We start from the raw sequence: 110,861 nt of genomic DNA on the forward strand, positions 1-110,861 counted from the left end.
TGGAGGCGGCGTTCGGGCTCGGGCCGGCGGCCGGCTCAGAGCCGATGCTGGTGGGACTGGCGGTGCTCTCCCTGCTGGCGGAACACGCGAACGAGACGGGGCTGCTCTGCCTCGTCGACGACGCGCAGTGGCTCGACCGGGCGTCGCGGGACGCGCTCCTGTTCGCCGCCCGGCGCCTGCACGCCGAGGGCGTGGTCATGATCTTCGCAGCCAGGGACGGCGAGGGATCCTTCCCCGCCCCAGGCCTTCCGGAGTCACGCCTGTCCGGGCTGGCCCCTGAGGTGGCCGCGGCCCTGCTCGACCGGCATTCACTCGCGCCCGCCGTGCGCTACCGCCTGCTCGCCGAGGCTGGCGGCAACCCGCTGGCCCTACTGGAGCTGCCGGTCGCCCTGGCCGCCGAAGGCGGCAGCGCGTTCTCGCCAGGGGCGCTCCCCCTCACCAGTCGCCTGCAACTGGCCTTCCACGGCCAGGTCAGCCGGATGTCCGAGGCCTGCCAGAGCCTGCTCCTGGTGGCGGCGGCCGACGAGACCGGCGAGCTCACCGTGATCCTGCGTGCCGCCGCCGCGCTGGGAGCGGCCGTTGAGGACCTGTCCCCCGCCGAGCGGGCCGGCCTGGTGCTCCGCGGCGACGCCGACGGCACCACGATCCGCTTCCGCCATCCGCTGATCCGCGCCGCCGTCTACCAGCGAGCACCGCTCGGGCAACGCCTTGCCGCCCACCGCGCGCTCGCCGCCGCCCTCGGCTCGCCCGAGCACGCAGACCGCCGGGCCTGGCATCTGGCGGCCGCCGCCACCGGCGCCGACGAGGAGGCCGCCGCCGCGCTGGAACGCACCGCCGCCCGCGCCCGCGAACGCAGCGGCCACGAGGCGGCCGCCGCGGCGTACGAACGGGCCGCCCGCCTGAGCGTCGAGCCCGGCGCCAGGGCTCACCGCGAGGCCCTGGCGGCGGAGGCGGCACTGGAGGCTGGTGATCTGGAGCGAGCCAGAGCCCTCGGCGGCCGCGCGGCCCGGCGGTTGAACGGGGCCCCGGCGGTGAATGCGCGGATCGCGCACGTACGCGCGCTCGCGGACTTCTGGCAGGGCTCCTACTCCGCCGCCCACCGGTTGCTGCTCGACGGCGCCGGGCTCATCCGCGACACCGATCCAGGCCAGGCTGCCGTGCTGCTGATCCAGGCCGTGCACACCTCCTGGTACCTGGGGGAACAGCAGCTCGCGGCAACGCTGGAACGGCTGATCGCGCTGCCGTTGGACGACGCGGATCCACTCGCGCCGGTGGGGCCCTACCTCGTCCACCTCGACCGGAACCGGTCCGATAGGCCGCCGCCGCTGGGCGACACCCTCGCGGCGGTGCGGCGGCGGGGCCGTACCCCCGACCAGGTGTTGATGATCCTCTGTGGCGCGGCACTCGCGCTGGGCCAGGACGCCGACGCCTACGAGCTGGCAACCTCGCTCGCCGCCGGGCACCGCGCCAGGGGCGGCGCCGGGCGGCTGCCGACGGTGCTGTTCTTCGTGGTCGAGGGCGAGGTGTTCACCGGACGGCACCTGGACGCGCTCGCCACGGCGACCGAGGCGCTGGGGCTCGCCCGCGACACCGGACAGCAGCAGTGGGTCAGCCAGTTCAGCAGCGTGCTCGCCTACCTCGCCGCGGCCAAGGGAGAGGAGGCCGCCTGTCGGCGCAACGCCGAGGAGGGGCTGGCGGGGGCCACCGCCGGAACCATCTCCCCTGGTGCGCCGTGGGCGCACTGGTCGCTCGGCCTGCTGGACCTCGGCCTCGGCCGCGCCGAGGCGGCGCTCGCCCGCTTCGAGCGCCTGACCCGCGAGCCGATGCGCCATCACATCTGCGCCACCCGTTCCATTCCCGACCTGGTGGAGTCGGCCGTACGAGTGGGGGCGCAGGAACGCGCCGCCGAGCCTCTGGCGCGCTTCGAGCGGTGGGCCGCGTCGGTCAGGCAGCCGTGGGCCGACGCGCTCGTCATGCGCTGCCGTGGGCTGCTCACCGCCGACGACCGGGCCGAGGCGTTCTACACGGCGGCCCTCGAACTGCACGACCAGGACGGCCGCGCGCTGGAGTACGCCAGGACTGCGCTGCTCTACGGCGAATGGCTGCGCAGGGCTCGGCGGAAGGCCGAGGCGCGCGGGCCGCTGAACGAGGCCCTGGAGGTCTTCGACTGGCTCGGCATGCGGCCGTGGGCCGAACGCGCTCGCGGCGAGCTCACCGCGAGCGGCGCCCAGGACCAGGGCCCCAGGCCCGCCGAAGGCGTGGCGGCCGGCCTCACTCCGCAGGAACTGCAGATCGCCAGGCTCGCCGCGCAGGGCCTGTCCAACCGCGACATCGCGGCGCAGCTCTTCCTCAGCCACCGGACGGTCGGCTACCACCTCTACAAGGCCTATCCCAAGCTCGGCGTCGCATCCCGGAGCGAGCTCAAGGATTTCGCCGATCAACTGGGGCTGTGAAATCCTGCCTCAATGATGGAGCAGGTGCTACCGGGGCAAATTCTCCCCGTTGACGTCGATGAGGTCACGCCGATCGAGCTGGGCCCCGGTGTCCACGTACGGATGCTCCCGGGCATGCCGGGGATCAGGACGTGGGTGATCGACCTCGCTCCGGGCGTCGAATGGCCGGACCTCGATGTCCATGAGACCTACGGCGAGGCGTACTTCGTCGTGAGCGGCGAGCTCATCGAGGGCGACCGCACCCACGGACCGGGCACCTACGTCGCCTTCGGGCCCAAGACGAGCCACCGGCCCCGTACTGAGACCGGTGTGCGCGCCTTCGGCTTCAACTACGACGTCACCGCTTGACCTGGCCGCTACTCGGCGGGCAGTGCCTCGCGCATCGCCTTTACGGTGGCAGCCGGGTCGTAGCCCTCGGGGACGCCTTCTACCAGAATGATGTCGCCCTCGATGTGCCGCGAGCGCAGCGGTGCGATCTCCCGGTACGTGGGTGAGTCCCACCAGGCCCGCGCCTCGGCGATCCCGGGGAAGCCGATCATCACGACGCTCCCGGGCCAGCTGCCCTCCTTCACCTCGTGTTGCGTGACGTGCACGAGGTAGCGGCCGCCGTGCGGCTCGAAGGTCCCGGGCAGGCGCTCGATGTACTCGGCGATCTCCGGGTGCGGAGCGGCGTCCTGCAGGTGAGCGATGACGTAGGCGGTCATGGTTCCTCCTTTGTTCCTGGATGAGCGGTACAAACCGGCCGTCTCCCCGAGATGTTCAGACTCCGGCCGGCACCTTGTCGAGGAAGCCGAGCACCTGGCTGATCCGCCCGTCGTCACCGATCACCGCGACGTCGAAGCCGATGACGATCGGCTCGGCGCCCTCAGGTCCGAGGTGCCAGGTGAACCGCGCGATGTTGTGGTGGGCGTCCACGGCGTCGCCGAGGCTGAAGACCAGCCCGCCGAACTGCCCCTGGACCGCCGCGATGGTGGCGTCGAGCCCGTCCCTGCCCTTGACGGAGACCAGCGGGTCGGTGTACACCGCGTCCTCGGCGAAGACCTCCGCCAGCACGGCCTGCCGCGCGGCGGCGTCGGTCTCGTTCCACGCGGTGAGGTAGCGCTGGACCAGCTCGTTCATGTCGCTCATGGCTGTCTCCTCAGTGGTCGTTCTCTCTTGTGACCACCAAATTACGCAGACGGGAACGACGGGGAATCTGACGCGCTTAGGTACTTTCGCCCTCCGAAGGGAGTTCGCCTGCCTTGCTGAGCCGGTCGTAGATCAGACAGATCGCGCCGGACTCGGTGGTCGAAAGGTCGGTGAGCGACCAGGACGTGGCGGGCAGGACGTCGTCGAAGCTGATCGGCGACATTCGGGAGTTTTTCCGCGAGGTCTTTCCAGGTCAGTTACCAGGAGCGCAGCCTGCTCAAGGCTCGCGAGGAAAACGGTCGCTCTCTGTGGCAGGCGCCGACGAAGGTGGCAGGTCTGCATCGCTGGACGCCAGCAGCCGTCGTAGCGTCGGTGACGACTGCAGGACGTGGGAGAACATCAGGTCGAGTGGGGCGGCGGGATCGGGGGCGGGCCGATCGAAATTGCGCGCGTGCCATGCCGCGATCTGCTCGGCGAATCCGGGCAGCCGCGGATCGGTGGGCGGCCAGCCCAGGGCAAAGGACATCGTGCGATACAGCTCGACGAAGGCCGGATCGTCGAGCGCGGCGTTCTTGGCGGCCAGCCATTGGGGTATGGCATGAGGCGTCTGGGCCGCAGCCATGATCCAGACATCGCGTTCCAGAAGCACCAGGCTCTCACCGACGCCCAGGGCGCGTTCACGATCGAGCAGCTGCACGACCTCGGCTGGCAGAAACAGCCGATCTCCGGCGGCCAGCTCGGAGATCCGCTTGCGGCGTTCGCGAAGCTGCTCCATCTTCTCCGCGAGCGAGCGGTCGATCTCGGTGACGGCCTCGGCGAACTGCCCGGGCCCGGCGTGCAAGAGATCGTCGATGCGGGCGAGCGGGACGCCGGCATCGGCCAGGGTCTTGATCCGGATCAGGTCCACCACGGCGGCGGCGTCGTAGCGGCGGTATCCGGAGGCGTCTTGCTCGGGTTCGGCCAGCAAGCCGAGATGGTGATAGTGGCGCACCGCGCGCACGGTCACGCCGGCGTGCGCGGCGAGCTGGCCGATGGTGAGCACCCTTACTTCCTTTCCTGCCGCGTGATCGTAGTACGCGAGGCCTTCGGGTACGGCTGACGCGCCAGCCGTACCCGAAAAGACCTCCGATCACCTCGTGTCGCACATCAGGTGGTCCATCGCGTCATTGATGAGCTTCTCCACCGGCAGCGCGTTCTCGTTGGGCGCCCACAACGTCGTGAGCACGACCATCCCGCGGCGGCCGTCCTCGGAGAAGCCGCTGTGCGTGGTGTGACCGGGAGTGTTTCCCGCGTGACCCCAGTAGGTGCCGCACGGCGATCGGAACTGCCCGATTCCCAGGCGGCAGTTGGACCATCCGGCCGGAATTGAACGATAAGCCTCCGTCGCAGGTCAGGGGGTTGCGGGGCGAGGCGTCGCCGACAGCGTCTCCACCGAGAATACGATCGCCTCGCCGGCCAGTCGGTCCTCGGGCTCCTTCAGCGGACTGCGGGCCACAGCTCACCTTTCGGCCCTCAGCGTCGGCTGGCTAAAGAAGCCAGCAGCTCAACCCGCCTATGTTCTGGGACGATCAGTAGGTGCTGATAACGCCCCGCCCCGGCACGGACCGGGATAACCTCCTGTAGGCGCTCATCCACGTCCACGCCGAGGTGGTCAACGCCCGGGGGGGCAGCCGGCAACCGGATATCGCGAGCGCTGCCAGGCACTGGGCCGCCCGCAAGCTCTAGTAGTGCTTTGTCAGGTCGGACGCCCAAGAGGCGCGCGGACTCCGCCCGATGGATCTCCCGCAACGCCTCCAACTGGTCGCGGCCCTTCTGGGGATCGCCGCGATCCGCTTGCAGGACATCGTCACCACGTCGTCCCGTACCTCGGTCCGCACCGTGCGCGGGGTGACGATCAGCGTGGGCCGCTTGTCCTCATCCAGCACCGTGCGCAGGTCCGCGACGCCGGTCACTCGCGCCTCACCGCGAAATGCGCGACCTTCCCCGGCGGGACACCCTCCAGCCAGGCCGAAGGACCGAGTGCGTCCTGCTCCTGCGGGAATGTCGGGCTGATCATCGTGCGTTTGCCGCGGGCCCACTCCTCCTCGCCATCCGACGGAGTGAACACCTCCGCCAGTTCCCCCGCCAACACCGCCCGCGTGAACCTCGGGTACGCCGTCCGGTCGATGTCACCCGAACCCTCGGAAACCCCCACCAAGCAGCGCGAACTCCGCCGTATTCCGGTGGCACCCACGCGGCGGGAACGACGGACCGGGGATTTACTGTGATGAGGGGGACTCCCATCAGGGGCGGAGTGGGCCTCACCGTTGGCGTGGCAGCAGACCGCGGTTGTAGGCGGCGGCCACGGCCGCGGCCCGGTCGGAGACGCCCAGCTTCGTGTAGATGTGCGCCAGGTGGGTCTTCACGGTTGTCTCGCTGATGAACAGCGCGGCGGCTGCCTCCTTGTTGGTGCAGCCACGCGCGACCAGATCCAGGACCGTCCGTTCGCGTTCGCTCAGGTCGGCCGGAGCGGGCGTGCGGACGCGGTTGAGCACGTGGGCGGCCACGGCGGGGGACAGCACCGTCTCTCCTACCGCCGCCGCCCGGACGGCGCGGAAGACCTCTTCGCGCGGGGAGTCCTTGAGCAGGTAGCCGATCGCGCCCGCGGTCAGCGCCGGCAGCACGTCATCGTCACCGGCATAGGTCGTCAGAACCAGCACGCGCGCGGACGGCACCCGTTCCGCCAGCAACCGGATGAACTCCGCGCCCTCGAGGCCGGGCATGCGCAGGTCGGTCAGCACCACGTCGGGACGCTCCCGCATCGCCACCGCGAGCCCTCGCTCGCCGTCTTCCGCCTCGCCCACCACCTCCAGGTCGGCCTGCTCGACGAACATGCCGCGCAGGCCGTCGCGCACCACGGGGTGGTCATCCACGATCACCAGCCGTACGCTCACAGCCCCTCCTGATCAGTCACGGCGGGGATGGCCGGGATCGTCACGCTGATCGCGGTGCCCTGACCGGGAGCCGACTCCACCTCGACGTCGCCGGCCAGCCTGACGACCCGCTGCCGCATGGCGGTGAGCCCGAAGCCCGCGCCGCCGGCCTCGGGGGGCGTGAATCCCACGCCGTCGTCCCGGATATCGGCTACCACTACGTCCTCCATGTACGACAGGGTGACGCCGGTCTTCCGTGCTCCGGCGTGCCTGGCCACGTTGGCCAGCGCCTCCTGGACGGCCCGGTAGACGGCCACCTCGACCTCGGGGTGCAGGAGCCGGGCGGTGCCGGTGACGGTGAGCGTGGCGGGCGACTCGTTCACCGCGCTCCAACCGGATACCAGCGCCGACAGCGCTTCGGGCAGCGTCGTTCCCGTCAGCGGCCCGGGGCGCAGGTTGTCCAGGGATCGGCGGACTTCCGACAGGTTCTCCCTGGCCAGGTTCCGCGCGACGGCCAAGCGGCGCCGTAAGGCCTCGGCGTCGTTCGCGGCCTCCTCGGCCGCCTCGAGCTGGGTGACGATACCAGCCAGGCCCTGGGCGACGGTGTCGTGGATCTCCCTGGCCAGCCTGCTGCGTTCCCCCGTCACACCGGTCTGGCGGGCGGCGGTCAGCAGCCTGCCCTGCAGTTCGGCGTTCTCCTCACCGAGCTGGGCGAGGCGGAGATTCGCGCTTTCCAGCGCCTGGTTGGCGCTCTCCAAGGCGCGGTTGGCGGCGTGGCGGCGTTCGATCTCGGCCTCCAGAGCTCTGATGCTCCAGCCGATGAGCGCTGCCAGCACCGCTCCGGCGAGCGCGGACGCGATCGACCATGGGCGCGCGGTGTCCAGCAGGGCATACGGGCCGCCTACGACGACGACCGCGGTGGCGGCCACGCCGAGGTAGGCGTACCCGCCAGGAAGTGTCGCGAAGGCCGTGGGGAAGCAGGCGAGCACCAGGAGCCCGTACGCCGGGTGGCGCATGGACAGCACCCACGCCATCACAAGGAGGACGGCGAAGTACCCCGCCATCGGCGCCAGCGCCCGCTCCGGCCAGTCCGGGTGTGTCATCACCATCCACCAGTGCCACAGCGCCACGGCGGCGGCCAGCGCGGTCGTGATGGCCCGGTCGTGCGCCGGCGCCGACGAGTCGGTCACCGTGATCAGGGCCGCCACGACGAGAAGGCACAGCGGCAGGGCACGCCAGGCCCTCTCCCAGTTCTTCAGCCGTAGCACGTCGCCCTCGCTCACCCTCGCGGATAGGTCAGGCGCCGCAGCAGCGTCTCGGCGGGCCCGCGCATTCCCGCCCTGCGCATGAACTCCGCCACGGCCACCGTCGCGGCCCAGGTGGCGACAGCCAGTCCGACTGTGGCAGCGGATCCCAGTTGCCCGCCGAGCCCGAGCGTATAAGGGGGCAAAAGCGCCACGAACACCACCGACTGGAGAAGATAGCACGTCATCGAGCGCTTGCCGCAGGCCGAGAGCGCGCTCACCACCAGGCCGCGCCGCGCCCCGATGCGCCGCGCGAGCAAGGCGATCAGGGCGGCGTATCCGAGCCCGGCGGCGATGCCCGACACCATGTGGACGGCGTTGAGCGCCATCACAGCGACGGGCTCGTCCACCCCGAGGAAGCCGGTCGCCGCCAGTGCCAGCGGCAGGCCTCCGAGCGCCCCGGCGATCGGTCCCCACACCGCTGCCCGCCGTACCAGCCTGTCCGGTACGGCGAGCAGCTCGCGCCGTCCCGCCCAGACGCCCAGGAGCGCGGCGGTGAACACGCCCGTCATCCCGATCGGGCTTATCAGCCATTCGATCGGCCGCAACGCCAGGGCCGTCAGCGGGTCCTCGACCGCGAGAGACCAGAAGATGGTCCGCTGCTGTGTGCCGTTGGGCGTGCTGTAGGCGAACGCGGACAGCAGGGCGACGGGGACGAGCCAGGCTCCGGCGAGGACCAGCAGAGTCCGGTCACGCACGCGCAGCAGCCGGCAGAGGGCCAGCCCGACCAGGCCATAGATCCCGAGCACGTCTCCGGAGAACAGCAGCACGGCGTGGACCGCCCCGAACGCGAGCAGCCAGAGGCTGCGCCGCTTCAGGACCCGCCGCCCCTCGGTGTCATCCCGCCGCCGCTTCCAGATCTGCGCCATCCCGTATCCGAACAGCGCCGCGAACATCGGGTAGGCCCGCCCGTCGACGAACGTCATGGACAGCGCCGCCGTCACCCGGCCAGGCAGGTCGTGCTCGATGATGTGCTGGCGCAGGCCGTACGGCCGGCCGTACAGGTAGGCGGCGGAGTTGGCCACGGCGATCAGCGCGAGCATGACCCCTCTGGCGAGGTCGGGGGCGAGCTGGCGCTCGCCTTCCCCGACCGGCCGCGACCCCAGGGTGGCAACCATGTTCTCTCCTCGGCTCGATGAGTTCTCACCGAGTGTGCGAGGAGGGCCGTGGTCACCGAATCGTGCGACAGTGCGCGAATCCTCGGCAGACGGACGAGGGCCGCCATCCTCCGTTCGGAGGATGGCGGCCCCGAGCGGACCTCTGAGACCGTGACCTGCTGTGCCCGCCCGTCCTGCAAGCCGCCATGGTGCCGGTGAACACCCGCATGCTCCTCCGTTGACCTGGAGGGCGGAGGTCCCTCCAGAGGCGGGGACGGCCAGGGGCAGGTTCTGGAACTCGGCGCGCTTCGGGGTGTCCGAGTCGAGGTAGCGATGGTGCGGACTCCGGACGGACCTCGTCCGCTCGAGTCGCAGGAGCATCTCAAAGCGACCGGCGCCTACGAGATGACGCCCGAGCAACGGGTCAGGAACTGGTCCGGGGGCGGGACGAGTGCCAGTCGCCCACCCCGCCGGCCGTACCGCGTGCCGATCACAAAGTCCGCCCGGAAATTTCACGGTGGGATGTCGAGAACCCGCGTGGCTACGTCCCCGGAGTGAACACGGCCACAATGGCCCGTATCGCACCAAGGAGAACATGATGGCCAAGTACCTGCTGCTCAAGCACTACCGGGGCGCGCCCGCATCTGTCAACGACGTGCCGATGGACCAGTGGACGCCGGAGGAGCTCTCAGCCCACGTGCAGTACATGCGGGACTTCGCCGCTCGGCTCGAGGGCACCGGCGAGTTCGTCGACAGTCAGGCGCTCTTCCCGGAGGGCGCGTTCGTCCGCTACGACGGCGAGGGGCGGCCGCCGGTCACCGACGGCCCGTTCGCGGAGACCAAGGACCTGATCGCCGCCTGGATGGTGATCGACGTCGAGACCTACGAATGGGCGCTCGAGCTGGCCGCCGAGTTGTCCGCGGCTCCGGGCGCGGGTGCCAAGCCGATCCACGAGTGGCTCGAGGTGCGCCCGTTCCTGACCGCGCCCTCGACCGTCACGGAGTGAAGCATGGTGGACGAGGCCCTGCTGCGGACCCTCACCCCCACCGTGCAGGACGCCCTGGTCGAGGCCGTGCGCGGGTGGCAGGACGACCCGTCGCGCGATCCCAAGGGTGTCCAGGTGCAATGACCACAGAGGTTGAGAGCACGCCGCCGACCGCGAGCCCCACGACCGCAGCCGAAATAAGCCTATATTTCACTATTTCAGGCTCTGTTGAACCTCGCCCGGGCCCATACGTAACCGATCAGGGCGAGTCCCAGGCACCAGGCGACCGCGACGAGGCCGGTGGTGCCGACCGGCGTGCCCATGAGCAAGCCGCGCAGGGTCTCGATGATCGGCGTGAAGGGCTGGTACTCGGCGAACCAGCGCACACCGGCCGGCATCGACTCGGGCGGCACGATGGCGCTGCCGAGGAACGGCAGGAACTGCAGCGGCAGCGCTGCGTTGCTGGCCGACTCGGCGGTCTTGGTGACCAGCCCGAGCGCCGCGGCCATCCAGGTGAGCCCGAACGTGAGCAACGCCAGCAGCCCGAGCGCCACCAGCCAGCCGAGCACCCCGGCGGTCGGCCGGAACCCGGTGAGCAGCGCCACCCCGATGAGCAGGACGATGCTGATCATGGTCTGGATGACCCCGCCCACGACGTGCCCGGTCAGCACCGAGGCCCGGGAGATCGCCATCGTGCGGAATCGGTTGATGATCCCCTCGGTCATGTCCACACACACGCCCACGGCGGTCGCCATGGACCCGGACGTGGCCGCCATCAGGATGATCCCCGGTGTGACGTAGTCGACGTAGGCGCCACCGCTCAGCCCGGCCCCGAGCGCGCCCCCGAAGACGAAGACGAACAGCAGCAGCATCAGGATCGGCATCGCCAGCCCGGAGATCGTCATGCCGGGGTAGCGCAGCGCGTGCAGCAGGTTGCGGCGCAGCATGGTCACGGAGTCGGTCATCGGACTCGGTCCTTGTCTGTGAGGGCGAAGAAGACGTCGTCGAGGTCGGGGGTGTGCACGGACAGCTCGTCGGCGTCGATCGCGTACTGGTCGAGCCGGTCCAGCAGTGCCCGCAGCGAGCGGGAGCTGCCGTCGCTGGGCACCTGCAGGGCCAGCGCGTCCTCCTCACGCAGCACCCGGCGGCCGAAGGTCAGGGCGGCCTTCTCGAAGGCCTCGGGGCTGCTGAAGCGCAGCCGGATGTGCCCGCCCGGCACCAGCCGCTTGAGCTCCTCCGGCGTGCCCTGCGCGACCAGCTTCCCGCCGTCCAGTACGGCGATGCGGTCGGCGAGCTGGTCGGCCTCCTCCAGGTACTGGGTGGTGAGGAAGACGGTGACCCCATGGGCCACCTGGTCGCGGATGAGCTGCCACACGTTGTGGCGGCTGCGCGGGTCGAGCCCGGTGGTGGGCTCGTCCAGGAAGATCAGCCGGGGCTCGCCGACCAGTGTCATCGCGATGTCCAGCCGCCGGCGGATGCCGCCGGAGTAGCTGGAGGCGGGCTTCTTGGCCGCCTCCACCAGGTCGAAGCGCTCCAGCAGGTCGTCCGTGCGGCGGCGGCCCTCGGCCCTGCCCAGATGGTGCAGGTCTGCCATGAGGAGCAGGTTCTCGGCGCCGGTGAGCAGCCCGTCCACGGCGGCGAACTGCCCGGTGACGCCGATCCCGGCGCGGACCGCGTCGGCCTCGGCGACGAGGTCGTGGCCGAGCACCCGCGCCTGGCCGCCGTCAGCGCGCACCAGCGTGGACAGGATCTGGACGGCGGTGGTCTTGCCCGCGCCGTTCGGCCCGAGCAGGGAGAAGATCGTTCCTTGCGGGACGTCGAGGTCGATGCCGTCGAGCACGACCTTCTCGCCGTAGGACTTGCGCAGGCTCGTTGCCTGGATGGCATGCATGATTCCTCGTCTCTCAGCGGTTGGTGAGGCGGCGCAGCAGGATCTCCGCGGGCCCGCGGTAGCCCACCCGGCGCATCCAGTCGGCCAGCAGGATCGACCCGCCCCAGACCGCGGCCGCGACGCCGAAGGTGGCCGGGAGGTTCATGTCGTCGCCCAGGTCGAGGGCGAACGGGTAGAACAGCGCCACCCACACGACCGACTGGAAGAGGTAGAAGGTCAGCGACCGCTGCCCGAGCGCCGACAGCCCCAGCGTGACGCGCCCGCGGTCGCGGCCGATCCGGTGGGCGATCAGCCCGACGAGCGCGGCTAGGCCGATGCCGCCGAAGTAGCCGGTCAGGACGTGCGCGAAGGCGGCCAGCCAGGTCACCGGGGTGGACGTGACCGGCCACACCCCGGCAAGCATCAGCGCGGCGGGAATCCGGCCGACGACGGCGACGCCCAGGCAGATCACCGCGGCGCGGCGCAGCAGCGTGAGGTGCCGCTCCGGCTCGTCCAGGACCTTGCGCCGCGCGGCCCAGAGGCCGACCAGCATGCCCGGCACCACCATGATCGTGGACAGCGCGGTCTCGACCGGCCAGGACGGGATGCTCGCGACCAGGTGCAGGCCCAGCGTAGGCTCCATGTACTCGGCCATGGTGATCGGCGTGCCGGCCGCGGCCGCGGTCAGCGCGGTCACGCTCTGCCAGGCCAGCATCAGGGTCGCCGGGAGCAGCGTCACGCCGGCCGTCCACAGCAGCACCGAGTCCCTGGCCCGCACGATCGGCGCGATCGCCAGCAGCGTCAGCCCGTACACCGCGACGATGTCGATCGGCACCAGGATCACCGTGTTCGCGAACCCGATGACGATCAGCCACAAGCCCCTGCGCCTCAGCAGCCCTCGGAACGAGGTCCACTCGGTCTGCCGCCGGGCCATCTGCCCCAGCCCGTAGCCGAACAGGAAGACGAACATCGCGCGCGCCAGGTTGTCGGCGACCAGCGACTTGACGAACTTGGCGGTGCCGGTCAGCCAGGCGGGCCCGGCGTCCCAGTCGGCGACGAGGGCCGGCGCGTGCGCCAGCGCGATCAGCAACAGCATGAAGCCGCGGGAGAGATCCGGTGCCAGCGACCGCGCGGTCACGTTCACGGACGTGGTGGTCATGGCGATTCCTTCAGGGTGGGGGAGTTCCAACGCCACCCACGATCTCCGCCGGGCCTGACAGCGACCTGATAGGCCGCCCGCGCTCCTGTCAGGCCATCTCAGCTAGCCGGTTCAGGGCCTCCTGCCTGGGCGTTTCGGCACCGCGGCGGTATATCTCGCCGTACTCCTGGTCGCCGAGCCGGGCGGTGAGCTCCGACACCAGCTCACGCAGCTCCGGCTCGCCCCGGTCGAACACGCCGCGGATGGCCTGGCTCGTCCCGAGCGCGGTCGCCGCGCCGACCGGGTCGCCCTCCAGCAGGAGTAGCCTGGCCAGCTGCTCCGCCGCCAGGGCCGGCTCCTGTATGCCGAAGGCCGCCACGACGGCGGCGGGCAGCAGCTCGCGCGCCCGCCCGACCGCTCCGGCCGTCAGCAGATTGGCCATCCGGGCCGAGGCGACCCGCCCCGCGGTGACCTCCACGGGGATCGACATCTCCCGCGAGAACGCCTCCAGCCGGTCGAGCATCTGGTCGGCCCGGTCCACCTCGCCCGAGCGGCGGTGCAGGTCGGCCAGGCGCAGCAGCAGCTCAATCTCCGAGTACGGCTGGGCCCGATCCACCACCCGGCGGCGGGCGGCCTCCACGTCTCGCGCGGCACCCTCCGGGTCGCCGCCGCGGATGCGCAGGCCGGCCAGCCAGGAGCGGTACATGACCTCATCGCTGGAGCTGATCTCGGCGGCGAGGGCGACGGCGCGCTCCGCGGCGGCGACGGCCTCGCCGTATTCGCCCTGGACGGAGTGGACGCGCGCCATGCTCATCAGCGTCATCGCCAGCCCGTAGCGGTCGCCCACCCCTTCGAACTCGCGCAGCGTGGCGGCCAGCGTCTCGGCTCCGCCCCGCCAGTCGCCGCGGTCGGTGCGGACAAAGGAGTCCACCCAGTAGGCGGCCGCCCTGGCCCACGGGTGTGGGTGGTTCTTCGCCCGGGGCAGCTCGCGTTCGAGCAGGTCGTCGAAGCCGAAGAGGTACGCGGGGGCGATCGCGACCACGGACAGCATCGGGTAGTGGTCGATCGCGTTGGTGCGGTACACGTCCTCGATCACCGCGCGCACCACGGCGGGTTCGGGGAACGATCCGCTGTTGTTGGCCAGCCGGTGCATCGCGGTGAATGCGGCCCGGACGTAATCGGGCAGCGCGTCGCCGAACTCCAGCACCTCGGCCACGAAGCCGTCGGAGCGGGCGTCGAAGCGGGCGTTCCAGTACAGCCACAGCGGGCCGAGCAGTCGCCAGGCCGAATCGCCCCCGTCGATAGCCGCGCGCAGCGCGAACACCAGATTGTCGTACTCGCTCTCGAAGACACCCTTGGCCTTCACCTGCTCGTGCGTGAGCAGCCCCGGCTCCTGCTCCTCGACCAGGTGCCGGAAGAATCCCACGAATCGGGCGGAGACCGCCTCCCGCTCGCCGGCTTGGCGCAGCCGTTCGGCCGCGAAGGCGCGCACGGTCTCCAGCATCCGGTAGCGCTCGTCGCGCTGCACGATCGACTTCTCGACCAGCGAGCCCAGCACGTAGACGACGTCCTCGACCGGCAGCGTCCCGTCATCGGAGCAGACCGCCTCCAATGCCGCGCCCCCGACCTCGTCAGGGAAGATCGACATCCGCCGAGCCAGCGCCCGCTCCTGCTCGCTCAGCAGCTCCCAGCTCCACTCGACCACCGCGGCCAGGGTCCGCTGGCGCGGCAGCGCGGCCCTGTCTCCCGAGGTGAGCAGCCGGAAGCGGTCGTCGAGCCGCTTGGCGATCTGGTCGACCCCCATCGAACGCAGCCGGGCCGCCGCCAGTTCCAGCGCGAGCGGCAGCCCGTCCAGCCGCTGGCAGATCTCCGCCACCGGCCCCGAGGTGTCCGCGTCCAGCTCGAAGGCCGGCCGTACCGCCTTCGCCCGGTCCACGAACAGCCGCACCGCCGCCGGCTCCGCCAGCGGCGCGAGCTGGCACAGCGCCTCGCCGGTGACCGCCAGCGCCTCCCGGCTGGTCGCCAGGATCGTCAGGCACGGCAGGCGGTCCAGCAGCCGCCGCCCGAAGTCGGCCGCGGCGCCCACCAGGTGCTCGCAGTTGTCGAGCACCAGCACCGCCTCGCCCACGCTCAGCAGGTCCGCCACCCTGTCGACCGGGTCCATCCCCTGCGCGACCACCCGCTGCTCGGGCGGCTTCAGGTCCCGTGAGCTGACCGCGCCGAGCACCGCGTCGGCCAGCCGCACCGGCGAGCTCACCCCGGCCAGCGGCACGAACCACACCCGGCCGCGCTTGTGGGCCCGGTGCCGCGATACCGCCTCCAGCGCCAGCCGCGTCTTGCCGGCCCCGCCCGGCCCGACGATGGTGACCAGCCGCGACGCCTCCAGCAGCCTGGCCAGCAGCCCCAGCTCGTCCTCACGCCCGACGAAGCTGGTCAGCCGCGCGGGCAGCCGCCCCGGCGCCGCCCGCGTGGGCGCCTCGAGCTCGCCGCGCAGCACCGCGAGGTGGGTCTCCCGCAGCTCGGCCGACGGGTCGACGCCCAGCTCCTCGGCCAGCGCCGCCCGCGTCCGCTCGTACACGGTCAGCGCGTCGGCCTGCCGCCCAGCCGCATAGAGCGCCCGCATCCGCAGTACGGCCAGCCGCTCCCGCAGCGGATGCCGCGCACCGGCGTCCTCCAGCTCGGCCAGCACCTCGGCATGCTGCCCCAGCCGGAGCGCAGCCTCGAAGCGGTCCTCGGCGACCTAGACGCGCAGGTCGTCCAGCCGCAGCGCGGCGGCCCGGGCGAACGGCAGGTCCGGTAGGTCGGCCAGCGCCTCGCCCGACCACAGCTTCAGCGCCTCGCCGAGCAGGGAGGCGGCTGCCTCCACCCGCCCGGCCTCCAGCTCTCGGTTGCCCCGGGCGGCCAGCTCCTCGAAGCGGAGAGCATCCACGTCCTCGGCCCGCACCGCCAGCCGGTAGCCGCCCGGGACCGACTCCACGGTGGCCACCCCGCGCAGCGCCTTACGCAGCCGCGACACCAGGGCCTGCAGCGCGTTGGCCGAGTCGGCGGGCGGCTCGGAGTCCCACAGGTCGTCGATGAGCGCGTCGGAGGTCACCACCCGGCCGGCTTTCAGCGCCAGCCGGGCCACGAGCACGCGCAACCGCGCACCGCCGACCTCGACCCGATGCGCGTGGTCGTCGAGGACTCGCACCGGTCCGAGCAACGCAATCCGCACCAGATCACCCTCTCAGACTCGAGGCGAGACGGACGTGCGGGTCCTCGAGATCCCGCCGCGCTCGCCACGGGCGAACGCGTTCGCTGGCGGTTCGTCATGTCATCAGCGTTGAGTGCCGCGTTGGTGATTCCGCTCAGCGAAGGGGTGGCCTCCGGCGTCCAGCGCATCGCCCCGCTGTACTAACGGTCTTTCGTTCGGCGGGTGGAGAAGACCTGTCGCCAGTGTTCGGCGGCCCGGGTCATGTCGTGGCCGATGTGCTCGAGGAACTGGCCCATGTCCTCCAGCCGGGCGCCGGCGGGTGTGTCGGTGCCGAAGGTCGCGGCTCCTTGGACGGCGGCGTCGGCCAGGATGGCGTTCATCCGGGCACTCGCCATCCATGCGTGGTACCAGACATCGTCGTCGATCACGTAGCGGTCGCGTCGTCGCCGGGGGTCGCGCTCGCGTCGGATCAGTGCCTGCCCTTCGAGATCGCCGATGGCCTTGGAGACCGATGCCGGGCTGACGCGAAGTCGTTGGACCAGGTCAGCGGCGGTGAGGCTGCCGGTGTCAGTGGCGTAGAGGCAGGCAAGCACTCTGGCCGTCATCCGGGGAAGCCCTGTCTTGACCATCAGCGAGGCGAATCGTTCCTCGAAGGTGCGGACTGATTCGGGGTCACGCCCATGTGCGTCGGTGGCGGCAGGCGCCGTCGGGGAGGGGATTGACTTGCGCCGGCGAGCGCGCCGTTCAGCGGCCTGGTGTGCCCGATTGGGCTGGTAGCCGCCCGGGCCGCCATTGCGTGTGATCTCCCGGGTGATGGTGGAGGTGGGTCGGGCCAGGTGTCTGGCGATCTCGGCGTAGGTGAGTCCTTCGGCCAGTCCGGCGGCGATGTGCTGGCGGTCCTGGCGGGTGAGCCTGCCTCCTGGCATTGGCGTTCTCCTGCTGCTGTTCGGCGTGATGGATGTGCGGGCCGATGACACTATGCGTTCACACACAGCCCATTGCAACTCAAAACAGAGATTGAATTGCATTCACCTTCATGTTGTTGCAATAAATAATGGCTACTGAACTGCGAGGATGCCGGAAATAAGGGCTTCATTAGATTGACGGAAGTGTGAACGCAACATAGCCTTTCTCGCGCCCTGAAGATTGCGACGAGAAACTCGCTCGGAAGGAACGACATGACCCCGCCCCTCCCAGCCTTGGCAGGGCTACCCATGACACGCCCCTCGGGCTGTCCCTTCGATCCCCCTGAAGAGCTGGCACGGCTACGCGAGCAGCAGCCGATCACCCGGATGGTCTTCCCGGACGGGCACGTGGGCTGGCTGGCAACCAGTCATGCCCTGGTCCGCGCGGTGGTGGCCGACCCCCGCTTCAGCTCCAGGCACGACCTCATGCGATCCCCGATGCCCGGAGCGGCTGCCATGCAACCGGCCCCACCGGCTCCGCCCGGAATGTTCATCGGGATGGACGCGCCCGAGCACACCCGCTACCGGAAGTTGCTCACCGGCAGGTTCACTGTCCGTCGTATGCGCGAGCTCACCGTCCGCGCCGAGCGGATCACCGCCGAACACCTGGACGCCATGGAACGGCACGGCGGACCGGTGGACCTGGTGCAGGTCTACGCGCAACCCATCCCCGCGCTGATGATCTGCGAGCTGCTCGGCGTCCCCTCCGCGGACCGTGAGACCTTCCAGCGTCATGCGGCCACCCTGAACGACCATGACGCCACACCGGAGGCGAAATACGCCGCCTTCACTGCGCTTCAGCAATATCTGCACGAGCTGGTGCTGGCCAAGCGGGTCACCCCGACCGACGACCTGCTCAGCGACCTGACCGCCAGCGACCTCACCGACGAGGAGCTCGCCAACATCGGGGCTCTGTTGCTGGGCGCGGGCCTGGACACCACTGCCAACATGCTCGCGCTGGGCGCTTTCGCCCTGCTCAGCCACCCCGACCAGCTCGCCGCTCTGCGCGACGACCCGGGCATCGCCGACCAGGCCGTCGAGGAGTTGCTGCGCTACCTGAGTATCACCCACACCGGGGCGCGTACCGCGCTGGAGGACGTCGAGCTGGACGGTCACCTGATCAAGGCCGGCGAGACGGTCGCCCTGTCGGTCCAGGCCGCCAACCGCGACCCGGCCAAGTTCGCCGACCCCGACACTCTCGACCTGCGCCGGCAGGCCAGCGGGCACGTGTCCTTCGGCCACGGCATCCACCAGTGCCTGGGCCAGCAACTGGCCCGGGTCGAGATGCGCGTCGCCTATCCCGTGCTGTTCACCCGATTCCCGACCCTGCGCCTGGCCGTCCCGCCGCAGGACGTGCCGCTGCGCACCAACTCCGACATCTACGGCGTGCACCGGCTCCCGGTCACCTGGGAGCCGTAACCGATGAAACTCACCACGATCTCGTACGGCTCACGCAACCCCAACAAGGAGACCCGCATGACTTCACGTCCGGCTCGGCTCGGCATCGGCCTGCTCGTCGCCGCGGCGACGGTGGCGAGCAGCGCCATGGCAGCTCCCACGGCATCGGCCTCGGCGGCGGACGCCCCCGACCACGCCCAGGTCCAGAAAGCGCTCGAGGAGGCGGTGGCCAACCGCGGTGTTCCCGGCATGATCGCCCAGGTCCGCGACCCTCGCGGGCGGTGGTTCGGCTCGGCGGGGGTGGCCGACACCCGAACCGGTCGCAAGCGCCAGCAGCACGAGCGGTTCCGCGCCGGCAGCGTCGCCAAGCCGTTCACCGCCACCGTGGTGCTGCTGCTCGAGGCCGAAGGCAAGCTGAGCCTCGACGACACCGTGGACAAGTGGCTGCCCGGCCTGGTCCACGGCAACGGCAACGACGGCAACACGATCACCATCAGGCATCTGCTCAACCACACCAGCGGGATCTTCAACTACGGCAACGACAAGGAGGAGTTCGCCAAGTTCTCCGGCACCGCGTTCTTCGAGCACCGCTACGACAAGTACACGCCCGAGCAACTCGTGAAGATCGGCCTGCGCAACAAGCGCTACTTCGACAAACCGGGTGACGGCTTCACGTACACCAACACCGGCTACATCCTCGCCGGGATGATCGTCGAGAAGGTGACCGGCAACACACTCGCCGACGAGATCTCGCGGCGGATCGTCCGCCCGCTGGGCCTGACCGGGACGTACCTGCCCGGCCAGGAGACGAAGATACGTGGACCGCACGCGCGGCACTACTCGACGTTGTTCGCGGCCGAAGACGACGCCAAGATCTACGACGTGACCGAGCAGAGTGCCACCCCCTACTGGGCGGCCGGTGGCATCGTTTCCACGGTCGGCGATCTCGACCGGTTCGCCAGCGCGCTGCTGCGTGGCAAGCTTCTCCCGCCCGCCCAGCAGAAGGAGATGTTCACCATGGTCAAGACCAAGGTCAAGACAGAAGATGGCACCTGGATTGACCCATGGGTGCCCAACACCACCTACGGCCTCGGCGTCTTTTCGTGGGAGCTGTCATGCGGTGCAACGGTCTGGGGCATCGGCGGCGCCATCAGTGGTGGGTTCTCCTTCTCGATGGGCACCCGCGACGCCAAGCGCCTGCTCACCACCAACATGAACATCGACCGATATGCGCAGCGTAACTCGCTCGACACGATCAAGAATGTGCTTCAGGCCGAGTTCTGCCCATCCGGTTCCCAGACGCGAAGCAAGTGACCATCAGCGTGGATCGGGAGCGCTGCATCGGCGCCGGCATGTGCGTCCTGACCGCTCCCGAGGTGTTCGACCAGGACACCGAGGACGGCAGGGTGATCCTGCTGGACCCCGCACCGCCATCCCGGGATGACGCGACAGCCCGCCAGGCTGCCCACGTGTGCCCGTCCGGCGCGATCACCATCGTCTCGGGCAATGGCCGCGATGAAGCACCGGGCCAGGCTCCGGTCATCAGCTCTCCTGCCCCGTAGCCAACTCGGCTACCAATCAATGGACGTACCCGCAGCCACCCGGCCTGTTGTCCAGCCGGTGGCTGCGGGTATGTCCATCCCGGTCGACCAGCCTTCGATTCGCTCAAGCTTGAATGCAGGCTCCACAGGCCGCCTCGGTCGGGACACCGCTGGCAGCCGCGACCCTGGCTTCGTGGTGAGGCCACCAGCAGCCGGCCAGTCCTCTCTCGATACGACCGAGAGCCGTCCGCCTCTTGTGTCAAGGGCCAGGGGATGGCATATCGCCCGGACCATCTCAAGCCGCGTCGGAATCGGTCAATGCCCGCTGTGGTCCGTGCCGCGTGCGCTGTCCTCGAACCCGACGGCCGAGGCCGCCGCTCCGGCCAGAGCGAGGGCGGCAGCGGGGCTGCACAGCCTGGGTGCACTAGCGGCACCCGCCCACACCACTCTCAGCCATCCCGTCCCGGGCTGGGACGGATCTTCAAGCCATCAGGAGGACATCGCCATGCCAACGTTCGACACACCCGAACCGATCGCTGCCATCATCGACATCGAGGCCGGTCACGTCCGGATCCACGCCAGCGACCGCGCCGACACGGTTGTCGAGGTACGTCCGAGCGACGAGTTCGAGGACGTCGACGTCGAGGCCGCCGTGCTGACCCGGGTCGAGTACGCCGACGGCCGGCTGTGGGTGCAGGTTCCCAAGAACAAGATCCGTTCGCTCTTCGGCCGGCCCCCGTCGATCGACGTGACCATCGAGCTGCCAAGCGACTCACGCGTTGACGCGAAGGCCTCGGCGGGCTTTTCGAGCGAGGGCCGCATCGGCGAATCCACCATCGACACCGCCGCCGGCTCCATCCGCCTCGATCAGACCGGCAGTCTGAAGCTGCGCACCGCCGCAGGCGATATCTCGGTCGGCCGGTCGGCCGGGCACACCGACGTGACCACCTCGTCCGGAAAGATCTGGATCGGCGCGATCGACGGCACTGGTGTGGCCCAGACCTCCAACGGCGACATCACCGCCGGCGAGGTGACCGGCGACGTACAGCTGAACACGGCCAACGGCGACATCACCGTCGACCGGGCCCTGGCCGCCGTCGAGGCGAAGACCGCCCACGGCAGCATCCGGATCGGCGAGGTGGTGCGCGGCGCGGTCGTGCTCGAGACCAACCGCGGACCGGTGGAGCTCGGCGTCAGGCAGGGCACCACCGCCAGGCTGGACGTCCGCGCAAAGCGCGGCAGCGTACGCAACGATCTGGAGGCCGCCGGCAATCCCAAACAGTCCGAGGAGACCGTCGAGGTGCGCGCTCGCACCGGGAACGGCGACATCGTGATCCGTCGTCTGTGACGGCGACAAGGTCGTGCTCGACGGCATCGATCTGTAGGTCGCGCAGGGCGCGATCTTCTCCCTGCTCGGCCCCAATGCACGAAACAAGCTAAGCGAGGTGGCATCCGGATCTTCTGGTAGATCAAGCACGAGCTGGTCGACGCCGCACTGCCGATAGCCGCTCAGCCGTCGCCCGGATGGCCGACGTCCCACTGCTCGCGGGCGTCCGCGATGGCGTCCTTGTGCGTCCGCGACCAGTCGGCCAGTTCCTCGACCATCTTGGCTAGGCTGCGGCCTATCGGCGTCAGCCGGTATTCGACCTGCGGCGGAATTGTCGGGTACGCCGTACGCTCGACCAGACCGTCCCGGCACAGCCGTCGAGTGGTCAATGTCAGCATCCGCTGGGAGATGCCGGGAATTGCCCGATGTAGCTCCCTGAACCGCCGCACCCCCTTTCCCAGCTCGACCATCACCAGCACCGTCCACTTGTCGCCGATGCGGTCGAGCACGTCGCGGATCCCGCAATCATCGTCCCCGCACGGGCCGTTGGCCTGGGAGGTTATCTCCGTGTGCGCGACTGACATGAGAGTGCCTCCTTACGGCGGGCGAGGGACCGGGCCCATGCTGGGGCTGTCCACCTGGCGAATCCACAGTAGAGGTGTCTCAGATGATCGTGATCACTGGAGTGTCCGGAGCGCTTGGCGGTGCGATCCTCGACGGGCTGCGGGCCGTCGAAGGGCTGGAGGTGATCGGGGCCAGCAGCTCGGGCGACGGGACGGCGGTGCGCCGCGCCGACTTTGACCGGCCAGAGACGCTGGAGCAGGCGTTCGCTGGGGCGGACGTGCTGGTGTTCGTGTCAGCCGGGTACGCCGAGGACGACGTCGTTCTGGCTCGCCACGGCGCCGTGGTGCAGGCGGCGGCCGGCGCCGGCGTCAAGCACGTGATCTACACCAGCCTGGCCGCTTCGGGTGAGCGGCTCAGCATCGCGCTCGCGCATCGCTGGACGGAGGAGCGCCTGGCCGAGGCGCCTTTCGATGTGACCATGCTGCGGAACGGGATCTATGCCGAGGTGGCGGCTGGCATGGCGCTCGCCGGCGCGGTCTCGGCGGCGGAGAGCGGGGTGTTCGCGGCGCCGTTCGGGGACGGGCGGGTCTCGGTCGTGGCACGTGACGACCTGGCCGCCGTGGCCGTGCGCGTGGCGGCCGAGGCATGGTCCGACGTGGCGGCGGGCGTGCCCCGGCGGCATGCGGGGCGGACGTACGAGCTGGAGGGGCTCGGCGCGGTCGGTGGGCACGACCTCGCGCTGGCACTGACCGGAGCGCTCGGGCGGCCTGTCGAGTACCGGACGGTGCCTCTCGGCGAAGCGCGGCGGCTGCTGGCAGGGCTGGAGGCGTACCAGGCGGGGCACACGGTCTCGATGTTCTCCAACATCAACGCGGGGCTGCTCGAAGCCCGGCACAGCGACCTGCCCGCGTTCCTGGATGCGCCGCGCTCGGTGTGGGACCTGATCGAGGCGGTGGTGAAGTCGGGACTCCAGGGCTGACCTCAGGGCGCGCCCGGGACGCTTCCGCCTCCCGGGCGCGTTCGCCCTCACCCGCGGTCATCGACAGCCCGGCAGCCTGCACCAGACCGGCCGCGAGCAGGAGGAAGGTCGTGCCCGACTGCCACGAGGGGGATGCCCTTCACGAAGTCGGGCGCGTCGTACCGTGCCCTCTAGGATTGAGCTTCCCCGTTTATCGCCTGACCGCAGACCTCGTAAAGATCCTCCACCCGGGCGCAAGGTGGCGAGGTCCCTTGCCCAACGGAGGCCCGCCGCGGGCAATCTACCCGTCGAGATGACCAGCTTGGCAACGCGAGGTGGCCGAGGCCGGGCGGTTGGTGGAGCGTGCGTGGCTGGTGACGCTGACCGGCGCGCGCAAGACGCGGCTTGCCCTTCGGGTGGCCACCGCCCACCTGGCCTCGGAGTTCCCCGACGGGGTGCAGGTGTTTGATCGCTTGGAAGGGCAGGCGGCGAAAGACGCGTGAGCGCAGCATCGGCTCGCGGGAGAGCACCTCCCAGCCTCCGTCGCCGCCGACGTACAGCAGGGCGAAGCGGGTGTCGGGGTGGTCGTGCAGGTGGCGCAGGAGTTCGATGCAGTCGCCGGTGAGCCGCTGGGCTTCGTCTATGACGACCAGGCGCGGGGCGGCGGTGAGCAGGTCGATCAGTGCGGCGGTGAGGTAGAAGCGGCTGCGGCTGGAGGGTGCCTTGGAGCCGGTCAGCGCGCGCAGCAACTCGTCGGCCACGAGGCGCATGGTCGGGCGGCTGGGGAAGGCCAGGTTGACCGTCGCGATGGTCGTCGCGGTGCCCGCGGCTGTGCCGTCGCGCAGTGTCTCCAGGGCGGCTTCGACCGCGTACGTTTTGCCTGTCCCGGCGGGGCCGTGCACGACGCCGGTGGCCTGGTGGTCGACCAGGTCGCCGATGATCCGGCCGACCAGTTGGAAGTGGTTGGTGGGCAGGGTGGCGGCGCCGTGCAGGCCCGCGAAGTGCCGGGGCATCAATTCTCCTGCCGGTCGGAAGGCAAGGCGTTCGCTCGCTTGGCTGGCGAGGCGGGGTCGGTCAAGCCGAGCAGGCTGGTGCTGGCCCGGCGGCGCAGCTGCTCATCGCGCGCTCGTGCGGTCAACGCGGTGGCCGCAGTCGGCGGCAGCAGCCGGGATTCGGCCGCTGGCGTGCCCGCTTGGGTCGTGGTTTCGGTCAGTGGCACGAGCTCGGAGCGTGCTCTCGCGGTCGCCCGACGTCTGCCAGATTGGGGGCGGTGAGCAAGGTCTCGACGTCGCCGCGAGCCAGCGCCCGAGTGCGGTCGGGGGTCCGGGAGCGGCGGCGGATACGGCGCAGCGGGTCGCCGGCCAGCCACCCTGGTCGCGCCACCAGGCGCAGGCCGAGCCGAGTTGTGGCCGGAGGCTTCTGACAGCAGGTAGCCGAAGGTGTGGGTCGTCCACCCACGCCACTGAGAGCGCCGTCGCAACGATCACCCTGCGACGGCGCTCTCGGCTACCTGCCGGTCACCATGAGATTAGGCGTGGCGCAGGACGATGTCGCCGATCCCGGTGCGAGCGCGGATGTCGATGATCTCGCCGGACTCGGCGGTCTGGTCCAGTTCGTTGTGCACGTGGCCGTGGCTGGTGTCGAGGTTCAGCTGGGTCGCGGTGCCCTCCTTGACCCCGAGTTCCAGCTGTCCTCGCCGGGTCTCCAGCACGATCATGCTGCGGGCCACCTGGCCGATCCGGATGTCGCCGGTGGAGGTCTTGGCGGTGACGGCGGCAAGGGCGCGGTTGACGATGATATCGCCCTTGATGGCTTTCAGGCGGAGATCGCCGGTCGCCTCGCCGAGGGTGATGCCGCCGCTGGCGGTGGTGGCGATGGCCGTGCCGTCGACGGTGCCGATCTGGATGTTTCCCGAGGAGGTGGTCGCGTCGAGGAGCCCGTCCGCCCGGGTGATCGCGATGTCGCCCACGCCTGTGCGCAGCTTGGTCCCTGATGCCTGGTCCACGTGGATGGAGCCCGGGGCGGTATGGACGGTGGCCGCGCCGAGGCGGCCACGGCTGCGGAAGCCTGCCGCGGCGGTGGCGTCGACGTGGGAGTCCTGTGGCAGCTCGATCGTCACCTCGATCGCTGGGGGGCGGCCGAAGAGGGAGCGGAGCTTGTTCTTCGGCGACTGCACGGTCAGGCGCCCGTCGGTGTACTCGATCGTGGTCAGTACGGCGGCCTGCACGTCGGCGTCGCTGGCCTCGTCGCTCGGGCGTACCTGGACGAGTGTGGTGGTGCGGTCGCCGGCGTCGATCGTCACGTGTCCGGCCTCGATGTCGATGATGGCGGTGATCGGGTCGGGGGTGTCGAAGGTGGGCATGGTGGTGCTCTCCGTTGGCTTGCGGGCGTATTCGTCCGGGAAGGAGATGGGTCAGCGCGCTGCGGCGCCGACCCATCCGGCCGGTGAGAAGGGGTCAGGCGATCTTGGGGGTGGCGCGCATGCTGACGTACACGCAGGGTGTGCCGTTGGACAGGGTGGCGAAGACAACGGGGATGTAGTCCTCGCCGTAGGGGCCGCCGGAGGCGGCGAATACCGTACGGTCCATGGTCTGTGACACCGGCACCAGGTCCGACTCCAGGGGCGGGGAGAGGTCCTTCATGTCGTCCACGAACTCGTAGCGGATGCGCGCACCGCCGTCGTCGGTCTGGAAGATGGTGGTGATGACGCCCTCGCGCTTGTAGGTGCCCACCAGGTGCGTCATGTCCACGGTGGGCAGGATCGCCGGCGGGGCGAAGGCGTCCGGCATGCGCACCCCGGCCAGCTCGGCCGCCAGTTCCCTGACCAGGTCGTCATACAGCCGGGTGAAGCCGCCGCCGTTGGCGAGCAGGACGACGGCGAAGCCCGCGTCGGGGATGACGCGCAGGTAGGAGTGCTGGGTGACGGCGCTGCCGTCGTGGCCGAAGCCGAAGACGCCGGTCCAGTCGTGCAGGGTCCAGCCGAGGCCCCAGCCGTCGGCGGAGACGGTCCACTTGTCCGGGGTGTCGACCTGGCGGCGTTGCATGGCGGCGACCGCGTCGGCGGACAGGACGCGGGTGCCGTCGGGGGCGAGGCCGCCGTCGAGGTGCATCTTGGCGAAGCGGGCGACGTCGCCGGCGGAGACGATGACTCTGGCGCCCGGCGCGACCCCGCGCGGCATCAGATCCCAGGCCGGTGCTGGATCGGGGTCCTTGCCGGGCGCGCCCATGTGGCCCATCGCCACGCGGAAGCGGAGTGCCTCCTCCGGCAGCGTCATCGAGTGCTCCAGCCCCAGCGGAGCGAACAGCCGGTCTTTCAGCGCCTGGTCCCAGGTCTGGCCGGTCAGCACCTCGATGATGCGACCGAGCACGACGTACCCGACGCCGCCGTAGGAGAACCCCGTTCCGGGCGGGACGTCCAGCGCCACGTCCCTGGCGGCCTCGACGTACTTGGCCAGGCAGTCATCCCCGCGGCCGGAGTCGTAGTTGAAGTCGGTGGTCATCCCGCCGGTGTGCGACAGCAACTGCCGGATCGTGATCGTCTTGGTGGCCTCCGGGTCGGGGGTGGCGAACTCCGGCAGCACGCTCACCACCGGCGCGTCCAGATCCAGGTCGCCGGCGTCGACCAGCTGCATCACGAGCGTGGCGGTGTAGACCTTGGCCATCGAGCCGGCCAGGAACACCGAGTCGGTGGTCACCTCCACTCCGGTTCCCCGGTGCAGCACACCGCTGGCCAGCTCATGGATGGTCCCGCCGGTCAGGACGGCCAGCGACGCGCCCGGCACGTGGTAGGCGGCGCGCAGCTCGTCCAGCCGGGCCTGCCAGCGGGCGGCGTCGAATGTGGGTGATGACATGAGGAGTTCCTTTCGAAGCCACAAAGTGCCGTACATCGTTCGGCACTCCGCACACTGTACGGTCACCGTACACCGTTAGCAACCCGTACACTGTGCGAGGGCATGGTCGTGAAGTGACGAGGAGGCCGCATGCCAGCTGACGAGCAGCCATTCCCATCGGTGTGGACCCGTCCGCAGTCTCAGCGGCGCGAGCAGCCGGCGCTGAGCCGGGAGCAGATCGTCTCCGCAGCGCTCGAGCTGCTGGATGCCGAGGGCATCGACGCCTTGAGCATGCGCAAGCTCGGCACCCGCCTGAACGCCGGCGCCACCTCGATGTACACGCACGTGGCCAACAAGGACGAACTGCTCGAACTGGTCGTGGACGAGGTCTACGGCGAGATCGAAGCGCCTGCCACCGGCGATCCAGCGGGCTGGCAGGCGGCCATCACCCGCAGTGCCCACAGCATGCGCGCGACGCTCCTGCGCCACCCATGGATCGTCTCCGTGCTCGGCGAGGCCGGCCTGGCCTACCTGGGGCCCAACGTGTTGCGGCTGAGCGACGCCATGCTCGCCGTACTCGAACAGGGCGGATTCTCGCTGAAGGCGGCCGACCAGGCCATGAACACGGTCGTCGCCTACATCATCGGCGCCTCGACCAGCGAGGCCGCGTGGCTGACAACGCTCGCCCGCAGCGGACAAGGCGAACAGCAATGGGCCGACCGGCTGTGGCCCACCGCGCTGCAGGCCGTAGAGGGCTATCCGCGACTGCGAAGGTTGTACGCCGAGCAGCGCGCCCAGAGCCTGAGCGACACCCGCGACGACGACTTCGGCTACGGGCTCGAATGCGTCCTGCACGGCGTAGCCGCCCGCCTCGCCCCTCACGCGGACCTTTGACACAGGATTACGGCCCGCGTCCGCGCCCTCGTGAAGACAGTGCGGAGCGTGAGTGGGCTACGAGTAGGTCCGCACTCCAGGAATGGACGATCAACTGAGGTCTCGGCACGGAAGGTTCGGGTGAACTGGGGGTTTCGGTGGATACCGCGACCCCTGCTGCTGACACGTCCGCCGCCCAGCGGGGCTACTGCGATACGGGTGCCGCCGTTTTCCGATCCGTCGAAGGCGTCGTCGCCCGGCGTTCGGGAAGCGGCTGGCCCCGACCGGCGCCTTCGACCCGGTGGTGGACGGGCGGCGGCTGCACTTCACCGCGGTGGCGGGAGACTTCGCCGACCGCGAGAGCGGCAGCCGCTGGAACGTGCTCGGCCAGGCGATCGCGGGGCCGATGAAGGGCCGCCGCCTGGCCAGGATCGACCACGTCGACACCTTCTGGTTCGCCTGGGTGGCCTTCACCCCTGAGACGGAGATCCTGCGATGACCAGGTTGTTCGCGTGTCTGCTTGTCGTGGTCTTGGCGCTGACCGCTTGCGCGAGGACCGAGCCGGATCTGCTCGCGTTCCGGCTGCCCGCCGTGGACGGCGGCACCGTTGACGGGGCCTCCCTGCGGGGGCGGCCGGCCGTGCTGTGGTTCTGGGCACCCTGGTGCACGATCTGCCGGGCAGAGGCGCCAGAGGTGGGCCGGGCAACGCGTTACCAGTGCGAGGTTGCGGTGATCGGCGTGGCCGGGCGCGGGCCTGTCGCGGACATGCGACAGTTCGTCGAACAGACCGGGCTGCGGCATCTGCCGCACGCGGTCGACACCGATGGGGCGGTGTGGGCCACCTTCGGCGTCACCAGCCAGCCCGCCTTCGCCTTCCTCGACCGGCGCGGCTCGGCCGAGGTGTTCACCGGCTCCCTGCCGCCCGACGACCTGTCCTCCCGCATGGAGGCCCTCGCGCGCTGAGCGTCCTGCCCGTGGTACGGCAAGCCGTGCCGGTCGCCTGACAGTTCCACATGGCGGGACCGCGCTGGGTTGGAAGACGGCTGCAATCAACGCGGCCCCGCACCCGTCCGTACAGGCGAACAGGGAAACAACATCTCGCGAAGGAGCCTGTGATGGCTGCTGAACCCCTGCCCGGCCGCCTCACCCGCGGCGCGATAGGCGGCCTGGTCTCCGGCATGGTGTTCGCCGGGGCCACCATGTGGTTCTCCTCGACCATGCCGAACGGTAAGGCCGAGATGCCGCTGCACATGATCGCGAGCATCGTGCAGGGCGGCAAGGAAGCGATCATGGCAGGTCAGACCAGCGTCGGCGTCGGCCTGGCCGTGCACGCGGCGCTGTCGATCGTCTTCGGCGTCGTGTTCGGGCTGGTCACGCCGATGCTGCGCACCAACGGCACCGTTGCGCTGGTCGGCACCGTGTATGGCGGGCTGATCTACGTGGTTAACTTCCTGATCCTTTCGCCGCTGCTGTTCCCGGTGTTCGGCGACGCCAACCAGCCGTTCGAGCTCTTCGCCCACCTGGTGTTCGGCACACTGCTGTCGTTCTCCTTCTACGGATCCGGGGTACGTCGAAACGAGGGCTTCCTTGCGATCGGATCAGCCGAACGCGCCCCTGCCCGGTGAGATGAGCAAGCGGCACGAGCGGTTCCTTCGGGCCACCATGCCTGCGGCGGACCTGGTCTTCAACCTCGCCCGACGGCTGACGCCCGCGCAGGCGGACGCCGAGGACCTGGTGCAGGAGACCTATGCCCGGGCCTGGGCGGCCTGGATCGACGGCCGCCGCCCGCGCAAGGCGGCCCCGTGGCTGGCCACCATCTGCCTCAACCTGGGCCGTGACCGGCTCCGCCGTACCGCCACCCACGCCGAGACCTTCTGGCAGCCGACCTTCGATCCGCCCGGGCAAGCCGACGTTGAGAACGAGGCGGTCAACCGGTCGATGGTCGAGGCGGCGCTGCGGCGGTTGCCGGAGGAGCAGCGCCTCGCGGTGATCCTGATGGATCTGTGCGGGTTCACCGCGGCCGAGGTCGCGATCGTCGTCGGCTCGCCGCGGGGTACCGTCCTGGCGCGGGTGCATCGCGGGCGCAAGAAGCTGGCGCAAGCCGTACAGGAGGTGAAATCCCGTGCTCCACGATCCTGAACGCGATGCCGCCGCCTATCTGGCCGACGAGCTCAGCGCGTGGCGCCGCCTCTGGTTCGAGCGGCACATGCTGGACTGCCACGAATGCTGGAGCGAGGCCAACACCGCACGCCAGGGACGGATGCTGGCCGAATCCCTGCGCCAGGTGGCCCCGCCGTCAACACGCGAGCGCATCAGGTCGGTCGCGGACCTGGCTCAGGCACCTGACCGCAGGCGCTGGCCGTCCCTGATCCTCGCCAGCGCGGCGGCGGTGGCGATCGCCATCGTCCTGGCGCTGCTGCCGAGGCTGATGGAACAGCAGCCCGCCTCTCTGGTAGCCGCGGCCCAGCTGCTGCGATCTGGCGCCCCCACCGTCCAGCAACAGCCAGGTCCGCCGGTGCCACGCATCGGTGAGTATGCGTGGCGCGGCACTGCCCAGCGGGCACTGGGCGAGGTGACCGCAACCGTCTACAGCTACTCTGCCCCCGACGGCCGCCGCATCCTGGTGGTCGCCTCCAATCGTCAGTTCCCCCGCGCGGTCAATGCGCACGATCTGAAGCCCGCACCAAGCTGGATGGCCGAAATCGGTGACGTGTCCCTGTTCTGCTCGGACAAAGGCGGCACCTCCTGGCTGACCGTCGCGGCCGACGACGCCACCGCCCTCTCGGCAGGGCACGCGCTAGGCCTGCGATGAAGCCCGACGTGGGGTTTCAGATGTGTGAGGTGCTGCTGATTCGAATGAGTATGACGGGCAATGAGCGTCGTATCCTGGAGGAGATCGAACAAGCGCTGATGCGGGAGGATCCGGCCTTCGCCGAGCGCATCGCCACGATCTACCGTATCGAGTGCGGCGAGGCTTCTCCGGCCCCCATTCAGCGGCGGCAGCCTCGGATCGAGCGTCGGGTGTGGATCCTCCTCCTCGGTGCCCTGACCGTGATCGTGATCCTGGTGTCGGCAGTCCTCATGAGCTACCAAGGGCCGGCTTCTGCACTGTTACGGGGTTGAGGAACCGGTGGACGGCCGTTATCTGCTACGCGCTGCTGGCCTTCCCCATCGCGATGAAGCTCTGTAGTCCTCACCGAAGTGGAAGTCGCGAGCAATTCGATGCAGCGTACAACAGGGCAGTCAGCGGAACCGGTATTGAGTCGCGCAGTGCAGAGGAGGAGATCGACCAGGCGCTGGGCTGTGGCTGACCAAGAAGGCGGTAGCTCATTTCCGCTCTGACCCACTCCTAACGGACTAGGAGGCCGATCACACTCTGCTACTGACACGCGGTGTCGTCATTGCTGTCACTCACCTGACGCTCAACATGACCTGGAAGAAAGTTACGGCAGCAGGCTGCGCAGCGCGTCGAGGCGCTCGGGAACGATGGCGTACCAGGCCCACTTACCGCGCCGCTCCCGGCTGAGGAGACCGGCCTCGACCAGAATCGTCAAGTGGTGGCTCACCGTGGGCTGGGTGAGCCCGAGCGGGGCGGTGAGGTCGCAGACGCACGCCTCACCCGCGGCGCTGCCGCTGATCATGCTGAGCAGCTGCAGCCGAGTTGGATCGGCCACCGCCTTCAGCGCGCCCGCCAGACTCTCGGCCTCCGAACGGGACAGTGGCTCGGAGATCGCGATGGTGTGGCAGTCCTCATCCAGACGAAGGGCGCTTTGGTCGATCAGTGGCACTTCCCTATTTTCCACTCCATCAGTGTATTGAGGGTGACTCGTGGGTGATCTGAAGGTGAACGGCCGCCTCAGTCGGCGTCGGGCGCGGTGAACCGGTAGCCGAGGCCGCGCACCGTCCGGATGACCGAAGGGTTCTTCTCGTCGTCTCCGAGCCTGGCCCGCAGCCGTTTGACGTGGACCGCGATGGTGTTGTTCGGCGGCGAGGTGGTGCTGCGCCAGACCTTGTGTGCGATCTCCTCCCTGGTGACCACCCGGCCGTTGTTGGCCATCAGGAACTGCAGTAGCTCGAACTCCCGCAAGGGAACGTGAACGACCCTGCCCCGAAGGCGGACGACATGGGCAGCTCTGTCCAGCTCGATGTCGCCCACCCGAATTGAGGTCAGTGACGACTCGCCGCGTGCGGACTGGATGATCGGTAGCAGTTCCTGCCCGCGGTACGGGATCGCGACGCACGCGGTGGCTCCCGCCTGCAGCCCTTGAACGGCGATCTCGGCGTCGGCAGGACCGGCGCCCAGGATGATCGGGACGTCACGGTTTCTGCGCAGGGTCCTGATCAGTGCCACCAGGTCGACCGACGGAAGGTGGGCGCTGATCAGGATGACGTCGGGACGCGTCGTGCCGATCTGCAGCAACGCGTCCAGTCCGTCGCGGGAGTGGAGAACGACGATGCCGTAGTCGGCCAGCGCGGCGAGGTCGGCCTCTGGGTCGGCCACCAGCAGGACCGGTGGTTGCTCGTCGCCTGTGACCGGGTCGGGCATGGGTGTCACCGTCGCATGGCTCACGTGTCGTCTCCCTTCGTTCTTCTGGTCAGCCGAAGCGTCCGGTGATGTAGCCCTCGGTGCGCTTGTCGGCGGGGTTGGTGAAGATGCGGGACGTGGCGTCGAACTCGACCAGCCGGCCGTGCCGTACGCCTTCCTTGTCCACCTCGGCGGTGAAGAACGCGGTCCTGTCCGACACCCGGGCTGCCTGCTGCATGTTGTGGGTGACGATCACGATCGTGTACTCCTTGGCGAGGTCCTGCATCAGGTCCTCGATCTTGCTGGTGGCGATCGGGTCCAAGGCTGAGCAGGGCTCGTCCATCAAGATGACGTCGGGTTTGACGGCGATGGCCCTGGCGATGCAGAGCCGCTGCTGCTGCCCGCCCGACAGAGCCAGGGCGTTCTGCTTGAGCTTGTCCTTGACCTCGTCCCACAAGGCTGCCCGGTGCAGGGCCTGCTCCACCACCTCGTCCAGCCCCTTGCGCAGGCCGTTCACCCTGGGCCCGTAGGCGATGTTGTCGTAGATCGACTTGGGGAACGGGTTGGGCTTCTGGAAGACCATGCCGATGCGGCGTCGCACCTCGATGGAGTCGACGTGGTCGCCGTACAGGTCCTCGGTGTGGTAGGTGATCTTTCCGGCGATGCGGGCGCCCGGGATGAGGTCGTTCATGCGGTTGAGGCAACGCAGCACCGTGCTCTTGCCGCAGCCGGAAGGGCCGATCATGGCGGTGATCTCGCGGGGGGCGATGCGCATGTCGACGCCGCGCACCGCCTCGTAGTCGCCGTAGAAGACCGACAGGTTCTCCAGGGTGAAGACCGGATCGAAGGCTGCGGGCAGCTCTCTGGCGATCATGGATTCACCTGTGCTCACCTGGGTTGTGATGTCAGAGGTCACAGCCTTTTCACCACCGCTTCTGGGCGCGATTGCGGACGAAGATGGCGATGGAGTTCATCGCGATGATCACGATCAGCAGCAGCACGATGGCCGCTGAGGACAGATCGTGGAAGGCCTCGCGTGACTGGCTGATCCAGCCGTAGATCTGGATCGGCAGCACGGTGTAGCCGCTGAGGACGCCGTCGGGGACGTAGGCCACGTAGGTGAGGCCGCCGAGCAGCAACAGAGGCGCCGCTTCGCCTGCCGCCCTGGACAGCGCCAGGATCGAGCCGGTCGCCATGCCGGGGACCGCGGCGGGCAGTACCTGGCGTGAGATGGTCTGCCACTTCGTCGCGCCCAGGCCGTAGGAGGCCTGCCTGATCGAGCTCGGCACGGCGCGGATCGCCTCGCGGGAGGCGATGATCACGATGGGGAGCACCAGGAGCGACAGCGTGATGGAGGCCGTGAGGATCGTGGTGCCGAACCCGAAGCCACGGGCGATGACGCCAAGACCGAGGATGCCGTAGACGATCGAGGGGATCGCCGCCAGGTTGGCGATGTTCAGCTCGATCATCCGGTTGTACCAGCGGTCGGGGTCGGCGTACTCCTCCAGGTAGATGGCACCCAGGATGCCGACGGGCAGGCAGAAGACGGCAGTGAGCGAGATGACCCACAGGGTGCCGAACAGGGCCGACTTGGCGCCCGCCCGCTCGGGCCGCCTGATGGAGGGGAAGTTCTCCCACAGCCGGGGGTCCAGCCGCGACCAGCCCTTGTAGACGACGTAGACGAGCAGGGTGACGAGGAAGGCCACGGCGATGGCCAGGCACACCCGCAACAGCCACTTGAAGACGATGTCGCCCCAGGGGATGCCGCGCCTGGCCAGGACGAGCGTCCTGGTCTTGGTCATAGCGGGAGCGCTCACTCGTACACCTCCCTGAAACGCCGGACCAGCCGGGCGCTGATGAGGTTCATGACGAAGGTGATGAGGAACAGCAGGGCGCCTACCGCGAAGATCGTCTTGTAGTCGAGGGAGGCGGTGGGTAGGTCGCCTGAGCCGGCCTGGGCGATGAAGCCGGTCATCGTCTGCATCGCGTCGAGCGGGTTGAAGGAGAGCTCGGGCTTGTTGCCTGAGGCGATCGCCACGATCATCGTCTCGCCGATCGCCCGCGAGATGGCCAGGACGAACGAGGCCACGATGCCCGACAGCGCCGCCGGCACGACGACTCGGACGGCGACCAGCCTGGTGGAGGATCCCAAGGCGTAGGCGCCATCGCGCAGGCCGCGTGGCACGGCGGACATGGCGTCTTCCGACAGCGACGCCACCGTGGGGACGATCATGATGCCCATGACCAGTCCGGCGGACAGGGCGTTGAACACGTCGGGCGACATGCCCGCAGGCAGCCAGCCCTGCAGGGTCGGCGTGACGAACCGCAGCGCGAAGAAGCCGTAGACCACGGTCGGAACCCCCGCCAGTACCTCCAGGATCGGCTTGAAGGTCATGCGGGTGCGCGGATGGGCGTACTCGCTCAGGTACAGCGCCGCGCCCAGGCCGAGCGGGATGGCCACGACGACCGCGATGACAGTGATCAGCAGGGTGGCCGTGACCAGAGGCAGCACGCCGTACGCGGGTGGCTCGAACAGCGGCGCCCACTGAGTGGTGGTGAAGAACTCGGCGAAGCTCACCGAGGCGAAGAACTCCACGGTCGGCGGCACCAGGGAGACCACGATCCCCACCGTGGTGGCGACCGAGACCAGCGCGGCGGCGACGAGCACGACCTGGACGGTCCGCTCGCCGTAGCGGGAGCGCGCCCGCCCCAACGGGCCCTGAGGGCTCGCCGGGGCGGACGGCGTGGCGGGGGCTGTCATCCGCCGGCCTGGCTCTTCAGCTTGTCGAGGTCGGCCTTCAGCTCACCCTCCTGCTGGGCGTTGAGCGGGATGAACTTGGCGTCCTCGGCGATCTGCTTGTGGTTGGCCACGTAGTACTCGACGAAGCCGAGTACCTCGGGCCGCTTCAGCGACTCGGCCTTCGGATAGATGAACAGCGGCCTGGCCAGCGGCTTGTAGGTGCCGTCCTGCGCGGACTGCACGCTCGGCGCCACGCAGCCGCCGCCGCCGTCGATCTGCACGGCCTTGAGCTTGTCGGCGTTCTCCTCGAAGTAGGAGAAGCCGAAGTAGCCGAGGCCGCCCTTGGAGCCGGACACGCCCTGTACGGTGACGTTGTCGTCCTCGCTGGGGCTGTAGTCGGTACGGCTGGCGCCTTCCTCACCGTTGATGACGTCGGTGAAGTAGTCGAACGTCCCCGAGTCTGTTCCGGCGCCGAACAGCTTCAGCGGCTCGTCGGGGAACTTGGCGTCGACCTGCTTCCAACTGCTCACCTTCGAGCCTGGCTCCCAGATCTTCTTGAGCTGCTCCACGGTCAGGCAGGTGGCCCAGGTGTTGTCCTTGTGCACGACCACGGTGAGCGCGTCGTTGGCGACGGTGAACTCCTCGTAGGTGATGCCCTTGGCCTGGCAGGCGGCCTTCTCCTCGTCCTTGATCGGGCGGGAGGCGTTGGAGATGTCGGTCTCGCCGTTGCAGAACTTCTCGAAGCCGCCGCCGGTGCCCGAGGTGCCGACCGTCACGCGGACCTTGGCCTGCTGCTCGGCGAACAGTTCCGCGGCGGCGGTGGACAGCGGCGCGACCGTGCTGGAGCCGTCGACCTTCACGTCTCCGGCGAGTTCCTTGGTCGGCTCGGCAGCGCCGGTGGCGGCACCGCTGGCACCGGCCTCGCTCGTGGGGTTGCCCTGGTTTCCACCGCATGCGGCCAATGCGAGGGCGCATGCCGTCACTGCCACTGCGGCCCGCATTCGATTGCTCACGATCTTTCCTTAGGTTCGATGCCGAGCCCGGCCGTCGACCAGGCTTCCGTTCCCCTCATGACAGATCGAAGCTCGTCTATGTGAACAATCGGCAAACGCCGCCTGAGCGGTCGATAAATTCATAGAGCGTCATCTATGTGACACGATGGAGGGGGTCATCGGAAGGTGGACTACGTGCATCTGTTGGTCATCGGAGGCAGCGACGCCGGGATCGAAGCGGGCCTCGCCGCCCGCTCCATGGACCCCGGAATGGACGTGACCCTGCTGGTCGCCGACCGCTTTCCGAACTTCTCCATCTGTGGCATCCCGTACCACGTCTCGGGCGACGTACCGGACTGGCGTGACCTCGCGCACCAGAGCGCCGACGATTTGAAGGCGGCCGGCCTGGAGCTGCGCCTGGGTGAGCGCGCCGTGGCGATCGACCCGGCCGCTCGCACCGTGCTCACCGACGCGGGCGCCCTGTCCTATGACCGGCTCGTCATCGGCACGGGCGCCATGCCGCTGCGCCCGCCCATCCAGGGGCTGGACGAGCTTGGCGCGGCTGAAGGCGTCCATGAGCTGCACACGATGGACGACACCCTCCGGCTCATGGAGCGCCTCGACCAGGAGACCGCGGATTCGGTGATCATCATCGGCGCCGGTTACATCGGCCTGGAGATGGCCGAGGCTCTGTCCGCGCGAGGGGCGCGGGTGACCGTACTGGAGCGTTTCGAGCAGGTGATGCCCCGCTCGCTCGACCCGGAGCTCGCGGCCGAGCTGGCGAGCGAGCTCGGCTCGCGCGGCGTCGAGGTCCAGTGCGGCGCCACTGTCGCCTCCATCGCACGCGACGGCACACGGCTGGCCGTGACCAGCCAGGACGGACGGCGGCGCACCGCCGACCTGGTCCTGGTCGTCACCGGCGTGCGGCCCAGTACTGAGCTCGCGACCGGGGCGGGAGCTCGGCTGGGGGCGGCGGGCGCGGTGGAAGTGGACCGCCGCATGCGCACGGGACTGCCTGACGTGTACGCCGCGGGCGACTGCGTGCAGACCTATCACCGGCTTCTGGGCCGTCATGTCTACCTGCCGCTCGGAACCACCGCGCACAAGCAGGGACGCGTCGCGGGAGAGGACGCTGCAGGCGGTGACCGCGTCTTCGCCGGGGTTCTCGGCACCCAGGTGGTCAAGGTTTTCGACCGAGTGGCCGCCGCCACCGGCCTGCGCGACGCCGAGGCCGCCGAGGCCGGATTCACTCCCACGACCGTGGACACCGTCGCCGACGACCACAAGGCCTACTACCCGGGCGCGACGCCGATCCGGATCCGGCTGACCGGCGACCGTGCCACCGGCCGCCTGCTCGGCGCGCAGCTCGTCGGCCACCTCGGTGCGGAGATCGCCAAGCGGATCGATGTGCTGGCCACCGGTATCCACCACGGCATCTCCGTGGCGGAGGTGGCCGATCTGGACCTGTCCTACACCCCACCACTGGGCAGCCCGTGGGACGCACTGCAGCAAGCCGCACGGCAGTGGAGTCGGCTATATTGACAGCAGTAAATATCGAAAGCTGTCTATGTGGGGATGTGCGGTGGAGATGTTGGACGTGCTCGACTGCAGTTCGCCGCTCATCCGCGAACCGCTGAACGAGACGCACTCGGGCGTGCTCGCCCGCGCCTTCAAGGCCCTAGGTGACCCTGTACGGCTGCGCATCCTTTCGATCGTTGCCAGCCACGACGGCGGCGAGGCCTGCGTGTGTGACCTCACCGCCGAGTTCGAGCTCTCCCAGCCGACCATCAGCCACCACCTCAAGGTGCTCAAAGAGGTAGGACTCCTCGCCTCGGAGCGTCGCGCCTCGTGGGTCTACTACCGGGTCGTACCGGAGACGCTCGCCGAGCTGTCGACGCTGCTGAGCGTCCCGGCTCGGGAGCGTGCGTGATGGCCCTGCGCGATCCCGACCCCGTACTCCGCCGTATCGCCGCGCAGCTCCAGCCCCGTTTTCCCGGCGTCTACTCCACCGAGACGGTGGAGCGCTACGTCGTCGAGTCCTACCGGGCGCTGTCGGCCACCGCCCGTGTGCGCCAACACCTGCCCGCCCTTACCGAGAAACTCGCCGAAGAGCGCCTCGTCGCCCTGGCCCAAGCCAACGGCGTCCTGGCCAAGCCGGTGTACGAGGTGCTGTTCGTCTGCACCCACAACGCGGGCCGCTCGCAACTGGCCGCCGCGCTGATGAACCACCACGCCGCAGGCCGCGTGCACGTCCGCACCGCTGGCACCCGGCCAGCCGCGGACATTGAGCCGGCGGTGGCCGAGGCGTTGGGCGAGATGGGCCTTGGCGTGTCGGCCGAGTTCCCCAAGCCGCTGACCGATGAGGTGGTCCAGGCGGCCGACGTCGTGGTCTCGATGGGCTGCGGTGACGCTTGTCCCGTTCATCCGGGACGGCGCTACCTGGAGTGGAACCTGCCCGACACGCACGGCAAGTCGCTGGCTGAGGTCCGCGACATCGCCGTCCTGGTCGACCTGATGGTGCGCGACTTGCTAGACGAACTCACCTGGCAGCCGACACCGGGAAACGAGCCCCGTACATGATCAAGGTATTGGCCATGAAGCCTGTGTGCAGGCTCACCACTGTCTAGGCACTCTCCGGCCGCCGTCTACTGGACACTGATGTACCCGTCCGCGACCGACTGTGCTATGAAGTTGAGCCGAGTCTGCTCCATCTGCTCCAGCGTCGGACTGACGTCAACACCGAAGAAACCGCCCCAGGTCTTCACATCTGAGGTAAGCGATCCCAACACAGCCATCACCGCCGTCAGGACGGTAGCGGCTTCTCCTTCCCAACCGTCTTCGGTTCGAGCACGTGCGATGAGCCACGGGCGGGCATGCACCGCGCCGGAGAGGAGATGGTAAGTGCCTTTAGCCCATGAGGGCAGGAAATCCTTGGTCCGCTCTTCGATCTTGTAACGAAGAGGGGCGTGTTCCACATCGACGGAGTACCCATCCTCGCCGCCGCGGCGCATCCTGACTGCACCAGCGTCCTGCAGCAGTGCCCCCACCCCTGCCTCGCTCGCTCGCGCTGCTCCTGCTCCTTCTAACCAGAACCCCGCAGCCTTCGACTCGTTGCGGACTTCCGTCATCCGCAGGCTCACGACACGAGCTGCCAGCGGAATCGACGGTTCCCAGAGGTAGCGGGTCAGGGCACCTGACTCAACGGGCACACGGGCCAGTGCCAAGGGCGACCACACAGGGGCCGGCTGCATGAGGATGACGTGCTCGAGCGCCCGGATGTGCTCGTGCGAGTGCAACCACATCAGCTCCCCGCAGGTGAGAACCATGTGGTGCAGGAATAGCCTCGCTTCCTTTCTGTCTCCGTCCGGAAGCGCGATCAGAGCGTCAGCCTCCTGACGGAAGACACCGACGGGGAGCTCGTCAGGCCATGCCTGATCAGCGAGATCGCGAAACGTGACCAAGATCTCGGAGCACGCTTTGGCGAACGGCTCGCTGATGGGCACGAGAGGGACGTGGTTGATCTCATCCGGGGCCTCTGGAGGCTCGATCATGATGCAGAGACTAGGGGTGAGAAGGTTCGACGCGTTGGCCTTTTATAGGGCACGAGAAAACGTAAGCGTACGAATCGCTTGTTCTCTCCTGCACGGAGAGGTCCCCCGCGCACCACCGAACTACGGTTTCTCCCCCACGAGGCCCGCTTCGATGGTTGGGCTGCAACTACGTACCGGACGCAAGCCCCGATCGCATGATCTCGGTGACTGTTTCTCTGGCGGTGCGGCTGGCGCCGATCAGGGTGGCCGAGGCCGGACCGGTCCAGTCGCCGTAGCCGAGCAGGCGGAGGCGGGGTTCGCCGACGGCTCGGGTGCCGTCGACCGAGATGAGCCCGTCGGGACCGCGCAGCCGTAGCGGAGCCACGTGGCCGAGGGCGGGGCGGAAGCCGGTGCACCAGATGATGGCGTCGCAGGCCAGGCTGGTGCCGTCGGGCCAGGCGACGCCTTCCGCGGTGATGCGGCTGAACATCGGTTCGGCCTTGAGGACGCCGCGGTCGCGGGCTTCGCGGACGGGCGGAACGGCGACGATGTCGCCCAGGTCGCCGATGCCAGCTCCGCCTTCAGCGCGCCGGGTGGCCAAGGCGAACAGCGCCCGGCCGTCGACCTCGTCGGGCAGCAGGAACGGCTGGAGGCCTGGGTCTACCAGATCACCCGCAACGCCGTCATCGACCACCACCGCCGATCAGCGACGATGGCTCGAACGCATGCCCAGGCCGCCAACGACCGCAGCTTGCAGCTCGGCGCGATCGGCGCCGAGGAGTCAGCCCTGCTGGCGCAGTGCCTGAAACCGCTGGTCGCCGGGCTGGCCGAGCCCTACCGCGAGGCGATCGTCCGCACCGAGTACGAGGGTCTGACCCAGGCCGAGGCCGCTCGGCGGGCCGGCGTCTCCGTCCCTGGCATGAAGTCGCGGGTGCAACGCGCGCGCAGGCAGCTGGGGGACTTGCTGGGCGCGTGCTGCCGGGTCGAGCTCGACACGCGCAAGGCGGTCCGCTCCGTGGAGAAGCAGGGGCCCTGCCCCTGTTGAGGCTCAGCCGCAGCCGCCGCTGGGAGCACAGTCAGTCGGTGGGCAGCACGCCTGCAGGCTGGCCTGCAGGTCGCTCAGTGCTCTGCCGATCCTGGCCGGGTCGGCGCGGTAGTAGACCGTCTTCCACTCTCGCCGTGAGGTCAGCACGCCGCCGTCGCGCAGGGTCGCCAGGTGGGTGGAGGTGGCCGACTGCGCCAGCGACATGCGCTCGGCGACCTCGTTGACGGTCAGCTCGATCCCGCCGGAGAACAGCATGAGGATCTGCTGGCGGGTTTCGCTGGCCATGGCCTTGAGGAAGCCGCGCGCCGCGTCGGTCAGCTCGATGTCGCTCGCCATCTCCATAGGATGACTCTACTCCTTCATATTTTCATTTCCTGATATGAGGATATGATGCCGCGCATGGACACCATCGTCATTGGCGGCGGCCAGTCAGGCCTGGCCGCCGCCCGAGCGCTGCGCGACGCCGGACTCACGCCCGTCATCCTGGAGGCGGGCGAGCACCCCACCGGCTCCTGGGCCAACTACTACGACAGCCTCACCCTGTTCTCACCCGCCCGCTACAGCACGATGCCCGGCCAGCCCTTCGACGGCGACGGCGACCACTACCCGCACCGCGACGAGGTCGTCGACTACCTGCGGCGCTACGCCGACAGCCTGGACGTGGAGATCCGCACCGCCACCCGCGTCACCGCGGTGGAGGCCGACGGCGCGGGCGGCTTCCTGGTGCACATCGAAGGAGGCGACACCCTGCGCACGGCGGGCGTCGTGGCGGCCAGCGGCTCCTTCGGGGACCCGTATGTCCCCGAGGTGCCCGGACGGGAGAGCTTCACCGGACAGCTCTTGCACGCGGCCGACTATCGCAATCCGAAGCACTACGCCGGGCAGCGGGTCGTCGTCGTCGGCGCGGGCAACTCCGCCGTCCAGATCGCCTACGAACTGGCCGACAGCGCCACCGTCACCCTGGCCACCCGCCAGCCCATCCGGTTCATGCCTCAACTGGTCGGCGGCAAGGACATCCACTACTGGCACACCACCACCGGCTTCGACTCCCTGCCCCCGCAGTGGCTGGCCCGCATCGCCACCGGCACGCTCGTTCTAGACACCGGCGATTACGCCGCCGCCCTGGAGGCAGGCCGGATGGACCGGCAACCGATGTTCACCGGCTTCGACGGCGAGAACGTCATCTGGTCCGACGGCACGCCCGAGCGGGTCGACACGGTCATCTTCGCCACCGGCTACCGGCCGCACCTGAACTACCTGCAACCGCTCGGCGCCCTCGACGCCAGTGGTTTGCCGCTGCAGGCCGGCGGTCTGTCGACCACCCACCTGGGGCTCAGCTATGTGGGCCTGGAATTCCAGCGGTCGTTCGCCTCCAACACCTTGCGCGGGGTGCACCTCGACGCCGCCCACATCGCCGCCCCGATGGCCGCCTACGCCGGTGGCGCGCTGGCCGCATACGGCCTGTGACATGGGGTCTCCGCTGGTCACGCTAGGGCTCGTCCTGCTGCTGGTGGCGACCATGCTCACCATCGGCACCGCCCTCACGGTGGAGGGATTCACCGCCCTGCTGCGCCGCCCGCGTGCGCTGATGGCGGCCATCGCGGTGAACGTCGTCGTCGTACCGGCTGTCGCGGTGGCGCTGGTGAACGGCCTGGCGCTGGACGGGCCTGTCGCCTACGGGATCGTGCTCGCCGCAGCCGCGCCCGGCGGAGGCACCGGGACGCTGCTGGCGTACCACGCCCGCGGAGATCTGGCCCTGGGGGTGAGCTTGCAGGGTGCGCTCGCCGTCCTCGGCCTGCTCGCCGTACCCGCCTGGAGCCTGGCCGCGCCTTACGCGGGCGCGGCCATCGGCGGCGCGGCCACTGCCCAGGTGGTGGCCATGCTCGTCGCTCAGCTGATCCCGATCGCGGTGGGAATGTGGCTGCGCGCCCGGCGACCGATCCTGGCCGAACGGGTGCAGAAGCTCAGCCGCAAGGTGGCCGACGTGCTGCTGGTGACGATGACCGTCTACATCCTGGCCACCACCGCCACCCAGCTGGCCACCATCCCCGCCATCGGCTACGCCACCTTCGCCTTGCTGTCGCTGGTGTGCCTGGCCGCCTACGCCACTCCCGCCCTGGTCACCCCGGCCGCCCGGCGGGCGGTGGCGATGACCACCACCGTCCGCAACCTGTCCCTGGCGCTACTGGTCGCCGTGCTGTCGGCCGACGCCGCCCGAGTCAGCCTCACCGTGCTGGCTTACGCCCTGGTCATGTACGCCGTCGCCGCGCTCGCCCTCATCCCTTTGCGGAAGAGCGCTCTGCTGGAAAGGACTTCGCCCGATGCCTCACCTGTCTGACCCGGCCCTGTCCGACGCCGCCCTGCCGGTGGCTGTGATCGGCGCTGGGCCGGTCGGCTTGGCCGCAGCTGCTCACCTGGCCGAGCGCGGCCTGCCCTTCGTCGTCCTGGAATCCGGTCCCGTCGCAGGCTCCTCGGTACGCCAATGGGGGCACGTGCGCCTGTTCAGCCCGTGGCGCTACAACACCGATCCTGCCGCACGCCGCCTGCTGCAGGCCGGCGGCTGGGTCTCGCCGGACCCGGACGCGCTGCCCACCGGCGCCGAACTCGCCGAGCACTACCTGCAGCCGCTGGCCGAGCTCCCCCAGATCACCCCTCACGTGCGCTATGGCGCCCAGGTGAGTGCCATCAGCCGCTTGGACCTGGACCGGCTGCGCACCCCCGGCCGCGAAAGCGCCCCGTTCGTGCTGCGCCTGGAGGACGGCACCGAGGTGACCGCTCGCGCCGTGATCGACGCCTGCGGCACCTGGAAGACGCCCAACGTCTTGGGCGCCAACGGGCTGCCCGCTCACGGCGAACTCGACGCCGCCGCCTGGATCGACCACGCCCTGCCCGACGTCCTGGGCGCCGATCGTCGCCGCTACGCGGGTCGGCACACGGTGGTCGTCGGCGCCGGCCATTCCGCCGCCACCACCCTCCTGTCCTTGTCCGAGCTCGTGGAGCAGGAACCAGGCACTCGCGTGACGTGGGCAATCCGCACCGCTGATCCCGATCGCGCCTACGGCGGTGGGGACGAGGACGCTCTGCCTGCCAGAGGATCGCTCGGTTCAGGGCTGCGGCTCCTGGTCGACAAAAGCCTGGTCGAACTGGCCGCAGCCTTCAAGATCCGCTCCGTACGGCCACTGTCGGACCAGAATCGGGTCGAACTGCTGTCCTCGCGCGCGGACGGCTCGCTCTGGTCGATCACGGCCGACCGGGTCGTGGCGGCCACCGGCTACCGCCCCGACCACTCCATCGCCGCCGAACTCCGACTGGACAACGATCCGATTCTGGGCACCACCCGCCTGCTGTCCCCGCTCATCGACCCCAACGACCACTCCTGCGGCACGGTGCGGCCCCACGGCGTCGACGAGCTCACCCACCCTGAGCCCGGCTACTACGCCATCGGCGCCAAGAGCTATGGCCGTGCCCCGACCTTCCTCTTGGCCACCGGCTACGAGCAAGCCCGCTCCGTCGTCGCCGCGCTGGCCGACGACTGGGCCACGGCTCGCGAGGTTCACCTGGACCTGCCGGAAACCGGCGTGTGCTCGGCGACGCTCGGGGTGCGCTCGATCGCCGAAAGCTTCGGCCTGGCTCCGGACACTCCGGCCAAGCTGATCGCGGCCACCACCCGCCTGCTGCCCGAACACGCCACCGCCGCTGACGCCGTCATGGCGGCCGCCACCGAGCTCGGCATCGAGCCTGCGGCCGCGCTACGCCTGGCGGCCTTCACTGCCGAGCAGTTCGACGGCGCCCCGGCCTGACCAGCACAGCGGGGCTCTCAGCGGGGGAAGTGCGGATCGCGACCCGCCACCAGGCCACCGCGGGTGCCGTTGAGCAGCCAGCCGATGTAGATCGCCAGTTGCTGGGCTTCGGGGCCGGGTAGCAGCATGCAGTAGTTGAGGGCGTGGTTGAAGCGTTGCTGGCCGATCCAGCGCCTCTCCTCCACGAGGGTGCGCTGCATAACGGCGATCTGTCCTGCTGGTCCGCCGAAGGTCTGGAGCGAGATGCCGAACCAGGCGCGTACGGCCTGGCGAAACGGGATCATATCGTCGGATGAATGCGGGGCGCGTGTGGCGTTCACGGTGGTCTCTGCAGTTTCATCGCGGTCTTCGGATGCTGGTGGAGTCACAGGGTGAGCCTTAGAACGGCGCTTGGGGTGGAAAGCGGATCGGCTGTGTAGGCAGCGGCTTACCGCACACTAGGGCGGCTCCTCCCGTTCTGTTGGGAGCTGGACGGTGCGGAACATCCGCCACAGGGCCAAGTCGTAGCCGATCTTGGCGGTTCCCGCGATCAGGAAGGGCAGCGCCAGGCCGAGGGGCTGCAGCAGTCCGGCAAGGGCGGGTCCGGCCGGTCGGGTGAGGTAGCGGGCAGTGTTGGTGATGGCGGCGGCAGCGGTGCGCTCGTCGGCGGGGACCAGTGCCATCACATACGCCTGCCGGGTGGGCACGTCCATCTGGGACAGGCAGGCGCGGGCCAGCAGCAGCGCGATCGCCCCGGGGAGGGTGGGGGCGAACGGGATCGCGGCGAGCAGCACGTTGGATGGCAGGTGGGTGAACACCATCGTGCGCAACAGCCCGACCCGGTCAGCCACCATGGGGGCGGCCAGCAGGGATGCGGTCTGCAGCGCGCCCACCGCGGCGAAGGTGAGCCCGATCGTCTGGGTGGTGGCACCATGACGGAGGACGAGCCAATAGCCGAGATAGGCCTGGACCACGAACCCGCCGGCGAGGCTGTCGAGGGCGAACAGGCCGGCCAGCCGCGCCACCGCGCCACGGGAGCGGGTCAGTATCCGAGGCCGGGCAAGGCCAGGCCGCATGGCGGGAGCCTCGACGGTGGCGGGCAGGCGGGCGGCCAGCAGCGCACCAGCGGCGCCGACCGCGAGCAGCACACCGCCGAGCAGCCGCCGATCGGCGGGTAGCGCGCCGAGGAGTGCCCCGGCGGTTCCGGCGACCGCGGCGACCGCGTTGTACAGGCCGAAGCCGCGCACGACCTGGCGCTGGGGTTGTCCCGTCCCGGCCAGCATGACCTGCTCCAGGGTGGTGAACGGCCCAGATTCGATCACCTCGACCGACAGCGCGCCGGTCATGGCGACCACGGCCAACAGCCACAGGGGCGTTCCGATGGCGATGACCAGACCGCAGCAGGCCAACGCCGCATACAACGCCGTATAGAGGCGGCGGCGGCCGAGGCGGTCACCCCAGCGGGCCAGGACGAGGCTGGAGACGAGGCTTCCGGCGAGGACCGCCGCCAGGAGCAGCCCCACCTCGGCGGAGGACAGGCCGTCGAGGCGCAGGATCGCCCCCAGCTGCACGGCCGCTACGCCGTACCCCAGGCCGCGCAATGCCTGAGCGGTCAGAACGACGCGCACGGTCTTGACGCCATCCTGGCGGCCGCTTGTCATGCCGGTTCTCGTCCCAGCAGGAAGGCGCGGCGGTCGAACTCATAGAGGCCGTCGAACACCGGGGCGCTGATCTCCAAGACTCGATGATCGTCGCAGGTCATCGACAGACCGCGCAGGACCACGTCGAGTCCAGCGGCTTCAGGCGCCTCGTAGCGCTCATCGTCGATGTCGAACGCTTGGCCTTGCAGTGGTGGAACGTTGAAAAGGAACATCTCGTCCAACGTGTCATGAGTCCTAGCGGCGTGATCGGCAGAACGCGCATCGGACACCTATGCGTGCTGGCCGTGTTACTGGTGCTGTTCACCGGTGCGGGCAGCTCCTGGTCTGTTCCCTCCCTGCTGCCCGCCCATGCCGGCGCGGCTTCCTCCGCAGAGGAGATCGCCGAACGCCTGCGGCAGCACGTGATCGCGGATCCTGAGAGCGGGATCATGATGAGACCGGACGTCGCAGGCCCGGTCATGTCCTGCGCGGACACCGTAGCCGGGCTGTGGCCGCCGCAGGGTGTGCCGTCCTATTCCGCGCTACTCAAGGTGAGAGAGCTCGCCGCCCCGCTCACCGTCCGGTTCTGGGTGACGACGCCGGCGAGGGCGCGGGAAACCGTCGACGCGGCGCGACAGGCCGCCGCAGGTTGCTCAGGCCCTGAGACGGATGGTCCCGGTCGAGCGCAGGAGCCGAACCGGCGCGCGGACTCCGCCTTCGACCGGCGTGGCTGGAGCGGCGTTCAAGGCGTGGCCTCGCAGCCCGGAAGTTCGGACAACGGGGACTGGTACACCACCGCGCACCTCGTGGCGGCTCGTGGCGCTCTCCTCACCGAGATCGCATGGGACTGGAGCTTCGAACAGGGAGACGGGCTGGACCCCCGGTGGCGCAAGGGAGGCACCGCGGCGGCCGAAGCGGTGCTCTCCGCCGTCGGTGGCGACCCCGCCCATCCGGCTCCCGACGGCTCCCCTGCGCACGGGGCCACGGCCCTTCTCGCAGCCAGACTCCCTGCGACTTCTGCCTATGGCGAAGCAATGAGGCCCTGGCCCGAGGTCCAAGGAGAAGCACGAAAGAAGCCGGGCTGGTCGACGCCCGTGGAGCATGACATGACGTGCTCCTTCTACTTTCACCGGCAAGAGGGCCTGCCAGGAGGCATGCCCGCGGTGACGCGCCTACTGTTCGGATCTGTTGCCGTGCGCGAGGACATGTCGGTTCTCCCTGACGCGCAAACTGCCGAGACCGTACGGCGGCGCCTGTTGCGATGGGACAGCTGGCCGGAAGGCGACAAGATAGATCCCTGCTATGAGCCAGACGTCAATGACGACGCCGAACCTCCCGCGGTCACCATCGGGCGCCGCATCCAACCGTTGCGGCACGGCAGCTGGACCGGCCAGGTGGAGACCTTCGCTACCCGGCGAGCCAAGCTGCCTGCTCAGCCGACCTATCGCGACTCGGTGGCCCATGTCGCGATCGCGGTGAGACGCGGCACCACCGTGGTCTATCTGCGATGGCAGGGCACGGCGGGACCGAACCTCGAAGCCGGTCTGGCGCGGGGACGTGCCGCCGTGATCGGGACGCTGGAAGCCTTGACCTGACACTGAGCGGCCGACGATGAATTGCTCGAGGTTGAGGGCCCCGTGGGCAGCCAGTTGGAAGAACCTGTGTCGGCTCAGGGCGAGCGAGCCGACCACTGGTCGCGTGTCTGGCAGTAGGCGAGGGCTTCGCGGATGGTGAGGCGGGAGGCCCGCCGGGCGGGAGCCAAACCGGCCAGGGCGGATCCCGCGACGGCGGCCAGCGCCCAGATCCCCAAGGCCGTCGGTGAGATGGTGAGCGGCAGCGGGGTCTTGAAGGCGAGGTCACCGAGGAGCTGACCGACCACAAGGCTGAGCGGGATGGCGAGCAGGGCCGCGAGGACCCAGCTGAGCAGGCCGATGAAGACGTTCTCTCCGAGCACGATGTTGATCAGGGTGCGCGGGGTGGCGCCGATGGCCTGCATGACAGCGAACTCCCGGGTCCGTTCCACCACGCTGGTGCCGGTGGCGGCGGCCAAACCAAGAATGCCGACAGCGGCCATGAGCGCGGCCAGGGCGATGAGCGCGGCGATCAGGATGTAGATGTGACCGTCGACTGCGGCGCGTAGTTCGGCCGTCGACAGGGTAGCCGCTTCCACCTTCGCTTCGCTCAGCGTGCGTTGTACAGCCGGGGCGTCGCTAGTGACGATGCGCAGGTTGGTGGCTGGACCGATGTGCCGCTCGATGGTGGACTTCGTGACGTAGGCGGAGGCCGATGAGCCGACCTCTCGGACGGTTCCGACGATCCGCCAGGTCGTGGCTCGGCCGTCGGTCTTCAGAGTGAGGGTGTCGTCGACCTTGGCGTCTGGCAGCTGTCGGCGAACCCTGGAACACCATAGACTTGGAGAGTTGGGGAAACCCGCGGATCCGGACCGGGGACCAGGGATCGCTGCCCCAGGAGGACGTTATGCGGCAGACAAGACTGGCCGGCGAATCGGCGGAGTACCTCGCCGCCCGCGAGGAACTGCGCCTGGCCGAGATCGACCTCATGCGCCACCGCGAGAAGGTCGCGGCCCAGCGACGGGCGCTCCCGCAGGGGCCGCCCGTCGACGACTACGTCTTCATCGAGGGCCCCGCCGACCTCGACGCGGGCGACGCGCCGGTCCGCGAGGTCTCCCTCGGCGGGCTCTTCACCGCGCAGGACCGCCCGCTGATCGTCTACCACTTCATGTACGGCAAGCTGCAGACCGATCCGTGCCCCATGTGCACCCTGTGGATCGACGGCTTCAACGGCATCGCCCACCACATCGCCCGGAACGCCGACTTCGCCGTCGCCGCGGCAGCCGACCCGCCCGCCCTGCGGCAGCACGCCCGCAACCGCGGCTGGCACCGGCTGCGGCTGCTGAGCTGCGGCGACAGCACCTTCAAGTACGACCTCGGCAGCGAGGACAAGGAAGGCGAACAGGACTCCACCATCTCCGTCTTCACCCGCGACGGCGACGGCGCGATCCACCACTTCTACTCCGCCCACCCCCGCATGGCCGACGACATCGACGAGCGCGGCATCGACCTCCTCGCCCCCGTCTGGCACCTCCTCGACCTCACCCCGCACGGCCGAGGCGACTGGTTCCCGCACCTCGACTACTGACCTTCGACCGCCGAGTTTGATCTTGGGCCGGTGTCGTCCGGTTTTTGGTGTGCCGCATTTGTGGCTGCTTCGAGCAGGGGCAACGGGCATATCCGTTGCTTTTTCGGCGAGTACTACCGGAACCCCGGTAAGGGTGGTCAGGTGAGTGATGAACTGGCGGGCATCTGGCCGCTGCTGGCCTTGCGGATCACAACACCGCGGCTGGAGCTGGCTGTGCCGAACACCGACGACCTGCTGAACCTCGCCCGGGCCTCCCGCGACATCCAACCACCTGACGAGGTCCGCTTTCAGCAGGCATTCCTGTACGAGTCGTCGCCGCTACGAGAGCGGCAGCTGCTGCAGCACCATTGGCGAGCTCTGGCCCACTGGCAACCCCACAGCTGGGACTTGCACCTCGCGGTCCGCGTCGACGGCGTTGCGATCGGCCTGCAGAACATGTGGGCGGATGACTTCGCGACCGTACGGATGCTAGAGACCGGATCGTGGATCACCCGTCGGCACCAGGGCAGAGGGCTTGGGACCGAGGCCCGGGCGGCGATGCTGGTGCTGGCGTTCACGCACTTGGGTGCTCTGGAGGCCAGGACCTCCTACATCGAGGGCAACGCCGCATCGGTGGCGGTGTCGCGCAAGCTGGGCTACGTCGACAATGGGCACCGCGCGGTCAGCCGCGACGGTGTCCATGTGGTGGAGCACATCCTGGCGTTGACTCGTGAGAGCTGGCAGGCGCGCCAGGTCCCCAGGATCCAGGTCTACGAGATCGCGCCCTGTCTGGAGCTCTTCGGCGTCGACTGACTGCGGCCACCTCGCCGGGGTTCGTCGCTTGCCGGCGGCCGCCGCAGTGGGCGACGAAAGCCCCGCGCGCCCGGCGCTACGCGGCGCAGGCGTCGGCGATCCTCGACTTCGGCTGCGGCACCGGCCATCTGCTGAGCGCAGTGGCCGAGCGCTATCCCTCGCGCGTCTGGTCGGCGTCGACGCCTCGTCCGCGATGATCGGCCAGGCCGCCACCTCGCCGGCGGCGCTCCGGCTCATCCACCGCCTACATGACCTGACCGGCCGATGAACGGGGAAGACGGAGGTCTCCCCCGTTCTCGCGGTCATGACCGTGCCGCCGCTACCTTCCCCCGCGGACGCCCCGGGCCAGTGCGGTGGTGAGGGCGCGCAGGGACGCCAGGCCGGTGGTCTCGTCGGGGGCGTCGAGGAGGGCTTGGACGAAAGCGGTGCCGACGGCCACGCCGTCGGCGAAGCCCGCCACCTCGGCGGCCTGGTCGGGGGTGGACACGCCGATGCCGACGCAGACCGGCAGATCGGTCGTCGCCCTGGTCCGCCGCACGAGATCGGCGGCCGAAGCGCCGTCGGTCTCACGGACGCCGGTGACGCCCATGGTCGAGGCGGCGTAGACGAAACCGGAACCGGCGGCGGTGATCCGCCTCAGCCGTTCGTCCCTGGTGCTGGGCGCGACGACGAAGACGGTCGCCAGGCCCTGCTTGCCGGCGTGGTCGCGCCACGTCGCGGATTCCTGGACGGGCAGGTCGGACAGGATGCAGCCCGCCCCGCCCGCGTCGGCGAGTTCGGTGGCGAAACGCTCGATGCCGTAGCGGGCGATCGGGTTCCAGTACGACATGACCAGGACGGGCTTGCCCGTGGCGGCGTGGGCCTCGCGGACGGTGCGGATGACGTCGGCGATCTTGAGGCCGCCGCGCAGGGCGAGGTCGTCGGCGGTCTGGATGACGGGGCCGTCCAGGACCGGGTCGCTGTGCGGCAGCCCGACCTCGACGATGTCGGCGCCGGAGTCCAGGACCGTCTTGATCGCCGCAACGCCGCCGTCAACGGTCGGGAAACCGGCCGGGAGGTAGGCGATGAGCGCGGCCCGGCCCTCGGCCCTGATGCTGGCGAGGGTGTCGTTCAACAGCTGGAGGTTGCCGCTCACTTGGACTCCCCGTCGGTGTCGTACAGCCCGAAGTAGCGGGCGGCGGTGTCCATGTCCTTGTCGCCGCGGCCGGACAGGTTGACCAGGATGAGACCGTCCCGGCCGAGTTCCCTGCCGACTTCGAGGGCTCCGGCGAGGGCATGGGCGCTCTCGATCGCCGGGATGATCCCCTCGGTGCGCGACAGGAGCCGGAACGCCCGCATCGCCTGGTCGTCGGTGACCGGGACGTATTCGGCGCGCCCGAGATCGTTGAGGTGGGCGTGCTCGGGGCCGATGCCCGGGTAGTCCAGGCCGGCGGAGATCGAGTGCGGCTCGGTGATCTGGCCCTCCTCGTCCTGGAGCACGTAGGAGCGCGAGCCGTGCAGGATGCCCGGCTCGCCCGCCGACAGCGTCGCCGCGTGCTTGCCGGATTCGACGCCGTGCCCGGCGGCCTCGCAGCCGACCAGTCGCACACCGGCGTCGGGCAGGAAGGCGTGGAACAGGCCGAGGGCGTTGGATCCGCCGCCGACGCACGCGATCGCCGCGTCGGGCAGGCGTCCGGTGCGGTCCAGGAGCTGGTGGCGGGCCTCGACGCCGATGACGCGCTGGAAGTCGCGGACCATGGCCGGGAACGGATGCGGACCCGCCGCGGTGCCGAACAGGTAGTGCGTGGACTCGACGTTGGCGACCCAGTCCCGGAACGCCTCGTTGATGGCGTCCTTCAGGGTGCGGGATCCGGACGTCACCGGGACGACCTTCGTGCCGAGCATCCGCATCCGGGCGACGTTCAGCGCCTGGCGCTCCATGTCGACCTCGCCCATGTAGACGATGCATTCGAGGCCGAACAGGGCGCAGGCGGTGGCCGTCGCTACGCCGTGCGACCCGGCGCCCGTTTCGGCGATCACCCGCGGCTTGCCCATCCGCCGGGCGAGCAGGACCTGCCCGAGGACGTTCGTGATCTTGTGGGAGCCGGTGTGGTTCAGATCCTCGCGTTTGAGGAACATCCGGACGCCGCCGGCGTGCTCGGCGAACCGGGGCACCTCGGTCAGGGCGCTCGGCCGCCCGGTGTAGTCGACGAGCAGCGCCCCGAACTCGGCGGTGAACTGCGGATCGGCCTTGGCCTTCTCGTACTCGTCGGCGACCTCGTCCACCGCGGCGACGAGCGCCTCCGGGATGAACTTGCCGCCGAACGCGCCGAAGTAGCCCTCGGCGTCTGGGGCGCGGCCTTCGGGGGCCGGGATGAAGAACGTGCTGGACATGCGACAGCTCCTCCGCCGGGACGCGTGCCCCGGCCGTCAGGTCAACGGTGATCACCGATCGCGTCTCCACGCAGAGGGGCAGGGCTCCCGCCTTCTCACCACCCGACGGCGCCCGCGAGCCCGGACGCGCTGGAAGCGTCGAAGACCTGGCAGGATCAGGGACACAGGCAGTGGACGGGCGGAGGAGAACTCCTCAGACGCCCTGCGTCATGCGCGGCGCGCGAAGCCATCGCATGCCGTTGACCTGACCGGGATCGGAGCCGATCGCATACCGGACCCGCCGGCCGTGCACCCGCCGCGCAGGCGCCCGGCAGCCGCGAGGGCGGCAACCAGGAGCGAGACGGGCGGCGACGGACATGTCCGCAGCCTACCGGAGTCAGCGGTTGCTCTTGAGCCAGTCCTGGTAGTGGGTGGGGGCGAGGCGGGCGCGGTGAGGACGTCGCCGGGGATGGCCCGGTAGTAGTCCAGCTGGGGCACCTGGTCGACGTCGACGATCGACGCGCGCACCAGTCAGGATGGGCTTGGTTTGCCGCCGGACAGCCCGGTCGGGTAGGAAGCTTGCATGCTAAGCGGTAACAAGGTCGGGCTCAGGGCCCGGCACGAGGACGACATTCCGATCCTGCGGGCCGAGCTCTACGACGACGTGGTCAACGGCTCGCGGGCCGAAGGCGGGCCGTGGCGGCCGATCACACCCGGCTCGAAGGATCCGCGGCTCGTGGTGGACGACAAGGAGCAAGGGCACGTCCCGTTCTCGGTGGTGGAGCTGGACGGCGGCACGCTGGTCGGCACCGCGACGCTGTGGGGCATCGACAACCACAACCGGTCCGCGCACATCGGGCTGGGGCTGCTGCCGTCGGCCCGCGGCAAGGGCTACGGCACCGACGTGGTCGCGGTGTTGTGCCACTACGGTTTCGTCGTGCGCGGCCTGCAGCGGCTGCAGATCGAGACGCTGGCGGACAACGCCGCGATGCTGCGCTCCGCCGAGCGCAACGGCTTCGTCCGCGAGGGCGTGCTGCGCTCCTCGGCCTGGGTGCTGGGCGAGTTCCTGGACGAGGTGCTGCTCGGGCTCCTCGTCCAGGACTGGAAGCCGGCCTCGAAGGCCTACCTCTGATCTTTGGCGGAGGTCTTGACGCTCTGAGCGTCGATCAGGTAGAAGATCGCGTCCAGGACCAGGCGCCGATCCCACTTCTCGGGCCTGCCCCCGCGCCCGCCGGTGCTCCCCGCGGCCGGGAGCAGCGGCGCCAGCAGCGCCCACTGCCCGTCGGTCATCGTCGAACCGGGGTAGAAGTGCCGCCGCGAGCGACGATCACCACCCTGGCCATGAGCAGGGCATGGCGAGTACTGGCACTTGGACGATACGTGCACCCGGACTCCTGGTAGGACTGGCAAGCCTAGACAGCCCCTCTCCTACCAGGAGCCCTTCGCCTCCCGGGCGAACCGCCCACCGACCGAGCGCGCGGGCGGACCCTCGCATCGTCCGGAGGTTCCGCCCGGCACCTAACACCTTTGCCGGCGCCGTCGGCGAAGGCGCGTCAGTGGTGCTGGCCGTGCCGGCCGAGGGTCTCCACGGGGGTCGCGCCGGGGCGGGTCCACTGCGGCACGGGGCGGCTGGTCGGGCCCCAGGTGGCGTTCCCGTCCGCGTCCGAGCGCCAGAACCAGCACGGGCGGCGCCCCTCGGGCCAGCCCTCGGGGTTGTCCTCCCACGCCTCGCCGCGGCCGTAGGGCGTCATGTCGAGCAGGCCGAGGGACCCGTTGACCGGCTCGTTGCCACGGCCCGTCGTGGAGTAGGTGAGGAACACGCGGTCGCCGTCGCGCAGGAAGCAGGTGATGTAACCCATGCTGCCGCCGACCGGCGCGTCCACGTCGCGCACCGAGTACCAGGGCTGGGTGTAGCCCATGAACTCGACGTAGGCGGCCACCTCGTCCCAACGGCCCGTGGTCAGGATGGCGAACGAGACGCCGCGGGCGTTGAGGTAGACGGCGTCCTTCAGGTGCCAGGCCGTGGTGGTGCAGCCCTCGCACTGCCCCTGGTGCGGCGCGCCGTCGTACCACATGTGCTTGTAGACCACGAGCTCGTCGCGGCCCTGGAACAGGTCCAGGAACGGGACCGGGCCGTAGGGTCCGACGACCTCGACCGTCCCGTCGAGCTCCACCATCGGCAGCCGGCGGCGGGCCGCGGCGAGGGCGTCGCCCTCGCGGGTGTGGGCCTTCTCGCGGACCAGGAGCTCGTCACGGGCGGCCTGCCAGGTGGCCAGGTCGACGACGGGCGGGCGGCCGGGCAGCGCGGTGGTCGGATCGTTCGGAGTGGTCGTCATGGTGTCCTCCGTGGTGTCTGACACTGCCGCAATCAATCTCCTGCTGTCTCGATCCAACCATTTCGACGTGCTGTAGACCCGGCATGGCGGCAATACTCATCGGTCAGCGAATCCCGCAGGGGCAAGGACCAAGCACGGCAGGGCCTTACCTACGGAGGAGCGCCTGGCGAGGCCAGCAACCGGACATTCTCCGGGCTCTGGAGAGCATCGAGCCAGCTCAGCGCTCGTCGAGGCCCGTCCTTTCAACACCTGCCCGAGCGCCTGGCATGAGCGTCGATCTGCTGCTGCGCGCGATGGGCCAGGCCGGTCCAGGACGTCTTGACCGGCCGGAGGTGCCCGCGCGATCGTGCTGCCAGCGCGAGACCTCCGCCCGCGTTCTTGGACAGCCGGTTAGAGCTCTAAGAGCTCCTGACGCAATTGGTCGTGATCGCGGCGGAACCGCCCGGGACCTTCAGCGGAAGGAGCGGCGGTAGGCGGCCGGGGTGGTGCGCAGGGCGGTGTGGAAGCGGCGGCGGAGGTTGACCGCCGAGGAGAGGCCGACGCGGGTGGCGATGGTCTCGACGGGCAGGTCGGTCTCCTCCAGCAGGGCGCGGGTGGCGGCCAGGCGGCGTTCCAGCAGCCAGCGGGCGGGTGGGACGCCGAGCTGGTCGGCGAACTGGCGGGTGAGGGTGCGGGGGGAGACGCCCGAGTAGGCGGCCATGTCCTCGACGGTGATCTGGTCGGACAGGCGCGAGAGGAGCCATTCGAGCAGAGGGGCCAGGGAGTCTGGCATGGGGCCGGTGGTGGGGAGGGGAGGGTACTGGCGCTGGCAGCCCTCGCGGTGCGGACCGGCGGCGAGCTGGCGGCCGATGCGCATGGCGTGGGCCGCGCCGTACTCCTGGAGGACCTGGTGAAGGCAGAGGTCGAGGGTGGCGGCCGAGGCTCCGGCGGTGGCGACGTCGCCGTGATCGACGTAGATGACGGTGCCGTCGGGGATGACGCGGGGGTGGCGGGCGGCGAGTTCGCCGGAGAGTTCCCAGTGGACGGAGGCGCGGCGGCCGTCCAGGAGGCCCAGGGCGGCGGGGATGAAGATTCCGGCGCAGACGGCGACGATGCGGGCGCCTCGGGCATGGGCTTGGGACACCGCGTGGAGTACGGCGGGCGAGGGGGTGAGGGTCCAGCCCGCGATGAGCACGGTGTCGGCGTCGTCGAGGGCTTCGAGGCCGCTGTCTACCTGGATGGGGACGCCGAGGGTGGTGGGGAGGGAGCCGGGGTGTTCGGAGCACAGGCTGAAGCTGTAGTGCTGGGGGATGTCGGGGCCGTGGTAGCCGAAGACGGCTGAGGCGGAGGTGACCGGGTAGAGCTCCTGGTTCGGGGCGACCAAGGCGACCACGCGATGCGGACTGGGGGGCGTCGGGGGCGTTTCCGGGCAATCCAGGGGCATGGCGCAAATGTACCCAATGATGTCATTTGGGACACCGGTGCTCTGATCTGGAAAAATCCAGAATTGGGGCTCATGTGGACGAGGAGCTTCACCCTTTACTTCGGGGCCCGCACGATCTCGCTGCTCGGTGACGCGATGATGCCCGTCGCCTCGGCGCTGGCGATCGGGAAAGTCTATGGGATCGCGGGCGTCGGCTACGTGCTCGCGCTCTGGACCGCGTCGGCTGTGCTGGTCATGTTGTTCGGCGGGGTTGTCGCCGACCGGATCGGCGCCCGGCGCTTGATGATCGGCGCGGACGTGGTCAGGGTCGTCACCCAGGGGGTCGTGGCTGTCGCCTTCCTGGATGGTGCTCCGCCGTACGCCCTGTTGCTGGTGATGGCGTTCTTGTCGGGCACGGCCGCCGGGATGTTCGAACCGGGCGTCAACGGCATGGTCCCCCTGGTCGCCAAAGATCCGCAGCGGGCCAACGCGACGCTGAAGATCGCCGAGGCGGTCACCCATCTGGCGGGTCCCGCACTGGCTGGAGTCCTCATCGTCGTCGCCGGGCCGGTCTTCGTCTACACGGTGGACGCCGCGACGTTCCTGGTCAGCGGGGTGTGCCTGCTGCTGGTCCGGGTCACCGTACCAAGGCCGGAGCCCTCCAACGTGCTGAGCGACCTGCGCAGGGGCTGGGAGGAGTTCAAGGCCAGGAGCTGGATGTGGTCGGTCATCCTGGTCTGGGTGTTCTGGGGCGTTCTGGTGGTCGGACCGTACGTGCCGCTGTCGTCGCAGGTCATCGGAGCCGACTACGGCTGGGTGATGGCGGCGCTCGGCCTCGGCACTGTGCTGGGCGGGCTGGTGGCGATCAGGCTCAGGCCGCGCAGGCCGCTGGCGGCCGGGGCGGTGGCGCTGAGCGGGTACGTGGCGGTGCCGCTGACGGTCGCGCTCGGGCTGCCGCTGCCGCTGCTGATGGCCGGGCACCTGCTCGGGGGGTGCGCGTGGGCGTTCTGGTCGGTGATGTGGTCGACCAGCGTGCAGACGCAGGTAGCGCCGGACGTGCTGAACCGGGTCAACGCCTACCAGGTGGCCGGGTCGGTCGCGGGCATGGCAGTCGGGCAGGCGCTGGCCGGTCCGGTCACCGCGCTGGTCGAACCGCGCGCCTTCATGCTGGGGTCGGCCCTGGTGGCGGTCGGCGTGGTGGCGGCGCTGCTGTTGATCAAGCCGGTCAGGCGGCTGGACCGGGAACCTCAGGAGGCCGGAGGCCAGTCGATCTCGGTCTCGGCCAGCTTGTTGACGTAGTTGGTCATCGTCTGGACCGGCGATAGAAGGCGCAGGTAGAAGTGCGATCGCGGAGAGGCCTCCGGAGCTGGGTGCGCAGATTCGAGGGGAAAGGGGAGTGCCCGCTCCTTTCCACTCTCAACGTATAGCGCACCGGGGGGCTTGCGGCAAGACCCCGGTCGTGCCGCAGAATCGTCGGCCGAGGCCAGAACCTGCGGAAATGGAGTTGCCAAGTGCGTGTGTTGTTGTCGACGTATGGGTCGCGCGGGGACGTCGAACCGTTGGTGGGACTCGCGGTGCGGTTGCGGGAACTCGGCGCGGGGGTGCGGGTGTGCGCGCCGCCGGACGAGGACTTCGCGCAGCGGTTGGCCGGTGTCGGCGTGCCGATGGTGCCGGTCGGCCAGTCGGCGCGCGCGCTGACGACCGCGGCGCCGCCGCCGTCGTCGGCGGACCTGCCCCGGCGCGCGGCCGAGGTGATCGCCAGCCAGTTCGACGCGGTCATGGCGGCGGCCGAGGGATGTGACGTGCTGGTGGCGACCGGCATGATGCCTGCCGCGGCCGGCGCGCGGTCGGTGGCCGAGAAACTGGGCATCCGCTCCGTGTCCGTGACCTTCCAGCAGCTCACCCTGCCGTCGCCGCACCGTCCGCCGCTGGCGTATCAGGGCCGGCCGTTCCCGCCGGACGTGACCGACAACCGGGTGCTGTGGGACCTGGACGCCCAGAGCATCAGTGCGCTGTTCGGTGCGGCGCTCAACACCAACCGGGCGTCGATCGGCCTGCCTCCGGTGGACAACGTTCGCGACTACGTCATCGGCGACCAGCCGTGGCTGGCGACGGACCCGGCCCTGGACCCGTGGCAGGAGACGCCGGATCTCGACGTCGTCCAGACCGGCGCGTGGATCCTGCCCGACGTTCGCCCACTCCCGACCGAGTTGATGGCGTTCCTGGACGCCGGCACACCACCGGTGTACGTGGGCTTCGGCAGCATGCCCATGCGCGCATCGACGGACGCCGCCCAGGTGGCCATCGAGGCGATCCGCGCGCAGGGCCGCCGCGCGCTCGTCGCCCGCGGCTGGGCCGACCTGGCCCTGATCGACGACGGGGACGACTGTTTCGTCGTCGGCGAGGTCAACCAGCAGGCGCTGTTCGGCCGGGTGGCCGCCGTGGTGCACCACGGCGGCGCGGGCACGACGACGACGGCCGTCCGGGCCGGCGCGCCTCAGGTGGTGGTACCCCAGGCGGCGGACCAGCCGTACTGGGCCGGCCGGGTGGCCGAGCTGGGCATCGGCGCGGCACACGACGGTCCGACTCCGACCTTCGAGTCCCTGTCGGCCGCGCTCAGCACGGCCCTGACCCCCGAGACCCGCGCACGAACGGCCGCTGTGGCCGGCACGATCCGCACCGACGGGGCGACGGTGGCCGCGAGGTTGCTGCTCGACGCGGTCAGCCGGGAAAGGCCGCCCGTCTCCGCGTGAACCACGCGGGATCGTCGAGCCAGGACCCAGAACACGAGAACCTGCAAACCCTGACGACCTGAACCGACAACGGCCACCAGGTTCGTCACGCCGGTCCAGACGCCTAGCTGCGCGCAATGGTGCAAGCGACCTCAGATCGGAGCTAATCACGTGAACCCGCTGACCACCAGCGCGTTTGACCTTCCCGACCACCTTTCCCCCAAGGCCGACCCGGCGTTGATCGCCGGCGATGAGCAGCACTTCGCGGCCATCGCGGAGAGCCTGGAGCAGTCGATCGCCGACCTGTCCGACCGCCTCGACGCCGAGCGCAAGGCGCCCGGCGGCAAAGGCCGGCAGGCGATGGACCGGGACCTGGAGATCCACCGGCTGACCGCTCGCCTGCGCACACTGCGCCGCTTCGGTCTGGACCTGTGCCTCGGACACATGGTCAGCGCGGACCACCCCGAGCCCGTGTACGTGGGACGGCTTGGCCTCACCGACAGCGCGGGTCGTCGGCTGCTGCTCGACTGGCGCTCCCCCGCGGCTGAGCCGTTCTTCGGAGCCACCCACGCCAACCCGATGGGTCTGGCGAGCCGCCGCAGGTATCGCTGGACCCGCGGCCGGATCAGCGACTACTGGGACGAGGTGTTCACCTCGGACGGTTTGGTCGGGCACGCCGCGCTCGACGACCAGTCCGCCTTCATCGCCAGCCTGGGCAGCAACCGGTCGGCCCGGATGCGAGACGTGCTCGGCACCATCCAGGCCGACCAGGACGCCATCATCCGCGCGGGATCCCACGGCGCTCTCGTCGTCGACGGCGGTCCGGGTACGGGCAAGACCGTCGTCGCGCTGCACCGCTCCGCCTACCTCCTCTACTCCGACCCGCGCCTCGGTCACCGCAGGGGCGGCGTGCTGTTCGTCGGTCCGCACCAGCCGTACCTGGCCTACGTCGCCGACGTCCTGCCCAGCCTCGGAGAGGAGGGCGTGCAGACCTGCACGCTGCGCGACCTCGTCGCCGAGGGAGCCGCGGCGGCGATCGAGGCCGACCCGGACGTGGCTCGCCTGAAGTCGTCGGCGAACCTGGTGAAGGCGATCGAGCCGGCCGTCAGGTTCTACGAGAACCCGCCCACCAAGGGGATGACGGTCACGACCCACTGGGAGGACATCTGGCTGAGCGCCGAAGACTGGGCCGAGGCGTTCGACGCACCGGACCCCGGTACTCCGCACAACGAGGCGCGCGACCAGATCTGGGAGGAGCTGCTCACGATCCTGATGGACAAGCACGACGGCGAGGCCTCGGCTGCCCTGCTCCGCAAGTCGCTGCTGCAGAACGGGGAACTGCTCACGACCTTCAACCGCGCGTGGCCGCTGATCGAAGCGGCCGACCTCGTCGGAGACCTGTGGACGGTGCCCGCCTACCTGCGGATGTGCGCTCCCTGGCTCAGCCCCGACGAGGTACGGCAACTGCAGCGCGCGGACGCCCAGGCCTGGACGGTGTCCGACCTGCCGCTCCTGGACGCGGCACGGCAGCGGCTCGGCGACCCTGAGGCGTCACGACGCAAGCGCCGGCAGGAAGCCGCTCTCGCCGCCCAGCGCGAGCGCATGGCCCAGGTCGTCGACAACCTGATCGAGGCCGACGACGACGGCGAAGGCCTCGTGACACAGCTGCGCCGAGAGGACCTCCAGCGAAATCTGGTCGACGAGTCCGAGCTGCCCACCCTCGACCCGGACCTGCTGGCCGGCCCGTTCGCGCACATCGTCGTGGACGAGGCCCAGGAACTGACCGACGCGGAGTGGCAGATGTTGCTGCTGCGCTGCCCGTCCAGGAGCTTCACCATCGTCGGGGACCGTGCCCAGGCCAGGCACGGGTTCACCGAGTCGTGGCAGGAACGGCTCGAGCGGATCGGGCTCGACCGGATCAACCTGGCCTCCCTGAGCATCAACTACCGGACGCCGGAAGAAATCATGGCCGAAGCCGAGCCGGTCATCCGGGCCGTGCTCACCGACGCCAACGTGCCGACCTCCATCCGCAGCGGCGGCGTCCCCGTGGTTCACGGATCCGCTTCGGATCTGGGCGTGATCCTCGACACCTGGCTCGCCGAGAATGCCGACGGGATCGCCTGCGTCATCGGCGATCCCACGTTCCGGGAGACGTCCCGCGTCCGGTCGCTGACCCCGGAGCTGTCGAAGGGGCTCGAGTTCGACCTGGTGGTCCTCATCGACCCAGAGGCGTTCGGCGAGGGCATCGAAGGAGCGGTCGACCGCTATGTCGCGATGACGCGAGCGACCCAGCAACTCGTCATCCTCACCAGCTCCTGACGTCGGCCGGACGAACGCCCCCTCCCGGCCGAGTTGGTGGCGTTCCTGGACTGGAAAGGATCTTCACCATGGTGGTCTTGCCGGCGCCGTTGGGGCCGAGCAGGGAGAAGATGGTGCCTGCCGTGATGTCCAGGTCGACGCCGTCGAGGACGAGGTGCTCGCCGTACGCCTTGCGCAGGCCGGTGGCTCATTTAGTGGATCTTGAGGGGGTTGAGCGGATGGTCGGGCGGTTCCAGGTGATCTAGCGGTGGGGCTGCCCAGCCTGGATCGGTGCGATGGTGGCGCGTTCGGCGGTGTTGATCACCCATGCGGTGGCCGCCGCCGTGACCAGCAGCACCGCGGCAGCGGCGCTCAGGGTCGCCATGTCCGGGTGGATGAGGGACTGCCCGCGCCCTGCCTGCCAGGTCACGGTCGCGACCAGCCCGGTGTAGCCGACGGCGGCGGTGCCGACCAGGCGGGCGCGTACCTTCTCGTCGCGCAGCCAGGCGTGCCTGCCGGCGAGGGCGGACAGGGCGGCGGTGAGCAGGAGGAGCGCCTGGATGCCGTGCAGGGCGAAGAAGTGCGGGACCCGGAAGTCGCCGCCGGTCACGCTCCAGCCGGTGAGGGGCATGCCGTGGCCGTCGGGGTCGCCGATGCCGTGCCCTTGGTACATCTGAACGCGCTCGCCGTTGGCGTCGGTCACCGTACGCGGGTGGATCTCGGTGACCATCCAGTAGATCGGCACGAGCATGCCGAAGGTGGCCAGCGCAAGCCCGGCGCGGATCGCCCTGTTCAGGGCGGGTCCGCCGGTGCGCTGAATCAGCACGACGATCGCCAGGATCAGCTGGGCGATGAGGATGATCATCACGCCGTAGGTGAGGATGGGGACCAGGGCCAGGGTGACCGGATCGTTCTGGTTCGCGTTGAAGTGACTGATGGTGCCGCGCGCCGCCTGGACGGTGATGGCGGCGACCTCGGTGATCGCGGCCAGCGCGAAGACCGTGCCGACCCACCAACCCAGACGCCTTCCCCTGCTCAGCTTGGTCAGCAGCCAGGCCAGCGTGCCGGCATACAGGGCGAAGGCGAAGCCGAACTTCAACGGCTTGACCCACACCGACTCATCGAGCAGCGTGCGGCCGTCCACCACGAGCCCGACACCGGCGGCCAGCACGAGGCCCAGCATGAGGAGCGCGCAGACCACCAGTGGACGGTGCCAGGTGCGCACGGGGGTGAGGAAGGAAGTCATGAGGGGGCTCCGATCACGGCGACGAGCAGCCCGCGTTCGGGCGGCTCCGATCACACCGCTTGTTTGCGAATGAATAAAAGCTAACTTGCATTCACAAATTCGGCAATCTAGAAAATGAAATAGACGCTGAACTGCTGGCCAACTCCCATCAAGTCTTGCAATGATGGTGAAGGTGAATGCAAATCCAGCCCCGACTCGTTTGCAATGAGGTGTCTGCGAACGCAATACTGGCCACACCAGAAGACGTGACACGGAGGCGAGACCGATGCCCGGAGGCAGACTGACCCATCAGGACCGGCAGAAGATCGCCGAGGGACTGGCCGGGGGACTCACCTACACCGAGATCGCCGGCCGCCTGGACAGGCCCATCTCCACCATCACCCGGGAGGTGGCCCGCAACGGCGGCCCCGGCGGCTACCGCGCCGACCAGGCACAGCAGGCGACCCAAGGGCGCACTCGCCGCCGCAAGCCGACCCCGACCCCGCCCCCACCGACCGTCACTGACGCACACGGGCGCGACCCCGAGGCAGTCCACGAGCTGGAGGAACAGTTCACCGCGATGATGGTCGGCACGGGTCTGCCGCGGATGACGGCCCGGGTGCTCACCTGCCTGTACGTCACCGACAGCGGCAGCCTGACCGCCGCCGAGCTCGTCCGGCGCCTCCAGGTCAGCCCCGCCTCCATCTCCAAGGCCGTCGGCGAACTCGAACAGCAGGAGCTCATCAGGCGCGAACGCGACCCCCGCCGGCGGCGCGACCGGTACGTCATCGACGCCGACGCCTGGTTCCGCGGCTGGATGGCCAGCGCCCGTCAGAACACCATGCTGGCCGACTTCGCCCGCCAAGGCGCCCAGATCCTCGGCGCGACCACACCCGCCGGTACCCGCATGCAAGACATCGGCCACTTCTTCGAGCACGTCGGTCAGGCCATGATCCAGGCGGCCGAGGAGTGGCGGCAGGCCTATGCCGCGAAGCGCACCGCACACGGCTAGCACAGCGCGGCGATGGCCGTCGGAATCGGAACCGGTCACCTCTCTTCGGTAGGCCTGAGATCAAACTGAACTTTCGCCGGGTCGTGACACTCCAACCAGGGGTACGGCACGCGACCACAAGGAAGAGCGCCATGAAGAAGATGCTCGTCGCGGCTCTGGCCGGCGGGGCGCTGCTCATCGCTGGCACGCCCGCGCTCGCCCAGACCGTCAAACCCGCCCTGGGCCCCTACGGCTACGGCAAGGTCAAGCTCGGGATGAGCTTCAAGCAGGCGAAGGCGACAGGGAAGGTCGCCCTCAAATGGGGTGACAAGGACAGCGGCTGCTCCGGCTGGGACCTGAAGGCCTACCCCACCGGCAAGGACAGCGTTGGGCTCTACATCTCCAAGAGGCGGGGCGTGGCCGTCATCTTCGCCGCGAAGGGCATGAAAACGCCCGAGGGCGTCGGGATCGGTTCCACGATGAAGCAGGTCAAGGCGGCCTACCCGAAGGTGAGGACGCCGCGCGGGCTGAACCCGCACGTCTCTGTGCCGGGCAACCCCAAGGCTCATTACACCTTCTTCGCCGACAAGGGCAGGCTCGAAGGGCTGTCGCTCGCCCTCGGCACGCAGGACTGCGTGAGCTGACGCAGGTCGCGGACGTTCGCCCAGCGTCTGCTGGGTACGGCAGGCCTGCCGTGGCGCAGTGGCCACGGCAGGTGTCGGCGGCGCTTTCGAAGACTTGTCTCCGCTCCTGCCCGAACCGGGGCCAAGGCCAGGCGGCGAGCTTGAGATCTCAGCCCAGCAGCTCACGAGCCAGGACATCGCCCCACCATCGTTCGACGCGATCGGGTGACCACCCGCGCTCGACGGTGAGCGTGGTGTAGACGTCGATGTTGCAGATGGCCGCGTAGACGTCGACGGCGGTCTCCACGTCCAGCCCGGCGCGCAGAACCCCGCCCGGCCAGGAGGAGAACACCTGGACGCGGGTCTCGTCGGCGCGGCGGCGGCCGTCGCCGTACACCGTGGCCAGGTCCGGCTCGGTGCGGCCGGCTTCCCGCAGGAGCACGATGATGTCGCCCGCACGCTCGTACAGCCGGCGGTCGAAGCCGGCCATCGCGCTCAGCTGCCGCGCCGGATCCGCCGCGGGGTCTTCCAACTCGGCCAGCATCTGCGGCGCGTCACCGCTCAAATCCGCCGAATCCGCCAGGGCCCTGGTCAGCCCGATCTTGTTCCCGTACGTCGAGTACACCGTCGGCACGGACACACCGGCCTCGCGTGCCACGTCACGCACCGTCGTCTGCGCCCACCCCCGTGCGAGGAAGAGCCTGCGGGCGGCGCGGGCGATCTCGGCACGGGTCTCCAGAGCCTGGGTGGTACGGCGGAGCGAATCGTAGCGACGCTGCCCCTGTTCCTCGCTCATGATCCCCCATGTGGTTTACGCTACTTATAATGAATATAGGATGCGTCAAAGCCCAGACGCCACAACGCAAAGCTAGTGGGAGGCAAGCACGTGAAGCTTGTGATCTTCGGGGCCAACGGCCCGACAGGGCGACTCGCCACCGCCCAGGCGCTCACCGAGGGCCACACCGTCACCGCCGTCACTCGGCATCCGGAGGCGTTTCCCATCAACGATCCCGCGCTGGACGTCGCGAAGGCGGACGCCCTGGACTCCGAGGCGGTGGATCGGGCGGTGGCCGGACATGACGCGGTGATCTCGACGCTCGGTGTGCCCTACGGCTCCGAGAACACCACCATGTTCTCCGAGTCCGCCACGAACATCATCGAGGCCATGGCCGCGCACCGCATCCGGCGGCTGGTGTGCGTCACCTCGACCGGCGTGCCGATGAAACCTCCGCCCGGCGAGACCCTCGTCTATCGCAAGGTGATCATCCCACTACTCCTCAGGATGGGGCGTCCGCTGTACGAGGATGCCGGCCGTATGGAAAAGATCGTGGCCCGCACCGACCTCGACTGGACCGTCATCCGTCCTTCGGGACTGTTCGACGGCGGCGCGGTCACCGACTACACCGTGGGCCCGCCGCAGATGATCGGCAGGTTCACCTCACGTCGCGACCTGGCGGACGCGCTCATCCGCGAGGCCGTCGAAGACCGCAACGTCCGCTCCATCATCGAGGTCATCACCACCGAGGGCACGCCGAGCGTCTACCGCGTGTTCCTGAAGGAAGCGCTCCGCATCGGCAGCGGCAGCGCGTGAGGGCGCGCAGGCATCATGAGCCTGCATCCGGCACACGAGTGTGGTCGCCTGCGCCTCCTGCGAATCGCGGCCGACATCTCCCGTGCATGGCGACTCTTTCCAGTGGCTCACCATGCGAGTCAGCTTCGAACGCAATGCCCTGCGAGGGGCTGGCGCCGCAGCGTTGGCGACCAGCGTGGTGAATCGTGACCGGTGTCCTGGTCCGGGTGACCGGGTCCGGCGACTCCTCCGACGTGCGGCGCATGGCTGCACGCGGCCGCTGCCGTGCTCGTGCTGGCCCTCGCCGCCGCCCTGTGGGTCACGACCTGGCGAGATCGGGGCTCGTGGCGGCGAACCTCACTCCGAGACCGGGGCGCTGTTCGTCGAGCTCGGCGCCGACTGACGGCTGATGCCCGGTGCGGCCTCCAGCAGGTGATCGAAGCCCAGGCAGTCCAGCAGCCGATCCACCCGGGCCGGCACGTTGGTCAGGCCAAGGTCGCCACCCTTGCGCTGGAGGCTCTGCTTGAACGACACCAGCACGCCCAACCCCGAACAGTCCATGAAGGACACCTGGCTCATGTCTATCTCGAGGACGGGCGCCACCCCTACGCGGTCAGCCAGGGCCCGCACCAGCTCGGCACGCAGCTGGTCGACGGTCGCCATGTCGATCTCCCCGCGCGGAGAGACGACCACGCGGTCGTCCTGGCCTGTGCCCGTCGGCTTCAGGTGCTGCATCACCCACCTCCACAGACCTACGCAATGGAATGCCCGAAATGTTCGGTTAGCTCACCACAACCGCGGGAGCCGCGTCCCTCTCGGCAAGGCAAATCCCCGGCAAGAACCTCGCCAACCGGCCGGCTGCGGTATTCCAGCGGCAGCTCGATGGGGGCTCGTACCGTTGCTGATGAGTGAAGGGTCTACCGAAGCGCTGGCGTCCGTGCAATGAGGGTGCTGGCAATGCAGATCATTACCGGAGCGGCCGGGTTGTCGAGCCTTCGATAAAGCCGGCCGCCTGATTGACCATCGTGCCCGCTCTACCTCACCGTGCAGAGAACCTCTCCTCACTGACGATCCGCCCGTCGCGCACGGTGTAGACACCGATCGTGGAGTCGGCGGTGAACCGTACGGCGAAGCGGTCGCCGCCCGCCTGCAGGTACGGCCCCTCGACGGGCCCGCTCACCTGCCCCGAAGTCAGCAGGTGCCGGGTGATCGCGTCAGTCTCGCCCCTGTTGGCCAGACTGACGAAGGCCAGCCCCACCCCTTCGGCCGTCGGCTCCACGAACGCGGGCAGGTGGTCGAGTAGCCACTCCCGATAGGACGTGGCCGGCCGTCCGAGGATCTCCCGGATCGCCGGGACCACCGGCTCGGGCCGGGCGGCGACCTCCATCATGGTCTCCACGACGGAGTCCACGTCCTCCGGCGGCACCCACGCGAGGAACCACTCCCTGGCCTGCTCCGGCGGGATCTCCTCCACCTTCGTCACCGGCCTGCCGACCAGCTCGCCCACGGCCCTGATCCGTTCGGCCCCGGTCATGAGCTCCTCGCCGGTCAGCATCGGCGTGGCCGTGTTCAGCAGGTCGTCGGTGAGCAGCGCGTGCACTCCCACCGCCGCCAGGTCCTTGGGATGTATCTGCGACCGCGCCCAGCTCAGGAACGGCCCGCGGACCACGCCGTCCGTGGGCACGGGAGTCCCGAGGTCGTTGCTCATGTGCCCGCCGGACCGCAGGAACGTCCATTCCTTGGCGTGTTCCCTGATCAGCCGCTCGATCCGGCCGTGTGAGGCGTTGTCGGCATCGTCGTGGGTCTCCGCACCGGCCGCCGACAGATAGACGATCCTGCGCGCCTGTGCCGCCAGCTTCGGGATCACCAGGTTCCGCGAGTGCTCGGTGAACATCGTCGGCCACACCAGGAAGATCTTGTCGACTCCTTCCAGCGCCTCGTCAAGAGAGCCGGGATCACCCAGGTCCCCCTTGACCACCCGCACCCCGTCGGGGACCGCCGCCTGCTCCGGGTTCCTGCTCAGTGCCTTGACCGTCACCCCGCCGCGCTCGTGCAGTTGCCGTACCACATGTCCACCGGTGTGACCGGTGGCCCCGGTCACCAGAATCGTCTCGTTCATGACGCCGACGCTACGGTCGCGCCCATGACCCCAACATCAGTCGATCGACTGGTGTGCCGGCGACCAGGCACGACCAGTCGATCGACTGATGTTGGGTGGCTTGGGCCGCTCCTACCGTCGAGGACATGACTTCACGGATTGAGATGACCATGGACATCGCGTGCGGCGCCTCCTACCTCGCATGGGACCGGTTGCGCAGGGCGCTGGCACGGGCGCGCGCCAAGGGCGGCGAGGCGGAGGTGGTCTTCCATCCCTTCCAGATCGCTCCCGACGCGCCGGACGACCCGGCGCGGGCCGAGCCTCTCGAAGAGGTGCACAAGCGGGTCTTCGGTCCGTCGGCGGGGGAGTCGACCGCCCGCATGACCGCGCTCGGAGCGCGGGAAGGGGTGGTCTACGACTACGGCAAGGCGGTGCTCGCCAACACGTTCGAAGCGCACCGGCTGATCAGGGTCGCCGCCGCGCAGGGGCGAGCCGAGGAGATGGCGGACCGGCTGTTCCGCGCCTACTTCGCCGATGGGCTCAACCTGGCCGACAGCGACACGTTGCGGAAGCTGGCCGCCGAGGTCGGGGTGGCGTGGACCGACGACGGCGCGGAGGCGACCAGGGCGGAGCTGGAGCTGGTGCGCACGTCCGGGATCAGAGGCGTGCCGATCTCCAAGATCAACGGGCGCACGCTGTCCGGCGCGCAGTCCGAAGAGACGTTCTACGGAGAGATTTCATGATTCTGGTGACAGGGGCGACCGGCCGGGTGGGTGGGCAGGTCGTCAAGCAGCTGGTGGAAGCGGGAGTGACCGAGGTGCGAGCGCTGGCCCGCGACGCGGGCCGGGCGCGGCTGCCGGTCGAGGTCGTCGAAGGCGATCTGGCCGCGCCTGGCTCGCTGGACGCGGCGCTGGAGGGCGTGGAGAAGGTCTTCCTCGTCTGGCCGACACTCCAGGCCGACCACGCCGCGCCCGAGACGGTGAAGAGGCTGGCGGGCAGACACGTCGTGTACTTCTCCTCCGCGGCGGCGGGAGAGGCCGATCCGATCAACGCCTCCCACGGCGAGATCGAACGGCTGGTCCGCGAGTCCGGCGCCGACTGGACCTTCCTGCGGATCACCGGCCTGGCGGCCAACGACCTCAAGTGGGCGGACGGCATCCAGCGCGACGGTGTCGTGCGTGAGCCGTTCGCCGGGTGGGCGCGGTCCCACATCGACGAGGCCGACGTGGCGGCGGCGGGCGTGCGCGTGCTGACCGGCGACGGGCACGAAGGGGCGACCTACGTGCTGACCGGGCCGCAGGCGCTGACCGCGCCCGAGCGGGTGGCCGCCATCTCCGAGGTGATCGGGCGCGAGGTGCGCTTCCAGGAGGCGTCCTTGGCGGAGGTCAGGCGCCAGTACGAGGCCGTCTTCGGGCCCGAGCTGGCCGCAGGGCTGGTCGGCAAGATGGCGAGCGGGCTCCCGGAGCCGGAGCCGGTCACCGGCGCGGTCGAGGAACTCACCGGACGCCCGGCCAGAACCTACCGCGAATGGGCCGCTGATCACTGGGGGTAGCCTTTGAGACATGCTGCGGGGGCGGGCGAAGGAGACGGCGACGATCGACGCCCTGCTCGCCGCCGCTCGCCAGGGCACGAGCGGGGCGCTGGTCGTCCGCGGTGAGGCGGGCATCGGCAAGACCGCGCTGCTCGACCACACCGCGAGCCGGGCGGACGGCATGCGCGTGCTGCGGACGACCGGTGTCGAGGCGGAGAGCGAGCTGCCCTACGCGGGGCTCAGCATGCTCGTCGGCGGCCTCCTCGACCGCCTCGACGATCTCCCGGTACGGCAGGCCGACGCGCTCAGGGGCGCGCTGGGGGTGGGGGAGGCCAACGGCGACACCTTCCTGATCGGCCTGGCGGTGCTCAGCCTGCTGGCCGAGGAGGCCCCGCTCCTGTGCCTGGTCGACGACGCCCAGTGGCTCGACACCGCCTCGGCCGACGCCCTGCTGTTCGCCGCGCGGCGGCTGCGGGCCGAGGGCGTGGTGATGATGTTCGCGGTCCGCGCGCCGTACGCGCCGGACTTCCCCGCGACCGGGCTGCCCGAGCTGCGCCTGGACGGCCTGGCCGACGAGGCGGCGGCCGCGCTGGTCGGCGACCTGGCGCCGCACGTGCGCGAGGAGGTGCTGGTCGAGGCGCACGGCAACCCGCTGGCGTTGCGGGTGCTGGCCGAAGCGCGCCGTGAGCAGGGCACCGGCATGCTGTCGATGGGGCTCGTGCCCGTGCAGCACAGGATCCTGCAGACCTTCGACGACAGGATCCGCGCGCTGCCGGCGGCGACGCGGACCGTGCTGCTGGTCGCGGCGGCCGACGACACCGGCGAGCCGGCCACCGTTCTGCGGGCCGCCGAGCGGTTGGGCGCGGGGCTACCCGACCTGGATCCGGCGGAGGCCGCCGGGTTGCTGCGGTTCGAAGGCGAGCGACTGGTCTTCGGCCACCCGCTGATGAGGAGCGCCGCCTACCAGGGGGCCACGGCGAGCCGCAGGATCGAGGCGCACCGCGCGCTCGCGGAGGTCCTCGACGGCGACCGGCGTGCGTGGCACCTGGCAGCCGCGGCGACGGGCCCCGACGAGCAGGTCGCCGCAGCGTTGGAGAGCACGGCGCAGCGGGCCAGAGAGCGTGGCGGGTACGCGGCCGTGGCCGCCGCCTACGAACGTGCCGCCGCCCTCACCCCGGACCCGGGCGTGCGGGAGCGCCGGCGGCTCGCCGCGGCGCGCGCGGCCGCCGACGCGGGTCAGTTCGAGCGGGCCGGTCACCTGGTCGAGCAGGCCGGGAACTCGGCAGAGGCGGCCGCGCTCAGGGCGGTCATCGCCGACGGGCTCGGGCGGACCGAGGAAGCGCATGTGCTGCTGTTCGAGTCGGCCGCGACCGTCACGCCGGCGGAGCTGCCGCCCTTGTTGCGCAGCGCCGCGCGGGCGGCCTGGCGTGCCAACGACTTCGAGGCGCTCAAGCGGATCGCCGCCTGCGCGGCGGAGGGGTCGGACGTGCACCGGCTGGCCACGGCGGCGCTCGCCACCAACCGGCTGGACGACGGCGGCATCGAGACGCTGAAGGAGTTGCTGGCCCGGCCGCCGGAGTCCGATGTGCAGGATCGCCTGCTGTTCGCCCGGTTGCACCTCGTCATCGGCGACATCGAGGGCGCGATGCGCCTGGCCGGGAGCCTGGAGCGGGAGTGCAGGGCCCGGGGCGCGCTCGGCGTGCTGCCGGCCGTACAGACGATCCTGGCGCGGACCCTGCTCTTCACCGGCCGCTACACCGACGCGCGCGCCACTCTGGCCGATGGGCTGCAGATCGCCGCCGACACCTGCCAGCGCATGCCGCGCATCGAGCTGTCGGCGGCCCTGGCCGAGCTGGCCGCCATCGAAGGCGACGAGGAACGCTGCCGCGAGTTGACGGCCGAGGCGATCGAGCGAGACCTGGCCCCGAGCGCGGTGCACGCGGCCGTCGCGCTGAGCCTGCTCGACCTGGGCCTCGGACGTTACGAGGCGGCCCTGGACCGGATGGAGGCGGTGGTGTCCGGATCGCGCCCCATGGGCGTCATGGGCCACCTGCCGATCCTGGTCGAGGCCGCGGTACGGCTGGGGCGGCCGCAACGCGCCGCTTCCGCGGTGCGGCTGTTCTCGGCGTGGGCCGATCGGGTCGGGCAGCCGTGGGCCGCGGCCATCGCGCTGCGCTGCCAGGCACTGCTCGCCGACGACATCGACACATTCGCGCAAGCCGTACAGATGCCGACTTACCCCTTCGACCAGGCGCGGACAGAGCTGCTGTACGGCGAGCGGCTGCGGCGGGACCGGCGGACCAGCGACGCGCGCAGACACCTGCGCGGCGCCGCCGAGACGTTCGAGCGGCTTGGCGCGCGTCCCTGGGCCGAGCGCGCCCGCGGCGAACTGCGCGCCACGGGGGAGACCCGCCTGGTGCGTGACCACGTGACCGACCTCGCTGACCGGCTCACACCGCAGGAACTCCAGAGCGTACGGCTGGCGGCCACCGGGCTGAGCAACCGGGAGATCGCCGAGCGGCTGTTCGTGAGCCCGCGCACTGTCGGCTACCACCTGTACAAGGCGTATCCCAAGCTGGGCGTCAAGACCAGGGCGGAGCTCGCCTCCCTGAGACTGTGACGCATGCTGCGTTGACGTTGTTTTCTCCGCCGTTACCACCGGGACGCCACGCTGCGTCGCCATCGCAGACAACCGTTCGGGCGGCGCGCCGGCCTGACCGAGCTGGGCGGGACCCGGCCAGGCGAGCAGTCCGATGATGACCGAGCCGATGATGAGCGTCTTCCGCGCGGTCAACCGCCCACGTGCGCACACCTTCTCACGGCCGGATCTCGTAGACCACGTTGAACGGAGTCTGCGCGGCCCGTCGGAGTCGGGTGAAGCCGGCGTCTGTGATCACCTCGCGGATCGCCGCCTCACCGGCCTGCGCGCCCAACGCGTACCCGCCCGGCTGGGAGAGACCGTTGGGCACGCAGAGGAACGTGGAGGCGCTGTAGTACAGCCGCCCCACCGGGTTGAAGTTATCCTCGACCTTGTCGGAGGCGAACGGCTCCACCAGAAGCCACGTGCCGTCCGGAGCCAGCGCTTCCCGCACCCGCCGGGCGGCCCCGAGCGGGTCGCCCATGTCATGCAGGCAGTCGAACATCGTCACCAGGTCGTAGCCCGTCCCGGTGAAGGTCTGCGCGGTGGCCACCTCGAAGCTGACCCGGTCGGCGAGCCCGGACTCCGCGGCCCCCTTGCGCGCCAGCGCGATCGAATCGGCGTGGTAGTCGGAGCCGACGACCGTGGTACGCGGGTACGCCTCGGCGAGGAGCAGCGACGACGAGCCGAGACCGCAGCCGACGTCGGCGACCCGAGCCCCGGCCGTGAGTTTCTCGTCGACCCCGTCCAACGCCGGGATCCAGCTCGGGATCAGCTCGGCCACGTAGCCGGGCCGGAAGAACGCGTCGCACCCGACGAAAACGTCCTCGTCGTGCTCGTGCCAGCCGACGCCTGCACCGGTACGGAACGCCTCGGTGATTCGCGGTTCCGCGCGCAGCATTCCCAGAGCGATGAGGAACGCCGCCGGCACGTTGGGACCGTTAGGGTCGGCCAGGCAGAACGCCTGCTCCTCGGTCAGTGAGAACCGGCCGGTCTCCGGTTCGTAGCTGACGTATCCACCGGCGGCCTGTCCGCGCAGCCACTCGGTGAGGTAGCGCGGGTGGCACCCGGTGCGCTCGGCGAACTGCTCGGGCGTCGCGGGGCCCTCCGCGAGGGTGCGATAGAGGCCGAGCCGCTGGCCGATCACGACGGAGCCGGCGGCTTCGGTCGCTGCCAGGTCGGTCACGAACCGGCCCAGGAACTCGTTCACCTTCTCGTGGTCCATCTCTGGTCTCCTTCCCTGTCGAACCGGCTGGTGCCGGTCACAACAAGGGTCGGCCCGCTGCCTTTCACGGCCCTCGCACGGGCTATCGTCGTGCTAACAGGCCTCGTCACAGGCGTGATGGACACGGGGGATGCCATGGCAGTCGGGCGCCTGCCGCCGCCGGTCCGGGTGGAGGTGCTCGGGCCCCTGCGGCTCCTTGTCGACGGCGCCCCGGTGGACGTGTCCGGCCCGAAGCGGCGTGCGGTGCTCGCGCTGCTCGCGCTCGCCGAGGGCCGGACCGTAACGGTTGATCACCTCGTGGACGCGCTCTGGCCGTCGGAGGTACCCGAATCAGGGCGTCAAGCCCTGCACAACCACGTGTCCCGGCTGCGTGGGCACCTCGGTCCGGCGGCCGCCCGGCTCGAGACGCGGCATGACGGCTATCGGCTTGCGCTCGAGCGCGACGAACTGGACGTGGCACAGGCGAGAGCATTGCTCGCAACGGCGCGTACGACGGCGCAGCGGGACCCGGCCGGCGCGCTCTCCCTGCTGCAGGAGGCACACGGGCTGTGGCGAGGACCGGTTCTCGCCGACCTCTCCGACATCGTGCCGATCGCCACCGCGGTCGAGGAGTACGCTCAGCTGCGCCGCGAGGTGACCGACGCGCTGATCGCCGATGCCATCGCCGCAGGACAGGCTGATGAGATCCTGGGTCTCGCCGCCGCGTCGTCGGCCGCCGACCCACTGCGGGAGCCCGCCGTCCTCCTGCTCATGCGGGCGCTGGCGGCGACCGGGCAGGCGCCGGAGGCCCTGCGCATCGGACGGGAGTATCGGCGCCGGCTGGTCGAGGAGACCGGCCTCGATCCATCACCTGCGCTGGACGAGCTCGAGCGTGAGATCGTCGGCGGCGTCGCCGGTTCGGCGCCCAGCAGACTCGAGGTGCCCGCCCGGCCGACCACGCGACTGATCGGCCGCGAGTCTCAGGTCGCGGCCCTGCATCGGCTGCTGGCGGCCGAGCGCCTGGTCACGCTCGTCGGGCCGGGCGGCGTCGGCAAGACCCGGGTCGCCCTGGAGGTCGCGCTCCAGAGCGGCACGGCGAGGGTGCTGCTGCTCGCACCGGTCACCGATCCCGCCGCCATCCCGCACGCCCTGGCGGCGGCCATGAACCTGAAGGTCGACCAGGGTGACGTGCTGTCCGCTTGCGTCGCCCTGCTGGGCGACCACCCCGGCCTGTTGTTGATCGACAACTGTGAGCATCTGCTCGACGGCGTCCGGGACACGGTAGACGTGATCCTCTCCTCGTGTCCCAGAATCTCCTTGCTGGCCACCAGCCGCGAACCTCTCGGCCTGGCGGCCGAGTATGTCTCACGGCTGGCGCCGCTTCCGCTGCCCCGCCCCGATCAGGATCCTTCGCGGGCTCCGTCCGTGGCGCTGTTCGTGGACCGGGCCCGCCGGGTTCGCCCCGGTCCACCACCGACGCCGGCGGAGCTGTGTACGGTCGCCGACATCGTGCACCGGCTCGACGGGATGCCGCTGGCCATCGAACTGGCAGCGGGCCGGCTGTCCACGCTGTCCCTCGCTGACCTGCGTGACCGCCTCGACCGCTCGCTCGACCTGCTCGGCGGTGGCAGGCCCAGCGCGGATTTCCGGCACCGGACACTGCGCGCGACCATCGAATGGTCGTATCAGCTCCTCACCGAGGACGAACGGCGACTTTTCCGGCATCTGTCGGTTTTCCCTGACGGTGTCGACCTCGACACCGCCGAGCGGCTCGCCGCCGACCTGGGCCTGGAGAGTGATCCAGGAAGCGCTCTGGCCCGCCTCGTCGACGCCTCCATGATCGACGCCTCCTTCCAGGGGACCACCAGGTACCGCATGCTGGAGACGCTGCGGGCATTCGGGCTGGACCGGCTTGCGGCGGCCGGCGAGGAGAAGGCCGCCATCGAGCGCATGGCGCGGTGGGCTGTCGAGCTGACCTCATGGATCGACGCCACCATGACCACCGAGCGGGAGCCCGAGGCGGACGCCGTCCTGCGTCGCGAGCTGCCGAACCTGCGGGCCGCGTGGCGGCTGGTTCGCAGCCAGGGTTCTCTGGACGATGCCGCGGCGATGGTCGTCGCGCTGTTCGACACGGTCGCCTACCGCGACCTCGTCGAGGTTCGGGACTGGGCCGAGGAACTGGCCGGCGACCAGGCGCTCGCCACCCACCCGCGGGCCGGCGCCGTACTCGGAACCGCGGCGGAAGCCGCCTACCACCGTGGCGACTACCGCCAGGCCGACCGGCTCGCCAGCGCCGGGCTGGAGAAGGCGACCGACAACGTCGGGTCGTGGCACTGCCTGATGGTGCTTTCGGTGGCCGACCTGGCTCGCGGCGCCTACGACGACGTGGTCGAGCATTCCCTCGCCGCAGCCGTTCTCGCCGGCCCGCACCGGGAGAACCTGGGGATCGCCGCCCTCACGACCGCCTACGCGGGCGATCTGGTGGCGGCGCGAAGACTGAACGAGCGGGGGCTGGCCGCCGCGGTGTCCCCCACGATGCTCTCGTGGGGCGCCTACGTCGCCGGGGAGATCGAGAGTCTCGCGGGCCACAGCGAGGTGGCCGAGCGGCATTACGTCCGTGCCATCGACCTGGCCCGCACCTCGGGCGCGACCTTTCTCGTCGGCGTCGCGACCGTCGGGCTCCTGTCGGTGCGCGCCTCCACGGGCCGAGTCCACGAGGCGCTGGGTGGCTACCGCGACGTGATCGAATACTTCGCCCGCAACGGCAACTGGACTCACCTGTGGGTCACCCTGCGCAACCTCGCCGATCTGCTGCGCCGGCTCGGCGACGACGAGCCTGCGGCGCTGATCGACGCCGCGGCCGGCCAGGCTCCCGACGCGCCGGCCGTAGAACGCTCCCACGACACCGGACGCCCCGCGCGCACCGTCGCCGCTCCGGCGACGCCGGTCCCCGGCCGCGTCGCCGTGCTCGAGATGGCTCGGCAGGCGATCGAGCGGAACCTCACTCGATCATGACAGCCGTGGAGGGCGGCTCGACGAACGACTCGTCGCCGATCCATGCCGTGAAACAGTCGACGCCCATGCCGGCGATGAGCTCGCCCGTCTGAGTCTCCTGCGCCGCCAGGGCACGGACCTTCCGGGCCGCCGTCTCCGCGTCCAGCACGAGGTCGACCGCCAGGCGATGGGCCGGTGTCATGATCGGGTATCCCGGCGGGAAGATGCCCAAGCTCTCGTTGAGCGCGCTCCAGCGCGGTGCCCGCCGCTCCGCGAACGTGGCATACAGCAGCCGCGCCCCGGATGGGGCGGCGCTGCCGAACGCCGCGGTGGTCCAGGCCGAGACCGCCTGATGGTCCGGGTGACCGGTGATGCCGTCCGGGCCGAAGGTGAGCACGGTGTCAGGCCGGACCCGGTCGATGGCGTCGCACAGCCGCGCGACCGCGTCGGACCTGCGGACCTCCGCGCACTGCCCGTCCCGGTAGCCGAGCCAGTGATGCTCGTCGATCCCGAGGATCTCCAGGCAGCGCGCCAGCTCGCGGGTGCGCGCCGCGGCAAGCCGATGCGGCGGCCACTCCACCGGGTCGCCCGTGCCGAGCTCGCCGCAGGTCGCGGTCACGCACACCACCCGCGATCCGCTGTCGCGAGCCATCGCCATCAAACCGCCGGACAGGTAGGCCTCGTCGTCCGGGTGCGCCCAGATCCCCAGGATGGTGCCCAGCTCAGCGACGTCACGTGCGCACTCGATCATGCCCGGACCTCCCTGGTGAGGATGCCGTGTACGGCCAGGCCGGCGCCACAGCAAGCGACGGCGATCATCCAGAGCCGGCCGGCTCCGGCGGTGTCGACCACAAGACCACCGAACAGCGCACCGGCCGCGGACCCGAGGTGGATCGCGGAGCTGTTCAAGGCGAGCAGCAAGGGCGCCGACCCCGCCCCCAGGCCGATCAGGCGGTGCTGCTGTGCGGGAACGAACCCCCAGGCCGCGACCCCCCACCCGACCATGACCGCCAGCGCCCCGGCCACCGTCGCCGCGACGTGCGGGAGCGCCGCGAAAGCCACAGTCAGCAGGGCCACAGCCGGCAAGACCACCCGGCGAGGGCCGCTCCGGTCGGCCGCAGTCCCGCCCCACCAGGTGCCCAGCACGCCTCCGATGCCGAACGCCCCGATGAACAGCCCCAGCCCGAACGGCCCGGCCGCGGCCGCCACCAGCAAGGGAAGGTAGGTGTACATGCTGTACGAGGCGGTCATCACCAGGAACGTCACGCCGAGCACGCCCACGACGGCCGGGACCGCATCGGGCGCAGGCGCTCGAACACCGTCGCGCGGACCAGCGGGCCCGACCCGACGCGGGTGAGCAGCAGACCGATGACGGTGGCCACCGCGAGCACGGCGACCAGCCCGAACGCCGCCCGCCACGAGAGCATCGACGCCAGCAGCACGCCCAGCGGAGCGCCCAGCACCATGGCGGTCGCCGCACCCCCCAAGATCACGCTCAGCGCCCGCCCGCGGTGGCTCACCGGCACGGCCGCGACGGCCGCCGCGCCGGCGGCCGGCACATAGACCGACGCGGCAAGCGCTCCCAGCACCCGGGCGGCGAGGAGCGCGGGAAGCGTCGGCGCCACCGCCGACAGCACGCTCGTCATCCCGAACAGCACCGCAGAGCCGATCAGCACCCGTCGCAGTGGCCACGACCCGAGCAGAGCGCTGAGCAGCACCGCGCCAATCGCATACGCCAGCGCGAACACCGTCACCGTCAACCCCGCGGCGCCGACGGTGACACCGAGGTCACGTGCGATCCCGGTGAGTATCCCGGCCACGACGAACATGTCGGTACCGATCGCGAACGCGCCGATCCCGAGGGCCGCAACCGAGAGCCACCTGCGCCGGTCCCGTTCGGGCACGGGAGCTGTCCGGTCGAGCACCGCTGTGCTGACCACGTCATCGTCCATCTCGTCCTCCACGTTCGTCGCAATCCGATCGTCGGAGCACGGACTCGCAGCGCACTACCGCGGCGCTGTCATCGCCGCCGACACGTCCACGGCCCGCCGGCGGCGAGGAGGGAAGCGCGGGTCGCGCAGAGCTTCCTGTCCAGGGTCGGCCCCGCATGGGCGTCCGCCACTGTTACGACCACCCGGGCGCTCGGTGCGGGAAACAAGTCAGCGTCCGGATCGAACCGGCAGCTGTCCTCACGCTCGATCGCTGTGACCGAGCCCGGGGGAAGCAGCCGGGGCCGCAAGCGGGTCACTTCCCTCTCCAGCACAGGACGCTGCAGCGCCACCCATATCCTGCACTCCGCCAGCTCCACCGCAGCGGCCTCGTAGCTCGGGATCGGAGAGAACAGCACCGCGACACCTAAGGCCGTGGCCGCCACGACCGCTACTGCCCTCTTTTTGATCATGTCCATGGGCCAGCCTGCCACCCTCTCTGGAGGCTGACAGGCGCTAGGCGACGTAATGACCCCGGACAGGCCGTGATGAGGCCGGGCGGCGGAGCAGCGTGATCAAGCAGCCGTCGGGCGGCAGAGCGGGCTGGCCGACAAGGGTAGCGAGAGCGAGCGGCGCACCGCGTACAGGTAGGAGATCATCGCGCCGACGGCGAGCGCGGTGAGTGAGGGGACATGCCAGACGGGCCGAATCTCGGCCGCCAACCCCATGTCCGGCCCTACCAGTCCCAGTGGGCCCGCGGCCACGAGAACCGTCAGCCCCAGCACGTTGAGCGGGGTCCTCGTCCAGTGTCGCGGGACGTGCCGTAACCGAGGTGAACCAGAGGTCGAACGAGCACACCGCGAGGTAGGCGGCGTACCAGGCCGGCTGCAGGAACAGCAGGCGGGCCACGCGCGGCGAGGGCGCGACCGCCAGGCCGTGGGCCAGCCTCAGCACCCCCCAGACCTGCGCGATCGCCGCCGCTGCCAGAACCGCGGTGAGCGTGGGAGGGCTCCAGCCCAGATTGAACGCCTCGGGCTCGACGTGACGGCCCGTGTAGGCATCGGGTTCGAGCCACATCAGGGAGTTCGCCGGGTTGGCGTCGCCCACGAGATACAGGCCGAGCAGGTAGGGCGGCGTCAGCAGGCCCGCCACGAGCAGCACGCGGGCGGTGGGCCGGGCCGCCGCCAGGTGCCATCCCAGGCACTCACACCTTCACGCTGTTGCCCGCGCGGGCAGCTACCTCACTGGCGTCTACGCCATGGGCGTGAAGGATGGCGACCGGCTCGCGCGGGCAACGGGTCAAGCGAGGACCGCCGCCAGCTCGCCTCGTGAGGCGATGCCGAGCTTGGGGAAGGCCTTGTAGAGGTGGTGGGCGACGGTTTTGGGGCTGAGGAAGAGCTGGGTGGCGATCTCACGGTTGGACAGGCCCCGCCCGGCCAGCCGTACGATCTGCAGCTCTTGCGGGGTCAGGGTCGAGAAGACATCGGACACCGGCGGGGAGGGGGCGGTGACGCCGGTCGCGCCGAGTTCGGTGCGTGCGCGCTCGGCCCACGGGGCGGCGCCCAGGAGTTCGAATGCTTCCAGGGCTGACCCGAGTTGTTCCCGCGCGTCCACCTTGCGGCGTGCCCTTCGTAGCCATTCACCGTAGAGCAGCCGGGTGCGGGCGTGCTCGAAGGCGAGGCTGTTCCGATCATGCAGGGACAGCGCGGCCAGGTAGTGCTCTTCCGCCCCGTCATCGGGTTCGATCATGGCCTGGCAGCGCTGGACGATCGCGTCGAGCGAGGGCAGGCTCATTCTGGCTGCGTAGTCGCTGTAGCGCTTGAACGGTTCCATGGCCAGCTCCGGACGGCCCAGCCGTACTGCCGCCTCCACGTGGTCGGGCAAGCTGCGTACACCGGGAATGAGGTGACTGCGGCTGCTGCGCGACAGTTCCTGGAAGCGCTTCAGTGCGGCCTCGATCCGGCCCATGCCGAGGTCGAGCATGGCTCGGCCCCACTGCGCCCACACGATGCCCACCGACCCTGCTCCGGCGCTCACCCCGCTGAGCGCCTCTTCGGTGTGCCTGATGCAGGCTTCCTCATCGCCGCCCACAGCGCTGAGGAAGGACAGCACCCCGTTGGCATGGTTCAGCCACTGCCGCTGGCCGGTGTCGGTGGCCACTCGCGCCGCCTCCTCGACGTGCACGCGGGCGTCGCGGTGCCGGCCGAGAAACAGCCCGCTCTCCGCCAGGTAGACCAGCCCGGGCGACAGCCAGGCGATCGTCCCCTGTGCGCGGCTGTCCTCGACCAGTGTCTCGGCCATCTCGTGTGCCGCCACATCCTGGGAGACCAGCAGAGCGCAACCGGCTGCCGAGACGAGCCCGCGCGGCCCGCCTGTCCCGCTGGCCTTACGCGCGCCCTGGATGACATCGGCGATCGGAGGGAAACCTGCCGTGGAGCGCCCGAGCGCCGTCGCGGTGTCCCAGCGCAGAAGCCAGACCAGCGACATCAAGGGATGATCGGCGTCGAGGGAGAGCGTGCCAAGCAGATCCACGCTGCCGCCTACCAACTCCGCGTCGAACGACATGAACCATGCGCAATGCAGCGCCTCCATGATCATCCAGAGCGCCCGTTCCGGGGCGAGGTGAGCGATCGAGGAAGCACCGGAGACAAGGATGTCGTGGGCGACGCGCAACTCGCCGTACGAGAGCCCGCGAATGGCGCGGATCTGGTCCAGCCTGGCCCGCAGCAGCGGGTCGGTGGTCAGGCTGATCGCGCGTTCCGCCAGCGATCCGGCATGGTCGAGCTTGCCTCCCGCGAGCGCGGATTCCGAGGCGAGCGTGAGGCGCCGCCCGATCGCGGCGCCGCCGACGCTGAGCTGGGCGGCACGCTCGTAGGCGAACGCGGCGGCGACGTGACCAACGCGCTCGGCGGCGCGCTGCGCGGTGCGCTCGAGTTCGGCCGCCGTCTCCTCGTTCGGGCCGGTGGCGGCCCGGGCAAGGTGCCAGGCGCGCCGGTCGGCGTGCTGCGGGTCGTCGCACACCTTGGCGATCGCGGCGTGTACGGCCAGCCGCGCGCCGAGCGGAGCACCGTAGTAGGCAGCAGCTCGGACGAGGGGATGGCGGAACTCGACGGTCTGGCCCAGCCTGACCAGCCCGCGCTCTTCGGCGGGCTGAAAGTCGACCACGTCCGCGCCCACCGTCGACGCGGCACGCAGCACCAGGTGCAGGTCGCAGTATTCGTCCGCGGCGGCCATGAGCAGGACCGTCCTGGTCGCCTCGGGCAGGTCGCGCAGTTGCTGCTGGAAGGCCTCCTGGACCCTCCCGGTCAGGGGCACCGGCCCCAGGCGGTAGATCTCGGACTCGCCGGCGGCCATGCCCCGCAGCTCCAGCAGCGCGAGCGGGTTGCCCTGCGTCTCGGCGAAGAGCCTCTCGTCGAACTCGGCGCCGTGTTCGGCCACCAGTTTCATGGCAGCCTCACGGTCGAGCCCGCCCAGCCGCATCCACGGGATCCCGCGGTCCGGGCCTCGCTGCCCGTCCTCCCGCTGCGCGAAAAGCACCACGATGCCCTCGCTGTCCAGCCGCCTTGCCGCGAACAGCAGCGCCTCTGCCGAAGCCTGGTCCAGCCACTGGGCGTCGTCGACCAGGCAGAGCAGCGGCGACTCCTCAGCCGCTTCGGATAACAGCGTCAGCACGGCAAGGCCGACCAGGAAGGGGTCACCCGAGCTGGCCGGCCCGAGGCCGAAGGCGGCGAGCAACGCGGAACGCAACCGGTCGGGCAGCCTGTCGGCATCGCCCAGCAGCGGCCGCAGGAGCAGATGCAGGGCTGCGTAGGGAAGCTGCACCTCGGACTCGACCGCGACGCAGCGCAGGATACGCATACCTATGGCGGCGTCGGCGGCGTAGTCGAGCAGAGCGGTCTTACCTATACCAGGCTGACCGCGGATGATCAGGGCCGAGCTCTTGCCCTCTGCCGCGGCGGCCAGCATGTTCTTGAGAGTCGCCCGCTCCTCGATCCGGCCCCACAGCATGCCCATAACCTATCTACGAATTCCTATGAGATGACTGATTCCGCTGGGCGCGGATCTCCGTAGCTTCGTCGTATCGCTCAACGACCGAAAGGCGAGCACACCATGTCTGAGATTCGCCCCTTCCGCATAGAGATTCCCCAGGCTGACGTGGACGACCTGCGTGACCGGCTCCGCCGTACGCGCTGGGGCAGCGAGATCCCCGGCCAGGGCTGGAGCCGAGGGGTGCCGGTCGACTACCTCAGACAGCTGGCCACCTACTGGGCCGAGGAGTTCGACTGGCGCAAGCAGGAGGCCAGGCTCAACGACCTGGCCCAGTTCACCACCGAGATCGACGGGCAGACGATCCACTTCGCGCACGTCCGCTCCGCCAATCCCGACGCGGTTCCCCTGCTGCTCCTGCATGACTGGCCGGCCTCATTCGTCGTGTTCGCGAAGGTCATCGAGGAGCTGTCGAAGGACTTCCACGTGGTCGCCGCCGACGTACCCGGTGTTGGCCTCTCCGGCCCGCTGACCAGTGCCGGCTGGACCACGAGCAAGATCGCCAGCGCGTTCGTCGAGCTGATGGCGCGCCTGGGTTACGACCGTTATGGCGTGCAGGGCCAGGGCGGCGGAGCCTGGGACGCGGTCGAGATGGGCCGCCAGGCTCCGGAGCACGTCATCGGCACCCACGTCAACGGCTACGTCACCTTCCCCTCCGGCGACCCGGCCGAGTTCGAGGGCCTGACCGAGGCCGAGCAGGAGCGGCTGGCCAGGCTGCAGGACTTCCGCGACGACAAGATGGGCTTCAACATCATTCAGTCGACGCGCCCGCAGACCCTGGCGTACGGCTTGCACGACTCGCCCGTCGGGCAGCTCGCCTGGATCGTGGAGAAGTTCAAGGAGTGGACCGACCCCACGGCCGAGCTGCCCGAGGACGCCGTCGACCGCGACCTGCTGCTGGCGAACGTCAGCTTGTACTGGTTCGCCGGCACCGCCGGCTCGTCGGCCAACCTCTACTACGAGAACGCCCACGACCCCTCCGCCTGGGGCCCCAAGGAACGCAGCAGCGTGCCCATGGGTGTTGCGCTCGCCAAGCACGTCGACATCACCGTCCGCCGGTTCGCCGAGCGCGACGCACCGGTCACGCACTGGACAGAGCTGGAGCGAGGCGGCAACTTCCTGCCCCTGGAGCAGCCGGCCCTGTTCATCGACGACGTCCGAAGGTTCTTCGCCAGCCTCTAGATCCCGGTCAGCGTCAACTCCAGGTGCGCGGCTGCGCCGGGCGCCTGGAGTACGCGTATCTCCCGCGGCGGCTCGACGACGGCGCCGGCGACCTGGTGACCACCGCGCTGCTTCCTCGCCAAGGCGTCAGCTGATCGCGAGAAGGACGAGCGCGGCGACGGAGCCGCCCATCACGATCACGTGCCGGAGGTTCTGCAGGCCCGGGAGTACCCAGGAGGGGAAGGCACGCTCTGCCGCGCCGAGCATGGCTTTGACGTCGATGCGCTGCAGCACCGGATCGCCGGTCTTGGCGAAGTGCGCGCGCACGGACCTCTCGGCCGTGAGGTTGCTGTAGAGGATGAAGAGGTTGACCAGGAGGACGAGCGGCTGCAGGACCCAAGAGAGCGTCTCACCCCAACTGCCGGTCAGGTTCAGCACGGCCAGGGCGGTCACGAGCACGGCGATGCTGAGCGGCGCCCAGGTTTCGTGGCCGCTGGCGTCGAAGCGGATGTTGTTCTCGGCCAGGACCGAGCGGGGGATGTTCTGGCGGTCGAGCTCGGCTTCCGTGGCGGCAAGCGCGCCGGCGCCGTAGCGGGCGCGGACGAGGGGGATGCTGACGAAGGCCAGTGCGATGAGGATCTGCAGGACGGCCGCGAGGGTGATCATCGACTCCATCTTTCTGCCCAGGGGGTGGTTGCAAGGAAGACGATGGCGTGAGCGGCTGATACGGCGCTGCCGCGGCACCAACACCGGCTCTCTGCCGACAAACACCGAAGCGCTCCACAGGCTGCGCGTGGGGTGCCGACAACGCGGGCCCGTGGTCCTGGGGACGTTCGGTTCCTCCCCGAAGGACTTCTCGCAACCGCAGACACGACAGCGCGAACTCTTCGGTGGATGCGTTCCGCCTCTTGTGCGGGTCCAGATACTGAACCACCGCCGCCGGTTTCGCCCGATGACGGCAGTGGAATTACGTGCTATGTGCCTTCGAGGTCTTTACATGCCTGATCTGGCAATCCCGTCCCTTTTTGTGAGCTGCTGCCTCGGCACGGGAATCGGGGGAGTTCCATGAGTAACCTCATAGCCATCGCCACTGCGACCAGGATGCGCGCACGACTGCTGGAACTGCAGCGCCAAAACCCATCACGCTCGCCGACACCGCGGTCGCGGAGAAGCAAACAGACGGCACAATCAACCTGCACCAGCTCCACAGCCCCGCCGGGGCCAGTGCGGCAGCGGGCACGCTGTGGGGCGGACTGATCGGCCTGCTGCTCCTGGCACCGCTGCTGGAGATGGCGGTGGGAGCGGCGGCAGCCGCGGCCGCGGAGGCGACGAAGGACCTCGGCGTCAACGACGCCTCCATGCGGGATCTGGGGCAGCGGCCGCAGCCCGGCGGAGCCGCGCTGTTCCTGCTGGTCACGCAGCGCACGCCGGGCAAGGTGATCATCGAGATCGCTCCCTTCGGCGGGGAGGTCATGCAGACCTCGCTGAGCGCGGAGGCGGAGGCCGACCTGCGAGAGGCCGTCCAGCACGTCCAGGCCGCCGCTTCGGCCTCCTAATCGCTATGGCTCGCGTGCGCCCGAGCCGGCCATCCAAGGTCAGCCTTGAGGAGGGCCACGACCGGCCGCACCTCGAACTGGTCGACATCCACCGCCCGCTGGGGCCCCGACCCTGCGCATCCCCGTGCTGCCGCTGTCGAGGGGCGCCGGCAGCCCATCACCTTCATCCTGATCGACCCACATAGGGGGCGTTGTGAGCACGAAATACGGAGTCCACTCCGAGGTGGGCACGCTACGACAGGTGATCGTGCACCGGCCCGATCTCAGCCTCAAACGGCTCACCCCAAGCAACAAGGACGAGCTGCTCTACGACGACGTGCTGTGGGTCAGCCGGGCCCAGATCGAGCACGACGCGTTCGTGGCGGTGATGAGCGGCCGCGGTATCGAGGTCTTCCACCATCACCAGCTGCTCGCCGAGGCGCTCGAGGCCGCGCCGGAGGCCAAGAGGCACGCGGTCGAGCGCACGGTCACCCATCTGACGGTGGGGCCCTCACTCGTCGACGAGGTTCGCGCCGAACTGGCCTCCTGGAGCGGGGACAAGCTCGCCACGCACCTGATCGGCGGGCTCACCAAGGAGGAGTTCGTCACCGACACCCAGGCCAGCCGCGAAGGCTTCGACGCCCGGTCATTGGTCACCGCGATGGCCACGACCGGCTCGTTCATCCTGCCGCCGCTACCGAACTCGCTCTACCAGCGCGACCCCTCGGCCTGGCTGTACGGCGGGGTCTCGCTGAACCCGCTCTACTACCACGCCCGCCGCCTGGAGACCATCAACCAGAGCATCATCTACCACTTCCACCCGATGTTCGCCGACGACGGCTTCGCCTACTGGTACCCGCCCATGGGCGACGACGGGGACTTCGACGAGGAGGACTTCGGCCGCGCCTCGCTGGAGGGCGGCGACATGATGCCCATCGGCAACGGCACCGTCGCCATCGGCGTCAGCGAGCGCACCAGCCCCATCATGATCGAGCACCTCGCCAGAGAGCTGTTCGCCGCAGGGGCCGCCACCAGGGTGCTCGCCGTCAACATCCCGCCGCACCGCTCCTACATGCACCTCGACACCGTGTTCACGCTGCTGGACGTCGACAAGGCCACCGGCTACCCGCCCGTCGTCGAGAACGCCGCCGTCTACTCGCTGCGGCCCGGCGACAAGGACGGCGCCGTCGACGTGCACCGCGAGCCGAACCTGGCCGCCGCCTTCGAGGACGCGCTGGGCATCGGCAAGCTCGACATCATCCCCACCGGGGGTGACGACTACCAGCGGGCCAGGGAGCAGTGGGACAGCGGCAGCAACTTCGTCGCCCTGGAACCCGGCGTCGTGATCGGCTACCACAAGAACGAGTTCACCAACAAGAAGCTGCGCGAGCACGGCGTGGACGTCGTCGAGATCGAGGGATTCGAGCTCGGCAAGGGGCGCGGCGGCGGACACTGCATGACCTGCCCGATTCTGCGCGACCCCGTCTGAACGCCGCTTTCCAGACACCATGCGCGCCCCTCCGCGACCCGCCACCAGGCAATCCCACGGAAGGACCGCGATGAGCAGCCATCCAGCACTGATCCTGTTCCTGGCCCTGTTCGGGCTCTACAGCCCTGTCGCCGCGCTGGCCTCGTACCTGCCGATCGTCCGCCCGTACGGGCACAGGCAGGTCAACCGGCTGGCGCTCGGGCTCGCCCTCAACGTCGCCATCTTCGTGCTCATGGCGCTGTGGGTGGGCGAACCGCTGCTCAAGCTGCTCGGCATCAGCACCGCGGCGCTGACCGCCACCGGCGGCATCGCCCTTGCCTTCGCCGCCATCCCGCTCATGCGCGGCCAGGCAGGGGCGGTCGAGGAACTGGAGAAACTCCAACAGCAAGAAGAACAGGGGATCCCGGCACCGCCCGACCCGGTGCCGGACCCCAAGTCGATCCTGTACACCCCGCTCACCTTCCCGCTGACCGTCGGCGGCACCACGTTCGCCTTCTGCGTCGCCGCCTCGGCAGCGGCGACAAGCGTGCGGGAGAAAGTGACGCTGTCGATCGCGGTCTTGTGCTTCGCGGCGCTCACCGGCCTGACCCTGTACCTGTCTGGGCACGTCCAACGACGTATCTCACTCAAGGGGGCGATGCTCCTCGACCGCGTGGCCGGCATCCTGCTCACCGCCATCGCCGTCATCCTGCTGGCCAACGGCTTCACCGATCTGGTCACCGGCCGCCTGAGCCAATGAACGCCACCGAGGGGCCAGCAGGCCGGCCGGCTCCAAGACTTTCTTCTGGACGGCATCGTGCAGGGGGCAGGTCGCCGGCCTTCTTTTCACGATCGTTCGGGTTCTGTGGATCTGGACCGGAGGTCAGCGGGGGCGAGCCGCTTCTCGCACCGCCCGGCGGACCTCCGGCCGGAGCCGATCGCCTCGCGTTACAGGATGACGACGCAACCGGAGGCGGTGATGTTGGCGGGCGTGTCGGCCTGCCCGGTGGTGCACCACACGAAGCGGGTCAGCTGAAGCGCCGACCACACGGCGAAGGGTTGCGTGATCGGCCCGGTGGCGGGGGCGCCGTTGGTGGCCTTGCAGTGCGATCCGGTCAGGGTGCCGTCGTCGGCGAGGTTCACGGTGACGCAGGCGTAGGCCGGTACGGCGTCGGCGTGCGCTGATGATGGAGAGCTGAGCAGGCCGTAACAGAGCGCTGCGCCACACATTATGGAGAGGGTCTTCACAAGGGGTCCTTCCCGCCGAGCCGGCCATCGTGTCGAGAGGGAGAAAACCCTCGCTGACACACAGTGATAACATTCTTACCCTAAGTAGTCAATGCTGGTCGGGCCAGCTGCCGAGCGCGGCTGGGGCGGGCGCCCGTACCCTCCTGACAGAGGGGCGGAGGCGACACTTTCGAGCGGTTGAAACGTAGCGTCAGAATCCGCGGAAGATGCCCTCTTCGTCCATGGCGTCGGCGAAGTCCATGTTGCCGATCGAGAGGTTGGCCTCGATCGAGTACAGCTCGGTCGCGATGGCCCGCATCTGGCGTCCCCGCTCCACCCTCAGGCCACGGTTCAGATCGCCATCATCAACGACTGGCCGGCCGGCCTGCTTATGAAGGCCCTAGTCCGGGGAGTGTGGCGGCTTCGGCGCCGGCCGCCGCCGCCTCGTCGATGCGGTCGAGCTGCTGGAGGCAGGCACTCAGGGTGAGCAGGGCGTCGTGCAGGTCCTGCTCGGCTCCACGGACCTCCTTCCGCGAGGACTTCAGCTCCTCGCGTCGCCGCTTGAGCAGGTACGCCTCGGAGTAGCGGTGATCGTCGTCCCAGTCGTCCTCCGCCTCCAGCTCCCGGTGCCGCTCCTGATGAGCGCGCGCCCTGTCGCGGTAGAGCTGTACCGCTTCCTGGCCGGCGGTCAGCGCTGCTTCCGGCGCCCCCAGCGCGAGCAGGCGGACGCCGAGGGTGTGCCAGGCCCTTGCCTGGTAAGTGTCACGCTTACGGCGCCGCATCTTTCCCATCGCCTCGACGATGCACGCTTGCGCCCGTTCGGTCTGCCCGCTCCGGACGAGCCGTTCGCTGCACCGGTCCAGCGTCTGGAGAAACTCAACCGTCGAGTCGGCCTGCTGCCACCAAGCCGCCATGACCTCGGCACTCACCTCAGCGGCTTCGGCGACGCGGCCGACCTTGTCCAGGCGATCCGCATAGGCCGTCAACGCGTGGATGAGCTCGAAGCTCGCCGATGTGGCCCCAGCGCGCCGCAGCCGTCCGCGGATCTCGGTCACCGCCTCGGCCGCGGACTCCACCGCCTCCTGGTCGCGGCCGAGCCTGGCGAGGAGCAGCGTCCGCCAGTAGCGCGCACCCGGAGCCTCTGCCTGCGCAGATCGGTTGGTTTCCGACAGCCGCAGGAGCTCCTCGACAACCTCGAGTGTTTCCTCATACCGCTTGCACTCCATGAGGCTGCCGCGTAACGCGGCCAGGGCATGGACGATCCGGTCAGCGAACAAGCCCGCTTGGACGGCGGACAATGTCCGATAGACCGCCAGTTCTTCCCGGCGAGCCAGGCAGGAGAGATCGTCCCACCCCAGCTCGGTCAGCCACTTGGCGAGTTGGTCCAGCGACTCGGGTAAGGCGGTCGGCGTGGGCCACGTATCCGGGGATCGCCCACGCATCTGCCTGATCCGCTCGAGCTCGTCCGTCGCCCACCGCACGGTCTTGTCCGGCCGGACCACACCTCCGTAACGGACTGGATCCACTGGACGTTCGAGCATCGCAGGCTGAACCACTGCAGCGTCCAGCTCGTTCATTCCCCGTGTATACCACCTGCACGTGGTCGGCACGGTGGCAGGAACGGCCGGCTCCCGACCGTCATGGTGGGTGTGGCGGCCGGGAGCGCCCTGGGAGCGGTCGAGCCCGTGGTCGGCGGGCCCCACGCTCACCGGATCCCGTCGATGAGCTGCCGTTTCGTCCACTTCGGTGGCCTGCCCGGCTTCTTCCCCGCCGGCAGCAACGGCTCCAGCACCGCCCACTGAGCGGCAGTCAGATCACCACGACCCACTCAAAGATCATCTCAGTGGATCAACCGAGTGATCCACTTCTGAAACAGGCCCCTAGATGCTGCCCTTGCGTTCGATGACCAGAATGCGCGCCTCTGGTGCGGGGTGTGCGACGTGCTCGTCGCCAGGTTGGGCGTAGCAGATGCGGCCGGGAGTGAGCCGTTCGACATGCTCCTCACCGTCGCGCCGGTAGTGCATGTCGACGGCGCCGTCGAGAACGACGAAGACCTCGGGCCCATCGTTGATGTGCCAGACGTACGGCTGGTCCGTCCAGTGCAGCCGCACGGTCGCATCGTCGATCTCGGTGACGTCGAGGGCTCCCCAGGGGCGCTCGGCTGTGTAGGAGCGGGCGTCAAGGAAGATCACGAAAAGTCCTTTTCCTGGTTCGTCGCGCGCGGACCTGGCCAAGCGAGCCCGGCGCCTGAGCCACCAGGCTGCTTCATGTCGGCGCCCGCCACGAGGAGCAGGAATGCCGCAATACGTAAGGATGCTGCCATGCCTTCGCACACCGTTATCAACGTTGGTCGGCAACCACACGGTCACGTCCTCGGCCGTCCGCGGTAGGTGCGGCGGTAGGCCGTCGGTGTGGTCGACGCATCGCGGGACAGGTGCAGCCGCAGGTTCGCGGCGGTACCGAGCCCGCAGCGCCGGGCCACCTCCTCGACGGTCAGATCGCTGGTCTCCAGGAGCCGCCGAGCTTCGAGGAGGCGTTGGGCGGCGAGCCAGCGCAGCGGGGTGGTGCCCGTTTCGGCGACGAAGTGCCGGGCGAAGGTGCGAGGCGCGAAACCCGCCTCGCGAGCGAGGTCGGCGACGGTCAACGGCTCGGCCAGCCGATCGAGCGCCCACGCGCAGATCGCGGCCATCCCGACGCCGGTGGTCGGCACCGGGCGCTCCAAGAACTGCGCCTGGCCGCCGTCGCGGTGGGGCGCGACGACCAGGCGCCGCGCGACCCGAACCGCGGCCTGCGAGCCGTAGTCGGTCCGCACCAGGTGCAGGCAGAGATCGATGCCGGCGGCGAGACCGGCACTGGTCAGCACGTTCCCGTTATCGACGTACAGCGGGTCGGGATCGACGTCGACGGCCGGATAGCGGGTGGCCAGATCGGCCGTATCCATCCAGTGCGTGGTCGCCCGGCGACCGTCCAGTAGGCCGGCGGCGGCCAGCGCGAAAGCTCCCGTGCACACCGAGACGACCCGCGCGCCACGCTGGGCGGCGGCGCGCAGCGCGTCGAGCACCGCCGGCGTCGGCTCATCCAGCGGCACGTAACCCGGCACGACGACGGTGTCGGCTGTGGCGAGGGCGTCCAGCCCCAACGGGACATGTATGTCCCAACCGCTGGTGGAGGGCACCCGCCCAGGCGTCTCGGCGCAGGTGGCGAACGAGTAGTGGTCCCGATCGCTGAAGACCTCGGCCGGGATCGTCAGATCGAACGTGACCACGTCGGGCAGAACCAGGGCCATGACACGATGCATGGCAGCATTCTTACGTAGAGAGGCATTCCTGCTACTCGTGGCGGGCGCCGACGTGGAGCAGCCTGGTGGATCGAGCGCCGGCCTCGCTTGGCGAGGTCGGCGCGCGCGACGAACCATGGAAAGGACCTCTCGTGAAACCACGGAAAAGGCTCGCGATCATTGCCGGCGCGGTGTTGACGTCTACCTGGATCGTGACCAGCGCTACCCCGGCCGGCGCTTCCGGCCCCTGTGGGAACGGCTATGGCAGGGTGGGTGTCTACAAGATCCCGGAGAACGGCGACAGAATGGGCACGTTGGAGGTCTATTACAACTCGCGCACCGGGAAGAACTGCGCCCTCGCGTACGGCTACGGCGCCACCTACGGCTCCCACGCGTGGAAGATGGTGGGGATCAGCCGAAGCGGAGCGACCCGGTATGCCGACCAGGACAGCGGTAACTACACGACCTACGCGGGCCCGGTCTACGTCTCCGCACGCGACACGTGCATCAACGTGAACGCGAGCATTCACTTCAAGAACAAGTTCTACAAGCGGAGCCTTACCAGCGCGCACTGCGACTAGTGATTCATCAGCACTCGCAACGCGAAGGTGAGTGCGCAGCCAGCCGTTGAACCTCGTCGGCCACCGTGGGCGCAGGCCCGCCTGCCGTCCGTGATGCTCACCCTCATGAGACGTCGGGACACCTTTGGAGCCGGGCGTCGACGAACCTGGGGGGGTCGTCTTCGACGCAGAGATGTTCAAGGCGGGTTGGCCGCGACGATCGTGGTGTGGACGGCGGGCGAGGTCGTCATGGTGGGCAGCGCTCGGCCATCGTCGCCTCGCTCGCCCCGGCGCACCTGCGGGGTGCTATCGGGGCTGTCCGGCTTCGCCTGGTCGGCGGCGACCGTGCCGGCGCCGCCGATCGGCGGCCCGCTGGTCTGGTCTCCGCCGCGGCCATGCTGGCGTTCGCCTCGGCGATCAGGCGGCGGGTGGCCCTAGTTACCGTCAGTGTGACGATAAAAAGCGGGCCGTACTACCCTGATCCACGTGGCACACCTGCGCATTGCCCTAGCACAGACCAACCCGGTCGTCGGCGACCTGGCGGCCAACTCCGCCAAGCTGCTGGACTGGACACGCCAGGCCGCCGCCGACGGCGCGCACCTGGTTCTGTTCACCGAGATGTTCCTCGCCGGCTATCCCGTGGAAGACCTGGCGCTCCGCTCCTCCTTCGTGGACGCCTCGATCGCCACGCTGGAGCAGACGGCCGCCCGGTTGGCCGAGGAGGGACTCGGCGAGCTCCCCGTGCTCGTCGGCTACCTGGACCGGGCCGACCTCGCGCCGCGCGTCGGCCAGCCCGAGGGCGCGCCGCTGGACGCCGCGGCCCTGCTCCACCGGGGCAAGGTCGTCACCCGTACGGCCAAGCACCACCTGCAGAACTATGGGGTCTTCGACGAGTACCGCTACTTCGTCCGCGGCGACCGGCTGCCCATCTTCAGGCTGCACGGCGTCGACGTGGCCATCGCGGTCTGCGAGGACCTGTGGCAGGACGGCGGGCCCGTGGCGGTGGTCGGCCAGGCGGGCGCCGGGCTGCTGGTCGTGCCGAACGCCTCGCCGTACGAGCGGGAGAAGGACGACGTCCGGCTGGAGCTCGTGGCCCGGCGGGCGCGGGAGGCGGGCTGCGCGCTGGCCTACGTCAACCAGGTGGGCGGGCAGGACGAGCTGATCTTCGACGGCGACTCGATCGTGGTCGGCGCCGACGGCGAGCTCGTCGCGCGGGCCGGGCAGTTCCGCGAGGAGCTGCTGCTGGTGGACCTGGACCTGCCGGTCGCCGACCGGGAGCCGGGCAAGACGACCTACGACGCGGGCGACGGCTCGACGATCACCGTGGACCGGTTCGTGCTCTCCAGCGAGCCCGTGACGATCGACTCGCCCATCACACCCTCGATCGCGCCGCGGCTGGACGACGTGGCCGAGGTCTATTCGGCGCTGGTGCTGGGCGTGCGGGATTACGTGGCCAAGAACGGCTTCGAGTCGGTCATCCTGGCCCTGTCGGGAGGCATCGACTCGGCCCTGACCACCACCATCGCCTCCGACGCCATCGGCCCCGAGCGGGTCCACGTCGTGATGATGCCCTCGCGCTACTCCTCCGAGCACTCCGTCACCGACGCCGAGGAGCTGGTGCGCCGCCAGGGCGTCAACTCGCGCCTGGTGCCGATCAACGGCATCGTCACCGCCTTCGAGAAGGAGATCGAGCTCACCGGGCTGGCGGCGGAGAACCTCCAGGCCCGGGTGCGCGGCATGGTGCTGATGGGGCTCTCCAACGAGCACGGGCACCTGGTGCTCACCACCGGGAACAAGAGCGAGCTGGCCACCGGCTACTCCACCCTCTACGGCGACTCGGCGGGCGGCTTCGCGCCGATCAAGGACGTGCCCAAGACCATGGTCTGGGAGCTGTCGCGCTGGCGTAACGCGCACACCGACAGCTGGTTCCGCATGGACGTCGCCCGGCCCATCCCGGAGAACTCCATCACCAAGGAGCCCAGTGCCGAGCTCCGCCCCGACCAGAGCGACACCGACTCGCTGCCGCCGTACGAGGTGCTGGACCGGCTGCTGGACGACTATGTCGAGAAGGACATGGGCTCGGCCGAGCTGATCGCCGCCGGCCACGACCCCGACCTGGTGGCGCGTATCATCCGGCTGGTGGACCTGGCAGAGTACAAGCGGCGCCAGTACCCGCCCGGCCCCAAGATCACCCCGAAGAACTTCGGCCGGGACCGCCGCCTGCCCATCACCAACCGCTGGCGCGAGACCACCTAGTACTCCAGTGACCCAGTGGCCGTGGCCGACAGCGTGGACCCTGGCGGTTGGATCACCACCTCCTCAGTCCACAACACCCTGCCGGCGTTCAGGTGAGAAGACGCTCATGTTCGCCTCACGTGGCCCTCACCGCCGGTCGACATCCTTCAGGTGACCGGGCAGCGGACCAGGTCGAAGCCGACGGAGGGTACGAGATGAACAAGGTCAAGCTGACGATGGCCGGAGCCGTCCTCGGAACCGTTTTCGGCGGGCTGGTCGTCGCCACTCCGGCCTTCGCCGACGAGCGCGTCTGCAGGGGGACCATCCGGGCCGTGACACTCGACAACGTGCGCGTGCCGCCGGGGGCGACCTGCACTCTTGCCGGCACCAGGGTGAAGGGCACCATCAAGGTCGAGCGGAGCGCGACCCTGATCGCCCGCGAGGCGAACGTCGAGGGCAACGTCCAAGGCGAGGGGGCCCGCGCCGTGTCGGTCGTCGGCGGCTCGGTGGTGCGCGGAAGCGTCCAGGTGAAGCAGGGCGGCGCCGCCACGGTGACGTCCTCGCGGATCAACGGCGACATCCAGCTGGACGCCAACCGGGGCTACCTGCGGGTCAACGGCAACCGGGTCGGCGGCAACATCCAGGTGGTCGGCAACGGCAAGGGCGCGCAGATCCACCGCAACGCGGTCAAGGGCAACCTGCAGTGCAAGGAGAACAGTCCGAAGCCGACAGGGAGCGGGAACTCCGTCGGCGGCGACAAGGAGGACCAGTGCCGCCGCTTCTGACCCGTCGATCCGCGGCCGTGCCGGCCTGGTGAGGCGGCTTCGATGCTCGCCAGCAGGCGCTCCCGTTCGGCGGCGGAAAGGTAGCGGCCCTGCGCCATGACGAAGTGGATGCGCAGGGTGTAGCCGGCCGATGATTCCACCATCGACACGCACCTGGCTGCGATGGAGCACCTCGTCCACGAGAGCGAGGGCGTCAACGCCGAACTGCCCAGGTTCATCAAGGCACTGATCGACCGAGCCGTAGCCGAAGGAGGGCGGCGAAGGCTACATGGCGATGATCGAACAGTTCCGCAAGCCTTCAGGCGAGCACCCGTGATCGACCATCGGTCCAAGCCGCCGCCCGTGCCGGCAACGGGCAAGGTCGCGAGGGCCGAAGTCACCTCTTGCGGAGGTTCTTCGCGCGTTCCTCTGCCAGCTCCATGAACTCGGCTTCCGAGGCGGCGAACTTCATGACGCGCTTCCCCGGATCGGTGATCACGAAGTACAGCCAAGGCCCGGTGGCGGGTTTCAGGGCGGCCTCGATGGCGTCGACGCCCGGGTTACCGATGGGGCCGGGCGGCAACCCGGCGTGACGGTAGGTGTTGTACGGCGACGAACTCGTCAGGTCCTTGGACGTGGCGCGGACGCCGTACGTCTTCAGGCCATACATGACCGTGCTGTCCAGCTGTAGTCTCATCGCGGGCCTGCGGTTCAGCCGGTTGTAGATGACTCGGGCGACCTTGGGCATGTCGCGCTTGTCGAACGTCTCGGCCTGGATGATGCTCGCGACGGTCAGCACCTCCAGGGGCGTACGGTGGAGCCGCCTGGCCCCTTCCGGCAACTCGACGTCCTCGGCGGCGCGCTTGAAACGGGTCACCATCGCCGCGATGACCTCACCCGGGCTCGCCGAGGGTGACACCTCGTAGGTTCCGGGGAAGGCGAACCCCTCGAGCCTGCCCTTGGCGTACGCGGGAAGACCGAGCGCCTCGCCGTCCTCGGCGGCGCGCACGAAGTCCTTGGCGGGCTTACCGGTGGCGGACGCCAGCAGCGAGAGCGTCTCCGAGAGCCGCAGCCCCTCCTTCACGGTCAGGACGGCCGGCCGCGCGGGGGAGGGGCGCTGTCCCACGGGCTTCGAGAGGACCGGTGCTGGGGGCGACAGGCTCTGGACCGCGAACGTCGATCCGGCCGCCAGCACGGCGACGGACCCCGCCGCCATGGCCAGGACGAGCCCTTGGCGGCGGCGGCGTCGCCGTGCCTGGAGGAACCGGCTCGGCGGAGGCGGTTCCTCCTCGACGGCCATGTCGAACAGGGTCTCGCGCAGCACATCCTCGATGTTCATCCGGACTCCCTCACGGCGTTCAGCTCGGGTGCGGCCTTCTTCAGACGTTCCAATGAGCGGTAGATCTGGCTGCGCACGGAACCCACGCCGATGCCGAGCAGTCCCGCGATCTCGGTTTCGGACAGGTCCTCGAAGTAGCGCAGCACGAGCACGGCCCGCTGCCTGGGCGTCAGGCGGGCGAGCGCGGCGCGCATCACCAGGCGCAGGTCCGCGGCCTCCGCGTGCCCGTCGCCCACCTGGTCCGGCAGCCAAGCGGCGGACACCTCCGTGACCCTGGAACGGCGCCGCCACCAGCTGACTTGCTCGTGGTACATGACGCGGCGGACGTACCCTTCGATCGCCGCGGGGTCGCGCAGGCCGCGCCACTTGGCGGCCGTCTTCGCCAGCGCCGACTGCACCAGGTCCTCGGCGGCGTGCCGGTCACCGGTCAGCAGGTACGCGGTACGGAACAGCGCCCCCGATCGATCGATGACGAAGTCACGAAAGTCCGCCTCGAATCCTGGATCCACCTGTCCTCCTCGCGATGTCACCAAGCAAGGACGCAGTCGCCATCCCGATCTATGCCACCGGCACCGATCTCCGCCCCAAGGTGAGCGCGCGTGCCCCACCTAGGCTGAGCCTCAGAGGGAACAGGGGCTTCCGTCTGGAACTCGACGGCGTCCCGAAGCTGGCCGAGCCTCTTCGAGCGCGTCCCCGATGACCGCCGGGAACAGCGTCTCCTTGCTGCCGAAGTGGTTGTAGACCGTCACCTTGGACACACCGGCCTCGGCGGCGATCGTGTCCATGCCGACGGTGAAGCCGTCGCGGGCGAAGGCCGTCCGCGCGGCCCGGATGATCGCCAGCCGCTTGCGGGCGGCCCGCTCGCCTGTCGGTACCCTGGGTCCCTGCTCGCCACCGTCTGCTCGCGCTGCCGTGGACGCCGCCTGGCCCGGCACCGTCAACGAGCTGTCCGGATCGGTGTCACGATGGCGATCCAGACGGCTCCAGGCGAAACTGGAAGGTCATTTTGATGCGGGTTATGCTGCTTGGCCCTGTTGAGGCTCGTGTCGACGACGCCACGCCGGTGGAGATCAACGGTGTCCGGCTGCGAATGTTGCTCGCCAGGCTCGCCCTCGCCGGCGGTCGTCCGGTCTCCGCTGACGTACTGATCGGTGATCTGTGGGGTGCCGAAGCGCCGTCCGGCGCGGGCGCCGCCTTGCAGGGGTTGGTGTCCCGGTTGCGCAAGTCGCTGGGCGGGGCGGGCACGGTGGAGCTGGTGGCGGGCGGCTACCGGCTGTCGGTGCGCGCCGAGGACGTGGACGTTCATCGGTTCGAGGAGTTGGCCGGGCGGGGGCGGCGTGAGCTGGCGGCGGGCCGGCCCAAGGATGCGGCTGCGACGCTGGGTGCCGCGTTGGGGCTGTGGCGGGGCGCGGCGCTGGCCGACGTGTTGGAGGCGCCGTTCGCCCGCCCGGCCGCCACGAGGCTGGACGAGGTCCGGGCCGCGGCCGCCGAGGACCGCTTCGACGCCGAACTGCGGCTGGGCCGGCACGACGAGGTGCTGGCCGATCTCGGCGTGGCCGCTGCCGAGTACCCGCTGAGCGAGCGGCTGGCCGAGCTGCGGATGCGAGCGCTGGCGGCGGCCGGACGCCAGTCGGACGCGTTGACGGTGTACGAGGAGATCCGCGGCCGGCTGGGCGAGGAGCTGGGGGTCGATCCTTCGGCGGGGTTGCAGGAGATCCATCTGGCGCTGCTGCGCGGCGAGCTGGAGCGGCCCTCTCCGCAGGCCGAGCAGGCCGCGCCGAGCCGGCTCCCGGCGCGGCTCACCAGTTTCGTCGGCCGCGAAGCGGAGTTGGACCAGCTCGGCGAGCTGATGACCGGCTCCAGGCTGGTCACCATCGTCGGTCCCGGCGGCGCGGGCAAGACCAGGCTGTCGCTGGAGGCGGCGGCCCGGGATCGGGCCCATCCGCGGGGCCGGGTGTGGTTCGTGCCGCTGGCGGGAGTGAGCGCGCCGGATCAGCTGGCCGACGCGGTGCTGGGCGCGCTCAGCGCGAGCGACGGCCGCCTGTATGACGGCGGGCAGCAGGCCGCACCGGTGGATCGGCTGGCCGAGCTGCTGGACGTCGGTGACGCGATGCTGCTGCTCGACAACTGCGAGCACCTGGTCGAGGCGGCCGCGGAGCTGGCCGATCAGCTGCTGGTGCGGCTGCCGCAGCTGCGGATCCTGGCCACCAGCAGGGAGCCGCTGGCGATCATCGGGGAGGCGCTGTGCCACCTGGGCCCGCTGGAGGTGCCACGGGATCCCGAGACGGCGGCCGAGGCGGCCGAGGCGGCCGCGGTGCGCCTGTTCGTCGACCGGGCCGCCGGTGTCCGGCCGGGCTTCGCGCTCGACGACTCCACCGTGGATGCCGTGGTGGAGATCTGCTGGCGGCTGGACGGGATGCCGCTCGCGCTGGAGCTGGCGGCGGCCAAGCTGCGCTCGATGGGCGTGGAGCAGATCGCGCGGCGCCTTGATGACCGGTTCCGGTTGCTGACCTCGGGCAGCAGGACCGCGCTGCCGCGCCAGCGCACCCTGCTCGCGGTGGTCGAGTGGAGCTGGGACCTGCTGGCCGAGCCCGAGCGGGTGCTGGCGCGCCGGCTGTCGGCCTTCGCCGGCGGGGCGACCCTCGCCGCCTTGGAGGCGGTCTGCGCGGACGGGTCGCTGCCGGCCGAGGACGTGCTGTACGTGGTCGGCTCCCTGGTCGAGAAGTCGATCGTCCAGGAAGTGGACGGCCGGTACCGGATGCTGGAGACGGTCCGCGCGTACGCGGCCACCCGGCTCGCCGAGTCAGGGGACGAGGTCTCCACCCGGTTCGCCGAGTACTTCCTCGCGCTGGCCGAGGAGCTCGAGCCGCTGCTGCGCACGCGGGAGCAGCTGCGCGCGATCGCGCTGTTCGACGCCGAGCACGACAACCTGATCCTCGCGCTGCGGGCGACTCTGGAGGCAGGGGACGCGCTCATGGCCTCCCGGTTCGTCAGGGCGATGTTCTGGTACTGGGGCATCCGTGGGATGAGCACCCAGTTCGAGACGTATCTGACCGAGGTGCTCGCGTTCGGCGACGCCCTGCCCGACCAGGCCCGCGCCGCCTTCCGCGTGGTGCGGCTCGCCGCGGCCGAGGCGACTTCCCAAGCCGAACCCGTGGACGTCGACTCCACGGGAGCGATGGAGTTCCATCCGGCGCTGCCGTTGCTGCGCATGTCGCAGATGGCGGGCAACCTCGACGATGGGCAGCTCCAGCAGGCGTTGAACTCGCCCGATCCTTGGCTGCGGGCCAGCGCGCACTGGGGGCACGACTTCGTGCTCACCGAACAGGGCGACCTGCAGACCGGCGTCCATTCACGACGGGAGGCGTTGCGCGGCTTCGAGGAGGTGGGCGACCGCTGGGGGCTGGTGATGAGCCTGCTCCCGCTCGGCCGGGATCATTCCCTGCGGGGCGAGTACGGCCAGGCCATCGCCGTCTTCGAGCGGGCGGTCGCGATCGCCGCCGAGCTCGGCACCGAGGAGCACCTGTTCTCCACCAAGGCCGCCCTCTCGGTGGCGCGGATGCGCAGCGGCGACCTCGACGGAGCTCGCCGGGACATCCTGGCCGCACAGCACCAGGCCAGGGAGCGGGGCCACCGACGCCTGGAGACCGACATGCTGGCCTACCTCGCCAACGTGCACCGCCGCTCCGGCGACATCGAGCAAGCCGACCGGCTCCTGGACCGGATGGAGGCGCTCGTGCACCGCCTGCCGTACCCCGAGGAGATGGCAAAAGACATGATCGCGGCCGACAGGATGGCCAACCGGCTCGCGGGAGGAGCACCGGGACCGGCGCGTGAGCTCCTGCCCAGGGCCGTGCGCGGCATGTTCGCGTACGGCAACGCCAACGGCAAGGCCTGGGCCGCGGAACTACTGGCCAGACTGCTGGAGCTGGAGAACGACCCGGTTGGCGCCGCCCACGCGCTGGGGATGAGTCACGTGATCCGCGGGGCGTTCTACCACGGCGAGCCGCAGCTGCGTGAGCTGGCCGCCAGGCTCACCGCGGAACTCGGCGAGGACGGCTACCGCGAGGCGTACCGCCGGGGCGCGGAGCTGCCGAGGCAGGACGCGCTGAACCGGCTGGACGAGATGTCCGGCCAGCCGGTCGCGGGGTGATCGGTCAGGCGGCGTTCTTGCGGTAGGCAACGCATGGCCGGCGCGAAGAACACCGCGACCACACGGCCCTCCAGGCCGGGCTGGCGAACAGCGGTCCTTGTCCCAGGCTCGCAGGTCACTTGCGGAAGTAGGCACGGGCCGACGGGAGCAGGAGCAGGACGATGACCACCAGGGAGGCCAGGGGCGTGAAGACGAGGCGGCCGTCGGACACGGCGAGCAGCCAGGCGGGGTAGACGCGCTCGCTCGCGTCGAGAACCGCCTGCGCGTTCGCGCCGGCGCCGAGGATGGACTGAAGGAACTGCACCTTGGACAACTGGCTGGTGAGGACGAAGACGTCCAGAGCGAGGAAGAACGGCTGGACGATCAGGGTCAGGATCCGGCCGACGCGCTTGCCTGCCAGGGTGAGCCACGCCAGGATCGCGGCGATCACGGCGGTGGTGACAGGCAGCACCATCGCGTAGCCGCCCTCGTCGAAGTGAAGGTTGTTCTCGGCCAGGACGGAGGGAGAGAGACCTTGCCTGGCGAGCTCGGCCTCGGCGGCGGACTGGACGTCGGCGCCGTAGATGAGGCCGAGGACGGGGGCGATCAGGAAGGCCAGGGCGAACAGCAGCTGCAGGGAGCCCGCGAAGGTGACGGTGCGGGGGCGGGTCTTGGTGATCTCCATGGAAGAGACGATCGCGCCACCCGCTGACACGCCACTCTCACAGCGCTGAGACGGCCTGACAGCAGGCGTCGGCCCCCGTCTGGGCCCTTCCGGCATCTCCTTGATCGTGACAACCGCAGCGGTTCGGGGAGTCGAGAGACGCGACTGGTGCTGAGCGACTGGCTACGTTGATCCGTATGACCGAGCCTTCCTACCTCACCGCCCTCCGGGCGTCCTATGACACGGTCGCCGTCGATTATGCGGAGCTCTACGGAACCGCACTCGCGTCCATGCCGTTGACCCGCGCGATGCTGGCGGCGTTCGCCGAGCTCGTACGAGCCTCTGGAGACGGGCCGGTCGCCGACATCGGGTGCGGGCCCGGCCATGTGGCAGCGCACCTGCACGCGCTGGGAGTGCCGGTGTTCGGTATCGACCTGTCACCGCGGATGGTCGAGGTGGCCCGGCGGAGATACCCGGGCCTGCGGTTCCAGGCGGGTTCAATGACCGCGCTGGACCTCGGGGACGACGAGTTGGGCGGCATCGTCGCCTGGTACTCCACGCATCACATCCCGTCGGAGCAACTGCCCACGGTGTTCGCCGAGTTCTGCCGGACGCTGGCACCAGGCGGCCACCTGTTGCTGGGGACCCACGTCGGCGACGAGCACCGGCAGCTCGAGCACGCATACGGCCACCCGGTGTCCATCGGAATCCACCTGCAGCAGCCCGACCGCATCGCCGAGCTGCTCGCCGAGGCCGGGCTGGTCGTCACCGCGCGACTCATGGAGGAGCCCGGCGAGGGGCAGAAACGGCAGCACGCCTGTCTCCTGGCCCGCAAGAGCGGCTGAGCCAAGAACGTCCTTTGCCGAGAGCTGGAATCATCTATGGACAAGGCACTTCCCGCAACGTTGCGGACCGTGCTCCGGGATCTCTACGCACAATGCGCCGTGCGCCCCACTGTCCGCGACGTCGCTGTCCAGAGCTGGGAAGAACCCGTCGTCATGCTCTACGGGCCAGATGGGACCGGGCTCGGCATCCAGATCCGGAGTGGCGGCGACATCCCCCATCAAGTAGCCGACCTCGCAGATCAGGTCCAAGAGTGGGCCGTCGAGGCCCTGTGGCAGGAGGGCTTGCCCGCGGTATGGCCGGAGTGCCCCGCGCACCCGGATACCCACCCTCTGACCGCTGTGATCAGAGACGACACGGCGGTATGGTCGTGCCCGCGAAGCCGGACGATCATCGCCCCCATCGGCCAACTGCCTGAGATCACGGCAAAGCCACGTGAACAGGGTGATCGCTCTCATCGTGGGGCATAGCCCAGGCTGGGCCGGGTAGGGAGGGGAGCCTGAGCGAGGTGGTCACATGGGCACGAAGGAGCAGGCCGGTCCGCACCATGCGCCGTTGCGCATCACGGTCGACGCGCTGAGCGCCGGCACCCTGCTGCACCTGCACGGCGAGCTGGACATCGCCGCGCTGGCCGTCTTGGCTCACGAAATCGACGGGATCGTGGCGCAGCCCGAACCCTACGTGGTCTTGGACCTCTCCGAGCTGGAGTTCTGCGACTCCACCGGACTGAGCGGCATCATCAGCGCGTTGAAGCGCGTGCGCGCCGCCGACGGTGAGCTGGCCCTGACGGGTGTGCACGGCCGTTGCGCGCGGGTCCTGCTTCGCACCGGCATGGATCACGTCTTCCCGCGCTATCGCAACGTGGGTGACGCGGCGCTCGCCCTGGCCGAAGCGCCTGCCTTCGCACCGTCGCACATCAAGTCGAAGGCAGGGGACCGCTCCCTTCAGGGAGCGGGGGAATGCCGAGCGGGAAGGCCCTCTGGGGCCTGAGCGTGCCTGGGGCAGCGCGTTGGCGCCCTGTCCGGCGATCCCGCTGTTGTTATAAGAGTAATGCTCTTATACTGATCAGGTGTCTCGTCGGGTGCGGACTTCCCCTGCTGCGGCCTACGACTTGGGTTATCACGTGGTGTGGTGCCCCAAGTACCGGCGCCGTGTCCTGAGCGGCCGGGTCAAGACCCGGTTGGAGGAGCTGATCGGTGCCAAGGCCGCCGAGCACGACTGGGAGATCATCGCCCTGGAGGTGATGCCCGATCACGTGCAGCTGTTGGTGAAACCCCACCCGAAGAACTCGCCGTCGTACGTGGCCAACCAGTTCAAGGCTTTCACCTCCCACCACCTGCGCGCCGAGTTTCCGCACCTGAGATCCCGGCTCCCGACCCTGTGGTCACGCTCGTACTTCGTCGCGTCGGTGGGCGCGCTCAGCGCGCACACGGTGCAGCGCTACATCGAGACCCGGTATGAGCGCGTCCCCCGGGCCAAGACCGGGGGCGCGGGTGCGTAGGTCGTTTAAGTTTCTGCTGCGGCCGACCCGGCACCAGGAGATCGCACTGTCGGCGATGCTGGACGATCACCGCGGACTGTATAACGCTGCCCTGCAAGAGCGGCGGGAGGCCTACCGACGGGCAGGGGTGTCGATCCGGTACGGGGAGCAGTCCGCGCAGCTGAAGGAGATCCGGGCGGCGGATGCGCAGGGGCAGGGCCGCTGGTCGTTTACCAGTCAGCAGCAGACGCTGCGCCGGTTGAACCGGGCGTTCGAGGCGTTCTTCCGCCGGGTCAAGGCAGGGCAGAAGCCGGGCTACCCGCGTTTCAAAGGGCGGGGCTGGTTCGACACGGTCACCTTCGTTGAGGGCGACGGCGCGAAATGGGACTCCCAACCTCACCACCCGAGCGCGACGTTCGTCCGCCTGCACGGGATCGGACACCTCAAGGTGCACCAGCACCGGCCGATCGCCGGGCGGGTCAAGCAGATCGAGGTCAAGCGGGAAGGTTCCCGCTGGTACGTGATCGTCTCCTGCGATGAGGTATCCGCGCGACCACTCCCGCCGTCCGGCCGCCAGGTCGGCCTGGACATGGGCGTCGTCCACTTCGCCAGCCTCAGCGCGCCGATCGACGGTCTCACCGACGAGCGCGGGCACATCCCCCACCCTCGTTACCGGCTGACCGCTGAGAGGGAACTGACTGCCGCGCAGCAGGCCTACGCCCGTACCCGGCGGGGCTCGGCGCGGCGGCGGAAAGCCGCGCGACGGATCGGGAAGATCCACCGCAAGGTCGCGCGCCGGCGCACCGACCACGCGCATAAGACCGCCTTGGCCTTGGTCCGCGCGGCGGATGTGATCACGGTCGAAGATCTACGCATCGCCAACATGACCAAGAGCCCGGCACCGAAGCCGGACCCCGACCAGGCGGGCGTGTTCCTCTCGAACGGGTCGGCGGCAAAGGCTGGGCTGAACAAGAACATTCTGGACGCGGGTTGGGGGGTGTTCCTCGCGATCCTCACCAACAAGGCTGAAAGCGCCGGTCGGGAAGTGATCTCGGTGAACCCCCGCGACACCTCCCGTACCTGCCCCATCTGTGGGCACGTGTCAGGCGAGAACCGCAAAACCCAAGCCGACTTCGTCTGCGTGGTCTGTGGTCATGCCGCCAACGCCGACGTTGTCGCGGCGAGCAACATTCTCAGGGCCGGGCTGGTCCTGCGCGACGCCCGCGCGGTGTAGCGAGAAGCCACCCCGTTTACGGGGTGGAGGAGTCACCAGTGTGTGACGCCTGCCGGCGTGGGGGATCGAGATGCGCATCGGCTATCGCGTGCTGTTGGAGCGCTTTCCCACGCTGCGCCTGGCCGTACCGGCGACCGAGATCTCCATGCGCGAGGCCGGCCTGGCCTACGGGGTGTGGCGACTGCCGGTCACCTGGGAGCAGGCATGGTCGCGTGGCCGGCTGTCAGCTCTGTGGTGGCCTGGCGAACGGGTGGTCCCCTGCGCGGGTGAGACGTCCCCCGCAAAAGGGAGCGTGATCATGGCTCGGCCGAGTCCGAAGGCACCGGGACTCGGCACAGCCGTATGCCGAAGGAGTACATCCTGCCCTGCCCGGGTCCGCATCCCAGCAGGACCTCAACGCCGATGCGATGCCCCTTCGGCAACACGATCCGTTTCTGCGCCGAGGGCCGTCATCGCGGCGGGTCGGGCTCCTCCATGGGTTGTGGCGCGCGGTTCTGCTGCAGTTGGGCGTTGATGTGCAGCGCCTCAGCCAGCTGATCTTCCAGAACGATGATGCGGCACGCGGCCTCCAGCGGCGTGCCCTGATCGACGAGCTCTCGCGCTCTGGCCGCCAGCCGCAGCTGGTAGCGCGAGAAGCGGCGATGACCGCCGTCGGAACGCCGCGGCTCGATCAGTTTGGCGGTGCCCAGAGCACGCAGGAACGCGGGGGTGACGCCTAGCATCTCCGCAGCTCTGCCCATGCTGTACGCGGGATAGTCCTCATCGTCGAACTTGTCGCCGACCGTGTCACTGGGCGTGGCGCGCAGCTCGCCGCCCGTGACGCCTGAGGGGCTCTCGGGCTTGGCGCCCGGCCTCTTCAACGTTTGATCCATACAACCTTCCCACACGCCGACGTGGGCCCCGGCGCCATGCGCCGGGGCCCGAATGAGGTTAAACACCATCTACCGGCCAGGTGGCCGGGTTTCGTTTTCCGCATCCGCCACCCGGTACGGGCGGGGACGCGAGGATCGCGGATGTGTGACCGTAGACCACCTTCCCTATCTGTGGAACTGCGGTACCCGTGCGGCGACGGGCGATCCTAATGGCGTTCAACGCTCCCTTCTCTATCCCTGCAAATCATTCGACCTCTTGATGGGACAGCCCTGAGGCTGCCCCTGCAGCGCGCCCACGCGCCAGAGCCCCTTGCCACTACCTCGGCCCCAGCACGTCCGGCCTTCTGCAAACTTCGCCTACACGACAGCGCGTCCACGTTCCGGGGCCCTTACTACTGCCCTGCCCCGGTACGTCCGACCTTCTGCCATCTCCAACGTCATCCACTGCCATCCACGCTCGTCCGGGCAGACCGTCGTACTGCTTGCTGTTCTGTGTCCTGCCCTCGTGGATCCGTCCCTTGCGATGCCAGGAACATTAGCGTGATCAAGCGCAGATGTCTACTCCGGCCACTACAGATTTTCAGACACGAAGCGGCAAGACTCGCGCAGCGCACCGACGCTGGACCACGGCCGGCACCGCGGGGTCGTCCTTCACGTGCCCGAGCAGGGCCAGGACGAAGAAGGCGGAGGAGGACAGGCCGTCGCGACGCGTCCCCACCGCTCGGCCGTCCGGCTTCCTCGCATGGCTGCGCTCTTCCGGTCTCCTGCCAGGAGGGTCCGGGCGCCCGCCCGGGGCGTCGTCCCACATGAGCGGGGCGCTGTGGGGCACGAGACAGGTGAGAGGCACATGCAGGCCAGGCGTGGAGGCCGCCGCCAGCGGGCCGGTGACCGCCGAAGCCAAGTACCTGCGCGAGGTCCGGCAGACGATCCAACTGGCCTTGCAGGTCACGCTGGCGCGCCAGGGCTACGAGGTGTGCTGCGACCCGCTCAGTGGCGAGGTGATCGTCCCAGCGTGTCCGGCAACGGGTCACGCTGCGCGGCCGTGCCTGACCGGTGGCCTCCGGCCTCGCCAGCTGTGGCCGAGACACTGGTGCACGCCGTGTCCAAAGACCAGGTGGTGCCGGGCGCCAGTCACCGGCGCCGTCTTCGGGGTCGTGGCGATGATCTGGCTGCACTGGGCCCAGAACCCCGACATGGACGGGCCCGGCGAGATCGACCGGGCACTGGCTCATCTGGAATCCGGGTTGAGGCTGTAGGTCCCAAGGTCGGGGCTCGTGGTGTGCGGGGATCGATCCCCGCACACCACGAGCCGGTTGTCGCACGGCATGACTGGCTCGCAACCCTCGGAGCTCAGAAGGAGGAGCGCCGCGGGGCCGCGACCGGGCGGCGCATCGGATACGCCCGGCCGGTCGAGTGCGCCTTGAGCTGCGACTTCCTGTCCTGCCGTCCGGGCACTTCTCTTCCCGCCTGGCCGGTGGCCTGCAGGACCTCACCTGCCGTGAACCGGATGGCGCTCGGGGCGGCGATGGCTCCGAGTCCGTCCGGGGTGGTGGTCGAGCTGGTCGGTGTCACGTGGAGCGCGGCGCGCATCTGGTACCTCCGGGTCAGCAACTTCGTTGTGCCCTAAACTTATGCCAGACCTAAGTATCGTGTCAAGCGAAATTTGTGTTGAACCTAAATTGATCCAGATGAGCCTCATCCCTCAGCATGTCGAGTCGCTTCGGCGGCTGATCGTGTGGTGGACGCCTGGAGGCGGGCCAGAACGCTCAGGATGCGCTCGGCGTCGGTGAGCAGGCTTCCGCTGACGGCCCAGCCGCGCGGATGATCGAGATCACCTTTGCACGAGGCTGAGGGCGGTCAGGCCGAGCAGGTGGCCGATGCTGCATGCCAGGATGACGCCTGCGGCCACGGCGGCGACCTTGCGCAGGCCGTTGGTCAGGGTCTTGTACACGGTGGCGTGCACCATGATGACGGCGGTGGCGGGGGCGATCCACAGGCTCTCGCGGGGAAGGAACCGATCGGCCAGGAACCAGGCGAGCACCGCGGCCAGCGTGGCCTTGGCGATCTGCTTCACCTCGAACCGCTGGTGCGAGTCGCGTTCGGCAAGGGCGTTCAACTGGGCGCGGACATAGGCGAGTTCCTGGCCGAGGGCGGCAGTCAAGCGGCCGATCCGCGTATGTCGCATAGCGCGACATTTGCGGATCAATCGGTTCCACGCAAGGGCGGAGCATGTTCATAATGACCTTGACTGCCGTCATGACCAGGCCCTTGAGGGCCGAGCGCGCGGGTACGGCTGGTAGCCCGGGTGGGCTGGCAGGAAGGAAGAGGGCCAGGTGAACGAGCAGGGCGTGATGCGGGTCGACGAGGCAGCCGAGCAGGCCCGGCTCGCCGCGCTGCGGTCCGAGGCAGGTCTCGCCACGGCCAAGGTGAGTCTGCGACCCGGTGACGCGCTGCTGCTGTATACCGACGGTCTGACCGAGGCCCGGATCGACGGCGGCCATCTCTTCGGCGCAGACCGGCTGATCGAACTGGCCGGCGGCCTCGTCGGCGCCTCGGCACAGGGGATAGTGGACGCCCTTGCCGGGGTCCTGACCGGGTTCGGAACCGGTTTGGCCGACGACACCGCCATGTTCGCCCTGAGCATTCCGAGGTGGCCTCGTGACCGACCCCGTCCGCGTGACCCGCCCCTTGGCCACCGGCCGCGACGACGTGTGCGTGCTGGCCTGGGCCGGTCAGCTCGACCACAGCAACGCCCAGCGCCTACGCGGCGATCTGCAGCGTTTCCTGCTGCCCGAGCACAGCCATCTCGTCCTGGATCTGGCCGGCCTGTCGTTCGCCGACTCCACTGGGGTGAGAATCATCCTGGCTCTGCGCAGGGAGATCCTGCAGCGGGATGGTGTGATCGCGCTGGCCGCCTTGAACGACAGGGTGAGCAGGCTCCTCGAGATCACCGGGCTGACGCAGGCCTTCTCCGTTCACCCGAGCACGGAGCAGGCTCTCAGCGCGCTGCCCCAGCCGCACCAATCGGTGTAGCGGCCGGCGCGGACGAGCCAGGTGCGCGGTGGCCTCCCAGGCGCCGCCGAGCTCGGCTGCCAGGCGGCTCCGTGCGGTGGCGAGGAAGCGGTGGCGAGGAAGCGGTGGCAGTCGGCCGTCCCGCTGCCTTCGGGCAGGGTGGGCGCGTCCGCGACGACGGGCAGGTCGGCCAGGTTGCTCCGGGCCGCCAGATCGGGCGCGGCGGGCCAGCTGCCGAAGACGAGGCCGTGCGGGCGAAGCCCTCGCGACCGTAGTGCCTCGGCGGTCAGGGCGGTGCTGTTGAGGGTGCCGAGTCCCGCGGTGGTGACCACCAGGAGGGCGACGTCCAGGCCGAGATCGCGCATGCCGGAGATCATGTCCGCGAAGGTGCCGCCCTCGTCGTCGTAGTGGACCAGCAGGCCGCCCCGACCTCGTCTGTACGGTCACCCTGTCCAAGGCGCTCGGCCCGCGCGGTGATCGAGAATCTGGCCAACACCGCTCGCACCTTCATCTTCGACCGCTCCCGCGTCGGCCGCCGCCGCGCCGGCGGGCCTGGAGCTGCAGCGAGGGGACGCCACGCTCGCGGCCCGAGCTCGCGCCGTCGCCCTCGAGCCGCACGAAGGGATCGTCGCCGCCGGGCTGGACTCGCCGCGATCGGAGGCGTGTGTCGTCTCGGTGCGCGCGAAGGGCGCCGACACCGCCGTACGGCGGGCCGCGAGCTGCGGGGCGGCGGGATCGCCGTCGGCTGCTTCCGCCCGCCTTCGGTGCCCGACGGCGTCTCAGGGTTGCGGCTGCGCACGGGCGAATTTCACGGAGGAGGAGATCGCGCATGCCGTCGACGCGATCGCCAGGGGGTTGCCCTAGTCGTCCACAGCGCCCTATCTTGGAATGGTCGTTCCGAGATAGGAGTTCGCGAATGCCGGACGTCAAGCATTTCGACCCTGACGTGGCGCTGGACCAGGTCGTGCGCCTGTTCTGGGAGCGCGGGGCCGACACCACCGGCATCGCCGAGGTGGTGCAGGTCACCGGGTTGAGCCGGTCCAGCCTGTATGCGACCTTCGGCGGCAAGGGGCAGCTGTACGCGGCCGCGCTGCGCCGCTACCTGGAGCGGCAGTCGCGCCCGGTCTTCGACGCGCTGATCGCCGACGGGCGCGGCCTGCCGGCGATCAGCGGCTTCTTCGAGCGGCTGGTGTCGGCGCGCTGCGCGGGCGAGCACGCCCGCTGGGGCTGCCTGGTCACCAACGCGCACGCCGCGGCCGGCCGGGAGCTCCCGGAGGTACGGCAGGCGCTGGACGCCCACCACGGCGCGTTGCGCTCGGCGATGCGCACCGCGCTGGAAGCGGCTCGCCGGCATGGCCAGCTGCACCCCGGACTCGACGTGGAGGCCGGCGCGGAGACGCTCGCGCTGCTGGCCTACGGGGTCAACCTCCGCTCACGAGCCGGGGCCGCGGCGGCCGACCTGTTGGGCGGCGTGCGTGCCGTACTGGATGGTTTCCGCACCACTGAGGAGAGATGATGATCGATTTCCGCGTCTACGACGAGAGCGACGCCCCGGAGGCGGCGCGGCCGATGCTGGAGGCCGCCAAGAAGCGGATGGGGTTCGTGACCACGCTGAACGGGGTGATGGCCGAGTCGCCTGAGCTGCTGGCCGGCTACAACGCGCTCGCCGAGCAGTTCGGCAGGTCCTCGCTGCCGGGACCGGCCAAGCATGTCGTGTTGATCGCCGCCAGCGTGGAGAACGGCTGCGAGTACTGCGTGGCCGCCCACTCCACCCTCGCCCTGCGCTCGCGGGTCCCGGCCGAGGTGGTGGAGGCGCTCCGCGCCGGGAAGCCGCTGCAGGACACCGCTTTGGAGTCGGCCCGACGCCTCACCCAGCTGATGGTCGTCCAGCGCGGCTGGGTGGACGACGCCGAGGTCGAGGCCTTCCTCGCGGCCGGCTACACCCGCCGCCACGTGCTGGACATCGTGCTCGGTGTCGGGATGAAGACGCTGTCGAACTACACCAACCACCTCGCGCACACCCCGTTGGACCCGGCCTGGCAGGGCCAGGAGTGGAGCCGCGCCCACGACTGACTCCCGAACGTCGCGCCCGGTGCCCTGGAGCCGTGCGGGGCCGGAGCCGGCGCAGACCAGGCGCTCGCCGGATTTCAGGGGGAGTGCCAGGCAGTAGGCCGGATGGCCCGGTTCGGCTCAGGTCCAGGCCAGCCGCTGCCTCAGCAGGCGCTGCTGCGCCGGGTTGGCGGTCAGCGCCAGCGCCCGCTCATCGCAGGCGCGCGCCTGCTCGGCCCGGCCGAGCCCGCGCAGCAGCTCGGCCCTGGTGGCGTGCAGCAGAGGGTAGCGCGCCAGCACCTCCTGCAGGTCGTCGAGTTCGGCCAGCGCCGCCTCGGGCCCCTGGGTGTAGCCCAGGGCGATGGCCCGGTGCAACCGGGTGACCGGCGAGGGCGCCAGGTGCAGCAGCATGTCGTACAGGACGAGGATCTGCGCCCAGTCGGTGGCCTCGAACGAGGCGGCTTCGGCGTGACAGGCCGCGATCGCCGCCTGCAGCTGGTACGGCCCCGGCCTGCGATGCGCGCGGGCCGTGCGCACCAGCAGCGCGCCGGCCTCGTCGATCGCCGTCCGGTCCCACAGGGAGCGGTCCTGGTCGGCCAGCAGCACCAGCTCCTCGTGGGCGTCGAAGCGGGCCGGCCCGCGTGCCCGGTGCAGCCGGATCAGCGCCAGCAGCCCGACCACCTCGGGCTCGCCCGGCATCAGGCCCGCCAGCAGCGCGGCCAGCCATTCCGCGTCGTCGACCAGGTCGCGGGCCTGGGCCCGCTCGGCCGTACTGGACAGGTAGCCCTCGTTGAACAGCAGGTAGATGACCGCCAGCACGGCCTGCAACCGCGTCGGCAGCTCGTCAGCGGCGGGGACGCGGTACGGGATGCCGGCTTCGGTGATCTTCTTCTTGGCGCGGGTGATGCGCTGGGCCACTGTGGCCTCGGGCACGACGAACGCGGCGGCGATCTGCTGCGTCGACAGTCCGCAGACCACGCGCAGCGTCAGCGCGATCTGCGCCGCCGGCGCCAGCGCGGGATGGCAGCAGGTGAAGATCAGCCGTAGCCGGTCGTCGGTCTGGGCCGGTTCCGGCCAGCGCAGCTGGGCCAGCTTGGCCCGATAGTTCGACTCGCGCCGCAGGACGTCCAGGCCGCGCCGCCGGGCCACGGTGAACAGCCACGCGTCCGGCCGGTCGGGGATGCCCTCGACGGGCCAGCGGCGCAGCGCGGTCTCGATCGCGTCCTGCACCAGGTCCTCGGCGGCCGAGAAGTCACCCAGCAGCGAGATCAGGCCGGCGGCGAGCCGGCCCGCGTGCTCACG

Annotated in this window: 113 protein-coding genes and 5 pseudogenes (2 of these 118 running past the window's edge); 54 read left to right on the forward strand and 64 right to left on the reverse strand. The window is 69.8% G+C overall.

Features of this window, described 5'->3' with window-relative positions; translation table 11 throughout:
* Together H4W81_RS42905 and H4W81_RS42910 are read left to right on the forward strand one after the other, a co-directional pair.
* A protein-coding gene (locus tag H4W81_RS42905; protein WP_192780035.1) for a helix-turn-helix transcriptional regulator crosses the window boundary here: on the forward strand, positions 1-2,453 show its 3' portion. It extends 286 nt beyond the left edge of the window; only the last 2,453 of its 2,739 coding nucleotides appear in the window; the start codon falls outside the window, past its left edge; the stop codon is at positions 2,451-2,453.
* A 12-nt stretch (positions 2,454-2,465) separates the two neighbouring features.
* Positions 2,466-2,801: a cupin domain-containing protein gene (locus H4W81_RS42910; protein ID WP_225959060.1), complete on the forward strand. Its 336-nt coding sequence runs from the start codon at positions 2,466-2,468 to the stop codon at positions 2,799-2,801.
* A gap of 8 nt (positions 2,802-2,809) precedes the next feature.
* Here the strand turns inward: H4W81_RS42910 and H4W81_RS42915 are convergent, their stop codons facing one another.
* The 7 genes from H4W81_RS42915 to H4W81_RS42945 all read right to left on the reverse strand — a co-directional run bounded on the left by H4W81_RS42915 (position 2,810) and on the right by H4W81_RS42945 (position 8,915).
* Complete coding sequence (locus H4W81_RS42915; protein ID WP_192780036.1) at positions 2,810-3,157, reverse strand: DUF1330 domain-containing protein; 348 nt, start codon at positions 3,155-3,157, stop codon at positions 2,810-2,812.
* A 55-nt stretch (positions 3,158-3,212) separates the two neighbouring features.
* Positions 3,213-3,581: a nuclear transport factor 2 family protein gene (locus tag H4W81_RS42920; RefSeq protein ID WP_192780037.1), complete on the reverse strand. Its 369-nt coding sequence runs from the start codon at positions 3,579-3,581 to the stop codon at positions 3,213-3,215.
* Between the two features lie 76 nt (positions 3,582-3,657).
* Positions 3,658-3,804 carry a hypothetical protein gene (locus H4W81_RS42925; protein ID WP_192780038.1) on the reverse strand — a complete coding sequence of 49 codons (147 nt, stop codon included), beginning with the start codon at positions 3,802-3,804 and terminating at the stop codon, positions 3,658-3,660.
* Between the two features lie 54 nt (positions 3,805-3,858).
* Entirely contained in the window at positions 3,859-4,623 is a 765-nt protein-coding gene (locus H4W81_RS42930; protein WP_192780039.1) for a MerR family transcriptional regulator, read from the reverse strand.
* Between the two features lie 1,258 nt (positions 4,624-5,881).
* The gene (locus H4W81_RS42935; RefSeq protein ID WP_192780040.1) at positions 5,882-6,514 is read right to left on the reverse strand and encodes a response regulator; all 633 of its coding nucleotides are present in this window, start codon (positions 6,512-6,514) and stop codon (positions 5,882-5,884) included.
* Complete coding sequence (locus H4W81_RS42940) at positions 6,511-7,776, reverse strand: histidine kinase (RefSeq protein WP_192780041.1); 1,266 nt, start codon at positions 7,774-7,776, stop codon at positions 6,511-6,513. The genes H4W81_RS42935 and H4W81_RS42940 overlap by 4 nt, the downstream gene beginning before the upstream one ends.
* Positions 7,773-8,915 (reverse strand): DUF418 domain-containing protein, encoded by a 1,143-nt coding sequence (locus tag H4W81_RS42945; protein WP_192780042.1) that lies wholly within the window; start codon positions 8,913-8,915, stop codon positions 7,773-7,775. Before H4W81_RS42945 ends, H4W81_RS42940 begins: the two co-directional genes overlap by 4 nt.
* Before the next feature lie 577 nt (positions 8,916-9,492).
* On the opposite strand from H4W81_RS42945, the gene H4W81_RS42950 reads away from it, so the two are divergent.
* Positions 9,493-9,900, forward strand: a complete 408-nt coding sequence (locus H4W81_RS42950; protein ID WP_192781381.1) for a YciI family protein — start codon at positions 9,493-9,495, stop codon at positions 9,898-9,900.
* A 197-nt stretch (positions 9,901-10,097) separates the two neighbouring features.
* Here H4W81_RS42950 and H4W81_RS42955 read toward each other — a convergent pair whose 3' ends face one another.
* The 6 genes and pseudogenes from H4W81_RS42955 to H4W81_RS42975 all read right to left on the reverse strand — a co-directional run bounded on the left by H4W81_RS42955 (position 10,098) and on the right by H4W81_RS42975 (position 17,006).
* On the reverse strand, positions 10,098-10,844 hold the full coding sequence (locus H4W81_RS42955) for an ABC transporter permease (RefSeq protein WP_192780043.1): 747 nt from the start codon (positions 10,842-10,844) through the stop codon (positions 10,098-10,100).
* On the reverse strand, positions 10,841-11,770 hold the full coding sequence (locus tag H4W81_RS42960) for an ATP-binding cassette domain-containing protein (protein WP_192780044.1): 930 nt from the start codon (positions 11,768-11,770) through the stop codon (positions 10,841-10,843). The genes H4W81_RS42955 and H4W81_RS42960 overlap by 4 nt, the downstream gene beginning before the upstream one ends.
* Before the next feature lie 13 nt (positions 11,771-11,783).
* The gene (locus H4W81_RS42965) at positions 11,784-12,908 is read right to left on the reverse strand and encodes a DUF418 domain-containing protein (protein ID WP_192780045.1); all 1,125 of its coding nucleotides are present in this window, start codon (positions 12,906-12,908) and stop codon (positions 11,784-11,786) included.
* 88 nt (positions 12,909-12,996) lie between these two features.
* Entirely contained in the window at positions 12,997-15,384 is a 2,388-nt protein-coding gene (locus H4W81_RS42970) for an ATP-binding protein (RefSeq protein WP_318782531.1), read from the reverse strand.
* 6 nt (positions 15,385-15,390) lie between these two features.
* Positions 15,391-16,101: pseudogene (locus H4W81_RS48135) on the reverse strand (AfsR/SARP family transcriptional regulator); the annotation flags it as partial.
* A 179-nt stretch (positions 16,102-16,280) separates the two neighbouring features.
* Positions 16,281-17,006, reverse strand: coding sequence for a GbsR/MarR family transcriptional regulator (locus H4W81_RS42975; protein WP_192781382.1), 726 nt, complete (start codon positions 17,004-17,006; stop codon positions 16,281-16,283).
* A gap of 288 nt (positions 17,007-17,294) precedes the next feature.
* On the opposite strand from H4W81_RS42975, the gene H4W81_RS42980 reads away from it, so the two are divergent.
* The 4 genes from H4W81_RS42980 (at position 17,295) to H4W81_RS42995 (ending at position 21,332) form a co-directional block, all read left to right on the forward strand.
* The gene (locus tag H4W81_RS42980; RefSeq protein WP_420538734.1) at positions 17,295-18,464 is read left to right on the forward strand and encodes a cytochrome P450; all 1,170 of its coding nucleotides are present in this window, start codon (positions 17,295-17,297) and stop codon (positions 18,462-18,464) included.
* Positions 18,465-18,521: 57 nt separating this feature from the next.
* Positions 18,522-19,757 carry a serine hydrolase domain-containing protein gene (locus H4W81_RS42985; RefSeq protein ID WP_192780047.1) on the forward strand — a complete coding sequence of 412 codons (1,236 nt, stop codon included), beginning with the start codon at positions 18,522-18,524 and terminating at the stop codon, positions 19,755-19,757.
* Positions 19,754-20,005, forward strand: coding sequence for a ferredoxin (locus tag H4W81_RS42990; RefSeq protein ID WP_192780048.1), 252 nt, complete (start codon positions 19,754-19,756; stop codon positions 20,003-20,005). Before H4W81_RS42985 ends, H4W81_RS42990 begins: the two co-directional genes overlap by 4 nt.
* Before the next feature lie 484 nt (positions 20,006-20,489).
* On the forward strand, positions 20,490-21,332 hold the full coding sequence (locus H4W81_RS42995; RefSeq protein ID WP_192780049.1) for a DUF4097 family beta strand repeat-containing protein: 843 nt from the start codon (positions 20,490-20,492) through the stop codon (positions 21,330-21,332).
* 161 nt (positions 21,333-21,493) lie between these two features.
* Here H4W81_RS42995 and H4W81_RS43000 read toward each other — a convergent pair whose 3' ends face one another.
* A complete protein-coding gene (locus H4W81_RS43000; RefSeq protein ID WP_192780050.1) occupies positions 21,494-21,895 on the reverse strand; it encodes a winged helix-turn-helix transcriptional regulator in 402 nt (133 codons plus the stop codon).
* 83 nt (positions 21,896-21,978) lie between these two features.
* Here H4W81_RS43000 and H4W81_RS43005 point away from each other — a divergent pair, with 83 nt between their 5' ends.
* On the forward strand, positions 21,979-22,854 hold the full coding sequence (locus H4W81_RS43005) for an NmrA family NAD(P)-binding protein (RefSeq protein ID WP_192780051.1): 876 nt from the start codon (positions 21,979-21,981) through the stop codon (positions 22,852-22,854).
* A 170-nt stretch (positions 22,855-23,024) separates the two neighbouring features.
* Here H4W81_RS43005 and H4W81_RS43010 read toward each other — a convergent pair whose 3' ends face one another.
* The 4 genes from H4W81_RS43010 to H4W81_RS43025 all read right to left on the reverse strand — a co-directional run bounded on the left by H4W81_RS43010 (position 23,025) and on the right by H4W81_RS43025 (position 26,684).
* On the reverse strand, positions 23,025-23,846 hold the full coding sequence (locus tag H4W81_RS43010; RefSeq protein WP_225959061.1) for an AAA family ATPase: 822 nt from the start codon (positions 23,844-23,846) through the stop codon (positions 23,025-23,027).
* Positions 23,846-24,052: a hypothetical protein gene (locus tag H4W81_RS43015; protein ID WP_192780052.1), complete on the reverse strand. Its 207-nt coding sequence runs from the start codon at positions 24,050-24,052 to the stop codon at positions 23,846-23,848. Before H4W81_RS43015 ends, H4W81_RS43010 begins: the two co-directional genes overlap by 1 nt.
* Positions 24,053-24,361: 309 nt before the next feature.
* Positions 24,362-25,195, reverse strand: coding sequence for a DUF4097 family beta strand repeat-containing protein (locus tag H4W81_RS43020; RefSeq protein WP_192780053.1), 834 nt, complete (start codon positions 25,193-25,195; stop codon positions 24,362-24,364).
* Between the two features lie 94 nt (positions 25,196-25,289).
* Positions 25,290-26,684: a serine hydrolase domain-containing protein gene (locus tag H4W81_RS43025; RefSeq protein ID WP_225959062.1), complete on the reverse strand. Its 1,395-nt coding sequence runs from the start codon at positions 26,682-26,684 to the stop codon at positions 25,290-25,292.
* Positions 26,685-26,813: 129 nt separating this feature from the next.
* Here H4W81_RS43025 and H4W81_RS43030 point away from each other — a divergent pair, with 129 nt between their 5' ends.
* The 7 genes from H4W81_RS43030 to H4W81_RS43060 all read left to right on the forward strand — a co-directional run bounded on the left by H4W81_RS43030 (position 26,814) and on the right by H4W81_RS43060 (position 30,659).
* A complete protein-coding gene (locus H4W81_RS43030) occupies positions 26,814-27,557 on the forward strand; it encodes a TetR/AcrR family transcriptional regulator (protein ID WP_192780055.1) in 744 nt (247 codons plus the stop codon).
* Positions 27,558-27,837: 280 nt separating this feature from the next.
* Positions 27,838-28,035, forward strand: a complete 198-nt coding sequence (locus tag H4W81_RS48140; protein ID WP_318782434.1) for a DUF3179 domain-containing (seleno)protein — start codon at positions 27,838-27,840, stop codon at positions 28,033-28,035.
* Positions 28,032-28,499 (forward strand): redoxin domain-containing protein, encoded by a 468-nt coding sequence (locus H4W81_RS43040; protein WP_192780056.1) that lies wholly within the window; start codon positions 28,032-28,034, stop codon positions 28,497-28,499. The genes H4W81_RS48140 and H4W81_RS43040 overlap by 4 nt, the downstream gene beginning before the upstream one ends.
* A 152-nt stretch (positions 28,500-28,651) precedes the next feature.
* Complete coding sequence (locus H4W81_RS43045; protein ID WP_192780057.1) at positions 28,652-29,161, forward strand: hypothetical protein; 510 nt, start codon at positions 28,652-28,654, stop codon at positions 29,159-29,161.
* A 1-nt stretch (position 29,162) separates the two neighbouring features.
* A complete protein-coding gene (locus H4W81_RS43050) occupies positions 29,163-29,675 on the forward strand; it encodes an RNA polymerase sigma factor (RefSeq protein WP_192781384.1) in 513 nt (170 codons plus the stop codon).
* The gene (locus H4W81_RS43055) at positions 29,659-30,348 is read left to right on the forward strand and encodes a zf-HC2 domain-containing protein (protein ID WP_192780058.1); all 690 of its coding nucleotides are present in this window, start codon (positions 29,659-29,661) and stop codon (positions 30,346-30,348) included. Before H4W81_RS43050 ends, H4W81_RS43055 begins: the two co-directional genes overlap by 17 nt.
* A complete protein-coding gene (locus H4W81_RS43060) occupies positions 30,345-30,659 on the forward strand; it encodes a DUF3040 domain-containing protein (RefSeq protein ID WP_192780059.1) in 315 nt (104 codons plus the stop codon). The genes H4W81_RS43055 and H4W81_RS43060 overlap by 4 nt, the downstream gene beginning before the upstream one ends.
* A gap of 320 nt (positions 30,660-30,979) precedes the next feature.
* On the opposite strand, the gene H4W81_RS43065 is transcribed toward H4W81_RS43060, so the two are convergent.
* The 6 genes from H4W81_RS43065 to H4W81_RS43090 all read right to left on the reverse strand — a co-directional run bounded on the left by H4W81_RS43065 (position 30,980) and on the right by H4W81_RS43090 (position 35,814).
* Positions 30,980-31,324, reverse strand: a complete 345-nt coding sequence (locus H4W81_RS43065; protein ID WP_192780060.1) for an ArsR/SmtB family transcription factor — start codon at positions 31,322-31,324, stop codon at positions 30,980-30,982.
* A gap of 68 nt (positions 31,325-31,392) precedes the next feature.
* Positions 31,393-32,106 carry a response regulator transcription factor gene (locus tag H4W81_RS43070; protein WP_318782435.1) on the reverse strand — a complete coding sequence of 238 codons (714 nt, stop codon included), beginning with the start codon at positions 32,104-32,106 and terminating at the stop codon, positions 31,393-31,395.
* Between the two features lie 25 nt (positions 32,107-32,131).
* The gene (gene pstB / locus H4W81_RS43075; protein WP_192780061.1) at positions 32,132-32,935 is read right to left on the reverse strand and encodes a phosphate ABC transporter ATP-binding protein PstB; all 804 of its coding nucleotides are present in this window, start codon (positions 32,933-32,935) and stop codon (positions 32,132-32,134) included.
* A gap of 49 nt (positions 32,936-32,984) precedes the next feature.
* Positions 32,985-33,878: a phosphate ABC transporter permease PstA gene (pstA, locus tag H4W81_RS43080; RefSeq protein ID WP_318782436.1), complete on the reverse strand. Its 894-nt coding sequence runs from the start codon at positions 33,876-33,878 to the stop codon at positions 32,985-32,987.
* Entirely contained in the window at positions 33,875-34,822 is a 948-nt protein-coding gene (gene pstC, locus H4W81_RS43085; protein WP_192780062.1) for a phosphate ABC transporter permease subunit PstC, read from the reverse strand. The genes pstA and pstC overlap by 4 nt, the downstream gene beginning before the upstream one ends.
* On the reverse strand, positions 34,819-35,814 hold the full coding sequence (locus H4W81_RS43090; RefSeq protein WP_318782437.1) for a PstS family phosphate ABC transporter substrate-binding protein: 996 nt from the start codon (positions 35,812-35,814) through the stop codon (positions 34,819-34,821). Before H4W81_RS43090 ends, pstC begins: the two co-directional genes overlap by 4 nt.
* 174 nt (positions 35,815-35,988) lie before the next feature.
* On the opposite strand from H4W81_RS43090, the gene H4W81_RS43095 reads away from it, so the two are divergent.
* Genes H4W81_RS43095 through H4W81_RS43105 form a run of 3 tightly spaced genes read left to right on the forward strand, consistent with a single transcriptional unit; the run spans position 35,989 to position 38,373 of the window.
* A complete protein-coding gene (locus H4W81_RS43095) occupies positions 35,989-37,335 on the forward strand; it encodes an FAD-dependent oxidoreductase (protein WP_318782438.1) in 1,347 nt (448 codons plus the stop codon).
* 46 nt (positions 37,336-37,381) lie between these two features.
* On the forward strand, positions 37,382-37,723 hold the full coding sequence (locus H4W81_RS43100; RefSeq protein WP_225960820.1) for an ArsR/SmtB family transcription factor: 342 nt from the start codon (positions 37,382-37,384) through the stop codon (positions 37,721-37,723).
* Positions 37,723-38,373, forward strand: coding sequence for an arsenate-mycothiol transferase ArsC (locus H4W81_RS43105; RefSeq protein WP_192781388.1), 651 nt, complete (start codon positions 37,723-37,725; stop codon positions 38,371-38,373). The genes H4W81_RS43100 and H4W81_RS43105 overlap by 1 nt, the downstream gene beginning before the upstream one ends.
* Before the next feature lie 65 nt (positions 38,374-38,438).
* On the opposite strand, the gene H4W81_RS43110 is transcribed toward H4W81_RS43105, so the two are convergent.
* The gene (locus tag H4W81_RS43110; RefSeq protein ID WP_192780065.1) at positions 38,439-39,344 is read right to left on the reverse strand and encodes a hypothetical protein; all 906 of its coding nucleotides are present in this window, start codon (positions 39,342-39,344) and stop codon (positions 38,439-38,441) included.
* A gap of 166 nt (positions 39,345-39,510) precedes the next feature.
* Positions 39,511-39,969: pseudogene (locus tag H4W81_RS48145) on the reverse strand (pyridine nucleotide-disulfide oxidoreductase); the annotation flags it as partial.
* Between the two features lie 39 nt (positions 39,970-40,008).
* Here H4W81_RS48145 and H4W81_RS48150 point away from each other — a divergent pair.
* The gene (locus tag H4W81_RS48150) at positions 40,009-40,368 is read left to right on the forward strand and encodes a sigma factor-like helix-turn-helix DNA-binding protein (protein WP_318782532.1); all 360 of its coding nucleotides are present in this window, start codon (positions 40,009-40,011) and stop codon (positions 40,366-40,368) included.
* A 3-nt stretch (positions 40,369-40,371) separates the two neighbouring features.
* On the opposite strand, the gene H4W81_RS43125 is transcribed toward H4W81_RS48150, so the two are convergent.
* Positions 40,372-40,704: an ArsR/SmtB family transcription factor gene (locus H4W81_RS43125; RefSeq protein WP_225959063.1), complete on the reverse strand. Its 333-nt coding sequence runs from the start codon at positions 40,702-40,704 to the stop codon at positions 40,372-40,374.
* A 63-nt stretch (positions 40,705-40,767) separates the two neighbouring features.
* Between H4W81_RS43125 and H4W81_RS43130 the strand changes: the two genes are divergently transcribed.
* From H4W81_RS43130 to H4W81_RS43140, 3 genes are read left to right on the forward strand one after another with little or no spacing between them, the layout of a single operon-like run.
* A complete protein-coding gene (locus H4W81_RS43130) occupies positions 40,768-41,835 on the forward strand; it encodes a flavin-containing monooxygenase (RefSeq protein WP_192780069.1) in 1,068 nt (355 codons plus the stop codon).
* Position 41,836: 1 nt separating this feature from the next.
* Positions 41,837-42,706 (forward strand): hypothetical protein, encoded by an 870-nt coding sequence (locus H4W81_RS43135; protein WP_192780070.1) that lies wholly within the window; start codon positions 41,837-41,839, stop codon positions 42,704-42,706.
* Positions 42,690-44,168: an FAD-dependent oxidoreductase gene (locus H4W81_RS43140; protein WP_192780071.1), complete on the forward strand. Its 1,479-nt coding sequence runs from the start codon at positions 42,690-42,692 to the stop codon at positions 44,166-44,168. The genes H4W81_RS43135 and H4W81_RS43140 overlap by 17 nt, the downstream gene beginning before the upstream one ends.
* 17 nt (positions 44,169-44,185) lie before the next feature.
* Here the strand turns inward: H4W81_RS43140 and H4W81_RS43145 are convergent, their stop codons facing one another.
* The 3 genes from H4W81_RS43145 to H4W81_RS43155 form a co-directional block, all read right to left on the reverse strand.
* On the reverse strand, positions 44,186-44,452 hold the full coding sequence (locus H4W81_RS43145; protein WP_225959064.1) for a chromate transporter: 267 nt from the start codon (positions 44,450-44,452) through the stop codon (positions 44,186-44,188).
* Positions 44,453-44,605: 153 nt separating this feature from the next.
* Entirely contained in the window at positions 44,606-45,808 is a 1,203-nt protein-coding gene (locus H4W81_RS43150) for an MFS transporter (RefSeq protein WP_192780072.1), read from the reverse strand.
* Positions 45,805-46,020, reverse strand: a complete 216-nt coding sequence (locus H4W81_RS43155) for a chromate resistance protein ChrB domain-containing protein (RefSeq protein WP_192781389.1) — start codon at positions 46,018-46,020, stop codon at positions 45,805-45,807. The genes H4W81_RS43150 and H4W81_RS43155 overlap by 4 nt, the downstream gene beginning before the upstream one ends.
* A 30-nt stretch (positions 46,021-46,050) precedes the next feature.
* Between H4W81_RS43155 and H4W81_RS43160 the strand changes: the two genes are divergently transcribed.
* Positions 46,051-47,382 carry a hypothetical protein gene (locus H4W81_RS43160; RefSeq protein WP_192780073.1) on the forward strand — a complete coding sequence of 444 codons (1,332 nt, stop codon included), beginning with the start codon at positions 46,051-46,053 and terminating at the stop codon, positions 47,380-47,382.
* A gap of 74 nt (positions 47,383-47,456) precedes the next feature.
* On the opposite strand, the gene H4W81_RS43165 is transcribed toward H4W81_RS43160, so the two are convergent.
* A complete protein-coding gene (locus tag H4W81_RS43165) occupies positions 47,457-47,957 on the reverse strand; it encodes an ABC transporter permease (protein WP_192780074.1) in 501 nt (166 codons plus the stop codon).
* 308 nt (positions 47,958-48,265) lie between these two features.
* Here H4W81_RS43165 and H4W81_RS43170 point away from each other — a divergent pair, with 308 nt between their 5' ends.
* Both H4W81_RS43170 and H4W81_RS43175 read left to right on the forward strand, forming a co-directional pair.
* Positions 48,266-48,946 carry a DUF899 family protein gene (locus H4W81_RS43170; protein WP_192780075.1) on the forward strand — a complete coding sequence of 227 codons (681 nt, stop codon included), beginning with the start codon at positions 48,266-48,268 and terminating at the stop codon, positions 48,944-48,946.
* A gap of 141 nt (positions 48,947-49,087) precedes the next feature.
* On the forward strand, positions 49,088-49,738 hold the full coding sequence (locus H4W81_RS43175; RefSeq protein WP_192780076.1) for a GNAT family N-acetyltransferase: 651 nt from the start codon (positions 49,088-49,090) through the stop codon (positions 49,736-49,738).
* A 319-nt stretch (positions 49,739-50,057) separates the two neighbouring features.
* Here H4W81_RS43175 and trpA read toward each other — a convergent pair whose 3' ends face one another.
* The 3 genes from trpA to trpM form a co-directional block, all read right to left on the reverse strand.
* Entirely contained in the window at positions 50,058-50,873 is an 816-nt protein-coding gene (gene trpA / locus H4W81_RS43180; RefSeq protein ID WP_192780077.1) for a tryptophan synthase subunit alpha, read from the reverse strand.
* Entirely contained in the window at positions 50,870-52,111 is a 1,242-nt protein-coding gene (trpB, locus tag H4W81_RS43185) for a tryptophan synthase subunit beta (RefSeq protein ID WP_192780078.1), read from the reverse strand. Before trpB ends, trpA begins: the two co-directional genes overlap by 4 nt.
* Before the next feature lie 193 nt (positions 52,112-52,304).
* Positions 52,305-52,469 carry a tryptophan biosynthesis modulator TrpM gene (gene trpM / locus H4W81_RS50280; protein WP_386324324.1) on the reverse strand — a complete coding sequence of 55 codons (165 nt, stop codon included), beginning with the start codon at positions 52,467-52,469 and terminating at the stop codon, positions 52,305-52,307.
* 204 nt (positions 52,470-52,673) lie between these two features.
* Here trpM and H4W81_RS43190 point away from each other — a divergent pair, with 204 nt between their 5' ends.
* Positions 52,674-53,222, forward strand: coding sequence for a GNAT family N-acetyltransferase (locus H4W81_RS43190; RefSeq protein ID WP_192780079.1), 549 nt, complete (start codon positions 52,674-52,676; stop codon positions 53,220-53,222).
* Here H4W81_RS43190 and H4W81_RS43195 read toward each other — a convergent pair.
* The 3 genes from H4W81_RS43195 to H4W81_RS43205 form a co-directional block, all read right to left on the reverse strand.
* A complete protein-coding gene (locus tag H4W81_RS43195) occupies positions 53,213-53,380 on the reverse strand; it encodes a transposase (protein WP_225959065.1) in 168 nt (55 codons plus the stop codon). The genes H4W81_RS43190 and H4W81_RS43195 overlap by 10 nt on opposite strands.
* Positions 53,381-53,643: 263 nt before the next feature.
* Positions 53,644-54,426: a DUF899 domain-containing protein gene (locus H4W81_RS43200; protein WP_192780080.1), complete on the reverse strand. Its 783-nt coding sequence runs from the start codon at positions 54,424-54,426 to the stop codon at positions 53,644-53,646.
* A gap of 451 nt (positions 54,427-54,877) precedes the next feature.
* Positions 54,878-55,798: a GlxA family transcriptional regulator gene (locus H4W81_RS43205; protein ID WP_318782439.1), complete on the reverse strand. Its 921-nt coding sequence runs from the start codon at positions 55,796-55,798 to the stop codon at positions 54,878-54,880.
* Between the two features lie 123 nt (positions 55,799-55,921).
* Between H4W81_RS43205 and H4W81_RS43210 the strand changes: the two genes are divergently transcribed.
* From H4W81_RS43210 to helR, 3 genes are all read left to right on the forward strand, one after another.
* Positions 55,922-57,127 carry an MFS transporter gene (locus H4W81_RS43210; RefSeq protein WP_192780082.1) on the forward strand — a complete coding sequence of 402 codons (1,206 nt, stop codon included), beginning with the start codon at positions 55,922-55,924 and terminating at the stop codon, positions 57,125-57,127.
* A 212-nt stretch (positions 57,128-57,339) separates the two neighbouring features.
* Positions 57,340-58,581, forward strand: a complete 1,242-nt coding sequence (locus H4W81_RS49065) for a glycosyltransferase (protein WP_192780083.1) — start codon at positions 57,340-57,342, stop codon at positions 58,579-58,581.
* A 150-nt stretch (positions 58,582-58,731) separates the two neighbouring features.
* Positions 58,732-60,879, forward strand: coding sequence for an RNA polymerase recycling motor ATPase HelR (gene helR, locus H4W81_RS43220; protein ID WP_192780084.1), 2,148 nt, complete (start codon positions 58,732-58,734; stop codon positions 60,877-60,879).
* A 49-nt stretch (positions 60,880-60,928) separates the two neighbouring features.
* On the opposite strand, the pseudogene H4W81_RS43225 reads toward helR, so the two are convergent.
* Together H4W81_RS43225 and H4W81_RS43230 are read right to left on the reverse strand one after the other, a co-directional pair.
* Positions 60,929-61,057 (reverse strand): annotated as a pseudogene (locus tag H4W81_RS43225) (ATP-binding cassette domain-containing protein); the annotation flags it as partial.
* Between the two features lie 63 nt (positions 61,058-61,120).
* Entirely contained in the window at positions 61,121-62,104 is a 984-nt protein-coding gene (locus H4W81_RS43230) for a hypothetical protein (protein ID WP_192780085.1), read from the reverse strand.
* A gap of 265 nt (positions 62,105-62,369) precedes the next feature.
* On the opposite strand from H4W81_RS43230, the gene H4W81_RS43235 reads away from it, so the two are divergent.
* Together H4W81_RS43235 and H4W81_RS43240 are read left to right on the forward strand one after the other, a co-directional pair.
* Entirely contained in the window at positions 62,370-63,095 is a 726-nt protein-coding gene (locus H4W81_RS43235) for a GbsR/MarR family transcriptional regulator (protein ID WP_192780086.1), read from the forward strand.
* A 131-nt stretch (positions 63,096-63,226) separates the two neighbouring features.
* On the forward strand, positions 63,227-63,718 hold the full coding sequence (locus tag H4W81_RS43240; protein WP_192780087.1) for a hypothetical protein: 492 nt from the start codon (positions 63,227-63,229) through the stop codon (positions 63,716-63,718).
* A gap of 148 nt (positions 63,719-63,866) precedes the next feature.
* Here H4W81_RS43240 and H4W81_RS43245 read toward each other — a convergent pair whose 3' ends face one another.
* The gene (locus tag H4W81_RS43245; protein WP_192780088.1) at positions 63,867-64,493 is read right to left on the reverse strand and encodes a TetR/AcrR family transcriptional regulator; all 627 of its coding nucleotides are present in this window, start codon (positions 64,491-64,493) and stop codon (positions 63,867-63,869) included.
* Between the two features lie 90 nt (positions 64,494-64,583).
* On the opposite strand from H4W81_RS43245, the gene H4W81_RS43250 reads away from it, so the two are divergent.
* Complete coding sequence (locus H4W81_RS43250) at positions 64,584-65,288, forward strand: NAD(P)-dependent oxidoreductase (RefSeq protein ID WP_192780089.1); 705 nt, start codon at positions 64,584-64,586, stop codon at positions 65,286-65,288.
* A gap of 336 nt (positions 65,289-65,624) precedes the next feature.
* Here H4W81_RS43250 and H4W81_RS43255 read toward each other — a convergent pair whose 3' ends face one another.
* Positions 65,625-66,002, reverse strand: a complete 378-nt coding sequence (locus H4W81_RS43255) for an STAS domain-containing protein (protein WP_192780090.1) — start codon at positions 66,000-66,002, stop codon at positions 65,625-65,627.
* Positions 66,003-66,306: 304 nt separating this feature from the next.
* Positions 66,307-67,386, reverse strand: a complete 1,080-nt coding sequence (locus H4W81_RS43260; protein ID WP_192780091.1) for an SDR family oxidoreductase — start codon at positions 67,384-67,386, stop codon at positions 66,307-66,309.
* A 125-nt stretch (positions 67,387-67,511) separates the two neighbouring features.
* On the opposite strand from H4W81_RS43260, the gene H4W81_RS43265 reads away from it, so the two are divergent.
* From H4W81_RS43265 to H4W81_RS43275, 3 genes are read left to right on the forward strand one after another with little or no spacing between them, the layout of a single operon-like run.
* Positions 67,512-68,108, forward strand: coding sequence for a DsbA family protein (locus H4W81_RS43265; protein ID WP_192780092.1), 597 nt, complete (start codon positions 67,512-67,514; stop codon positions 68,106-68,108).
* Entirely contained in the window at positions 68,105-68,917 is an 813-nt protein-coding gene (locus tag H4W81_RS43270; protein WP_192780093.1) for an NAD(P)H-binding protein, read from the forward strand. The genes H4W81_RS43265 and H4W81_RS43270 overlap by 4 nt, the downstream gene beginning before the upstream one ends.
* A 10-nt stretch (positions 68,918-68,927) precedes the next feature.
* On the forward strand, positions 68,928-71,516 hold the full coding sequence (locus H4W81_RS43275) for a helix-turn-helix transcriptional regulator (RefSeq protein ID WP_192780094.1): 2,589 nt from the start codon (positions 68,928-68,930) through the stop codon (positions 71,514-71,516).
* A 196-nt stretch (positions 71,517-71,712) separates the two neighbouring features.
* Here H4W81_RS43275 and H4W81_RS43280 read toward each other — a convergent pair whose 3' ends face one another.
* Entirely contained in the window at positions 71,713-72,759 is a 1,047-nt protein-coding gene (locus H4W81_RS43280; protein WP_192780095.1) for a class I SAM-dependent methyltransferase, read from the reverse strand.
* A gap of 135 nt (positions 72,760-72,894) precedes the next feature.
* Between H4W81_RS43280 and H4W81_RS43285 the strand changes: the two genes are divergently transcribed.
* Positions 72,895-75,753 (forward strand): AfsR/SARP family transcriptional regulator, encoded by a 2,859-nt coding sequence (locus tag H4W81_RS43285; RefSeq protein WP_192780096.1) that lies wholly within the window; start codon positions 72,895-72,897, stop codon positions 75,751-75,753.
* On the opposite strand, the gene H4W81_RS43290 is transcribed toward H4W81_RS43285, so the two are convergent.
* The 5 genes from H4W81_RS43290 to H4W81_RS43305 form a co-directional block, all read right to left on the reverse strand.
* Entirely contained in the window at positions 75,740-76,483 is a 744-nt protein-coding gene (locus H4W81_RS43290; protein ID WP_192780097.1) for a PIG-L deacetylase family protein, read from the reverse strand. The two genes, H4W81_RS43285 and H4W81_RS43290, sit on opposite strands and share 14 nt — an antisense overlap.
* Positions 76,480-76,998, reverse strand: a complete 519-nt coding sequence (locus tag H4W81_RS48160; RefSeq protein WP_225959066.1) for an MFS transporter — start codon at positions 76,996-76,998, stop codon at positions 76,480-76,482. The genes H4W81_RS43290 and H4W81_RS48160 overlap by 4 nt, the downstream gene beginning before the upstream one ends.
* The gene (locus H4W81_RS48165; protein WP_225959067.1) at positions 76,995-77,684 is read right to left on the reverse strand and encodes an MFS transporter; all 690 of its coding nucleotides are present in this window, start codon (positions 77,682-77,684) and stop codon (positions 76,995-76,997) included. The genes H4W81_RS48160 and H4W81_RS48165 overlap by 4 nt, the downstream gene beginning before the upstream one ends.
* Positions 77,685-77,752: 68 nt before the next feature.
* On the reverse strand, positions 77,753-78,139 hold the full coding sequence (locus tag H4W81_RS43300; RefSeq protein WP_192780098.1) for a hypothetical protein: 387 nt from the start codon (positions 78,137-78,139) through the stop codon (positions 77,753-77,755).
* Positions 78,140-78,959: 820 nt separating this feature from the next.
* A complete protein-coding gene (locus tag H4W81_RS43305; protein ID WP_192780099.1) occupies positions 78,960-81,668 on the reverse strand; it encodes a helix-turn-helix transcriptional regulator in 2,709 nt (902 codons plus the stop codon).
* Between the two features lie 102 nt (positions 81,669-81,770).
* Between H4W81_RS43305 and H4W81_RS43310 the strand changes: the two genes are divergently transcribed.
* Entirely contained in the window at positions 81,771-82,889 is a 1,119-nt protein-coding gene (locus H4W81_RS43310) for an epoxide hydrolase family protein (RefSeq protein WP_192780100.1), read from the forward strand.
* Positions 82,890-83,015: 126 nt separating this feature from the next.
* Here the strand turns inward: H4W81_RS43310 and H4W81_RS43315 are convergent, their stop codons facing one another.
* Complete coding sequence (locus H4W81_RS43315) at positions 83,016-83,534, reverse strand: hypothetical protein (protein ID WP_225959068.1); 519 nt, start codon at positions 83,532-83,534, stop codon at positions 83,016-83,018.
* Positions 83,535-84,151: 617 nt separating this feature from the next.
* On the opposite strand from H4W81_RS43315, the gene H4W81_RS48170 reads away from it, so the two are divergent.
* The 3 genes from H4W81_RS48170 to H4W81_RS43330 all read left to right on the forward strand — a co-directional run bounded on the left by H4W81_RS48170 (position 84,152) and on the right by H4W81_RS43330 (position 86,631).
* Positions 84,152-84,424 (forward strand): DUF1269 domain-containing protein, encoded by a 273-nt coding sequence (locus H4W81_RS48170; RefSeq protein WP_264083388.1) that lies wholly within the window; start codon positions 84,152-84,154, stop codon positions 84,422-84,424.
* A gap of 193 nt (positions 84,425-84,617) precedes the next feature.
* Positions 84,618-85,892, forward strand: a complete 1,275-nt coding sequence (locus tag H4W81_RS43325) for an arginine deiminase (RefSeq protein WP_192780101.1) — start codon at positions 84,618-84,620, stop codon at positions 85,890-85,892.
* A gap of 70 nt (positions 85,893-85,962) precedes the next feature.
* The gene (locus tag H4W81_RS43330; RefSeq protein WP_192780102.1) at positions 85,963-86,631 is read left to right on the forward strand and encodes a MarC family protein; all 669 of its coding nucleotides are present in this window, start codon (positions 85,963-85,965) and stop codon (positions 86,629-86,631) included.
* Positions 86,632-86,819: 188 nt separating this feature from the next.
* Here H4W81_RS43330 and H4W81_RS43335 read toward each other — a convergent pair whose 3' ends face one another.
* From H4W81_RS43335 to H4W81_RS43355, 6 genes are all read right to left on the reverse strand, one after another.
* Complete coding sequence (locus H4W81_RS43335) at positions 86,820-87,101, reverse strand: hypothetical protein (protein WP_192780103.1); 282 nt, start codon at positions 87,099-87,101, stop codon at positions 86,820-86,822.
* Between the two features lie 208 nt (positions 87,102-87,309).
* Entirely contained in the window at positions 87,310-87,435 is a 126-nt protein-coding gene (locus H4W81_RS50285) for a DUF6924 domain-containing protein (RefSeq protein WP_420538735.1), read from the reverse strand.
* A 52-nt stretch (positions 87,436-87,487) separates the two neighbouring features.
* Positions 87,488-88,675, reverse strand: a complete 1,188-nt coding sequence (locus H4W81_RS43340) for a tetratricopeptide repeat protein (protein WP_192780104.1) — start codon at positions 88,673-88,675, stop codon at positions 87,488-87,490.
* A 128-nt stretch (positions 88,676-88,803) separates the two neighbouring features.
* Positions 88,804-88,926: a transposase gene (locus H4W81_RS50290; RefSeq protein ID WP_397125995.1), complete on the reverse strand. Its 123-nt coding sequence runs from the start codon at positions 88,924-88,926 to the stop codon at positions 88,804-88,806.
* Positions 88,927-88,978: 52 nt separating this feature from the next.
* Positions 88,979-89,290 (reverse strand): cupin domain-containing protein, encoded by a 312-nt coding sequence (locus tag H4W81_RS43350; RefSeq protein WP_192780106.1) that lies wholly within the window; start codon positions 89,288-89,290, stop codon positions 88,979-88,981.
* 173 nt (positions 89,291-89,463) lie between these two features.
* Positions 89,464-90,396, reverse strand: coding sequence for a DJ-1/PfpI family protein (locus H4W81_RS43355; RefSeq protein WP_192780107.1), 933 nt, complete (start codon positions 90,394-90,396; stop codon positions 89,464-89,466).
* Positions 90,397-90,587: 191 nt separating this feature from the next.
* On the opposite strand from H4W81_RS43355, the gene H4W81_RS43360 reads away from it, so the two are divergent.
* From H4W81_RS43360 to H4W81_RS50295, 4 genes and pseudogenes are all read left to right on the forward strand, one after another.
* Positions 90,588-90,956: a hypothetical protein gene (locus H4W81_RS43360; protein WP_225959069.1), complete on the forward strand. Its 369-nt coding sequence runs from the start codon at positions 90,588-90,590 to the stop codon at positions 90,954-90,956.
* Positions 90,957-91,421: 465 nt separating this feature from the next.
* Entirely contained in the window at positions 91,422-93,191 is a 1,770-nt protein-coding gene (locus H4W81_RS43365) for an NAD+ synthase (RefSeq protein WP_192780109.1), read from the forward strand.
* Between the two features lie 194 nt (positions 93,192-93,385).
* Positions 93,386-93,955: a hypothetical protein gene (locus H4W81_RS43370; RefSeq protein WP_225959070.1), complete on the forward strand. Its 570-nt coding sequence runs from the start codon at positions 93,386-93,388 to the stop codon at positions 93,953-93,955.
* 135 nt (positions 93,956-94,090) lie between these two features.
* Positions 94,091-94,378, forward strand: a pseudogene (locus H4W81_RS50295) (imine reductase family protein); the annotation flags it as partial.
* On the opposite strand, the gene mltG reads toward H4W81_RS50295, so the two are convergent.
* From mltG to H4W81_RS43385, 3 genes are all read right to left on the reverse strand, one after another.
* Positions 94,332-95,273: an endolytic transglycosylase MltG gene (mltG, locus tag H4W81_RS43375; protein WP_192780110.1), complete on the reverse strand. Its 942-nt coding sequence runs from the start codon at positions 95,271-95,273 to the stop codon at positions 94,332-94,334. The pseudogene H4W81_RS50295 and the gene mltG overlap by 47 nt on opposite strands.
* Positions 95,270-95,782 carry a SigE family RNA polymerase sigma factor gene (locus H4W81_RS43380; protein WP_192780111.1) on the reverse strand — a complete coding sequence of 171 codons (513 nt, stop codon included), beginning with the start codon at positions 95,780-95,782 and terminating at the stop codon, positions 95,270-95,272. The genes mltG and H4W81_RS43380 overlap by 4 nt, the downstream gene beginning before the upstream one ends.
* A 111-nt stretch (positions 95,783-95,893) precedes the next feature.
* Positions 95,894-96,208: a TetR/AcrR family transcriptional regulator gene (locus H4W81_RS43385; protein ID WP_192781392.1), complete on the reverse strand. Its 315-nt coding sequence runs from the start codon at positions 96,206-96,208 to the stop codon at positions 95,894-95,896.
* Positions 96,209-96,291: 83 nt separating this feature from the next.
* On the opposite strand from H4W81_RS43385, the gene H4W81_RS43390 reads away from it, so the two are divergent.
* Positions 96,292-99,426 carry an ATP-binding protein gene (locus H4W81_RS43390; RefSeq protein WP_225959072.1) on the forward strand — a complete coding sequence of 1,045 codons (3,135 nt, stop codon included), beginning with the start codon at positions 96,292-96,294 and terminating at the stop codon, positions 99,424-99,426.
* Between the two features lie 115 nt (positions 99,427-99,541).
* Here the strand turns inward: H4W81_RS43390 and H4W81_RS43395 are convergent, their stop codons facing one another.
* Positions 99,542-100,090, reverse strand: coding sequence for a hypothetical protein (locus tag H4W81_RS43395; protein WP_192780113.1), 549 nt, complete (start codon positions 100,088-100,090; stop codon positions 99,542-99,544).
* A 176-nt stretch (positions 100,091-100,266) separates the two neighbouring features.
* On the opposite strand from H4W81_RS43395, the gene H4W81_RS43400 reads away from it, so the two are divergent.
* The 4 genes from H4W81_RS43400 to H4W81_RS43415 all read left to right on the forward strand — a co-directional run bounded on the left by H4W81_RS43400 (position 100,267) and on the right by H4W81_RS43415 (position 103,626).
* Positions 100,267-100,914, forward strand: coding sequence for a class I SAM-dependent DNA methyltransferase (locus tag H4W81_RS43400; RefSeq protein WP_192780114.1), 648 nt, complete (start codon positions 100,267-100,269; stop codon positions 100,912-100,914).
* Between the two features lie 514 nt (positions 100,915-101,428).
* Positions 101,429-101,902 carry an STAS domain-containing protein gene (locus H4W81_RS43405; RefSeq protein ID WP_192780115.1) on the forward strand — a complete coding sequence of 158 codons (474 nt, stop codon included), beginning with the start codon at positions 101,429-101,431 and terminating at the stop codon, positions 101,900-101,902.
* Between the two features lie 91 nt (positions 101,903-101,993).
* A complete protein-coding gene (gene tnpA / locus H4W81_RS43410; protein WP_420538768.1) occupies positions 101,994-102,413 on the forward strand; it encodes an IS200/IS605 family transposase in 420 nt (139 codons plus the stop codon).
* 55 nt (positions 102,414-102,468) lie between these two features.
* Positions 102,469-103,626, forward strand: a complete 1,158-nt coding sequence (locus tag H4W81_RS43415; protein WP_420538720.1) for an RNA-guided endonuclease InsQ/TnpB family protein — start codon at positions 102,469-102,471, stop codon at positions 103,624-103,626.
* A gap of 449 nt (positions 103,627-104,075) precedes the next feature.
* Here the strand turns inward: H4W81_RS43415 and H4W81_RS43420 are convergent, their stop codons facing one another.
* Entirely contained in the window at positions 104,076-104,366 is a 291-nt protein-coding gene (locus H4W81_RS43420) for a MerR family transcriptional regulator (RefSeq protein ID WP_225960830.1), read from the reverse strand.
* A 992-nt stretch (positions 104,367-105,358) separates the two neighbouring features.
* Here H4W81_RS43420 and H4W81_RS43425 point away from each other — a divergent pair.
* On the forward strand, positions 105,359-105,754 hold the full coding sequence (locus H4W81_RS43425; protein WP_192780119.1) for a hypothetical protein: 396 nt from the start codon (positions 105,359-105,361) through the stop codon (positions 105,752-105,754).
* Positions 105,755-105,848: 94 nt separating this feature from the next.
* Here H4W81_RS43425 and H4W81_RS43430 read toward each other — a convergent pair whose 3' ends face one another.
* The gene (locus H4W81_RS43430; RefSeq protein WP_192780120.1) at positions 105,849-106,088 is read right to left on the reverse strand and encodes a hypothetical protein; all 240 of its coding nucleotides are present in this window, start codon (positions 106,086-106,088) and stop codon (positions 105,849-105,851) included.
* A gap of 241 nt (positions 106,089-106,329) precedes the next feature.
* Positions 106,330-106,659, reverse strand: a complete 330-nt coding sequence (locus H4W81_RS43435) for an aromatic acid exporter family protein (RefSeq protein ID WP_192780121.1) — start codon at positions 106,657-106,659, stop codon at positions 106,330-106,332.
* A gap of 190 nt (positions 106,660-106,849) precedes the next feature.
* Here H4W81_RS43435 and H4W81_RS50300 point away from each other — a divergent pair.
* A pseudogene (locus H4W81_RS50300) lies at positions 106,850-107,131 on the forward strand (SpoIIE family protein phosphatase); the annotation flags it as partial.
* A gap of 25 nt (positions 107,132-107,156) precedes the next feature.
* On the forward strand, positions 107,157-107,531 hold the full coding sequence (locus H4W81_RS43445) for an STAS domain-containing protein (RefSeq protein ID WP_192780122.1): 375 nt from the start codon (positions 107,157-107,159) through the stop codon (positions 107,529-107,531).
* Here H4W81_RS43445 and bioD read toward each other — a convergent pair.
* Positions 107,474-107,929, reverse strand: a complete 456-nt coding sequence (gene bioD / locus H4W81_RS43450; RefSeq protein ID WP_420538769.1) for an ATP-dependent dethiobiotin synthetase BioD — start codon at positions 107,927-107,929, stop codon at positions 107,474-107,476. The genes H4W81_RS43445 and bioD overlap by 58 nt on opposite strands.
* A gap of 497 nt (positions 107,930-108,426) precedes the next feature.
* Between bioD and H4W81_RS43455 the strand changes: the two genes are divergently transcribed.
* Positions 108,427-109,026, forward strand: a complete 600-nt coding sequence (locus H4W81_RS43455) for a TetR/AcrR family transcriptional regulator (protein ID WP_192780124.1) — start codon at positions 108,427-108,429, stop codon at positions 109,024-109,026.
* Entirely contained in the window at positions 109,023-109,583 is a 561-nt protein-coding gene (locus H4W81_RS43460; RefSeq protein ID WP_225959073.1) for a carboxymuconolactone decarboxylase family protein, read from the forward strand. Before H4W81_RS43455 ends, H4W81_RS43460 begins: the two co-directional genes overlap by 4 nt.
* Before the next feature lie 117 nt (positions 109,584-109,700).
* On the opposite strand, the gene H4W81_RS43465 is transcribed toward H4W81_RS43460, so the two are convergent.
* Positions 109,701-110,861 carry the 3' portion of an RNA polymerase sigma factor gene (locus H4W81_RS43465; protein ID WP_192780125.1) on the reverse strand. The gene runs 84 nt beyond the window's last position, so 1,161 of the gene's 1,245 nt are visible here — the last part of the coding sequence; its start codon lies off the right edge, out of view — the gene reads right to left on this strand; it ends in the stop codon at positions 109,701-109,703.

This window comes from Nonomuraea africana, assembly GCF_014873535.1.
Classification (GTDB): domain Bacteria; phylum Actinomycetota; class Actinomycetes; order Streptosporangiales; family Streptosporangiaceae; genus Nonomuraea; species Nonomuraea africana.

Coding starts and splice junctions, on each gene's coding strand:
- H4W81_RS43105 (WP_192781388.1), top strand. CDS start 37,723: ATGGCCCTGCGCGATCCCGACCCCGTACTCCGCCGTATCGCCGCGCAG.
- H4W81_RS43060 (WP_192780059.1), top strand. CDS start 30,345: ATGAAGCCCGACGTGGGGTTTCAGATGTGTGAGGTGCTGCTGATTCGA.
- H4W81_RS43135 (WP_192780070.1), top strand. CDS start 41,837: ATGGGGTCTCCGCTGGTCACGCTAGGGCTCGTCCTGCTGCTGGTGGCG.
- H4W81_RS43200 (WP_192780080.1), bottom strand. CDS start 54,426: ATGACGACCACTCCGAACGATCCGACCACCGCGCTGCCCGGCCGCCCG.
- H4W81_RS42925 (WP_192780038.1), bottom strand. CDS start 3,804: ATGTCGCCGATCAGCTTCGACGACGTCCTGCCCGCCACGTCCTGGTCG.
- H4W81_RS43280 (WP_192780095.1), bottom strand. CDS start 72,759: ATGGACCACGAGAAGGTGAACGAGTTCCTGGGCCGGTTCGTGACCGAC.
- trpB (WP_192780078.1), bottom strand. CDS start 52,111: ATGTCCAGCACGTTCTTCATCCCGGCCCCCGAAGGCCGCGCCCCAGAC.
- H4W81_RS43460 (WP_225959073.1), top strand. CDS start 109,023: ATGATGATCGATTTCCGCGTCTACGACGAGAGCGACGCCCCGGAGGCG.
- H4W81_RS43150 (WP_192780072.1), bottom strand. CDS start 45,808: ATGACAAGCGGCCGCCAGGATGGCGTCAAGACCGTGCGCGTCGTTCTG.
- H4W81_RS43155 (WP_192781389.1), bottom strand. CDS start 46,020: ATGTTCCTTTTCAACGTTCCACCACTGCAAGGCCAAGCGTTCGACATC.
- H4W81_RS43265 (WP_192780092.1), top strand. CDS start 67,512: ATGACTTCACGGATTGAGATGACCATGGACATCGCGTGCGGCGCCTCC.
- H4W81_RS43145 (WP_225959064.1), bottom strand. CDS start 44,452: ATGATCCCGTTTCGCCAGGCCGTACGCGCCTGGTTCGGCATCTCGCTC.
- H4W81_RS43310 (WP_192780100.1), top strand. CDS start 81,771: ATGTCTGAGATTCGCCCCTTCCGCATAGAGATTCCCCAGGCTGACGTG.
- H4W81_RS43050 (WP_192781384.1), top strand. CDS start 29,163: ATGAGCAAGCGGCACGAGCGGTTCCTTCGGGCCACCATGCCTGCGGCG.
- H4W81_RS43260 (WP_192780091.1), bottom strand. CDS start 67,386: ATGAACGAGACGATTCTGGTGACCGGGGCCACCGGTCACACCGGTGGA.
- H4W81_RS43190 (WP_192780079.1), top strand. CDS start 52,674: ATGCTAAGCGGTAACAAGGTCGGGCTCAGGGCCCGGCACGAGGACGAC.
- H4W81_RS43110 (WP_192780065.1), bottom strand. CDS start 39,344: ATGATCGAGCCTCCAGAGGCCCCGGATGAGATCAACCACGTCCCTCTC.
- H4W81_RS43040 (WP_192780056.1), top strand. CDS start 28,032: ATGACCAGGTTGTTCGCGTGTCTGCTTGTCGTGGTCTTGGCGCTGACC.
- H4W81_RS43100 (WP_225960820.1), top strand. CDS start 37,382: ATGTTGGACGTGCTCGACTGCAGTTCGCCGCTCATCCGCGAACCGCTG.
- H4W81_RS42915 (WP_192780036.1), bottom strand. CDS start 3,157: ATGACCGCCTACGTCATCGCTCACCTGCAGGACGCCGCTCCGCACCCG.
- H4W81_RS42960 (WP_192780044.1), bottom strand. CDS start 11,770: ATGCATGCCATCCAGGCAACGAGCCTGCGCAAGTCCTACGGCGAGAAG.
- H4W81_RS43255 (WP_192780090.1), bottom strand. CDS start 66,002: ATGCAGCACCTGAAGCCGACGGGCACAGGCCAGGACGACCGCGTGGTC.
- H4W81_RS43140 (WP_192780071.1), top strand. CDS start 42,690: ATGCCTCACCTGTCTGACCCGGCCCTGTCCGACGCCGCCCTGCCGGTG.
- H4W81_RS42950 (WP_192781381.1), top strand. CDS start 9,493: ATGGCCAAGTACCTGCTGCTCAAGCACTACCGGGGCGCGCCCGCATCT.
- H4W81_RS43235 (WP_192780086.1), top strand. CDS start 62,370: ATGCCCGGAGGCAGACTGACCCATCAGGACCGGCAGAAGATCGCCGAG.
- H4W81_RS43045 (WP_192780057.1), top strand. CDS start 28,652: ATGGCTGCTGAACCCCTGCCCGGCCGCCTCACCCGCGGCGCGATAGGC.
- H4W81_RS43300 (WP_192780098.1), bottom strand. CDS start 78,139: ATGGACATGATCAAAAAGAGGGCAGTAGCGGTCGTGGCGGCCACGGCC.
- trpM (WP_386324324.1), bottom strand. CDS start 52,469: ATGTCCGTCGCCGCCCGTCTCGCTCCTGGTTGCCGCCCTCGCGGCTGC.
- H4W81_RS43400 (WP_192780114.1), top strand. CDS start 100,267: ATGACCGAGCCTTCCTACCTCACCGCCCTCCGGGCGTCCTATGACACG.
- H4W81_RS43125 (WP_225959063.1), bottom strand. CDS start 40,704: ATGGCGAGCGACATCGAGCTGACCGACGCGGCGCGCGGCTTCCTCAAG.
- H4W81_RS43355 (WP_192780107.1), bottom strand. CDS start 90,396: ATGCATCGTGTCATGGCCCTGGTTCTGCCCGACGTGGTCACGTTCGAT.
- H4W81_RS42995 (WP_192780049.1), top strand. CDS start 20,490: ATGCCAACGTTCGACACACCCGAACCGATCGCTGCCATCATCGACATC.
- H4W81_RS43240 (WP_192780087.1), top strand. CDS start 63,227: ATGAAGAAGATGCTCGTCGCGGCTCTGGCCGGCGGGGCGCTGCTCATC.
- H4W81_RS43430 (WP_192780120.1), bottom strand. CDS start 106,088: ATGCGCGCCGCGCTCCACGTGACACCGACCAGCTCGACCACCACCCCG.
- H4W81_RS43270 (WP_192780093.1), top strand. CDS start 68,105: ATGATTCTGGTGACAGGGGCGACCGGCCGGGTGGGTGGGCAGGTCGTC.
- H4W81_RS43405 (WP_192780115.1), top strand. CDS start 101,429: ATGGGCACGAAGGAGCAGGCCGGTCCGCACCATGCGCCGTTGCGCATC.
- H4W81_RS43290 (WP_192780097.1), bottom strand. CDS start 76,483: ATGATCGAGTGCGCACGTGACGTCGCTGAGCTGGGCACCATCCTGGGG.
- H4W81_RS43395 (WP_192780113.1), bottom strand. CDS start 100,090: ATGGAGATCACCAAGACCCGCCCCCGCACCGTCACCTTCGCGGGCTCC.
- H4W81_RS43335 (WP_192780103.1), bottom strand. CDS start 87,101: ATGTGTGGCGCAGCGCTCTGTTACGGCCTGCTCAGCTCTCCATCATCA.
- H4W81_RS43010 (WP_225959061.1), bottom strand. CDS start 23,846: ATGCCCCGGCACTTCGCGGGCCTGCACGGCGCCGCCACCCTGCCCACC.
- H4W81_RS42965 (WP_192780045.1), bottom strand. CDS start 12,908: ATGACCACCACGTCCGTGAACGTGACCGCGCGGTCGCTGGCACCGGAT.
- H4W81_RS43170 (WP_192780075.1), top strand. CDS start 48,266: ATGCGGCAGACAAGACTGGCCGGCGAATCGGCGGAGTACCTCGCCGCC.
- H4W81_RS42955 (WP_192780043.1), bottom strand. CDS start 10,844: ATGACCGACTCCGTGACCATGCTGCGCCGCAACCTGCTGCACGCGCTG.
- H4W81_RS43025 (WP_225959062.1), bottom strand. CDS start 26,684: ATGTCATCACCCACATTCGACGCCGCCCGCTGGCAGGCCCGGCTGGAC.
- H4W81_RS43340 (WP_192780104.1), bottom strand. CDS start 88,675: ATGAACGAGCTGGACGCTGCAGTGGTTCAGCCTGCGATGCTCGAACGT.
- H4W81_RS43130 (WP_192780069.1), top strand. CDS start 40,768: ATGGACACCATCGTCATTGGCGGCGGCCAGTCAGGCCTGGCCGCCGCC.
- H4W81_RS42980 (WP_420538734.1), top strand. CDS start 17,295: ATGACACGCCCCTCGGGCTGTCCCTTCGATCCCCCTGAAGAGCTGGCA.
- H4W81_RS43330 (WP_192780102.1), top strand. CDS start 85,963: ATGAGCAGCCATCCAGCACTGATCCTGTTCCTGGCCCTGTTCGGGCTC.
- pstB (WP_192780061.1), bottom strand. CDS start 32,935: ATGATCGCCAGAGAGCTGCCCGCAGCCTTCGATCCGGTCTTCACCCTG.
- H4W81_RS43415 (WP_420538720.1), top strand. CDS start 102,469: ATGCTGGACGATCACCGCGGACTGTATAACGCTGCCCTGCAAGAGCGG.
- H4W81_RS43245 (WP_192780088.1), bottom strand. CDS start 64,493: ATGAGCGAGGAACAGGGGCAGCGTCGCTACGATTCGCTCCGCCGTACC.
- H4W81_RS43030 (WP_192780055.1), top strand. CDS start 26,814: ATGCCAGCTGACGAGCAGCCATTCCCATCGGTGTGGACCCGTCCGCAG.
- H4W81_RS43455 (WP_192780124.1), top strand. CDS start 108,427: ATGCCGGACGTCAAGCATTTCGACCCTGACGTGGCGCTGGACCAGGTC.
- H4W81_RS43370 (WP_225959070.1), top strand. CDS start 93,386: ATGAACAAGGTCAAGCTGACGATGGCCGGAGCCGTCCTCGGAACCGTT.
- H4W81_RS43285 (WP_192780096.1), top strand. CDS start 72,895: ATGGCAGTCGGGCGCCTGCCGCCGCCGGTCCGGGTGGAGGTGCTCGGG.
- H4W81_RS43210 (WP_192780082.1), top strand. CDS start 55,922: ATGTGGACGAGGAGCTTCACCCTTTACTTCGGGGCCCGCACGATCTCG.
- H4W81_RS43230 (WP_192780085.1), bottom strand. CDS start 62,104: ATGACTTCCTTCCTCACCCCCGTGCGCACCTGGCACCGTCCACTGGTG.
- H4W81_RS43390 (WP_225959072.1), top strand. CDS start 96,292: ATGCTGCTTGGCCCTGTTGAGGCTCGTGTCGACGACGCCACGCCGGTG.
- H4W81_RS42910 (WP_225959060.1), top strand. CDS start 2,466: ATGATGGAGCAGGTGCTACCGGGGCAAATTCTCCCCGTTGACGTCGAT.
- mltG (WP_192780110.1), bottom strand. CDS start 95,273: ATGAACATCGAGGATGTGCTGCGCGAGACCCTGTTCGACATGGCCGTC.
- H4W81_RS42985 (WP_192780047.1), top strand. CDS start 18,522: ATGACTTCACGTCCGGCTCGGCTCGGCATCGGCCTGCTCGTCGCCGCG.
- pstC (WP_192780062.1), bottom strand. CDS start 34,822: ATGACAGCCCCCGCCACGCCGTCCGCCCCGGCGAGCCCTCAGGGCCCG.
- H4W81_RS48165 (WP_225959067.1), bottom strand. CDS start 77,684: ATGGACGATGACGTGGTCAGCACAGCGGTGCTCGACCGGACAGCTCCC.
- H4W81_RS43005 (WP_192780051.1), top strand. CDS start 21,979: ATGATCGTGATCACTGGAGTGTCCGGAGCGCTTGGCGGTGCGATCCTC.
- H4W81_RS43420 (WP_225960830.1), bottom strand. CDS start 104,366: ATGGGCAGAGCTGCGGAGATGCTAGGCGTCACCCCCGCGTTCCTGCGT.
- H4W81_RS42945 (WP_192780042.1), bottom strand. CDS start 8,915: ATGGTTGCCACCCTGGGGTCGCGGCCGGTCGGGGAAGGCGAGCGCCAG.
- H4W81_RS43305 (WP_192780099.1), bottom strand. CDS start 81,668: ATGCTGTGGGGCCGGATCGAGGAGCGGGCGACTCTCAAGAACATGCTG.
- H4W81_RS43195 (WP_225959065.1), bottom strand. CDS start 53,380: ATGACCGACGGGCAGTGGGCGCTGCTGGCGCCGCTGCTCCCGGCCGCG.
- H4W81_RS42920 (WP_192780037.1), bottom strand. CDS start 3,581: ATGAGCGACATGAACGAGCTGGTCCAGCGCTACCTCACCGCGTGGAAC.
- H4W81_RS43020 (WP_192780053.1), bottom strand. CDS start 25,195: ATGCCCACCTTCGACACCCCCGACCCGATCACCGCCATCATCGACATC.
- H4W81_RS43315 (WP_225959068.1), bottom strand. CDS start 83,534: ATGATCACCCTCGCGGCCGTCCTGCAGATCCTCATCGCACTGGCCTTC.
- H4W81_RS43000 (WP_192780050.1), bottom strand. CDS start 21,895: ATGTCAGTCGCGCACACGGAGATAACCTCCCAGGCCAACGGCCCGTGC.
- H4W81_RS42975 (WP_192781382.1), bottom strand. CDS start 17,006: ATGCCAGGAGGCAGGCTCACCCGCCAGGACCGCCAGCACATCGCCGCC.
- H4W81_RS43275 (WP_192780094.1), top strand. CDS start 68,928: ATGCTGCGGGGGCGGGCGAAGGAGACGGCGACGATCGACGCCCTGCTC.